General features: G+C 45.1%; 95 protein-coding genes and 2 tRNA genes (2 of these 97 only partly in view). 41 read left to right on the top strand and 56 right to left on the bottom strand.

Annotation, left to right across the window (positions count from 1 at the left end):
* From NDJ01_RS06815 to NDJ01_RS06835, 5 genes are all read right to left on the bottom strand, one after another.
* On the bottom strand, window positions 1-590 hold the 5' portion of the coding sequence (locus NDJ01_RS06815) for a TatD family hydrolase (RefSeq protein ID WP_170903279.1). 184 nt of this gene lie to the left of the window's left edge; only the first 590 of its 774 coding nucleotides appear in the window; it begins with the start codon at window positions 588-590; its stop codon lies beyond the left edge, outside the window.
* The gene (locus NDJ01_RS06820) at window positions 577-774 is read right to left on the bottom strand and encodes a DUF5363 family protein (RefSeq protein WP_170903282.1); all 198 of its coding nucleotides are present in this window, start codon (window positions 772-774) and stop codon (window positions 577-579) included. Before NDJ01_RS06820 ends, NDJ01_RS06815 begins: the two co-directional genes overlap by 14 nt.
* Window positions 775-869: 95 nt before the next feature.
* Window positions 870-2459, bottom strand: coding sequence for a peptide chain release factor 3 (prfC, locus tag NDJ01_RS06825; protein ID WP_012841453.1), 1590 nt, complete (start codon window positions 2457-2459; stop codon window positions 870-872).
* Between the two features lie 146 nt (window positions 2460-2605).
* Window positions 2606-3061, bottom strand: coding sequence for a ribosomal protein S18-alanine N-acetyltransferase (gene rimI, locus NDJ01_RS06830; RefSeq protein WP_005394641.1), 456 nt, complete (start codon window positions 3059-3061; stop codon window positions 2606-2608).
* A 55-nt stretch (window positions 3062-3116) separates the two neighbouring features.
* Complete coding sequence (locus tag NDJ01_RS06835; RefSeq protein ID WP_005394642.1) at window positions 3117-3527, bottom strand: DNA polymerase III subunit psi; 411 nt, start codon at window positions 3525-3527, stop codon at window positions 3117-3119.
* A 150-nt stretch (window positions 3528-3677) separates the two neighbouring features.
* Between NDJ01_RS06835 and NDJ01_RS06840 the strand changes: the two genes are divergently transcribed.
* Window positions 3678-4124, top strand: coding sequence for a hypothetical protein (locus NDJ01_RS06840; protein WP_258586478.1), 447 nt, complete (start codon window positions 3678-3680; stop codon window positions 4122-4124).
* A gap of 64 nt (window positions 4125-4188) precedes the next feature.
* Here the strand turns inward: NDJ01_RS06840 and NDJ01_RS06845 are convergent, their stop codons facing one another.
* Window positions 4189-4692, bottom strand: coding sequence for a GNAT family N-acetyltransferase (locus NDJ01_RS06845; protein WP_258586479.1), 504 nt, complete (start codon window positions 4690-4692; stop codon window positions 4189-4191).
* A complete protein-coding gene (locus tag NDJ01_RS06850) occupies window positions 4676-5203 on the bottom strand; it encodes an SCP2 domain-containing protein (protein WP_258586520.1) in 528 nt (175 codons plus the stop codon). The genes NDJ01_RS06845 and NDJ01_RS06850 overlap by 17 nt, the downstream gene beginning before the upstream one ends.
* Before the next feature lie 362 nt (window positions 5204-5565).
* Here NDJ01_RS06850 and NDJ01_RS06855 point away from each other — a divergent pair, with 362 nt between their 5' ends.
* The 3 genes from NDJ01_RS06855 to NDJ01_RS06865 all read left to right on the top strand — a co-directional run bounded on the left by NDJ01_RS06855 (window position 5566) and on the right by NDJ01_RS06865 (window position 9651).
* Entirely contained in the window at window positions 5566-7605 is a 2040-nt protein-coding gene (locus NDJ01_RS06855; RefSeq protein ID WP_005394646.1) for a bifunctional diguanylate cyclase/phosphodiesterase, read from the top strand.
* 133 nt (window positions 7606-7738) lie between these two features.
* The gene (locus tag NDJ01_RS06860) at window positions 7739-8752 is read left to right on the top strand and encodes a peptidase U32 family protein (protein ID WP_139060318.1); all 1014 of its coding nucleotides are present in this window, start codon (window positions 7739-7741) and stop codon (window positions 8750-8752) included.
* Between the two features lie 20 nt (window positions 8753-8772).
* On the top strand, window positions 8773-9651 hold the full coding sequence (locus NDJ01_RS06865) for a U32 family peptidase (RefSeq protein ID WP_047008995.1): 879 nt from the start codon (window positions 8773-8775) through the stop codon (window positions 9649-9651).
* A 53-nt stretch (window positions 9652-9704) separates the two neighbouring features.
* Here the strand turns inward: NDJ01_RS06865 and NDJ01_RS06870 are convergent, their stop codons facing one another.
* The 17 genes from NDJ01_RS06870 to rlmE all read right to left on the bottom strand — a co-directional run bounded on the left by NDJ01_RS06870 (window position 9705) and on the right by rlmE (window position 27782).
* Window positions 9705-11051 (bottom strand): MATE family efflux transporter, encoded by a 1347-nt coding sequence (locus NDJ01_RS06870; protein WP_065645463.1) that lies wholly within the window; start codon window positions 11049-11051, stop codon window positions 9705-9707.
* Between the two features lie 124 nt (window positions 11052-11175).
* Window positions 11176-11598: a MarR family winged helix-turn-helix transcriptional regulator gene (locus NDJ01_RS06875; RefSeq protein ID WP_005394653.1), complete on the bottom strand. Its 423-nt coding sequence runs from the start codon at window positions 11596-11598 to the stop codon at window positions 11176-11178.
* Between the two features lie 98 nt (window positions 11599-11696).
* Complete coding sequence (nlpI, locus tag NDJ01_RS06880) at window positions 11697-12617, bottom strand: lipoprotein NlpI (protein ID WP_065645462.1); 921 nt, start codon at window positions 12615-12617, stop codon at window positions 11697-11699.
* A gap of 179 nt (window positions 12618-12796) precedes the next feature.
* A complete protein-coding gene (gene pnp, locus NDJ01_RS06885) occupies window positions 12797-14932 on the bottom strand; it encodes a polyribonucleotide nucleotidyltransferase (protein ID WP_203343387.1) in 2136 nt (711 codons plus the stop codon).
* A 292-nt stretch (window positions 14933-15224) separates the two neighbouring features.
* A complete protein-coding gene (gene rpsO / locus NDJ01_RS06890) occupies window positions 15225-15494 on the bottom strand; it encodes a 30S ribosomal protein S15 (RefSeq protein ID WP_005380094.1) in 270 nt (89 codons plus the stop codon).
* Between the two features lie 141 nt (window positions 15495-15635).
* On the bottom strand, window positions 15636-16589 hold the full coding sequence (gene truB / locus NDJ01_RS06895; protein ID WP_104969757.1) for a tRNA pseudouridine(55) synthase TruB: 954 nt from the start codon (window positions 16587-16589) through the stop codon (window positions 15636-15638).
* A complete protein-coding gene (rbfA, locus tag NDJ01_RS06900; RefSeq protein WP_005380087.1) occupies window positions 16589-16984 on the bottom strand; it encodes a 30S ribosome-binding factor RbfA in 396 nt (131 codons plus the stop codon). The genes truB and rbfA overlap by 1 nt, the downstream gene beginning before the upstream one ends.
* A gap of 114 nt (window positions 16985-17098) precedes the next feature.
* A complete protein-coding gene (gene infB, locus NDJ01_RS06905; RefSeq protein ID WP_046875050.1) occupies window positions 17099-19807 on the bottom strand; it encodes a translation initiation factor IF-2 in 2709 nt (902 codons plus the stop codon).
* Window positions 19808-19829: 22 nt separating this feature from the next.
* Window positions 19830-21317, bottom strand: a complete 1488-nt coding sequence (nusA, locus tag NDJ01_RS06910) for a transcription termination factor NusA (protein ID WP_005380084.1) — start codon at window positions 21315-21317, stop codon at window positions 19830-19832.
* A gap of 36 nt (window positions 21318-21353) precedes the next feature.
* Window positions 21354-21809 (bottom strand): ribosome maturation factor RimP, encoded by a 456-nt coding sequence (gene rimP, locus NDJ01_RS06915; protein ID WP_005394659.1) that lies wholly within the window; start codon window positions 21807-21809, stop codon window positions 21354-21356.
* 225 nt (window positions 21810-22034) lie between these two features.
* Window positions 22035-22111 (bottom strand) — tRNA-Met (locus tag NDJ01_RS06920).
* 56 nt (window positions 22112-22167) lie between these two features.
* Window positions 22168-22251, bottom strand: a tRNA-Leu gene (locus NDJ01_RS06925).
* 16 nt (window positions 22252-22267) lie between these two features.
* Window positions 22268-22606 (bottom strand): preprotein translocase subunit SecG, encoded by a 339-nt coding sequence (gene secG / locus NDJ01_RS06930; RefSeq protein ID WP_258586480.1) that lies wholly within the window; start codon window positions 22604-22606, stop codon window positions 22268-22270.
* A gap of 221 nt (window positions 22607-22827) precedes the next feature.
* The gene (gene glmM / locus NDJ01_RS06935; RefSeq protein WP_005394663.1) at window positions 22828-24168 is read right to left on the bottom strand and encodes a phosphoglucosamine mutase; all 1341 of its coding nucleotides are present in this window, start codon (window positions 24166-24168) and stop codon (window positions 22828-22830) included.
* A gap of 19 nt (window positions 24169-24187) precedes the next feature.
* Window positions 24188-25018, bottom strand: a complete 831-nt coding sequence (gene folP / locus NDJ01_RS06940) for a dihydropteroate synthase (protein ID WP_031780413.1) — start codon at window positions 25016-25018, stop codon at window positions 24188-24190.
* A gap of 52 nt (window positions 25019-25070) precedes the next feature.
* Window positions 25071-27044, bottom strand: a complete 1974-nt coding sequence (gene ftsH / locus NDJ01_RS06945; RefSeq protein ID WP_041852890.1) for an ATP-dependent zinc metalloprotease FtsH — start codon at window positions 27042-27044, stop codon at window positions 25071-25073.
* 108 nt (window positions 27045-27152) lie between these two features.
* The gene (rlmE, locus tag NDJ01_RS06950) at window positions 27153-27782 is read right to left on the bottom strand and encodes a 23S rRNA (uridine(2552)-2'-O)-methyltransferase RlmE (protein ID WP_005388985.1); all 630 of its coding nucleotides are present in this window, start codon (window positions 27780-27782) and stop codon (window positions 27153-27155) included.
* A gap of 138 nt (window positions 27783-27920) precedes the next feature.
* Here rlmE and yhbY point away from each other — a divergent pair, with 138 nt between their 5' ends.
* Window positions 27921-28217, top strand: coding sequence for a ribosome assembly RNA-binding protein YhbY (yhbY, locus tag NDJ01_RS06955; RefSeq protein WP_005380066.1), 297 nt, complete (start codon window positions 27921-27923; stop codon window positions 28215-28217).
* Window positions 28218-28301: 84 nt separating this feature from the next.
* Here yhbY and greA read toward each other — a convergent pair whose 3' ends face one another.
* Complete coding sequence (gene greA / locus NDJ01_RS06960) at window positions 28302-28775, bottom strand: transcription elongation factor GreA (RefSeq protein WP_005380065.1); 474 nt, start codon at window positions 28773-28775, stop codon at window positions 28302-28304.
* A 544-nt stretch (window positions 28776-29319) separates the two neighbouring features.
* Between greA and NDJ01_RS06965 the strand changes: the two genes are divergently transcribed.
* Together NDJ01_RS06965 and dacB are read left to right on the top strand one after the other, a co-directional pair.
* Window positions 29320-30330 (top strand): porin, encoded by a 1011-nt coding sequence (locus tag NDJ01_RS06965; RefSeq protein ID WP_012841444.1) that lies wholly within the window; start codon window positions 29320-29322, stop codon window positions 30328-30330.
* Window positions 30331-30516: 186 nt separating this feature from the next.
* Window positions 30517-31938 (top strand): serine-type D-Ala-D-Ala carboxypeptidase, encoded by a 1422-nt coding sequence (gene dacB / locus NDJ01_RS06970; RefSeq protein WP_258586481.1) that lies wholly within the window; start codon window positions 30517-30519, stop codon window positions 31936-31938.
* On the opposite strand, the gene NDJ01_RS06975 is transcribed toward dacB, so the two are convergent.
* Entirely contained in the window at window positions 31917-32762 is an 846-nt protein-coding gene (locus tag NDJ01_RS06975) for a magnesium transporter (RefSeq protein WP_012841442.1), read from the bottom strand. The two genes, dacB and NDJ01_RS06975, sit on opposite strands and share 22 nt — an antisense overlap.
* Before the next feature lie 418 nt (window positions 32763-33180).
* The gene (gene tyrS, locus NDJ01_RS06980) at window positions 33181-34368 is read right to left on the bottom strand and encodes a tyrosine--tRNA ligase (protein WP_047008954.1); all 1188 of its coding nucleotides are present in this window, start codon (window positions 34366-34368) and stop codon (window positions 33181-33183) included.
* Between the two features lie 130 nt (window positions 34369-34498).
* Between tyrS and NDJ01_RS06985 the strand changes: the two genes are divergently transcribed.
* Window positions 34499-35791 carry a peptidoglycan DD-metalloendopeptidase family protein gene (locus tag NDJ01_RS06985; protein WP_046875053.1) on the top strand — a complete coding sequence of 431 codons (1293 nt, stop codon included), beginning with the start codon at window positions 34499-34501 and terminating at the stop codon, window positions 35789-35791.
* Window positions 35792-35855: 64 nt separating this feature from the next.
* Here the strand turns inward: NDJ01_RS06985 and vmeK are convergent, their stop codons facing one another.
* The 3 genes from vmeK to erpA form a co-directional block, all read right to left on the bottom strand.
* Entirely contained in the window at window positions 35856-38960 is a 3105-nt protein-coding gene (vmeK, locus tag NDJ01_RS06990) for a multidrug efflux RND transporter permease subunit VmeK (RefSeq protein ID WP_256964254.1), read from the bottom strand.
* A gap of 9 nt (window positions 38961-38969) precedes the next feature.
* On the bottom strand, window positions 38970-40088 hold the full coding sequence (locus tag NDJ01_RS06995; RefSeq protein WP_258487866.1) for an efflux RND transporter periplasmic adaptor subunit: 1119 nt from the start codon (window positions 40086-40088) through the stop codon (window positions 38970-38972).
* Between the two features lie 105 nt (window positions 40089-40193).
* On the bottom strand, window positions 40194-40535 hold the full coding sequence (gene erpA / locus NDJ01_RS07000; protein WP_109169490.1) for an iron-sulfur cluster insertion protein ErpA: 342 nt from the start codon (window positions 40533-40535) through the stop codon (window positions 40194-40196).
* A gap of 246 nt (window positions 40536-40781) precedes the next feature.
* On the opposite strand from erpA, the gene hemL reads away from it, so the two are divergent.
* The 14 genes from hemL (at window position 40782) to NDJ01_RS07070 (ending at window position 63535) form a co-directional block, all read left to right on the top strand.
* Entirely contained in the window at window positions 40782-42077 is a 1296-nt protein-coding gene (gene hemL / locus NDJ01_RS07005; protein WP_012841437.1) for a glutamate-1-semialdehyde 2,1-aminomutase, read from the top strand.
* Between the two features lie 346 nt (window positions 42078-42423).
* Window positions 42424-43509, top strand: coding sequence for an AI-2E family transporter (locus tag NDJ01_RS07010; RefSeq protein WP_048625951.1), 1086 nt, complete (start codon window positions 42424-42426; stop codon window positions 43507-43509).
* Window positions 43510-43585: 76 nt separating this feature from the next.
* On the top strand, window positions 43586-44611 hold the full coding sequence (gene rsmC / locus NDJ01_RS07015) for a 16S rRNA (guanine(1207)-N(2))-methyltransferase RsmC (protein WP_005394693.1): 1026 nt from the start codon (window positions 43586-43588) through the stop codon (window positions 44609-44611).
* 226 nt (window positions 44612-44837) lie between these two features.
* Window positions 44838-48224 (top strand): response regulator, encoded by a 3387-nt coding sequence (locus NDJ01_RS07020; RefSeq protein ID WP_258586482.1) that lies wholly within the window; start codon window positions 44838-44840, stop codon window positions 48222-48224.
* A 778-nt stretch (window positions 48225-49002) separates the two neighbouring features.
* The gene (locus tag NDJ01_RS07025; RefSeq protein WP_005394703.1) at window positions 49003-50685 is read left to right on the top strand and encodes an ABC transporter substrate-binding protein; all 1683 of its coding nucleotides are present in this window, start codon (window positions 49003-49005) and stop codon (window positions 50683-50685) included.
* 170 nt (window positions 50686-50855) lie between these two features.
* Window positions 50856-51842 (top strand): ABC transporter permease, encoded by a 987-nt coding sequence (locus NDJ01_RS07030; protein WP_005394705.1) that lies wholly within the window; start codon window positions 50856-50858, stop codon window positions 51840-51842.
* A 2-nt stretch (window positions 51843-51844) separates the two neighbouring features.
* Complete coding sequence (locus tag NDJ01_RS07035; protein WP_005394707.1) at window positions 51845-52870, top strand: ABC transporter permease; 1026 nt, start codon at window positions 51845-51847, stop codon at window positions 52868-52870.
* Window positions 52871-52872: 2 nt separating this feature from the next.
* Window positions 52873-53856 carry an ABC transporter ATP-binding protein gene (locus NDJ01_RS07040; RefSeq protein WP_005394709.1) on the top strand — a complete coding sequence of 328 codons (984 nt, stop codon included), beginning with the start codon at window positions 52873-52875 and terminating at the stop codon, window positions 53854-53856.
* Between the two features lie 48 nt (window positions 53857-53904).
* The gene (locus NDJ01_RS07045; protein WP_005394711.1) at window positions 53905-54900 is read left to right on the top strand and encodes an ABC transporter ATP-binding protein; all 996 of its coding nucleotides are present in this window, start codon (window positions 53905-53907) and stop codon (window positions 54898-54900) included.
* Between the two features lie 62 nt (window positions 54901-54962).
* Entirely contained in the window at window positions 54963-56702 is a 1740-nt protein-coding gene (locus tag NDJ01_RS07050) for a glycoside hydrolase family 9 protein (protein WP_258586483.1), read from the top strand.
* A 2-nt stretch (window positions 56703-56704) separates the two neighbouring features.
* On the top strand, window positions 56705-57595 hold the full coding sequence (locus NDJ01_RS07055) for an N-acetylglucosamine kinase (protein ID WP_114323607.1): 891 nt from the start codon (window positions 56705-56707) through the stop codon (window positions 57593-57595).
* 8 nt (window positions 57596-57603) lie between these two features.
* Complete coding sequence (locus tag NDJ01_RS07060; RefSeq protein WP_258586484.1) at window positions 57604-59523, top strand: beta-N-acetylhexosaminidase; 1920 nt, start codon at window positions 57604-57606, stop codon at window positions 59521-59523.
* An 84-nt stretch (window positions 59524-59607) separates the two neighbouring features.
* Entirely contained in the window at window positions 59608-62016 is a 2409-nt protein-coding gene (locus NDJ01_RS07065) for a GH36-type glycosyl hydrolase domain-containing protein (protein ID WP_258586485.1), read from the top strand.
* 106 nt (window positions 62017-62122) lie between these two features.
* The gene (locus tag NDJ01_RS07070; RefSeq protein ID WP_258586486.1) at window positions 62123-63535 is read left to right on the top strand and encodes a phosphoglucomutase/phosphomannomutase family protein; all 1413 of its coding nucleotides are present in this window, start codon (window positions 62123-62125) and stop codon (window positions 63533-63535) included.
* Window positions 63536-63669: 134 nt separating this feature from the next.
* On the opposite strand, the gene NDJ01_RS07075 is transcribed toward NDJ01_RS07070, so the two are convergent.
* The 10 genes from NDJ01_RS07075 to hrpB all read right to left on the bottom strand — a co-directional run bounded on the left by NDJ01_RS07075 (window position 63670) and on the right by hrpB (window position 79996).
* The gene (locus tag NDJ01_RS07075) at window positions 63670-64701 is read right to left on the bottom strand and encodes an ABC transporter ATP-binding protein (RefSeq protein WP_005396732.1); all 1032 of its coding nucleotides are present in this window, start codon (window positions 64699-64701) and stop codon (window positions 63670-63672) included.
* Window positions 64701-66326, bottom strand: a complete 1626-nt coding sequence (locus tag NDJ01_RS07080; protein ID WP_161443498.1) for an iron ABC transporter permease — start codon at window positions 66324-66326, stop codon at window positions 64701-64703. The genes NDJ01_RS07075 and NDJ01_RS07080 overlap by 1 nt, the downstream gene beginning before the upstream one ends.
* A gap of 99 nt (window positions 66327-66425) precedes the next feature.
* Window positions 66426-67439 (bottom strand): Fe(3+) ABC transporter substrate-binding protein, encoded by a 1014-nt coding sequence (locus tag NDJ01_RS07085; protein WP_005386566.1) that lies wholly within the window; start codon window positions 67437-67439, stop codon window positions 66426-66428.
* A gap of 152 nt (window positions 67440-67591) precedes the next feature.
* On the bottom strand, window positions 67592-68821 hold the full coding sequence (locus tag NDJ01_RS07090) for an ammonium transporter (RefSeq protein WP_046875065.1): 1230 nt from the start codon (window positions 68819-68821) through the stop codon (window positions 67592-67594).
* 27 nt (window positions 68822-68848) lie between these two features.
* Window positions 68849-69187 carry a P-II family nitrogen regulator gene (locus tag NDJ01_RS07095; RefSeq protein ID WP_005396729.1) on the bottom strand — a complete coding sequence of 113 codons (339 nt, stop codon included), beginning with the start codon at window positions 69185-69187 and terminating at the stop codon, window positions 68849-68851.
* 188 nt (window positions 69188-69375) lie between these two features.
* Window positions 69376-69744, bottom strand: coding sequence for a YacL family protein (locus NDJ01_RS07100; protein WP_012841428.1), 369 nt, complete (start codon window positions 69742-69744; stop codon window positions 69376-69378).
* A gap of 99 nt (window positions 69745-69843) precedes the next feature.
* Window positions 69844-72441, bottom strand: coding sequence for a bifunctional aconitate hydratase 2/2-methylisocitrate dehydratase (acnB, locus tag NDJ01_RS07105; RefSeq protein WP_258586487.1), 2598 nt, complete (start codon window positions 72439-72441; stop codon window positions 69844-69846).
* 268 nt (window positions 72442-72709) lie between these two features.
* Entirely contained in the window at window positions 72710-75040 is a 2331-nt protein-coding gene (locus tag NDJ01_RS07110) for a patatin-like phospholipase family protein (RefSeq protein ID WP_053809213.1), read from the bottom strand.
* Window positions 75041-75162: 122 nt separating this feature from the next.
* Complete coding sequence (mrcB, locus tag NDJ01_RS07115; protein ID WP_005396725.1) at window positions 75163-77535, bottom strand: penicillin-binding protein 1B; 2373 nt, start codon at window positions 77533-77535, stop codon at window positions 75163-75165.
* A complete protein-coding gene (gene hrpB / locus NDJ01_RS07120; protein ID WP_258586488.1) occupies window positions 77528-79996 on the bottom strand; it encodes an ATP-dependent helicase HrpB in 2469 nt (822 codons plus the stop codon). Before hrpB ends, mrcB begins: the two co-directional genes overlap by 8 nt.
* Before the next feature lie 66 nt (window positions 79997-80062).
* Here hrpB and sfsA point away from each other — a divergent pair, with 66 nt between their 5' ends.
* From sfsA to panC, 7 genes are all read left to right on the top strand, one after another.
* Entirely contained in the window at window positions 80063-80779 is a 717-nt protein-coding gene (sfsA, locus tag NDJ01_RS07125; protein WP_047008970.1) for a DNA/RNA nuclease SfsA, read from the top strand.
* A gap of 136 nt (window positions 80780-80915) precedes the next feature.
* A complete protein-coding gene (gene dksA / locus NDJ01_RS07130; RefSeq protein ID WP_005386584.1) occupies window positions 80916-81362 on the top strand; it encodes an RNA polymerase-binding protein DksA in 447 nt (148 codons plus the stop codon).
* A gap of 96 nt (window positions 81363-81458) precedes the next feature.
* Entirely contained in the window at window positions 81459-82322 is an 864-nt protein-coding gene (gene gluQRS, locus NDJ01_RS07135) for a tRNA glutamyl-Q(34) synthetase GluQRS (protein WP_047008971.1), read from the top strand.
* Window positions 82323-82423: 101 nt separating this feature from the next.
* Window positions 82424-83791, top strand: coding sequence for a polynucleotide adenylyltransferase PcnB (pcnB, locus tag NDJ01_RS07140; RefSeq protein WP_046875073.1), 1368 nt, complete (start codon window positions 82424-82426; stop codon window positions 83789-83791).
* Entirely contained in the window at window positions 83788-84273 is a 486-nt protein-coding gene (gene folK / locus NDJ01_RS07145; RefSeq protein ID WP_005396720.1) for a 2-amino-4-hydroxy-6-hydroxymethyldihydropteridine diphosphokinase, read from the top strand. Before pcnB ends, folK begins: the two co-directional genes overlap by 4 nt.
* Before the next feature lie 24 nt (window positions 84274-84297).
* On the top strand, window positions 84298-85092 hold the full coding sequence (gene panB, locus NDJ01_RS07150; protein ID WP_005396718.1) for a 3-methyl-2-oxobutanoate hydroxymethyltransferase: 795 nt from the start codon (window positions 84298-84300) through the stop codon (window positions 85090-85092).
* Between the two features lie 11 nt (window positions 85093-85103).
* Window positions 85104-86009, top strand: coding sequence for a pantoate--beta-alanine ligase (gene panC, locus NDJ01_RS07155; protein ID WP_258586489.1), 906 nt, complete (start codon window positions 85104-85106; stop codon window positions 86007-86009).
* Window positions 86010-86064: 55 nt separating this feature from the next.
* On the opposite strand, the gene NDJ01_RS07160 is transcribed toward panC, so the two are convergent.
* The 4 genes from NDJ01_RS07160 to NDJ01_RS07175 form a co-directional block, all read right to left on the bottom strand.
* On the bottom strand, window positions 86065-86994 hold the full coding sequence (locus tag NDJ01_RS07160; protein ID WP_258586490.1) for a Kdo(2)-lipid IV(A) acyltransferase: 930 nt from the start codon (window positions 86992-86994) through the stop codon (window positions 86065-86067).
* 127 nt (window positions 86995-87121) lie between these two features.
* Complete coding sequence (locus tag NDJ01_RS07165) at window positions 87122-87892, bottom strand: ABC transporter permease (protein ID WP_005396714.1); 771 nt, start codon at window positions 87890-87892, stop codon at window positions 87122-87124.
* Window positions 87893-88810, bottom strand: a complete 918-nt coding sequence (locus NDJ01_RS07170) for an ABC transporter ATP-binding protein (RefSeq protein ID WP_005396713.1) — start codon at window positions 88808-88810, stop codon at window positions 87893-87895.
* 252 nt (window positions 88811-89062) lie between these two features.
* On the bottom strand, window positions 89063-90733 hold the full coding sequence (locus NDJ01_RS07175; protein ID WP_046875129.1) for a SulP family inorganic anion transporter: 1671 nt from the start codon (window positions 90731-90733) through the stop codon (window positions 89063-89065).
* Window positions 90734-91010: 277 nt separating this feature from the next.
* Between NDJ01_RS07175 and can the strand changes: the two genes are divergently transcribed.
* Window positions 91011-91679, top strand: a complete 669-nt coding sequence (gene can, locus NDJ01_RS07180; protein WP_005379996.1) for a carbonate dehydratase — start codon at window positions 91011-91013, stop codon at window positions 91677-91679.
* A gap of 77 nt (window positions 91680-91756) precedes the next feature.
* Here can and hpt read toward each other — a convergent pair whose 3' ends face one another.
* Window positions 91757-92287 carry a hypoxanthine phosphoribosyltransferase gene (gene hpt, locus NDJ01_RS07185; protein WP_005379995.1) on the bottom strand — a complete coding sequence of 177 codons (531 nt, stop codon included), beginning with the start codon at window positions 92285-92287 and terminating at the stop codon, window positions 91757-91759.
* A gap of 318 nt (window positions 92288-92605) precedes the next feature.
* On the opposite strand from hpt, the gene opaR reads away from it, so the two are divergent.
* Entirely contained in the window at window positions 92606-93220 is a 615-nt protein-coding gene (gene opaR, locus NDJ01_RS07190) for a transcriptional regulator OpaR (RefSeq protein ID WP_031780576.1), read from the top strand.
* A 146-nt stretch (window positions 93221-93366) separates the two neighbouring features.
* On the opposite strand, the gene lpdA is transcribed toward opaR, so the two are convergent.
* From lpdA to ampD, 5 genes are all read right to left on the bottom strand, one after another.
* Window positions 93367-94794 carry a dihydrolipoyl dehydrogenase gene (lpdA, locus tag NDJ01_RS07195; protein WP_005379993.1) on the bottom strand — a complete coding sequence of 476 codons (1428 nt, stop codon included), beginning with the start codon at window positions 94792-94794 and terminating at the stop codon, window positions 93367-93369.
* A gap of 267 nt (window positions 94795-95061) precedes the next feature.
* Complete coding sequence (gene aceF / locus NDJ01_RS07200; RefSeq protein WP_258586491.1) at window positions 95062-96987, bottom strand: pyruvate dehydrogenase complex dihydrolipoyllysine-residue acetyltransferase; 1926 nt, start codon at window positions 96985-96987, stop codon at window positions 95062-95064.
* A 19-nt stretch (window positions 96988-97006) separates the two neighbouring features.
* The gene (aceE, locus tag NDJ01_RS07205) at window positions 97007-99670 is read right to left on the bottom strand and encodes a pyruvate dehydrogenase (acetyl-transferring), homodimeric type (protein ID WP_005396679.1); all 2664 of its coding nucleotides are present in this window, start codon (window positions 99668-99670) and stop codon (window positions 97007-97009) included.
* Window positions 99671-99718: 48 nt separating this feature from the next.
* Complete coding sequence (pdhR, locus tag NDJ01_RS07210; RefSeq protein WP_005396680.1) at window positions 99719-100486, bottom strand: pyruvate dehydrogenase complex transcriptional repressor PdhR; 768 nt, start codon at window positions 100484-100486, stop codon at window positions 99719-99721.
* 405 nt (window positions 100487-100891) lie between these two features.
* Window positions 100892-101443, bottom strand: a complete 552-nt coding sequence (ampD, locus tag NDJ01_RS07215) for a 1,6-anhydro-N-acetylmuramyl-L-alanine amidase AmpD (RefSeq protein ID WP_046875077.1) — start codon at window positions 101441-101443, stop codon at window positions 100892-100894.
* A 92-nt stretch (window positions 101444-101535) separates the two neighbouring features.
* Between ampD and nadC the strand changes: the two genes are divergently transcribed.
* The 8 genes from nadC to yacG all read left to right on the top strand — a co-directional run bounded on the left by nadC (window position 101536) and on the right by yacG (window position 108711).
* Entirely contained in the window at window positions 101536-102423 is an 888-nt protein-coding gene (nadC, locus tag NDJ01_RS07220) for a carboxylating nicotinate-nucleotide diphosphorylase (protein WP_258586492.1), read from the top strand.
* Between the two features lie 262 nt (window positions 102424-102685).
* Window positions 102686-103111 (top strand): type IV pilin protein, encoded by a 426-nt coding sequence (locus NDJ01_RS07225; protein ID WP_053809759.1) that lies wholly within the window; start codon window positions 102686-102688, stop codon window positions 103109-103111.
* Entirely contained in the window at window positions 103111-104796 is a 1686-nt protein-coding gene (gene pilB / locus NDJ01_RS07230) for a type IV-A pilus assembly ATPase PilB (RefSeq protein ID WP_258586493.1), read from the top strand. Before NDJ01_RS07225 ends, pilB begins: the two co-directional genes overlap by 1 nt.
* Window positions 104797-104819: 23 nt before the next feature.
* Window positions 104820-106043, top strand: a complete 1224-nt coding sequence (locus NDJ01_RS07235; RefSeq protein ID WP_017635918.1) for a type II secretion system F family protein — start codon at window positions 104820-104822, stop codon at window positions 106041-106043.
* Window positions 106044-106107: 64 nt separating this feature from the next.
* The gene (locus NDJ01_RS07240) at window positions 106108-106977 is read left to right on the top strand and encodes an A24 family peptidase (protein ID WP_256899598.1); all 870 of its coding nucleotides are present in this window, start codon (window positions 106108-106110) and stop codon (window positions 106975-106977) included.
* Window positions 106978-107592: a dephospho-CoA kinase gene (gene coaE, locus NDJ01_RS07245; protein ID WP_047008979.1), complete on the top strand. Its 615-nt coding sequence runs from the start codon at window positions 106978-106980 to the stop codon at window positions 107590-107592.
* 27 nt (window positions 107593-107619) lie between these two features.
* Window positions 107620-108360 carry a cell division protein ZapD gene (gene zapD, locus NDJ01_RS07250; RefSeq protein WP_012841416.1) on the top strand — a complete coding sequence of 247 codons (741 nt, stop codon included), beginning with the start codon at window positions 107620-107622 and terminating at the stop codon, window positions 108358-108360.
* A 156-nt stretch (window positions 108361-108516) separates the two neighbouring features.
* The gene (gene yacG / locus NDJ01_RS07255; RefSeq protein WP_005396692.1) at window positions 108517-108711 is read left to right on the top strand and encodes a DNA gyrase inhibitor YacG; all 195 of its coding nucleotides are present in this window, start codon (window positions 108517-108519) and stop codon (window positions 108709-108711) included.
* Between the two features lie 469 nt (window positions 108712-109180).
* Here yacG and rplS read toward each other — a convergent pair whose 3' ends face one another.
* From rplS to ffh, 5 genes are all read right to left on the bottom strand, one after another.
* Complete coding sequence (rplS, locus tag NDJ01_RS07260) at window positions 109181-109534, bottom strand: 50S ribosomal protein L19 (RefSeq protein WP_005379971.1); 354 nt, start codon at window positions 109532-109534, stop codon at window positions 109181-109183.
* Between the two features lie 41 nt (window positions 109535-109575).
* Window positions 109576-110319: a tRNA (guanosine(37)-N1)-methyltransferase TrmD gene (gene trmD, locus NDJ01_RS07265; RefSeq protein WP_258586494.1), complete on the bottom strand. Its 744-nt coding sequence runs from the start codon at window positions 110317-110319 to the stop codon at window positions 109576-109578.
* A 27-nt stretch (window positions 110320-110346) separates the two neighbouring features.
* Window positions 110347-110895 (bottom strand): ribosome maturation factor RimM, encoded by a 549-nt coding sequence (rimM, locus tag NDJ01_RS07270; protein ID WP_005379964.1) that lies wholly within the window; start codon window positions 110893-110895, stop codon window positions 110347-110349.
* A gap of 29 nt (window positions 110896-110924) precedes the next feature.
* Window positions 110925-111173, bottom strand: a complete 249-nt coding sequence (rpsP, locus tag NDJ01_RS07275; protein WP_005379962.1) for a 30S ribosomal protein S16 — start codon at window positions 111171-111173, stop codon at window positions 110925-110927.
* Between the two features lie 209 nt (window positions 111174-111382).
* Window positions 111383-112765 (bottom strand): signal recognition particle protein, encoded by a 1383-nt coding sequence (gene ffh / locus NDJ01_RS07280; RefSeq protein ID WP_005385423.1) that lies wholly within the window; start codon window positions 112763-112765, stop codon window positions 111383-111385.
* A 224-nt stretch (window positions 112766-112989) separates the two neighbouring features.
* Between ffh and NDJ01_RS07285 the strand changes: the two genes are divergently transcribed.
* Together NDJ01_RS07285 and NDJ01_RS07290 are read left to right on the top strand one after the other, a co-directional pair.
* Window positions 112990-113784, top strand: a complete 795-nt coding sequence (locus NDJ01_RS07285; protein WP_005396694.1) for an inner membrane protein YpjD — start codon at window positions 112990-112992, stop codon at window positions 113782-113784.
* Window positions 113785-113908: 124 nt separating this feature from the next.
* Window positions 113909-115177, top strand: a complete 1269-nt coding sequence (locus NDJ01_RS07290) for an HlyC/CorC family transporter (RefSeq protein WP_005396696.1) — start codon at window positions 113909-113911, stop codon at window positions 115175-115177.
* Between the two features lie 120 nt (window positions 115178-115297).
* Here NDJ01_RS07290 and luxS read toward each other — a convergent pair whose 3' ends face one another.
* Window positions 115298-115343, bottom strand: partial view of an S-ribosylhomocysteine lyase gene (gene luxS / locus NDJ01_RS07295; protein WP_048625973.1) — the final stretch only. The gene runs 473 nt beyond the window's last position; 46 of the gene's 519 nt are visible here — the last part of the coding sequence; its start codon lies off the right edge, out of view; it ends in the stop codon at window positions 115298-115300.

Raw genomic sequence — 115343 nt, forward strand, 5'->3', positions numbered from 1 at the left:
TTGAGTGGTAATTTTTGAATTGCGTCGCGCGTTTTCTTCGCTCTTGGGTAGGTGATGGTTCCTCCTACACCGATAAAAAAACCTAATTTGACCCACTCCATTGCTTGCTGATAACTCCCAGAGAAAGCATGTAGCACACCGCCCCGAGGGAGCTTCGCCGCTTTAACCACTTGAATAAGGCGATTGTGCGCTTTTCGGCTATGTAAAATAACTGGGAGTTTGAAGCGTCTAGCCAGTTCAAATTGAACTTCAAGTGTCTCTTCTTGCAACTGTGGGTCAACATCAATGGCAAAATCTAGCCCACACTCTCCTATTGCCACGCACTGGGGAGCATTTTGTTTTAGATAATGTTCCAATTCAGCAAAGTGCTGCTCGACGTTATCTTCAAGAAAATACGGATGAAACCCAAGGGCGTAATACAAATTGGCATGTTGATCTGCCAAGGTTTGAATACGAGCCCAGTTTTGAGGTCCTACTGAAGGAATCAGAATTCTTGTCACGCCTTGCGTTTGAGCTAACTGAAGTTGATGTGCAAAGTCACCTTGGAATACATCAAAGTCAAAGTGACAATGGGTATCAAAGAGCTTCATCTTGAGACTTTTTATCTGTACCGACAAACTGAGAATCAGAAAATAGCAGAGCTTCGCTGTTCTCTTCATTTTGATGGGCAGGATCTTTTCGATACGGAACGCAGCTGCGTTTTTGATCGGGGGTTAGCCCCATCTGCTTGCACCAGTCGTCGTAACGCTTCAATCCTCGTTTAAACCAGTTCATATCTCATCCTTATAAAAAACGCCCTTGGCTAAGTTTATAGCCAAGGGCGTTTTAAAATCTAGTTTGCGTTAAAGCTTACCCAAACCGCTTTTTGATTAGTGCTCACGCGTCGCACGGAAATCAATATCAGGGAAACGCTCTTTCGCCAAGTTTAAGTTAACCATTGTTGGCGCAATATACGTTAGGTTATCACCACCATCCAATGCTAAGTTTGCTTGGTTCTTACGTTGGAACTCATCCAGTTTCTTCGCATCATCACACTCAACCCAACGCGCAGTTGCAACGTTGATGCCTTCATAAATCGCTTCAACGTTATATTCAGACTTCAAACGAGCCACAACAACATCGAACTGAAGTACACCAACGGCACCAACGATCAGATCGTTGTTTTGTAGTGGACGGAATACCTGTACCGCACCTTCTTCTGATAGTTGCACCAAGCCTTTTAGTAGCTGTTTCTGCTTTAGTGGATCTTTCAGGCGAATACGACGAAACAGCTCCGGGGCGAAGTTCGGAATACCAGAGAATTTCAGTGACTCACCTTGAGTAAAGGTATCACCAATCTGGATAGTACCGTGGTTATGCAGACCAATGATATCACCCGCGTAAGCGTGTTCTGCACGTGAACGGTCACCAGCCATAAAGGTTACTGCATCAGAGATACTCACCTGCTTGCCAAGACGAACGTGGTTCATCTTCATACCCTGCGTGTAAGTACCCGATACAATACGCATGAATGCGATACGGTCACGGTGTTTCGGGTCCATGTTTGCTTGGATCTTGAATACGAAACCAGAGAACTTCTCTTCTGTCGCTTCAACTTCACGCTCAACCGCTTGACGCGTTTTCGGTGCTGGTGCCCACTCTGTTAGACCGTCTAGCATGTGGTCTACACCGAAGTTACCTAATGCGGTACCGAAGTAAACTGGCGTCAGGTCACCTGTTAAGAACATTTCCAAGTCAAACTCAGGGCAAGCCCCCATAACAAGCTCAAGCTCTTCTCGAACACTTTCCGCAAGGCCTGCACCGACTTTTTCATCAAGCTCTGGGTTATCTAGACCTTTGATGATTCGAACTTCTTGAATCTCATGACCGTGACCAGATTCGTATAAAATCGTTTCATCACGGTGAATGTGATACACACCTTTAAACTCTTTACCACAGCCGATTGGCCACGTGATAGGCGCACACATCATTCCCAATTCGTTTTCTACTTCGTCCAATACTTCCATTGGATCACGAACGTCACGGTCAAGTTTGTTCATGAAGGTCACGATTGGCGTATCGCGTAGACGGGTTACTTCCATCAGCTTACGAGTACGATCCTCGACACCTTTCGCTGCATCGATAACCATCAAACACGAGTCGACTGCCGTTAGAGTACGATATGTATCTTCCGAGAAGTCTTCGTGTCCAGGAGTATCAAGTAGGTTTACCAGGCAATCATTGTAAGGGAACTGCATCACAGACGTGGTTACCGAGATACCACGTTCCTTTTCCATTTCCATCCAGTCTGATTTTGCGTGCTGTGCATTACCACGACCTTTAACCGTACCTGCTTTTTGAATCGCGTTTCCGAATAAAAGGACTTTTTCAGTAATGGTGGTTTTACCCGCATCCGGGTGAGAAATAATAGCGAACGTTCTACGTTTAGACACTTCGCTTAGAAAAGGTGTATTTGACATGAAACTGGTCTTCTTTGATGTCTGAATGCTTGCTCGAAAAGCAAACACGCTTTTTAGATTCAATATTGCGCGGTATTCTCGCTTATTATTGCCTCAGGGGCAACTGATCGCTTTAGGGGCGACTTCCCTTATGGGATGCGTTAACGTTAGTGAAAGAAGAGATAACTCATGATGATCGCATCTTCTTTTCCCGTGCCAGTTTTCGCAGGGTAATAGTTATGACGTCGATCAACTTCATTGAATCCAGCTTGTTCATAAATATAAATAGCAGGCTTATTACTCTCTCGCACCTCAAGCCAAGCACTCTCCGCTTTTGATTGCTCACAATGTTCTAAGAACGCATCCAACAGTTTTTGACCATAGCCTTTACCCTGAAGATGCGGCGCGATAGCAATATTCAGCAACGTAACTTCACCGACAATATTCTGCGCATAGAAGTAGCCAATCACCATCTCGCCATCGAGCATCACATGATGACATGCTCCACGGCTGGATAAATCACGTACCAAAGACTCTGCCCACGGATGCGAGTGTGCTTGCTGCTCAATTTGCCAAACTTGATCTAAGTGCTCAGCGCACATTGGTAAGATTTTAGTTGTCATTATTTACCTAGGGGTTCATGTGTAATACCAATTGCAGTAAAACGGGGATTAATGCTTATTTGCTCGAATTGTTGTAAGAACAAATCTGTTGCCAAAGTGCACGTTTTTGTTGGGTATTCCCATCCACATCTTGCAACAATGGCGATGTCAGCGGTTTAGTGTCAGGCAATACTTCGGCTTCACACCCAGCAAACCAAACCCACTCAAGCTCGTGCTGGCCAAGTAATGGAAATCGCTCTGGCTCAATATGTAACGCTTGGTCAAGCGTTAACTTCATACTCTTTAGGATGTTTTCAAACAAAACTGCCGTCTCATTCTCTGGACATACCGGAGAGATCAACAGGAGTTTGCAAGAACTTTGCAAATCGATTTTTGGCGATTGGTAACCTGCCAATCTATCTGGATGTACCAGCTCCCATGTGCTGATGCCCATTTCGTGTAAATACTGTTTCTCGTTAATTGACATTTTCCGTCACCTATTTGAACGAGGGCAATCCTAACAAATAATCGTGATTATACCTAAAGGACTTCAAGGAACACCTCAATACATTGGAATGATTGAACTGTTCTGCCTCTGACAATGGCCACACCGTAGGTATAACATATGAGGTACATTATGAAATTCTTACCTACACTGCTGCTTTGCGCACAAGTAGCCACCACCAGCATGAGTGTTTTTGCTAATAGCAGCGATGAGTGGGAGCTGATTGCAACGAAAACCGTCAAATTCCAAACAGAAACGGATACCGTGACACCAAATAGCCTATTCCGAAATCGCAGCTTCAGTAAAATTAAACTGAAATGTGTGCAGGGCACGGTAGACATTAACGACTTAAAAGTCGTGATGACGGACGGTAGTGAGAAAAAGCTAACCTCTATGGGTGTGCTAACAAGTGGATTATCGACTCGTGCATGGAGCCTTCCCGGCTCAAGAGAAGCGAAGCTAAAACAGATTGAAATGACTTACAGCAGTTGGGGCAGCAGAAAACTCAATGTTTTAGGGCTAAGTAAGAAAGCAAAAATAGAGGTTTGGGGTAAGAAGAAAAGTGACCAGTCATCCTAATCTCCCTATCTCAGTTTTCAATGAACTAAGAAAGAAGCCCACTGAGTTAGTGGGCTTCTTTCATTTACAGTTCAGAGAACTCTGGCGCGTAATCTATGCGTCCGGAGCGTCCGGCACATTTACCTTCGACCAACTCTGCGATACGAAATGCACCTTTAGGAACACCCCAAGCGCATTCGAATCCCATCTCGTCGCATGATTGAAAGCCCTGGCGCGCGTAATAATCAGGATCGCCCAACACCACACACACTGGATAGCCAAAATCACGCAGTGAATCAAAACCTTCTTTGATCAACTCTGCAGCGATGCCTTGGCGACGGTAATCTTCATGAACAGCCAATGGCGCCAGCCCTTGCCACGACAAATCTTCACCATTTAAGGTCACTGGGCTAAATAAAGCATGGCCTATCACCTCTCCCTCATCTGTACACGCGACTAAGGAAAGTGTGAATTTGCTGTTTTCGCGCAAACGCATCACAAGCTTAGCTTCAGCTTCCGTCGGGAAGGCATGTTTCAATAAGCGGTCAATGGTAAGAATGTCCGCAGGGGCTTCAGTTCGAATAAGCATTCGCTACTCCGGTTGGTTGTGCAGGCGCTTGAACTCCTTTCTGAACAAAATCAGCCAATTGATTCAAAACGACTTGCATTGCTTTCGGTAACTGCTCTAAGTCGACACTGTCCATTAAGTTTTTCACTTCTAAGCCAAGCTCTGTATCACCTTCAATTGAAAGGCGACGTTGGAAGAACAGTGTGTCAGGGTCTTCTTTACGACCAGCAATCAGTACTAGGTCGTTTAGATTACCACTAAAACTCACATCTTCCTGAACTGGTTTTTCAGCTACCACTAATTTTTCGTCTTGATAGCTGATGTACCATGCTAAGTTCAAGTCTTTAATCGCAACTTTTAACCACTTGTCTTCAAGGAACTCAAAGTCACCATCTTCCAAGGCTTCTTTAAACACCATTTTTAGCCCCTCCAGCAATGCTTTTTGCTGAATTGGCTGTGGTAATAACTGGACTGGAGAACGCAAAATGTTAGCTGCGTTCTTTACTAGTTGACTGCGAATCTTGTTTAACACGTTCATTATCCGTTACTTTGTCATTAGGTTGCCTATATTAAGCAATCGTGGCAATGAGATTACTGTTATGTATCAATAAAGTGCTTATTTTAGATTGGTGGATTATTGTTCACTAACGCTTCTTTTTTTGAAGTTACGTGTATTATTGATGCGAACAGGTGGATAAACACTTTTACAACCGTATTTTCAAAGTTATAGTTATCTGAGCGTATCCATGTGATTGTCGACTGTAAAGTTAAAACCGCGAGCCCTTTAATGGCAAGCGATACTGGACTTGATAGTAGACCGCCGCAGGCTTATCAGGGTGTCGCTTTTTATACACGGACGAATAATCTGGCTCATTGGAGATCGGTAATACCCTAATGCCTTCCCAGCAATTAAAACATTGGTTTGCCACGCTAACCTCAAATAGCCCTTTCTTCTTTGCTATTCTTGATAAAAAACACAATTATCGAATGGTAAGTGACCGTTACTGCGATATCGCAGGTTTAAGTCATGAGGAAATCATCGGCTTAAACGATTGCCAGGTACTGGGTGAGCAGTTTTATAAAAAGCTGGCCCCTTACTATCAGCGTGCATTCAAAGGAACGCATGTCGAAGCCGAAATCACCCTCGATGAAACCGACCTTGAAACCAGCCTGCACTTTAGTCTGTCACCGGTTTTTGAAGGTAACGAAATTCGCTTTGTCGTTTTTCACGCCGTGGATACTTCAGAAAAGCAGATCCTCGTACGCTCCTTAGAGGAGTCCGAAAGTAAGTTTGCGAAATTGACACAACTACTGCCTGACGGTCTGCTGCTTATCGAAGATGACATTATCATTTCTGCCAACCCTGCATCAGCACGCCTCCTGGGACTGAACTCTCCCCATGAGTTGTTAGGCGAAGAGCTCAGCCGTTTATTCATCGATGAAAACAGCAAGAAAGTGTTTAGTCATCGTTTGAGTGCATTAATTTCTGACAAGCCGTTTGTTTGCTTAACCAGCGCGAGATGTGGCTTTGAACGAAAAGTTCAGTTACACGCAGATTCTACGGCGATATTAGGCAGCGAGTCTCAAATCATCTTGATCCAAGACGCTGACGATACACCTAAGAATTTGTCTTCTGCATCGAATGAAGACATACATATTGATTCGCTCACCAAACTGTACAACCGCTTTGGTTTTACCAAACGTTTGGAACAGCTGATCAAAAAGCAAACGCCGCTTCTGGTGTTCTATTTGGATATCGATAACTTCAAAAACATTAATGACTCACTTGGTCATCATATTGGCGATAAAGTGATTCAAGAGGTATCGGCCCGTCTTAAACGGTTACTGCCAAACCAAGCGATTATTGGTCATTTGGGTGGCGATGAGTTTGGCGTCATTCTACCGGAGCCAGAAAATACCCGCATGGCTGAAATTTTGTCCGATCGCATTATCTCGTTGATCAACCAACCTTTCGACTTGCACCACTTCAGTAAACGCCTTGCGTGTTCAATTGGTAGCGTTCGATACCCTGAAGACGGACAAGATGCGCGAATCCTACTACAAAATGCCGATACTGCGATGTATGAAGCCAAAGATCGTGGTAGAAATCGTCTGATCAAATTTAACGATCAAATGAACAAAGAAGCGCGTATGCGTTTGTGGCTTGAAATCGAACTGCAAAAAGCATTGCAGCAGAACGGTTTGGAAGTGTGGTATCAACCTAAGGTTAACGCGCGTGACTTCAGTATCAACGGTGCAGAAGCGCTCGTTCGTTGGAAACATCCAGTCGAAGGGTACATTAGTCCAGGTTCATTCATTCCTGTCGCCGAGCGTGCAGGGTTAATCGAACACCTTGGACGCGTCGTGATGCGTGATGTTTTCAATACGGTAAAACGTTGGAAACAACAAGGCATACTGCCAGGTCGTGTCGCTATCAACCTCTCTCCCGAGCAATTTGGTAACCCACAGCTGATCGACTTTATGGAAAAGTTACTTCGCACTACCGAGCTTGACCCAAGCTGCATTACCTTCGAGCTAACCGAAAGTGCCGTGATGAGTGATAGCGAACATACACTGCAAATGCTGAATGCGATTAAGAAACTGGGCTTCGCCCTCTCTATCGATGACTTTGGTACCGGTTACTCTTCCCTTTCCTACTTAGCGCGCTTCCCTATCGACGAGCTGAAAATCGACCGTGCGTTTATTAACGATATCGACACGCTACCCAAACAGGTCACTGTGATTGAAAACATCATTAATCTGGGTAAGTCACTCGACTTGACGGTCGTTGCCGAGGGGGTGGAAACCCACCAGCAAGCTACTTTGCTCTCTAACCTTCAATGTAATGCGATTCAAGGATTCCATTTTTATCGCCCACAGCCAAAACATGAAATTGAAGAGCTGTTTGTCCAGAATCGTCGTCACAAGAACTAACCCCGACTCGATACCCTTACTCTCAAGGGGTAAATATCGACTTTATTGAGCTAAACCTAACTTAGGTCAATTTCGCTATTCATAATTCTTCATAAAATGCGGACACCTTTTTATTCTCAATGATTGTGAGCATATGGAACTCTTGTGTCCCGCGGGTAACCTGCCTGCGTTAAAAACTGCGATTGATTGCGGTGCCGATGCCGTCTACATTGGCTTCAAAGATGATACCAACGCCCGTCACTTTGCTGGCCTCAACTTTAACGGCAAAAAGTTAGAAAAAGCGGTGCAATACGTTCACGACCGCGACAAAAAAATTCATGTCGCGTTGAATACCTTCGCTCATCCCAATGGCTTCGAGCGCTGGACGAACGCGGTAGACAATGCAGCGGCACTGGGTGTGGACGCGTTGATTGTTGCAGACATTGCCGTGCTGGAGTATGCATCTCGCAAATATCCCGATCTGGAGCTACACCTTTCAGTGCAAGCATCAGCGACCAACGTCGCAGCCATTGATTTTTATAAACAGAACTTCAACGTAAAACGTGTGGTACTACCTCGCGTCTTATCGATTCATCAGGTCAAACAGCTTTCGCGCAACATCACTAGCGATGTCGAATTAGAAGTCTTTGCTTTTGGTAGCCTTTGTATTATGTCCGAAGGCCGTTGTTATTTGTCATCATACATGACGGGTGAGTCACCAAACACTGTGGGTGCCTGTTCTCCTGCCAAATACGTTCGTTGGCAAGAAACTGATCAAGGCCTTGAGTCTCGTCTGAACAACATCCTAATTGACCGCTACTGCGCAGGAGAAAACGCGGGCTACCCTACACTCTGTAAAGGTCGTTTTGAAACAGAAATTGATGGTGAGAAAAAACGCTATCATGCTCTGGAAGAGCCAACCAGTTTGAACACCCTTTCGATGCTGCCAGAACTGTTTGCCGCTAATGTCGCGTCTGTAAAAATTGAAGGGCGCCAACGCAGCCCAGCTTACGTAGAGCAAGTCACTCGAACATGGCGAGCCGCGATTGATCGCTACCAAGCCAATCCAGAAGCTTACCAAGTTGAAGCCGCATGGGATGCGACGCTCGCAAATGTGTCGGAAGGAACGCAAACCACCCTAGGTGCTTACCACCGTAAATGGCAGTAGAGGTTAAGATGGATAACTCAATGAAATACGCACTTGGCCCACTACTCTATTTTTGGCCAAAACAAGATGTAGAAGCCTTCTACCAACAAGCAAAACAAAGCTCTGCAGACATTATTTACCTGGGTGAATCGGTTTGCTCTAAACGCAGAGAAATGAAATCAGCCCACTGGTTGGAAATCGCTAAAGACTTATCTGCCTCTGGCAAGCAAGTCGTTATCTCTACGATGGCGCTACTGGAAGCACCGAGTGAAGTAAACATCATGAAGAAGTACATCAATAACGGTGACTTCGCCATTGAGGCTAATGACGTATCGGCGGTTCAATTAGCATCAGAGCATAAAGTGCCTTTCGTCGTTGGTCCTGCAATCAATACTTATAACGCACACACGCTCAACTTATTTTTGAAGCAAGGTATGATGCGTTGGTGCATGCCTGTCGAGCTCTCTCGCGAATGGTTAAACGATACTTTAGTTCAGTGTGACGAGCTTGGTATTCGTAACAAGTTTGAAGTTGAGGTATTTAGCCACGGTTATTTGCCTTTAGCGTATTCCGCTCGCTGTTTCACAGCCCGAGCTGAAAACCGAGCTAAAGACGATTGCGAAACCTGCTGTATCAAATACCCTACGGGTATCCAGGTCAGCAGCCAAGAAGGGCAAGAAGTCTTTAACCTTAACGGTATTCAAACGCAATCAGGGTATTGTTATAACCTGAGAAATGACTTACCAAGCATGCAAGGGCTGGTTGATGTGGTCCGCTTAAGCCCTCTCGGTGTGAGTACACTTTCTGAGTTAGAGCATTTTCGCTCAAACGAGCACGGCGACAACCCTGAAAAGCTTGAAAGCCGCCAATGCAATGGCTATTGGCATCAGCTAGCTGGCTTAGAAGTAAAAAACATTTAGCTCCCCAAAAAAGAAAAGCGAGGCCCAACCTCGCTTTTCTCTATCAGCCATTGTTAACAGGCTTGCACTGTTGGCTCAGCCGAAGTTTCGTTTAGCAGCTTTTTCACGTCCCGCCACAACATACTGACCACAACTAAACTCAGCGCAATATTGGACAATGGGAAAGCCAGCCAAATGCCTGTCACGCCAAACAGTTTCGGCATAACGAACAAAAACGGCAGTTGAACCAACATGTTGCCTAGTGTCACAAACATGGCTTTGCTGCCTTTGTTTACCGATTGGTAGTACGCAGCCGCCACGACTAAAAAGCCATCTAGGAACAACGCAAACATGTGTAAACGAATCCCGATCACCGTGCTATCAATCAACTGTTGATCAGCATTGTTAAACACCGAGACCAACTCGTGCGGGAAAAGGTTCATCAAACCCACAAACGCTACACCACCAAGCACAGATGTCCCCATTGCGACTTGCAGTAATTTCCTGACGTTCGCCTGGTTGCGCGCCCCGTGATTGAAACTCACTAGAGGTTGCATACCGTTCGCGATTCCCTCTGCAATTAGATAGTAAACCGTCACGATATATCCCAAAATAGCATACGCCCCTATCAACATTGCACTTCCGTACTGAGCAAATAATGCGTTGTGCATTGCCACCATCACAGAACCGTACGCGTACATAAAGAAGCTAGATGTACCGATCATTATAATCTTTGGTGCAACATCGACTTGAACCTTAAAGTCACTGATTCGAAGGCGTAAGGTCGCTTTTGAAGTAAAGAAGTAACCAATACCAAGCACGGTTACCACCAATTGTGCCAGCGCTGTAGCAATGGCCGCTCCGGTTAACTCCCACCCCAACCAAGCAATAAATAAGTAGTCTAATACAATATTAATGACAGCACCGATGACCATCAGCATCGTTGCTAAGTTCGGGCTGTCGTCATTGCGTAAAAGAAATGGAACCGCGATAGAGCCTAGCGTAAATACGCACGCGACAATCAGAATATGCAGATATTGCAGCGCGAGTTCAAACACTCGCCCTTCCGCCCCCTGCCAGCGAATAAATTCATCGGCAAAATAGAACAATATGGTAGCAACGACCGGCATCAATATCGCTAACAACCCCAATCCGGTCGTTAAAATACGCTTCGCACCTTCATGATCGTTTTCTCCTTGCTTAATCGACGTTAGCGCACCAGTCCCCACCCCAATCATCATCCCTATACCGAGGATAGAACCGATGATCGGCCACGCAACATTGATCCCTGCTAATCCGTCAGCACCAACATAACGGCCAATAAAAATGCCATCAACTATTTGATATAAACCGTTCACGAGCATTGCTGCGACGGTTGGAATCGTATATTTCCAAAACTGTCTATAAATTGAGTTTTGCATGACTGCCACCAGTAGTTAGCAAAGCTAACCATTTAATTAGCAAGACTAACTAAATAGTTAAATTAAATAAAAGAAAAATGAAACACCAAAGGCTAATACGTACAGCGGAGGCCTTGGGTTTAATTTAAAATGACTTATTGCTCAATGCTTTATTCAGTAAAGCTTGTAACTGCTCAGCTTCTTGCTGATTTAATTGTTGCATCATTTGTTCAGAGATATCTTTGTAAACCACCTGCTCCAAAGACATTTTTTCTGCGACTTCTTCTGTCAGCAATACACGCTTAGCACGGGCATCCTCATTACATGCGATGCGTTTCACTAAACCCTTTTTTTCCAAACGAACAACCATTGTAGATGCGGAAGGCTTAGTCACTTGCAACTCTTCTGCAAGATCGGTTATTCGTACACCCTCAGGGTAAACCTGAATCACACGTAAATAGTCGAACTCATTAAAGCTTAGATGTGATAACGGATCTTCTTTGGCATAAACACGCCAAGCTTTGGCGCAAAAACGCTCTAAATCAATCAAGCTTTCTTCTAGTGCCACAAAATCCACCACTACTTAGTTAGCAAGACTAACTATTTTAAATGAGTCACTCATCAAGTTCAATCATAAAAAAGCCGCTCTCATCGAGCGGCTCTAAATCAATCAATTTCCTGCTTCTTAGCGGCCTTTAGCTTGGCCAATCTGTCTTGCTGTAATTGATCGTAGATTTGTGCCAGTTCCAAGAAGGAATACCGGTGCTCAACATAATCATAAACGTTGAACGAAATCGCGAGCTTATAAAGTGAGATGGCACTTGCGATGTCACCTTCAAGCTGATTACGCTTTCCAAGGTAGAAATACGTTTCCGTCAATCGTTCAGCTAGGCGATAGTTCTCTCTCGTTCCATCCATAATTGCTTTAAGAGCGTCTTCGTCCGAGACGTCTCGCAGCATGATGGCAACAAGAACCCATCCCCACTCTTCACTACGATCTCGTAAATAACGCTGTTGAAGATTGGCTTTTGCTTGCTCTGGATTTTGCTCAGCTTCGATGATGTACAGCCATAATGAACGAAAAGGATCCGTTGGCATTTCTTGATAGTGCTTGGTCATATCTTCTAAAGCGAGATCGATTCGGCCACCATAATACAGTGCAATCGCACGGTTGCGTTCAGCATAGGTATTATCCGGAGCCAACTCTATGGTCGAGTCAAACGCTTCATAAGCCGCGTCAAACTCCCCCACTTGGGTGAAATACACCCCCAAAAGATTGAAGATATCCGGTTGAGCAGGATTCAACTGCAAAGACTGGTTAAAGTCCAAACGGGCAAGATCACGCAAACCAACGCTATCGTAGTAGCTACCGCGCTCATAATGCATTTTAGCGCGTACTTCATCACTGAGATCAGGACGTTGTAGCAACTGCGATAAACGCGCGATTTGTACTTCTTGTTGAACGCTAGGCTGAAGTGGCACCGCCATCGGTGGATATAGCCACTTTTGTGCTGATTGCTGAGAAGTATTTGCACAACCGGTCAGCGCGATAGCAACACATAAACTTGCGGTTTGAAACCATTTCACTAATTGATACTCCTGTTTGGACCGCTCAAAATTTATTTCTCTTAATGCAATATAGGCGATAACCTCGTTTGAGGTTAATGCGTCGAAATAAACCAAAAAAAGGGGAGCGAAAATGCTCCCCTTTTATAACATGCTTTCAGGCCCTTAATCTAATAAAAGGCTGAAAGTCTCATTTTGTCTTACTCGTCTTTCGCAGCTGGTGCTTCAGCAGCAGCTTCTTCAGCTGGCTTTTCTACCGCTTCTTTCATGCTTAGACGTACACGGCCTTGGCGGTCGATTTCAAGAACTTTAACTTGAACTTCTTGGCCTTCAGCTAGGTAGTCAGACACTTTCTCAACACGTTTTTCTGCGATTTGAGAAATGTGTACAAGACCATCTTTGCCTGGAAGAACCGTTACGAATGCACCGAAGTCAGCTAGACGTGCAACTTTACCCGTGTAGATACGGCCAACTTCAACTTCAGCAGTGATCTCTTCGATACGGCGGATAGCTTCTTTCGCAGCAGTGCCTTCAGTTGCAGCAATCTTGATAGTACCGTCGTCTTCGATTTCGATAGTTGTACCAGTCTCTTCAGTTAGAGCACGGATAACTGCACCACCTTTACCGATAACGTCTTTGATCTTCTCTGCGCTGATCTTCATTGTGTGAATACGAGGAGCAAATTCAGAGATGTCTTCACGAGCACCAGAGATAGCTTCATCCATTACAGATAGGATGTGCTTACGTGCACCTTGAGCTTGGTTAAGCGCAATTTGCATGATCTCTTTAGTGATGCCTTCGATCTTGATGTCCATTTGAAGTGCTGTGATACCAGTGTTAGTACCCGCTACTTTAAAGTCCATGTCACCTAGGTGGTCTTCGTCACCAAGGATGTCAGAAAGAACAACGAAGTCGTCACCTTCTTTAACAAGACCCATTGCGATACCCGCAACAGAAGACTTGATTGGCACACCTGCATCCATAAGAGCAAGAGAAGTACCACATACAGAAGCCATTGAAGAAGAACCGTTAGATTCAGTGATTTCCGATACAACACGTACTGTGTATGGGAATTCATCAACAGAAGGCATTACTGCTGCGATACCGCGTTTAGCCAGTTTACCGTGACCGATTTCACGACGCTTAGGAGAACCTACAAAACCAGTTTCACCAACACAGTATGGAGGGAAGTTGTAGTGCAGTAGGAAGTGATCTTTACGCTCACCTGTTAGCTCGTCGATGATTTGAGCATCACGCTGAGTACCTAGAGTTGCCGTCACGATAGCCTGAGTTTCACCACGAGTGAATAGTGCGCTACCGTGTGTGCGAGGAAGAACACCAGTGCGTACATCTAGTGCACGAACCATGTCTTTTTCACGGCCATCAATACGAGGGTTACCCGCGATGATGCTACGACGTACAACTGTTTTCTCTAGATCATGGAAGATAGTGTGGATTTCTTTGGTATCTGCTTCAGGATCTTCAGCAAGAAGAACTTCATTTACTTCCGCAGCGATCTCATTGATACGGTCGTAACGAGCCATCTTCTCAGTGATTTTGTAAGCCTCAACAAGCTTCGCTTCTGCTAGCTCAGCAATCTTATCTTTAAGTGCTGTGTTTTCTTCAGGAGCAACCCAATCCCAAGCAGGAGTTGCCACTTCTGCTTTGAATTCGTTGATAGCTTTGATAACAACTTGTTGTTGATCATGACCGTAAACAACCGCTGCTAGCATTTCTTCTTCAGTTAGGTTGTCCGCTTCTGATTCAACCATCAGTACGGCTGATTCTGTACCAGCAACAACAAGATCAAGCTTAGAAGTTTCTAGTTCAGTTTGGCTAGGGTTAAGTACAAGCTGACCATCGATATGACCGACACGCGCCGCACCGATAGGGCCGTTGAATGGAATGCCAGAGATAGCAAGAGCAGCAGAAGTACCGATCATTGTAACGATATCTGGCTGAACATCTGGGTTTACAGACATTACTGTCGCGATAACCTGAACTTCGTTTTTAAACGCGTCTGGGAATAGCGGACGGATTGGACGGTCGATTAGACGAGCTGTTAGCGTCTCGCCTTCAGAAGGACGACCTTCACGCTTGAAGAAACCGCCTGGGATTTTACCTGCAGCGTAAGTACGCTCTTGGTAGTTAACCGTTAGTGGGAAGAAGTCTTGACCTGCAACGGCTTCTTTTTTACCTACAACAGATACGAATACAGACGTATCATCCATTGTGACCATAACTGCTGCTGTAGCTTGACGTGCAATAACGCCAGTTTCTAAAGTAACTGTGTGGTTACCGTACTGGAACGTTTTAACAACTGGTTTTTCGAACATTGTTATTCCTTGTTTCTAATCTTCCTTTAGTGCTTAAAGAAATCTTAGACGTGTTAATTGACACTCAAGGCATTACGAATCGCGACTAGTAAAAAGAAACTCGGAAATTCCTTTTGAATAGTCGCGACCTTTTGGTCGACGTGGTTGACTGTAATGCTATGAGCTTTTGAGAAAACCTCTTACGAGGTTTAGCCGCCAGTATTATAACGGCATAAGTCTAATTTGGCTAAATTTAGGCAACAAAAAAGGGGCATAAAGCCCCTTTTTAGACAAACTGCTATGCAGTCGCTGATTAGCGACGTAGGCCTAGACGTTTGATTAGGTCTTGGTAGCGAGCTAGGTTTTTACCTTTTAGGTAATCTAGAAGCTTACGACGACGAGAAACCATGCGTAGAAGACCACGACGGCTGTGGTGATCGCCTTTGTGCGCTTTGAAGTGACCTTGTAGGTGGTTGATAGAAGCTGTAAGTAGAGCTACTTGAACTTCTGGTGAACCAGTGTCGCCTTCGCCTTGTGCGTATTCTGCAACGATTGCTGCTTTAGTTTCTGCATTCAGAGACATAATTCTCTCCTAATAAGAGTAGGTTTAAAGTTGTAGCAGCCAATCTCTGATTCAGCCGCTACGCGAAGCGCGGATTATAGGGAAATTTCCTATCTCGTGCAATATAAAAATACCGACACTCAGGTCGGTATTTTCAATCATTTACTTGGATGCGACGTCATCTCGGAACACAACCAATCGCTTAGGAGCAATTTTGCCATCTTCATTCATTTCGCCTACGCCAATAAACAAACGCTCTTCACCCATGGTAAGGCGAAGTGAGCCTTCGGTGGGCGCACCAAATACTTGAACAGGTTGCCCATGCTGAACCATATCCGCCAGTTCAGGCACTAAGTTGACTTCTGGTAAGTCTTCTACCGCTGTATCCATTGGTAACAGCAATGGGTCCAGTAGTTCTCGAGGAGCGAGTTCTTCACGGTGTGCTTGCTCTAGTAACTCATTCAGTTGCTCAAGTGTCACCATCTTCTCGTAAGGGTATTTCGCAACACCAGTGCGTCGTAGCATAGTTACGTGCGCACCACAACCTAACATTTCGCCTAGGTCATCCACGATGGTACGAATGTAGGTGCCTTTTGAGCAATGCACTTCCATCTCGACTTCATCGCCTTCAAAACGGTGAAGAACAATCTCATATACCGTGATCTTACGAGATTCACGCGGAACTTCGATGCCTTTACGAGCGTATTCATACAAGGGTTTACCTTGATACTTCAACGCAGAGAACATGGAAGGCACTTGATCAGATTCACCACGGAACTTATCGATGCACGCTTCTAGCTTGTCTAACGTAACATCGACTGGACGCGTCTCTACAACTTCACCATCCGAGTCAGACGTGTTGGTACGTTCACCAAGCTTTGCGATCACACGGTAGCGTTTATCAGAATCTAGAAGAAACTGAGAAAACTTCGTCGCTTCACCCAAGCAAATTGGCAGCATGCCTGTCGCTAATGGGTCCAAGGCTCCAGTGTGGCCTGCTTTCTCAGCAAAGTAGATTCGCTTTACTTTTTGCAGTGCATCATTGGAAGAGATACCTGTTGGTTTGTCCAACAGTATAACGCCATTAATTGGACGACCTTTACGACGACGAGCCATTATTCTTCGTCCTCACGACCAGAATCTTTTTGCTTTTGTTTGTCTGAACTAACGACTTCAGACACTAGGTTAGACATACGCATACCTTCAACAAGCGTATTGTCATAGTGGAAGCGGATTTCTGGCGTTAAACGTAGACGAATACGCTTACCTAACATCATGCGAATGTGCACTTCGTGCTCACGTAGCGCTGCTAGACATGATTCTGGTGTTTGCTCACCCACACATAGGAAGGTCACAAATACTTTTGCGTAAGCTAGGTCACGAGAGACTTCTACGTCTGAGATCGTCACCATGCCAAGGCGAGAGTCACGAACTTCACGTTGAAGGATCATCGCTAGTTCTTTTTGCAGCTGCTGTGCAACACGCTGCGTGCGGCTAAATTCTTTTGACATATCTTTACTCTTATATAGAAAGAATGGGGGGTTGGTCAAAGCCAGCCCCCCATGGTGTATTCAGCAACCAATTACTACTTATCTTTCAAAGACAATATTAGTAATTTTAGTCAATTAGTCTAGAGTACGTTTAATTTCAACGATTTCGAAGACTTCGATTTGGTCACCAACGCGAACATCATTGTAGTTCTTAACGCCGATACCACATTCGTAGCCATTCTTAACTTCTTGAACGTCATCTTTGAAACGACGTAGTGACTCTAGTTCACCTTCGTAAATAACAACGTTATCACGCAGTACACGGATTGGGTTGTTACGCTTGATCACACCTTCTGTAACCATACAACCAGCGATAGCGCCCAGTTTCGGTGACTTAAACACGTCACGAACTTCAGCAAGACCAATGATCTCTTGCTTGAATTCTGGAGCAAGCATACCGCCCATTGCTTGTTTCACTTCGTCAATCAATTGGTAAATGATTGAGTAGTAACGTAAGTCAACAGCTGCGGCTTCAACAGCACGGCGAGCAGAAGCATCTGCACGAACGTTAAAGCCAAGGATGATTGCGTTTGAAGCTTCCGCTAGTACTACGTCAGTTTCCGTAATACCACCAACACCAGAACCAACGATGTTCACTTTAACTTCGTCAGTAGATAGCTTAACTAGTGAGTCTGCGATTGCTTCTACAGAACCTTGAACGTCTGCTTTAAGTACAACGTTAAGTTCAGCAACTTCACCAGCAGTCATGTTAGAGAACATGTTCTCTAGTTTAGATTTCTGCTGACGAGCAAGTTTCACTTCACGGAACTTACCAGCACGGTAGTTAGCTACTTCACGCGCTTTACGCTCGTCACGAACTACTGTTGCTTCATCACCTGAAGATGGTACACCTGAAAGACCTAGGATCTCTACAGGGATAGATGGGCCAGCCGAAGTAATTTCTTTGCCTAGCTCATCACGCATTGCACGAACACGGCCGTACTCTTGACCACAAAGAACAATATCGCCCTTGTTTAGCGTACCTGATTGAACAAGTACTGTTGCAACTGGACCACGACCTTTATCTAGACGAGATTCAACAACAACACCAGACGCCATGCCTTCTTTCACTGCTGTAAGTTCTAGAACTTCAGATTGAAGAAGGATTGCTTCTAGAAGAGCGTCAACGTTTGTACCCTGTTTCGCAGAGATGTGAACAAAGATGTTCTCACCGCCCCACTCCTCAGGAATAACGTCGTATTGAGCAAGCTCGTTCTTAACGTTATCTGGGTTCGCGCCTTCTTTATCGATCTTGTTCACAGCAACAATTAGAGGAACGCCTGCCGCTTTCGCGTGCTGAATCGCTTCTACTGTTTGTGGCATTACGCCATCGTCTGCTGCAACTACAAGAACAACGATATCTGTCGCTTGAGCACCACGAGCACGCATTGCAGTAAACGCTGCGTGTCCAGGAGTATCAAGGAACGTGATCATGCCGTTGTCTGTTTCAACGTGGTACGCACCAATGTGCTGAGTAATACCACCCGCTTCGCCAGAAGCAACGTGTGTGCGACGGATGTAGTCAAGTGTTGACGTTTTACCGTGGTCAACGTGACCCATGATAGTAACAACTGGAGCACGTGGAACTGCTTCCGCGTTAGTGTCACGGTCAGATAGTACCGCTTCTTCCAGTTCGTTCTCTTTACGAAGAACTACTTTATGGCCCATTTCTTCAGCAACAAGTTGTGCTGTTTCTTGGTCGATCACTTGGTTGATAGTCGCCATAGCGCCCATCTTCATCATTACTTTGATAACTTCTGTCGCTTTAACCGACATCTTGTTAGCAAGTTCTGATAGAACGATCGTTTCGCCAATTACAACGTCTTGCTTAGCAACCGTTGCTGACTTATCAAAGCCATGCTGCATTGAAGTCGGTTTAGCAAGTTTGCCTTTACGACCTCTACCGCCACGTTGGTTGTTACGGCCACCGCGAGCTTGGTCGTCTTTACCTGAAGCTTTTTTCTTCTTACGACGACCGCTCTCTACTTTGCGATCTGCTTCATCTTCGGCTTCACGTGCGTATTGTGAAGTCGTTACATGGTAATCTGTATCTTCCATATCACCCTTTTTCTCTTCTGCAGCAGACCAACGCTCTTTATTCTTTTCAGCCAATTCGCGAGCTTCTTCAAGCTTGCGCTGACTTTCCTCTTCAGCCTTACGCTTAGCTTCTTCTTCCTGACGACGTTTAAGCTCGTCGGCCTCTTTTCGCGCTGCTTCTTGCTTAATTTTCTCTTCAGCATCACGCTTTGCTTTTTCTTCAGCATTGCGTTGTGCATTCGTATCTACGTCTCGCTTCGCTTTTTCTTCAGCTTCACGTTTCGCTTTTTCTTCCGCTTCACGTTTTGCAGCTTCTTCAGCTTCACGTTTTGCAGCTTCTTCAGCTTCACGTTTTGCAGCTTCTTCTGCTGCACGTTTTGCTGCTTCTTCTGCTTCACGTTGTGCTGCTTCTTCAGCTTCACGTTTCGCTTCATCTTCAATTGTGCTGCGCTTCACGTATGTACGTTTTTTGCGCACCTCAACCTGAACATTCTTACTCTTACCACCACCCGCGTTCACACTAAGTGTACTACGAGTTTTACGCTGAAGCGTAAGGCGAGTCGGCTCTGAATCACCTGATTTATCACCGTGTTCTTTCTTTAGATGAGAGAGAAGCTTCTGCTTCTCTTCATCAGTAACATTGTCAGAGCTCGCCTTTTTAATGCCAGCGTCAGCAAGTTGTTCAATCAAGCGGTCGACTGGCGTACCAATCTCATCACTCAGTGCTTTAACTGTTAATTGTGTCATGCCGCTTCCTCCTTGCCGAAAATTATGCTTCTTCGCCGAACCAACAGATGTTACGTGCGGCCATAATTAGCTCACCTGCACGTTCTTCGGTCAGGCCTTCGATACCTTCTAAATCGTCAATACCTTGGTCAGCAAGATCTTCCAGTGTCGCTACACCTTTCGCTGCCAATTTAAATGCCATCTCACGCTCAAGACCTTCAAGTGCAAGCAGATCTTCAGCTGGTTCTAGACCTTCAAAAGACTCTTCTTGTGCTAGTGCGATCGTCGTTAGTGCATCTTTTGCACGTCCACGAAGCTCTTCGATTAGTTCTTCATTCAAACCATCGATTTCTAGTAGCTCGTTAACTGGCACGTATGCGATTTCTTCTAGCGTTGAGAAACCCTCTTCAACAAGAAGTTGAGCGAAGTCTTCTTCAATATCTAGGTACTTCATGAAGTTTTCAATAGATGCTTGTGATTCTTCAGCGTGTTTCTTCTGAAGATCAGCAACTGTCATAACATTCAGTTCCCAACCTGTTAGTTGAGATGCTAGACGCACGTTTTGACCGTTACGACCGATAGCTTGCGCTAGGTTGTCAGCTTCAACTGCGATGTCCATTGAGTGCGCATCCTCATCAACGATGATAGAAGCAACATCAGCTGGCGCCATTGCGTTGATAACGAATTGAGCAGGGTTATCATCCCAAAGCACAATATCGATACGCTCACCACCAAGTTCGCCAGAAACAGCTTGTACACGTGCACCACGCATACCAACACACGCACCTACAGGGTCGATACGTTTGTCATTTGTTTTGACAGCGATCTTAGCGCGAGAACCAGGATCACGTGCCGCGCCTTTCAACTCGATAATATCTTCAGCGATTTCAGGCACTTCAACACGGAATAGTTCTGCCAGCATTTCAGGCTTAGAACGAGTGATGAACAGTTGGAAACCACGTGCTTCTGGCGCGACTTTGTAAAGAAGACCACGAACGCGGTCGCCTGGACGGAAGTTTTCACGAGGAAGTTGGTCATCACGTAGGATTACCGCTTCAGCGTTGTTACCAAGGTCAAGTACGATTGTGTCGCGGTTTACTTTTTTCACTACGCCAGTGATTAGATCACCTTCATTGTCGATGAACTGCTCAACGATTTGTGCACGTTCAGCTTCACGAACTTTTTGTACGATAACTTGCTTAGCCGTTTGAGTCGTAATACGGTCAAACGTTACTGATTCGATTTCGTCTTCTACGTAGTCGCCAAGCTCGATTGAGTCATCTTCGTACTGTGCTGCTTCTAGTGAGATCTCTTTTGTAGGGTTCTCAACATCATCAACAACTAACCAACGACGGTAAGTCACAAACTCACCAGTTTTACGGTCAATGGCAACACGTACGTCGATTTCGATTTCGTATTTTTTCTTTGTAGAAGTTGCTAGAGCAATCTCAAGAGCCTCAAAGATACGCTCACGAGGTACCGCTTTTTCGTTCGATACCGCTTCTGCTACCGCTAAAATTTCTTTACTCATTGTATTTAGCCTCTAAGCTTAAACTTTTTTAGGGAACTAAAATTTAGGGATCAGGTTAGCTTTGGAAATGTTACTTAGAGCAAACTCTTCTTGCTGACCGTCTACAGTAATTGTCACTGTTTCGCCATCAACGCCGTGGATAATACCTTTCCACTTACGACGGTTTGCTACAGCCATTTTCAATACGATGCTGACCTCGTGACCAATAAATTGCTCGTAATGTGCTGCTTTAAAAAGTGGTCTTTCTAAACCTGGAGAAGACACTTCTAGGCTGTAAGCAACAGAAATTGGATCTTCAACGTCTAAAACCGCACTAACTTGGTGGCTAACTTCTGCACAGTCGTCCACGTTAATACCATTTTCATGGTCAATGTAGATGCGTAACGTTGAGTGCGCGCCTGCACGAATGAATTCTAATCCAACCAACTCATAGCCTGATGCCTCTACTGGTGCTTCAAGCATTTCAGTAAGTTGTCTTTCTAAACCAGTCATTTAACCACTCCAGAAACAAAAAAAGGGCTCAGAGCCCAATCAAAAAACCAAGCAGTCTCTGAGCTATTTCAAAAAGCTCAGATAACAAAAAACCCCGATAGTCGGGGTTTTATGCTGCTGGACCCTGATACGTTAAGAATAGCCAACAAATGCTTCTCTTAACTCGTAGTGTGGTTAGCACTACGCAAACTTGCCAATCTACGATTTCTTCTTAAAGAAAGAGATTGGTTGCGGGGGCCGGATTTGAACCGACGACCTTCGGGTTATGAGCCCGACGAGCTACCAAGCTGCTCCACCCCGCGTCCGACTTGCTGAGCATTATACTCGCAAACAAGTGATTTACAAGTTTGTAAATACATGGTGCCGAGAGAGGGACTCGAACCCTCACACCTAAGGCACTAGCACCTCATGCTAGCGTGTCTACCAATTTCACCATCTCGGCATCAAAACCTTACAGCTTATTGAGGAATTCCATCACCCGCAGGGGCTGGAGCTTCACTCGCTGCATCATTAACTTGTTCAACAACTGGTTGACCTAATGTTGGGTCTACCCATTGTGATTCAATCTTGTGCGTAGACATACGACCAAGCAACAAGCTAACGATAAAGAATACGGTTGCTAAAATAGCAGTTGTTCGGGTTAAGAAATTACCTGAGCCGCCAGCACCAAACACTGTGTTTGAAGCACCAGCACCGAACGAGGCTCCCATATCTGCGCCTTTACCTTGTTGAATCAACACAAGGCCAATCACACCAAGCGCTGCCAACAGGTAAATCACAAGTAGAACTGAAAACATTTTTTCCACCTATGTTCCAAATTGTTGAGCCAGCGCCGTTCAAGAGAATAAATCATAATTGAACAAGGCTAGCGACCTCCTAACGGGAGGCGGAGCAATACTAGCGAAAGCCGGTAACGCTGACAAGGGAAAATTAGTAAAAAATCAATGCCAATGCGCTAAGCGCTCAAAAAAAGGGCAAAAGATGCCCTTTTCATTCACCGCACACTTTAACGCAATGATTAACAACTTGCTTTTACAGCTTCGGCAATTTTCAATGCAGAGCTTTGAACTAGCTCGCCATCCTCACCTTCCACCATAACGCGAATCAAAGGCTCTGTGCCAGATTTACGCAGCAATACACGTCCTTTATCACCCAGCGTAGCTTCTACTTCGGCGACGGCGTTTAGTACTGCTTGAGCTTCAAGAGGATTACTTTCCCCTGCAAAGCGGACATTTTCTAGAACCTGAGGATACAACGTCATGCCTTGCGATAGCTCATGCAAAGACATATCACTGCCAACTACAGAAGCAAGTACTTGCAGTGCTGCAACAATCGCATCGCCCGTGGTGACTTTATCTAATAAGATCACATGGCCTGAGTTTTCAGCACCAATTTTCCAGCCTTTTTCTAGCAGTTGTTCCATGACATAACGGTCACCAACAGCGGCACGTACGAATGGAATGCCTAGCTGCTTTAAGCCATTTTCCATGCCCAAGTTAGTCATCAACGTACCAACTACACCACCCTTTAGCTCGCCACGACGAAGAGCATCACGAGCAATAATGTAAGCAATTTGGTCGCCATCGACTTTGTTGCCAAGGTGATCGACCATAATGATACGGTCACCATCACCATCAAATGCTAAACCAAGGTGCGCTTGCTCTTCAACGACACGCTTTTGAAGCGCACGAACATCTGTTGCGCCCACTTCTTCATTAATGTTGATGCCGTTAGGCTCTACGCCCATTGCAATAACTTCTGCGCCAAGCTCTTTGAAGACATTTGGAGCAATGTGGTACGTTGCACCGTGCGCACAATCTACCACGATTTTAAAGTTTGCAAGACTCAATTCAGATGGGAAAGTACTCTTACAGAATTCGATGTAACGGCCTGCAGCGTCATTTAGACGAGTGGCTTTACCAAGTTCTGCAGACTCAACACATTCAATGTCTTTATCCAGCTCAGCTTCAATCGCCAACTCGATATCGTCAGGTAGCTTAGTACCTTCAGAAGAAAAGAATTTAATGCCGTTGTCGTAATATGGGTTATGCGATGCAGAAATCACAATCCCCGCCTCTGCGCGGAAAGTTTGAGTTAAATATGCCACTGCTGGGGTTGGCATTGGACCAGTAAATGTTGCTTTAAGTCCCGCTGCAGCAAGGCCTGCTTCTAATGCAGATTCAAGCATATAACCGGAGATACGCGTATCTTTACCTATAATAACTTTCTTTGTGCCTTGTTTTGCTAGTACACGACCAGCAGCCCAGCCAAGCTTAAGTACGAAGTCCGGAGTGATTGGGTATTGTCCTACTTTACCGCGCACACCGTCAGTACCAAAGTAACGTCTTTTATTCGACATAAACTTTCCTTTATTATTTTTAAATATTGTTTTTCGTCATCTCAACAACTTTCATTGCTTCGATTGTCTCTTCAAAGTCATGCACACGAATGATCTGCGCGCCTTTCATTGCTGCAATCGTAGCGCAAACGACACTCGCATTTGTACATTCAGCCGCTGGCTTATCCAACAACTTAAAAATCATTGACTTACGAGACATGCCAGCCAAAATTGGCAGGCCGAATTCATGAAACTTTTCAAGATGAGCGAGCATATGATAATTGTGTTCTATCGTTTTGCCAAAGCCAAACCCAGGATCGAGAATCAGTTGAGATTTATCAATCCCTGCTGCTTCACATGCCGCGATACGTTCTTCTAGAAAGGCAGATACGTCGCTCATCACATCATCATAATGAGGTGCAACTTGCATGGTTCTAGGTTGACCTTTCATATGCATCAGACAAATTGGAAGCTTTGCTTCTGCTGCGACTTCGAGAGCACCAGGTTCTTGCAAAGATCGAATGTCATTGATCAAATCTGCACCAGCATCAATAGCTTGACGCATAACTTCCGCTTTACTGGTATCGACCGAAATCCACACATCGTACTTTTCACGAATGGCCTTGATTACTGGGACAACACGTCGAAGTTCTTCTTCTAAAGACACATCTGGCGCGCCAGGCCTTGTCGACTCCCCACCAACATCAACAATGCTTACACCAGCCTTTATCATTTTATCAACTTGAGCAAGGGCGAGTTCAATCGAGTTGTATTTACCACCATCCGAAAAGGAATCCGGAGTCACATTTAGAATGGCCATAACATGTGGACGGGAAAGATCTAAAGATTTGTTATTTGCTGTAATCATCATCATAAACACAAAAACCCCGAGATAACTCGGGGTTTATTATTATCAACACTCTTTATTCAGAGTCTTTCTTTTCAGGCGCTTCGCTAGAAGTCGCTTCTGGAGAGCTAGACTTTTCTGCATCTTTCGCAGCGTCCGTTGCTTCTTCTTTAACTTCTGGCTTTGCTTGAGGCTTCTCGCTGTCTTCAGGTTTGCTAGTTGAGTTATCACTCCAACCCGCAGGCTCACGAATTTCAGCTTTGCGCTCCATTAAATCATCAATTTGACGAGCATCAATGGTTTCATACTTCATCAGCGCATCTTTCATCGCATGCATGATATCCATGTTTTCTTGAAGAATCTTCTTCGCACGGTCATAGTTGCGGTCAATGATTTGACGAACTTCATCATCAATCAGCTTCGCCGTATCATCAGATACATGCTTAGTCTGAGTCACGCTACGACCAAGGAACACCTCACCTTCATCTTCTGCATACAGTAGAGGACCAAGCTTTTCAGAGAAACCCCATTGAGTAACCATCTTACGAGCAATATCAGTTGCACGTTCAATATCGTTTGACGCGCCTGTTGAGACTTTATCAGCACCGTAGATGAGTTCTTCCGCTAGACGACCACCGTACAAGCTAGAGATCATAGACTCTAGATGCTGGCGAGACATGCTGACACGGTCTTGCTCCGGTAGGTACATAGTCACACCCAACGCGCGACCGCGTGGAATGATCGATACTTTGTACACTGGATCGTGCTCAGGTACTAAACGACCAACAATTGCGTGACCTGCTTCGTGATAAGCCGTTGACTCTTTTGTCTCTTCAGACATCACCATTGAACGGCGCTCGGCACCCATCATGATTTTGTCTTTCGCTAATTCGAATTCAACCATAGAAACGTTACGCTTGTTACCACGCGCAGCAAATAGTGCCGCTTCGTTGACTAGGTTTGCTAAATCAGCACCAGAGAAGCCTGGTGTACCACGAGCGATTAGAGAAGGCTCTACGTCACCTGCTAGAGGGACTTTACGCATGTGTACTTTTAGAATCTGCTCACGACCACGTACATCTGGCAATCCAACCACTACTTGGCGGTCAAAACGACCAGGACGTAGCAACGCTGGGTCAAGAACGTCTGGACGGTTAGTTGCAGCGATTACGATGATACCTTCGTTACCTTCGAAACCATCCATCTCTACTAGCATTTGGTTTAGTGTTTGCTCACGTTCATCGTGACCACCACCAACACCAGCACCACGCTGACGACCTACCGCATCGATTTCATCGATGAAGATAATACAAGGCGCTGCTTTCTTAGCTTGTTCGAACATATCACGTACACGAGATGCACCGACACCCACAAACATTTCTACGAAATCTGAACCCGAGATGGTAAAAAACGGAACTTTTGCTTCACCAGCAATGGCTTTCGCTAGAAGCGTTTTACCAGTACCAGGAGGACCAACCATTAACACACCAGTAGGAATCTTACCGCCCAGTTTTTGGAAGCGGCTTGGATCACGCAAGTAGTCCACCAGCTCTTTCACGTCTTCTTTTGCTTCGTCACAACCAGCGACGTCAGCAAAAGTTGTCTTGATTTGTTCTTCGCTCATCATTCGAGCTTTGCTCTTACCAAAAGACATAGCGCCTTTACCGCCGCCGCCTTGCATTTGACGCATGAAGAAAATCCATACACCAATCAGTAAGATCATTGGGAACCAAGAAATGAAAATAGTACCAAGCAAGCTTTGCTCTTCTGGAGGCGTGCCCTGTACTTTCACGTTTTGGTTAATTAGGTCATCTAGAAGCTTTTGGTCATACACTGGCATATAAGTGACCATTTTGGCACCGCCGCCACGACGAACAAAGCTAATTTCACCGTCTTTAAAAGTTGCTTCTTGAATCTGGCCTTGGCCAACTTCCTGTACAAACGTGGTGTAATCCACGGTTCTGCCATTGCTTTCTCCAGGGCCAAAGCTCTGGAATACCGACATCAATACGACGGCGATAACAAGCCACAGAATTAAATTTTTTGCCATGTCACTCAAGGTGTAAGCCTCTCGATAACTAATTGTAATTAAAGGTAGGGTACTACAGTTCATTCACTGTAGCTATAGTGTTAACACGCTCTCAAGAGAGCAAAATGGTTAACCTTTGTAACCAGTGGCTACAACAAAGACTTCTCGAGAGCGAGCTCGCGATGAGTCTGGTTTTCTAATTTTTACGGCTTTAAACATGTCTCGGACTTCTTTCACATACTGATCGAAGCCTTCCCCCTGGAAAACCTTTACGACAAAGCTACCATTAGGCGCTAGAACTTGTCGACACATATCTAAAGCCAATTCAACTAAATACATAGCACGAGGTTGGTCAACAGAGTTATTTCCCGCAATATTAGGTGCCATGTCAGACATTACTACATCTACCATTGAAGGTTGGATTCTTTCTAGCAAAGCTTCCAATACTGCATCATCGCGAAAGTCGCCTTGTAAAAAGCTGACACCCGCAATCGGGTCCATAGGAAGCAAATCACACGCAATGATCTGACCACTGTCTCCTACTATCTTAGCAGCATATTGAGACCATCCGCCCGGTGCCGCACCCAAATCGACGACTGTCATCCCAGGCTTTAACAATTTATCTTTCGTTTGAATCTCATCGATCTTGAAATAAGCACGTGAGCGATAGCCTTTTTTACGAGCCTCATTCGCGTATTTATCATCAAAGTGTTCTTTCAACCAACGACCAGAACTAGCCGAATGTTTTTGTTTACTCATTTTAATCCCAACAAGGCGCAAATTGGAGCTATTGTTTTAATAGGCGCTACCTATTACTCAATAAATTATAGTCTTCAGCAATAGATGGCGTTAAAATAGCTTTTTTCAACCCTTATTTTAAAGAAAATTGGCCGCGTAATGAACCTAAGCACCAAACAAAAGCAGCACCTTAAAGGCCTAGCTCACAGTTTAAAACCTGTCGTGCTAATGGGCGCAAATGGACTTACAGAAGCCGTGCTAGCAGAAATTGAAATCGCTCTTAACCATCACGAACTGATCAAAGTAAAAGTTGCTTCAGAAGATCGTGAAACAAAACAGCTAATCATCGACGCTATCGTACGTGAGACGGGCGCAGAAAAAGTTCAGACTATTGGTAAAGTGCTTGTGCTATACCGCCAGTCTGAAGAGCGTAAAATCGAAATCCCTCGTAAGTAATTCTACTTACGTTGCTGAAGAAAAAAGGTCGCCATTGGCGACCTTTTTGCGTTTTATTGGAGTAACAAAATTACTCTCAACAACTTAGATGTATTCTACTCGGTCGATTTCGAAGTCTTTCGCGCCACCCGGTGTTTGAATAGCAACCTCATCGCCTTCCATCTTACCGATCAAGCCACGAGCAATTGGTGAGCTTACTGAAATACGGCCAGCTTTAATGTCTGCTTCGTCATCACCAACAATTTGGTATGTTTTTTCTTCTTCGGTGTCGATGTCAATCAAGGTTACGGTTGAACCAAAAATAACTTTACCCGTGTTCTCCATCTTCGTTACATCAATTACTTGAGCAACTGACAGTTTGTATTCAATGTCACGGATTTGTGCTTCACAGATACCCTGCTCTTCTCGAGCGGCGTGATATTCTGCGTTCTCTTTTAAATCACCTAACTCACGAGCTTCAGCTATTGCCTCTGAAATTTGAGGACGTAGTTTAAGTAGACGATCGAGTTCTGCACGTAGCTTTTGCTCGCCACGTAGTGTCATTGGAACTTTTTCCATTTTATAACCTCAAGCCCAAATGGGTCTTTGGACAAAAAAAGCCCACCCTGCCATAGGGCTGGGTAGTGCGCTTAAAGATGTATTTCATTTAGTGTAAACAAACTCCCGGACGAAATCATCTTAATTCGAAAGGCTGTAAGACTATGCACTTTCGGCATAATGATATAAGTCACTTTTAGAACGATTCTAGAGTGCATCACTGTCGCAATTTGTTGAAAAACAACACTGTTCATTACACCAAAAACATCAAAAAAGATAAAAACTAATCAATGTCAGACGAATGTTATACCCCAAAAATCCCATTTAAAACAAAAAGTTAAACCAGAAACCAGAGCAATCGAACAGTGTTCATCGATACGATTTATATCATTTTACTAACTCATACGGAAACTTTAGAAGTAAAACATGTCCAGCGAGTTGTTAGATCAAAGGCTTACAAGGGCGAATTATACCGCTCATTGGCCGATTATAGACCAACAACTTGTGAGAGATTACCTCTCCCCCATACAACAATGATTATGGACAGCTAACTAGGACAAATAAGATGAAAAAGACTCTAATTGCTCTTTCTGTATCTGCAGCAGCTATGGCAACTGGCGTAAACGCAGCTGAACTTTACAACCAAGACGGCACTTCTCTAGAAATGGGCGGCCGTGCTGAAGCACGTCTATCTATGAAAGATGGCGACGCTCAAGACAAATCTCGCATCCGTCTAAACTTCCTTGGTAAACAAGAGATAAATGACAACCTATACGGTGTTGGTTTCTGGGAAGGTGAATTTGAGACTGCTCAAAACGGTACTGTAGACGGCGACGACAAGAGCGATCTAGAAACTCGTCTTGCTTACGCTGGTCTTGGTGGTGCTTACGGTGAGTTCGCATACGGTAAAACTGAAGGTGCACTAGGCGTTATCACTGACTTCACTGATATCATGGCTTACCACGGTAACTCTGCAGCAGACAAACTAGCTGTAGCAGACCGTACAGACAACATGATGGCTTACAAAGGTCAATTTGAAAACCTAAGTGTTAAAGCAAGCTACCGCTTCGCTGACCGTGTAGAACAAAACGGTGAATACTCTGACAACAAACAAGACGGCTACTCTCTATCAGCTATCTACGCTGTAGCAGACACTGGTCTTGAGCTTGGTGCTGGTTACGCAGACCAATACGATGCAAACGAGTACATGCTAGCTGCATCTTACACAATGTCTGATCTTTACTTCGCTGGTATCTTCACAGATGGCGAAAAAATGACTGACACATTCAACAACACTGTTGATTACACTGGTTACGAACTAGCGGGTGCTTACACGCTAGGTCAAACAGTATTCACAACGACGTACAACAATGCAGAAACTGACAACGAGACTTCTGCAAACAACTTCGCTGTTGATGCTTCTTACTACTTCAAACCTAACTTCCGCGGTTACGTTTCTTACAACTTCAACCTAATTGACGCTGGCGATAAGTTCGGCTCAACTAGCGGTAAGACAGTTGCGAACAAGATCGATGCTGAAGACGAGCTAGCTCTAGGTCTACGTTACGACTTCTAATTCCGGTCTTTGACTAGAATATCGAATGCCCGCTTCAAGCGGGCATTTTTTATACTCCATTTTAAGCCGCGCGCCTTTCTCTCATGTCTCATTCCTGATGACATATAAAGCATTTCTTTAGTTACCTAGCATATTGAAAGGACTTGCGTATACTCAATCACATAACTCACCTTAGAAAGTATCATTATGCGTTTACGTTGGCCCTTGCTCATATTCTCTTCATTACTTTCTGCTTTTTCACAAGCGTACCCTCATCAAGAAGTGTTGCCGGAAGGCTCTCGCATCAGTTTAGTCGCGGAAAAACTCAGTGAGAATGCTGAACTTGACGGTGTTCATCCTACCGAACAATTATTCCCACCAGCCAGTACATTAAAAATCGTCACAGCATTAGCGGCAAAGTTAGAGCTGGGTGATAACTTCCGCTTTCGAACCAAACTAGAAGCGTCGAGCTCAGACGCAGTGATTTACTTTGTCGGCGATCCAACGCTCCAAACCAACGATTTAAAATCACTTCTTACCCTAGCCAAGAAAAATGGCTTAAAACGTATTGACGGTGACTTATGGCTCGATAACAGCGCATTCACTGGTTACAACCGTGCAGTGGGCTGGCCGTGGGATATCTTGGGAGTTTGCTACAGCGCTCCGGCATCGACCATCACACTCAATAACAACTGTGTGCAGGCTTCTATCTATACGCAAAAAGACGGTGGGACTCGAGTCTACGTACCTGAGCATCAACCTATTCGTGTAACAAGTACTGTCGAGACCGTTTCTAAAACGATTAAGAAAAGTCGTCATTGCGATTTAGGCTTAGTCGCAAACCCTGATAACAACTACAAGCTAACTGGATGCTTAGTTGAGAGGGAGAAACCATTGCCACTTAAATTTGCCGTTCAAGATCCCGAACTTTATACCAGCCATAGATTGGCAGCTTTGCTTAAGCAGCTCAATATTGAGTTATCAGGAAAGATTCGGATCGGTTCGGCTCCGGAAAAACAGCGCAAGCTAATCGCCATGCATCAATCAGAGGCATTACCAGACATTCTGGAAGAGATGCTTAAAAACTCTGATAACTTGATTGCAGATACATTAACCAAAACACTTGGCGCTAAGTTTTTTGTTCAGTCAGGTAGCTTTGCCAACGGTACAGAGGCGATCAAGCAGATCATTTTCGCCAACACTGGTATTGATATTCGTAATGCGCGCCTAGAAGACGGCTCAGGACTTTCGCGAAACAATCGTATCTCCGCCACCAAAATGGCGGAAATTCTTCGTTATATTTGGCAGCACGAAGACGAGCTTAAACTGATCGCCATCATGCCGAAGTCAGGTGAGTCAGGCACACTAAAGTACCGACAAAGTATGCGAAAGTTGCCAATTAAAGGACAATTGATCGCCAAAAGCGGCTCCCTCTACGGAACTTACAACATGGCCGGATATGGCTTGGATAAAAATGGTCGACCTAATACCGTTTTTGTTCAGTTTGTTTCAGACTACTTCCCAGAAAAAAGGGACGATAACAAACCTGTCATCGCCCCTATTACACATTTTGAGCAGCTTTTTTATAGTGATATTGTGAACTTTAGTCAGGCGATACCCAAGAAATAGTTCACCACATTAAAGTATATCCACATCCCTGAAATATCGACGATAGATGCAAGCACTGGACTCACCAATACCGCAGGGTCCATCTTGCAAGCTCGTGCAATAATTGGTAGCAGTCCACCTAATGTTGTAGAAATTGTTACTTGGATGAATAACGCAACCGCTATTGCCAATGCGATATCGGTAAGTTCAAAGCCCCCTGTTGATTGACCGGCACTAAATAACATAATGCGTCCAATCATCACGATAGCGATCGCTAACGCAATAAATAGAGCAACGCGGCTCTCTTTCCACAAAACTTCTAACCATTGGCGTTTTTTTAGCTCTCCAGTTGCAAGAGCACGAATCACCAAAGTTGCAGCTTGTGTTCCTGTATTGCCACCAGCCGCAGCGATCACAGGCATGTACACCGCAAGCAAAACGAGCTGGCTAAGGGTGTCCTCATACTGAGCAATGATCAAACCCGACACAATCCCTAAAAGGGCCAGTGCAATGATCCACCCAATACGCTGCTTCACGTGCCCCAAAACACTAGTCGATAAATAACCATCAGGTGTATCAACTTCAGACATATGCAAACCCAATTGGTGAGCATAATGACGTGCGCGTTTGTCATGGCCTGCTTGCTCAAGTTGAGCAATAAGACTATTCACATAACCGACAGAGCAATGCTGCAAAATACCTACCGCCTCATCGATCGGCATGATCGTAAGCAAATGGACTTGTTGCTCTTGCTCATACTGCAAAAATGCATTGCGAGCTGCACCAATTTCTACTTCAGAAAAGTTTGGTGTTGTTTCAATAAAAGTGTTGTTCATTACCGTCATGGCGAATCTCCCGATTGGCATTGGTAACGACCATCGACAAGGCACGCAAAGTCACTCTTGCATACTTAAAGTCACACAACAATTAAGATGCACAGAGAAAACCAATGCGGACGCACTGTCTATTCAGAATGTATGAAGGAAATAACGAGAAGAAAATTAGAAAAGATGCCTCACCACTTAGGTAAGGCGGAGATCGCCAATACCGAAGCGGGTTATTTCGCTCCCTTGCTCTTACTCACCCAACGACTGGGAGGATGGTCGGTATTGTTCATGTAAATCTCCGATAACGCTGCCATTATTGGCAGCGAGAGTATAGTAGCAAAGTTAAACATGTTTGGAAGTTTTACTTTGTCTTTTTCGCTAAATTTTTATACAAAAAAAGCGCCCATCAGGCGCTTTCATTTGCAGCGATTATTGATTACTGAATAGTAATACGTGCAAATTTACGTTTGCCTACTTGGAACACGTAAGTACCCGCTTGTGGAGCAAATTTGCTGTCCGCAATTTTTTCACCATCCATCTTCACAGCGCCCTGCTTAACCATACGCATCGCATCTGACGATGATGGGCATAAGCCAGCCTCTTTCAACAGATTGCTCACTGGGCGACCTGCATCAAAATCAAATTCTGGCATTTCATCAGGAATTTGGTTCTTCGCAAAACGGTTTACGAATTCTTGCTCTGCCGCATCCGCATCAGCTTCACTGTGGAAACGAGCAATAATTTCTTTTGCTAGCAATACTTTGATGTCACGAGGGTTTTTGCCTGCTTCTACATCAGCTTTGAATTGAGCAATCTCTTCCAGAGGACGGAAAGAGAGCAGCTCGTAGTAGCTCCACATTAGGTCATCAGAAATAGACATGATTTTACCAAACATTTCGCTTGGCGCTTCGCTGATACCGATGTAGTTGTTTGCTGACTTAGACATCTTCTTCTCGCCATCAAGGCCCACGAGAAGAGGCATCATCAGTACAACCTGTGGTTTTTGACCGTGAGACTTTTGCAGTTCACGACCCATTAGCAGGTTGAACTTCTGGTCAGTACCACCAAGCTCAACGTCAGTTTCCATTGCTACTGAGTCCCAACCTTGTAGAAGTGGGTACATGAACTCATGAATAGCAATTGGCTGACCACCCGCGTAACGCTTTTTAAAGTCATCACGCTCTAGCATACGAGCAACGGTTTGGTTTGCAGCAAGACGAATCATACCTTCTGCACCAAGCTCAGATAACCACTCAGAGTTGAACTGAATCTTAGTTTTTGCAGGGTCTAGAATTTTGAATACCTGCTCTTTGTAAGTTTCTGCATTACGCAATACATCTTCGCGGCTTAGCGGTGGACGTGTTGTGTTTTTACCTGTTGGGTCACCAACCATTGCAGTGAAGTCACCAATTAGGAACGTCACCTCATGACCTAGCTCTTGGAACAAGCGAAGCTTATTGAAAATAACCGTATGACCTAGGTGAATATCTGGAGCCGTAGGATCCGCACCCAATTTAATACGTAGAGGACGGTCTTCTTTTAGTTTTGCGATAAGCTCTTCTTCTGGAATCAGCTCTTCAACACCGCGCTTAATCTCGGCTAGTGCAGCTTCAATGCTCGCCATTCTTGTTCACTCCCACAGATTTGGCAAAAATATAATAGCTGAACATATTACTTGAATAGCGATGCATTTTGAAACACGTTAGACTAGGTAGTTGTCAATTTTTCCGTTTAATTTAGCAATCAAGTACCTCATGCATTCGATTTTTGTCCGACTTCCACTCTTGCACAAAGTATTGATCGGTTTTTTTAGTGCGCTGATTATCTTCGCGCTCTTCTTTTTACCTGATCCGCAAGACCTAGACCCGCAGCAGAGCCGATTAAAAGTTGGTCAACATTATCCTGTGCCAGTTTCCCTAGAACTCAGTGCACTAAACAGTTCGTCTCCAGCGTCCCCCGCTGTACTGCGTTGGGAAACGTACAAAGTGAAAAATGGTGAGAGTGCCGCCATCTTGTTTAGTCGCGTGGGGCTTTCTGCCCGCCTATTGCATGAGCTTGTCTCATCAGACAAAGAAGTGGAAAAGCAATTAACCCGGCTTCGACCTGGCGATCGATTGCAATTCGGTTTTGATGAAAACAACGACTTAGTACAGTTAAGAAGAACATTAAGCGCATTCGAAACTTTTCGTATCACGTTAAAAGACGGCAAATACGTCTCAGAAGTCGATAAAAAAGAAGTCGACTTCCAGTACAACTACGCTGAAGCCACCATCAAATCAAACTTTTGGAATGCGGGAATATCTTCTGGATTAAATGGCAACCAAATCATGGAACTGGCCGGCATATTTGGCTGGGATATCGACTTTGCTTTAGATATTCGTAAAAACGACAGCTTCCGAGTGCTTTACCAAGAGGAAGTGGTAGAAGGTGAAGTAATCGGCCGCGGAAAAATCATTGCTGCAATATTTAAAAACCAAGGCGATACTTTCACCGCAATACTGGATCAGAAAAGTGGCAAGTATTATGACGAAAATGGACGAGCAATGAAAAAGGCGTTCTTGCGCGCACCGTTGGATTTCCGTCGAGTTTCGTCTAACTTCAACCCACGCCGCTTACACCCTGTAACGGGACGCGTTCGTCCTCACAGAGGCACAGATTATGCGGCACCTGTGGGCACCCCGATTTGGGCGGCTGGTGATGGTGTCGTTCAAAAATCGTCTTACAACAAATTTAATGGTAACTACGTTTTCATTAAACATAGCAATACTTACATTACCAAGTACCTGCACTTAACCAAACGTACGGTACGAGCGGGTCAACGCGTTAAACAAGGCCAAACCATTGGTACGCTTGGCGGAACAGGTCGTGTAACAGGCCCTCACCTGCACTATGAGTTCCTTGTGAATGGTGTCCACAAAAACCCGCGCACGGTGAATTTGCCACAATCTAAATCCCTAACAGGAAAAGCGAGACAAACTTTCATGGCAAACGCGAAAATTAGCATGGACAAACTTGAGCGCTACAGCAAACTGCTAGCAATGAAGTAAGCCAGGTATTGAAAAGGGCAGCTCAGCTGCCCTTTTTGTTTCTTTAATATCATCACGATGAAGCTTACTTTTCGGAGTGATGCTCTCTCCCGAGCATAAGCAAACACGGTGTCAGAACTAACGTTAGCAAAGTCGCAAACGCCAAACCACCCGCGACAGCAGTCGCAAGCTGAGACCACCATTGAGTGCTTGGTGCGCCAAACTCCACTTTCTGGTTAACTAAGTCGATGTTCATTTCTAACACCATTGGCAATAAGCCTAATATGGTGGTCACCGTCGTGAGTAAAACGGGTCTTAAACGCTGCACACCTGTGCGCAAAATAGCCTCAGATTTCTCTAAGCCACGTTTACGCATCTGATTATAAGTATCGATTAATACGATGTTGTTATTCACAACAATACCTGCAAGCGCAATCACCCCTATTCCCGACATGATGATGCCAAATGGCTTTTGGAAAATAAGCAATCCAGCAAAGACCCCAACGGTAGAAAACAACACAGCACTGAGGATTAAGAAAGCTTGATAAAAGCTATTAAACTGCGTAATTAAAATCAGAGCCATCACACCAAGCGCGACAATAAAAGCATTTTGCAAGAATGCTGATGAGTTTTCCTGCTCTTCATTTTGACCCCGAATCTTATATTCAATGCCTTCCGGTAAGTCGAGCTGTTCCATTCCAGCGGCAATCTTCGGTAGCTCAAGAGCCAAATTGTAACCTTCCACCATATCCGCTTTAATATTGATAACTCGATGACCGTCGACCCGACGAATGGTGTCTTGCTTATGATCTGGTTTGATTTGAGCAAAATTCGTAATCGGTACCAGACCAGCTGCCGTTTTCACTCTCAGTTGGTCAAATCGACCAATATCGCGCTTATCTTGTGGATAGCGTACCAAAATATCGACTTCTTCATCCGCATCATCGGGTAAATAATCGCCTATTTTCAAACCGTTTGTAACAAACTGAACAGTATTCCCGACTAAGGTCGCATCCGCTGCAAAGCGAGAGGCGTCATCTCGCTGGATATCAATTTGCCAATCAATCCCTTCCTTATTAGTGGTATCACTCAAATTGGTCAGTGCAGGATTACCATCAGCCCAGTGTCGGACTTTTTTGGCCGCTTCATCTAACGCACTAACACTCAAGTTTCGCGATGAAACTTCAATCACGAGATCATGCTCAACAGGCGGTCCTGCGTCCGGGAATTTATACTCAAGTTCAACACCATAAAAGCGATCTGTGGTCTCTTTTAGCTCTTCAATAATGGTTTTCACTTTGCGTCGATACTGCCAATCCACAGGTGTTATCTGAATCTGTCCGATTTCATCCCCATTATCACTGGAGCCTGTACGCGTATAGACACTTTCAAACTCGTCATGACCGAGCATCACCTTCTCTATTTCGCGCATAACAACATCTTTTTCGTGAATAGACAGGTCACCATAAGAGCGAACTTTAACGGTAAAAAAGGCGGGGTCCACTTCAGGGAAAAACTCGGCGCCCAAGCCGGCTTTGTTGTAGGTAAAACCGACACCTGCCGCTAGCAGTATCGCGCTGAATAAGACTTTCCATGGATGACGAATCGCTACCGACAGAGTCTGGTAATAAAGCTTGGTAATGCCTGTCGCTTTTTCAAAATTGCCGTTATGCAGCTCAACCATTTCTCGCTGAGCTTTCTGATTGACTACTTGAGGCTTGCCAATGATCCCACCGATGACAGGAACGAACAGTAAAGCCATCATCAGCGAAGCGGCCAAGGTAGCAATTAAAGTAAGTGGTAAGTACTTCATGAACTCACCTGTGATGTCTGGCCAGAAAAGTAACGGAGCAAACGCAGCCAATGTGGTTGCTGTGGATGCGGTAATAGGCCAGGCCATTCGCTTTGCTGCATCTCGATAGGCTTCTTTACGAGGTGTACCCTCTTGCATGCGCCTATCCGCAAACTCTGTCACCACAATGGCACCATCCACCAACATGCCCACCGCCATAATTAAAGCAAACAGTACGACGATATTGACCGTCAGCCCAAATACCGATAACACCAACAACCCAGTCAAGAACGATCCTGGAATAGAAACCCCCACGAGAAGCGCGGTCCTAACCCCCAATATGGCGATAATGACGATCACTACGAGGATAATTGCGGATAAGATATTGTTTTGTAGATCACTGAGCATCAATTTGACATCGTCGGATTGATCCCAAGTGTACTTAACTTGCAAATTGTTAGGCCACTCGGCTCGCTGTTGTCCTTGAGCCAGTACTTCTTTTACCAGCTCGACCGTTTCAATGATGTTTTCACCTGCCCGTTTTTTCACATCCAAAACGATGGCAGATTCGCCATCTAAACGAGCAAAACTTTCAGGGTCGCGAAATGCACGTCGTACTGTCGCCACATCGCCAAAGGTGATCACCTCTTTGCCATTCACTTTGATTGGCAGTTCAAGCACATCTTTCAGTGAATCAAACACCGATGGGACTTTTACCGAAAAGCGTCCATACCCAGTATCGACAAATCCCGCTGCAACCACTCGGTTATTCAAGGCGATTAAATTATAAATATCCGCTTGATCGAGACCGTAGCTTTCCATCAATAGCGGATCGACAACTATTTCCACGATGTCTTCGCGATCCCCTGCGATTTCAACCTCAAGAACCTGACGGAAACTCTCCAAACGATCTCGTAGCGTTCTGGCAATCTGTACAATGGTCCGCTCTGGTACGGTGCCATATAGAACAACAGTCAAAACAGGCTCTTCAGATGCAAACGTGACTTCATTTACCGTTGGCTCATCACTGTCCTCTGGTAATTTTGGCTTCGCAAGGTCAACGGCGTCTCGGACATCTGCCATCGCTTTATCAAGATCCACTCCAACACTAAATTCCAGCGTCACCGAAGCATGACCTTCTGATGCCACAGAGGTCATCTCTTTTACGCCTTCAATAGAGCGCAACTCTTGCTCTATTGGCCGAACTAATAAACGCTCGGCATCGACGGGAGAAATGCCTTGATGCCCAACAGAAACGTAGATAATAGGAATGGTAATATCAGGGCTCGATTCCTTGGGGATTGTGACGTACGTAATGACACCGGCAATTAAAATCATCACTAATAATGTCAGCATGGTGCGAGCGCGGGATAACGCAGCATCAATCAGAGTGTACATAAGTGCTCCTTACTGCTCACTAGTCGCTTCAACAACTACGTCATCAACTTTATTGGCCAGCACCTGATCGCCATCGCGTACAAACCCTTGCCCCAGCACGATAATATCGGCTCGCTCTCCTAACCCAGAGAGCCAAACGCCATCATCCTCGGCCTTAACGAGCTGAATCGGAACAAATTCAACATGCTCATTACGCAGTGTTTTAACACCTAAATTACCTTCTTCATCGAGTGCTAGCATTGCAGCCGTAATCTTTACCGCCAATACTTCACTCAACGGCAGCTGTACTTCAGCGCTCATACCGGCCGGAATTCTTGCGTCTTGATTATCAATTTCGATTTCAATTGGGAAGGTGTTAGTAGAAGCAGAAGAAACACGCCCAATGTAGCGAACTCGACCTTGATAATGCTGTTGGTTAATGGTTCTTACATCAGCTTCTAGGCCTTCCTTAAGGTATTGTATATGCCGTTCACTGACATCGGCTTCAATCACTAAAGTATCCAAATCAATGACCGTCGCAATAGGATCGCCAATCCCGACAAAATCACCTAACTCAACAAAGTGGTGATCTACGATGCCATCAAATGGCGCTTTAACCTCAGTATTTCTTAAAGCCGTTTGCACGTTACTCAAATTCGCACGTGCATCCACCAATGCCGCTTGTGCTGTCGCAAACGCAACTTCGCCCTGTAGTCCGCGACTTTTTAGCGATTTAGCTGCATTAAACTCTTTCTCTTTAACCAACAGCATCGCCTGAGCCCGCTTGAGCTGAATACCAAGATCGCGCTTGTCGATGCTTGCGATTACTTGCCCCTGCTTGACTGTTTGACCTTTTTCTATACTGAGGCTGACTATTTTACCGGCGACTTCAGCGCCAAGGCGCGCTTGACGATTGGGTGCAGTCCGCCCATACAGTTCGATGGTTTTACTTGTGGGTTCAGCAATAAAGGTGTCGAACATCACCTTTGCAAGTGGCGTGGTGTTCGTTGAAGAAGATGAAGAATTGAGATTATCATCTTGTGCTTTCAGTTGACCGATTGCCAGCCATGCAACAAGAAGCAATATGAGGATAAGAGATACTAGCCACGGGCGCTCGACAATGCGACGTCCGAAAGACGATCCAGACATATAAAGTCCTTTTTATTATTTCTCTGCATATTCTGCGAGAGCGACTTTACGTGACATCCTTCTACGTAAAGTTCAGGCAGCCACTGGCTGCCTGATTGGTGTTAATTACACACTGAACGATGCACCACAACCACATGTTGTCGTTGCATTTGGGTTGTTTACAAAGAAGCGCGCGCCTTCTAACCCTTCTGTGTAGTCAACAATGCCGCCAACGAGATATTGCAGACTCATAGGGTCTACAACCAGTGTTACACCACTGTTTACGATTGTCGTATCGCCTTCGTTTATATTTTCATCAAAAGTAAAGCCGTATTGGAAGCCGCTACAGCCGCCACCAGTAATGTATACGCGCAGTTTCAATGCTGGGTTTTCTTCTTCAGCAATCAATGCTTTAACGCGAGATGCTGCTGCGTCAGAAAAAGATAATGGTACGTTTACTTCGCTCACGAAGACCTCTCTCACTCGTGTAATGCGTCAAGCCTGAAGCAAGACGTCAAATTTGTGCTAATTGAGACGATTATCCAATACCTGACAAACTCGTTCAAGTATTCACCGCCGATTCTTTATAACAGATGCGGATATATAAGATTACACTGCGAAACAACACATAAATTAAGCAAAACGTTTCTAACTTGATTATAGCTAGGTACAATGCGCTCCACTTGGTCCGAGCAATCAAAAGAGGATAACCCCATGACCAAATCATCAGAGCTGTATCAAAAAGCTCAGCAAACCATCCCTGGCGGTGTCAATTCACCAGTTCGTGCATTCAACGGCGTTGGCGGCTCTCCGCTATTTATCGAACGAGCAGACGGTCCACTGATTTTTGATGCCGATGGTAAAGCGTACATTGATTACGTTGGCTCTTGGGGTCCAATGATTCTTGGCCACAACCACGCGGTTATCCGCGAAGCCGTCATTGACGCAGCGCAACGCGGCCTTAGCTTCGGCGCACCAACTGAACTTGAAATCGCGATGGCAGAGTTAGTTTCTGAACTTGTTCCATCAATGGAGCAAATCCGCATGGTAAGTTCTGGTACAGAAGCGACTATGAGCGCGATTCGCCTTGCACGTGGCTTCACTGGTCGCGACAAGATCATGAAGTTTGAAGGTTGTTACCATGGTCACGCAGACAGCTTACTAGTAAAAGCGGGCTCTGGTGCACTGACCCTTGGTCAACCAAGCTCTCCTGGCGTTCCAGCAGATTTTGCTAAGCACACGCTAACAGCAACATTCAACGACCTAGATTCTGTACGCGAGCTATTCGCTGCTAACAAAGGCGAAATCGCTTGTATCATCGTTGAGCCAGTTGCAGGCAACATGAACTGTATCCCACCAGTGGAAGGCTTCCACGAAGGTCTACGTGAAATCTGTGATCAAGAAGGCGCCCTACTGATTTTTGATGAAGTAATGACAGGCTTCCGCGTGGCACTTGGTGGCGCACAAGCGCACTACAACATCAAGCCAGACCTAACGACACTAGGTAAAGTGATCGGTGGTGGTATGCCAGTGGGTGCTTTCGGAGGTCGTAAAGAAGTAATGCAATACGTTGCGCCAACGGGTCCGGTTTACCAAGCGGGTACGCTTTCTGGCAACCCTGTCGCAATGGCTGCAGGCTATGCATGTTTGAACCTTCTAAAAGAAGAAGGCAACGAAAAACGCCTAGCTTCAAAAACCAAACAACTAGCAGATGGCTTTAAGTCTCTAGCAGAGAAACACGGTATTCCTCTGGTTGTGAACCAAGTGGGCGGCATGTTCGGCTTCTTCTTCACTGACCAAGAAAAAGTGACTTGCTACGAAGACGTAACGAAGTGCGATGTGGAACGCTTCAAGCGCTTCTTCCACTTAATGCTCAAACACGGTGTCTACCTAGCGCCTTCAGCGTTCGAAGCGAGCTTTACTTCCCTTGCTCACGGTTCAAAAGAAATCGATGCCACGCTAGAAGCGGCTGACCGCTGTTTTGCAACTCTTGCAGAAGAAGCAAAATAATCGCTTAAAAGCTGCGATAACTAATTTAAAAAAGGACCATCACGGTCCTTTTTTATTGCCAATTCAATATAACCAATACTGCTAAAACACCAATAACAATGCCAAACCACGGTATTCGTTTGGCTTTTTTCTCGGTTTGACACTTTTTATCACCGTTGCAACAACCCATAGTTCATCTCTTGATTGATAACCGACTGATTTGTGGTCATTATAACAAGGTATATTGCTCTGCTCTAATTCGGCATTGTCATAAGCTTGAAAGAGTTAAGAGTGCAAAGTAATAAAGGTTCAACGCCATCTTTGAAGGCGCAAACCGTAAACGTCACCTGTAAGTTGGACTAATCTCATGCCAAATAATGTAAAAATAACGTCGAGTCACCGAGTACTAATGGTCGCTTTACTCGCCGCTGCTTTTGCTTGCTACTTATTGGTTGAGCCATACATCAATTCCATTGTGATGGCTTTTATCATTTCTTTGCTCATGTTTCCGGTACACGAATGGTTTGAGCGAAAAATTCCCAAGCACCCCAATATGGCCGCACTGCTGTCATGTGTCGTCTTGACGTTTATTATCGTTATCCCACTGCTATTTGTGTTTGCAGCCATTGTTCAACAAGGCTCTGTTTTTTCACAAAATACGTACAACTGGGTCACTAATGGCGGCATCCAAGATATATTTCAACACCCTTTTGTTATCAAAGGTTTAGCTATAGTTAATGAGTACTTACCTTTCGATAAAATCGAGCCCAAAGCCATTGCGGAAAAAATTGGTCAATTTGCTACATCGTTTGGCTCTAACTTAGTTGCTATCAGCGCAAAGATTTTAGGAGACGCCACCAACTTCCTAATGAACTTCTTCCTCATGCTGTTTGTGCTGTTTTTTCTACTTCGTGATCACGACAAAATTATCTCTGCGATTCGTCATATTCTGCCACTCTCACGTAGCCAGGAAGACCGTATATTGACAGAGATAGAGCAGGTTTCTAAATCAGCCGTGATGGGCTCATTCATGACAGCGATTGCACAGGGTCTGGCTGGCGGTATCGGTATGTGGCTCGCTGGTTTCCCGGGGTTATTCTGGGGAACGATGATGGGCTTTGCATCATTCATCCCTGTGGTCGGAACCGCACTAATCTGGATTCCTGCAGCGGCGTACTTGTTCTTAACAGGCGATATGACTTGGGCTATCTTCTTGACTGTGTGGAGTGTGGTCGTCGTTGGTTCTATTGATAACCTATTGCGTCCGCTGCTAATGCAAGGCAGCGCAGGCATGAATACCCTAATGATTTTCTTCTCGTTACTGGGTGGTCTGCATCTATTCGGATTGATCGGCCTGATTTACGGTCCACTGATTTTTGCCGTGACAATGGTACTGTTTAATATCTACGAAGAAGAATTCAAAGACTTCCTCAACCAGCAAGACAACAGCTAGTCACAGCTTAATCACTTCAAGCTTGGGGCAGATTGTGCGAAAATCTGCCCCAAATTATTTCTGATGAACCCAATTTATGTCTGCTTATATCGCTCCTAGCCAAATAGCTCAGCGTCAGCTCGAGTACTTCAACGGAAAACATGTTTTAGTTGCAGGTGAAGTCGAAGATCTCTTTCCACTTGAACTGACCAAACACTGTGAATCTGTAGAAGTCTTCACATCAAACTACAGCTTCTACCGTCAAATTCGCACTCATAACAAGGTTAAAAGCCATTTTGGTTCTGAGTTTAATACTGAGACACAAGCAGACATGGTGCTTTTGTACTGGCCTAAAGCCAAAGCCGAAGCCGAATACCTTCTGGCGATGTTGATGGCGAAACTAGGCGTGAACACTGAAATTGTAGTGGTTGGCGAAAACCGCTCAGGTGTTAAAAGCATCGAGAAGATGTTCAAAGAGTATGGCCCGGTCAATAAATACGATTCCGCTCGTCGCTGTTCATTTTACTGGGGCACTTGCCTCAATGAACCAAAGCCGTTCAATCAAGCAGACTGGTTTAAAACCTATACGGTCACACTTGGTGAGCAATCACTGACTGTTAAGAGTTTGCCTGGAGTATTCAGTCATGGCGAATTCGATTTAGGTAGCCGCCTATTACTCGAAACCTTACCTACTCTATCAGGTAAAGTCCTCGACTTTGGATGTGGTGCTGGGGTGTTAGGTGCTTTCATGGCAAAAGCCAATCCAGAAATTGCGATTGAGATGTGTGACATTAACGCGTATGCCATCACATCGAGTCAAGCCACACTAAAAGCCAATGGATTAACCGGCCATGTATTCGCCTCTGATATTTACTCAGACACTGCCGACGATTATCGTTTTATCATCAGTAACCCACCTTTCCACAGTGGTTTAGATACGAACTACAACGCAGCAGAAACACTCTTGGGTCAGGCTCCAAAGTATCTCGATAACCATGGTGAAATGATCATTGTCGCGAATAGCTTCTTAAAATATCCACCAATTATTGAGCGGGCGTTTAATAATTGCGAGACGCTAAATAAGACCAATAAGTTTTCTATCTACTACGCGAAAAAGTCATAATCTTCCCTCGCGCAGGTACAAACCTGCGCGATTTTTTCTCAAAAACTCAACACTCATAAGAAAAACTGCGTCACCCTGCACGCTTTACAACTAACTTTCTTGTCAAAGAAAAAAAACTCGTTAATTTTGTTAATTCTATCTAGTTGAACATCTTATCCGTTTTTAACGAGAACCTCGGCAGCGAAGTACATTTTAGAACTGCCCTTTATGAGTTGTAATCTTATCCATGTTTAAATTCTACAAAAAACAGAAATTTAAGCGCCTTCAGAGTACACTGATGACCGCATTTCTGGTGCTCAGTATCACACCTCTTACTATTACTGCGATCTTTTTCCTACAGTCCCACAGTAAAGATCTGCAAGAACAAAGCACCTCACACTTATTGTCTGTTCGAGATACAAAACAACAGCAAATTATCGACTACTTTGAGGCGCGGGAAACCGAAGTCATGGGCTTTGTGCGCTCTGAACTGGCTTACGCCAGTGGTGGTCGATTCTACGGTCTCGTCAATGCTTTTAGTCGTTTAGGTAATGACATTGAAGAATCTCGTAAAAATGCCCAACAGCGCTACATTGAAGGCAGCGGAGATCAAATCAAAACGTCAACGTTACCCGAGTCTTCCAACTATGTCGGAAGTGAACGTTACCGACTCTTACATAAACGTTACCACTGGGCCTACTTGGAGCTCCTCAAGCGCTCTGATTTTAATGATATTTTGCTGGTCGATATCAACGGTAATGTCACCTACTCGATCAACAAAGACGATAACTACGGAACAAACTTATTATCAGGCCCCTACAAAGACTCAGCACTTGGCAAAACCTTCAAGCGTCTAGCTGATGACGTCACTGAACGCCGTAAGGTGAATGAAGACTACACCCCTGTGATTGTGTCTGATTTCGAACTGGAAGGTGGTAAACAAGTCGCTTGGTTAGGTGCTCCAATTGTTCAGCAAGGCTACCTACACAGCTATGCTATGTTCCGCTTACCAAATAATGGCATCACGAAGTTAGCCGCAGACGCCAACCGAGAGTCATCCATTAACACCTTACTGGTTGGAAATGATCACCAACCTCGCACAATTAACACCAAGCAAGATGACATTAAGAACAGCTTAGAAGTGATCGATAAAGCACTCTCTGGTGCATTTGGCGTCGGCACTTACACGAACGGTTTAGGTGAAGAGATCATCGCTGCTTATGCACCGATTGAAACGCGTGGTGTTATTTGGGCACTCGTCGTGCAATTACCAGAAAACGAAGCTTTCGCTCGTATTCATCAACTAGAAAAACTGTTTGTTATCGCCATGCTGATCGCCATCATTCTAGTGGTAATCGCTTCCCATTATTTATCAAACTTTATTACTTCTCCGTTGCTGAAGTTAACTTGGGCTGCCGAAAAAGTGTCTGCCGGAGATCTTGATGACACCACCTTTAATACGGTTCGCAAAGATGAAATTGGCCGTCTTGCGCTGAGTTTTGAACGAATGCAGCGCTCTATTCGAGAGAAAATTCAAACCATTAAGAAGCAAAATGAAGAGCTCGAGAGCAACATACAGATCATTCAAAAACAAAATGATGAACTGCAATTGGCCGACAAACTTAAAGATGAGTTCTTAGCCACCACTTCTCATGAACTTCGCACACCATTGCATGGCATGGTCGGAATCGCTGAGACCTTAGCGTCCGGCGCTAACGGTGCTATCCCTGCTAGCCAAAAATATCAGCTTGATATCATCATTAAAAGTGGGCAACGTCTCGCAAACCTTGTTGATGACTTATTGGATTATCATAAAATGCGTTACGGAAGCATGGATATCCAGAAGTCAGCGGTGAGTTTAGCCAGTGCAACGCGACTGGTACTAGAGCTTTCCAGTCATTTACTCGGAAATAAAACCATCCGTATCATCAACCAAGTACCAGCGGACTTGAAAGCGGTGTCTGCCGATCCTCAACGCCTTGAACAAGTGTTATATAACCTGATCGGTAATGCGATTAAGTACACCTCAGAAGGTAAAATCGTTATCTCCGCCAATGTGGTTGATGATCATGTTCGTGTGCAAGTTGTGGATACTGGGCAAGGTATTCCCGCAGAACATCTTGAACATATTTTCGAACCACTTATCCAAGCAGGACAAGACGCAAGTCGCTATCGTCAAGGTGCAGGGCTCGGGCTTTCGATTAGCCGTCAATTGATTGAGTTGATGGGTGGCTCGTTATACGTCAGCAGCCAGCCTATGGTCGGCACCACCTTCAGTTTCACGTTACCACTTGCCAGTGAAGAAGAGATCCAAACAACTCAAACCCTTGCAGCGCACGGACACTTCCAGATTCCTGAAATCGATGTAGAGAACAATGAAGACTTATCACTGCCAGAGAATCCAGACGGCCCGTTATTGTATGTCGCTGACGATGAGCCAGTAAACCTGCGTGTGCTTGAGAGCTTCTTACGTTTAGAGGGCTATCGCGTACGTACCGTCTCTGATGGACCAGAAACATTAGCACTCGTTGAGCAGGAAAAACCGGAACTCCTATTATTGGATATCATGATGCCAGGCATGAGCGGCTATCAAGTCTGCAGTGAATTACGTGAAATTTATGACCATGCCGAGCTACCTATCATTATGCTAACCGCGCTTAGTCAAACAGAAGATCGTGTACGAGGCTTTGAAGCAGGAGCCAACGACTATTTATCTAAGCCATTCAATAAACAAGAGCTAGCTGCGCGCATCCAAGCGCACTTAACGGCAAGCCAAGCTGAAATGCGCCACATGGAGAATAAGATACTTGAATCTGAACTTCGCCAACGAGCGGCTGTAGAGGCAAGCTTATTAGAAACTCAAGGGCGATTGTTGGAACAACTGGAATCGGCTCCTGAAGCGATTATCTGTTTGCGTGAAGATAAACGTATCCGGTTTGCTAATGAAGCTGCTTGCAAGCTATTCAAGCGTAACTTAGAACAATTAAAACGTTCATCTGCCGATGAGTTGATTGCACCTAAGTATCTGACCGTCAAACAACCTCATTACTGTGGCAAGATTGATATCTATATTGAAGATATTCGTCAAAACATCGAAGCAGACATTCTTAAACTACCTGAAGGCTCAGGCTTAGATGTCATGTATATCTTTAATGTTGGCGGAGGAGCCAATGCCGCTCGCATACACAACCTAGAAACCGCAGTAGAGGTGCTTTCAAGTTATGCTTTTGATGGCGATAAAGACCAGCTGCAGAAGCTGAAAGAACTCGGTGGAGAGTTTACACGCCTTGCAGACAAAGCGCTTGGTAACAAAAAAGACAAACAAGAGCTAATGCGAGAAATTCTGGTCGACGCAATGACACATGCCTTAGAGTATTGGGAGTCAGTCACTGGTGAAAGTAAATTCGCATTTGCCGAACAAAGTGGCTTATGGCGCGTTTATCTTGACCGTAGCACTCTGCAAACACGCACTTTGGATAAATACATGCGTATAGAAACGCTGCCAAAAACGCCACGTTGGAGAACGGTATTGAGCTCGATAGAATTCATCCTTGAACACTGTAAAGAACAGAGTCCTGAGCGTGCGTACATAGAAGCTCAACGAGATAAACTACAGCGACTGTTGACCAGCTAATACCTATCAAAAAACTAGCCCAGCGCATACGCTGGGCTTTTTATTATCCAAGCCTTCTCTTTCTCTAAAGACGAACAAGACAGCGACTCTCTACCGTTACCACATTAAAATGCCGAATAAGCCTCTGGACAAAGTTGTTCATGGTAGGCATTCCAAACATACGCTTCTATCGATATAACTTACCCAAACTAGGTTGAGTCGAGCGAATAAAACACTTCATTTTCACAATAAAAAAAGAGCAACAAATGAGAAAAAAACTGTCGATAAAAGAGACTATTTTTCAGATAACAAACGGTTTTTAACCAACAATTGACAGAGATTGCGAACTCAATCACAACAGAACGGCAGATTAATTTTTAGCTAATTAATTAACACATTTTCTGCATGTGAGCGAGATCTCCGAACCAGGAAGAGAATTAGAAGGCTTTTATTTTAAATAGATTATAGGTTAGCAATTACTAACACTCACTATTGACAAGGATATAAACTGCGACGCATATCAACGTTTATTTTTTGGTCTATCTCTAGTCAAAATTAGCCAAAATAACGTTTATAACGGAGAGTGACGATATTTTAACGTTTTTAACGAGAATCGAGTTTGATTATTTTATGGATAAGGTGTTTTCTTACTCCTGCCTAAGGCCTACAGGCCACTCTTGGCGAAACTCAATGTTGTAATGAGTAATGCATAAACAAGAGGTAGGTCTTAGAGAGTGTTTATCAATTGATGACATTCAATTCCATTTAGTGAAATGAAAGCAAATAGTAAGGAACAGCTATGCTTGCCAATATTAAAAAAACAGCACTAGCAACAGCAATTATTGCAACGGCTACTACAGGTTTTGCATCGGTAGCTACTGCGGCTGAACGCAGTGAACTGACTATCCACCCTAAAGAGTTTACAACTTTCGTTCGTAACTTTAACCCTTTCTTGGGTGCAACTAACCTGCACACAACAACCGACTTTATTTACGAGCCGCTCGTTGTTTTTAACGAAATGCACGGTAACACGCCAGTATTTCGTCTAGCAGAAAACTTTACCATGGCTGATGACCTAATGAGCGTGACCTTCGATATTCGTAAGGGCGTAAAATGGTCTGACGGCAAAGCGTTTACCGCTGATGACGTAGTTTATTCTTTCAACTTAGTTAAAGAGAAACCAGAGCTAGACCAGTCTGGTATCAACTCTTGGGTAACTGGCGTAGAGAAAGTTAACGACTACAAAGTTAAATTCCGTCTAAGCGAAGCAAACTCAAACGTTCCTTACGAAATTGCGAAAGTACCAGTTGTACCTAAGCACGTATGGAGCAAAGTGAAAGATCCAGCAACATTCACAAACGAAAATCCTGTAGGTAGTGGTCCATTTACCGAAATCGACACTTTTACACCGCAACTATACATTCAGTGTGAGAACCCGAATTACTGGGATGCTGATAACCTAGATGTAGACTGTCTACGAGTGCCACAAATCGCGAACAACGACCAATTCTTGGGCAAAATCGTTAACGGCGAAATGGACTGGACATCTTCATTCGTACCAGACATCGACCGCACTTACGCTGCAGCAAGTCCGAATCACCACTACTGGTACCCACCAGCGGGTACTCAAGCGTTTGTAGTGAACTTCAAAAACCCAGACGCGGCGAAAAACGAAGCACTTACTAACGTTGACTTCCGTCGTGCGTTCTCTATGGCGCTAGACCGTCAAACGATTATCGACATTGCATTCTACGGTGGCGGTACAGTAAATGACTTCGCTTCAGGTCTAGGCTACGCATTCGAAGCTTGGTCTGACGAAGAGACGCACAACAAGTACAAAGGTTACAACACATACAACGCCGAAGGTGCGAAAAAGCTTCTTGCTAAAGCAGGCTTCAAAGATGTAAACAAAGATGGCTTTGTAGATACACCATCTGGCAAGTCTTTCGAGCTTCTCATTCAATCGCCAAACGGTTGGACTGACTTTAACAACACTGTACAACTAGCTGTTGAGCAACTAGCAGAAGTCGGCATTAAAGCACGTGCTCGTACTCCAGATTTCTCGGTATACAACCAAGCAATGCTAGAAGGTACATACGACGTTGCTTACACCAACTACTTCCACGGTGCGGATCCACACTTGTACTGGGACAGCGGCTACAACTCGAAGCTACAGTCTGGTGACGGTATGCCTCGCTTTGCAATGCACTTCTACAAGAACGATAAGTTAGACGGTCTTCTTAACAGCTTCTACAAAACCGCTGATAAGCAAGAACAGCTAGAAATCGCTCATGGTATCCAGAAGATTATTGCTCAGGACCAAGTAACCATTCCTGTGCTATCTGGCGCGTACATGTATCAATACAACACAACTCGCTTCACTGGTTGGTGGAACGAAGAAAATCCTAAGGGCCGTCCAAACATTTGGGCTGGTATCCCAGAGCGTCTACTTCACGTGCTGGACCTAAAACCAGTTAAATAAGTAGAAGTTCATTTCAAGCGGCATACATCCCGTGTGCCGCCTATAAAAATCCCTTGTTAACGAAACCAATATGTGGCGCTCGTCGTCAGGGGATTTTTCGCTCTAAATTTCGCTAGGAGCGACCTGAAACCAGAAACAGGGAAAAAATCTGGGTGAGTAAGGTGTGAGTTATGGGTTATTTTTTAAGACGTTTGTCGTTCTATCTTGTCGCGCTCTTAGTTGCAGCGACGTTAAACTTTATTATTCCGCGAGCAATGCCTGGTGACCCAGTTACCATGATGTTTGCTAACGCTTCTGTACAGGTGACGCCAGAACGAATCGCAGCAATGAAAGAACTGCTCGGTTTCGTTGATGGGCCGATTTACATTCAGTACTTTTCGTACATTAAAAACATTCTAAGTTGGGAGCTAGGTACATCAATCCAGTTCTACCCTCTTTCAGTTAACTCTTTACTAGGTAGTGCATTTGGCTGGTCTCTCTTCCTAGCTGGTACTGCGGTTGTACTTTCTTTCTCAATCGCTTCTGTACTCGGCATTTTTGCCGCATGGAAGCGTGGTAGTAAGTACGATGCATTCGTAACGCCTGGTACATTGATCATTCAAGCTATCCCACAGATGGTTATCGCAATGTTAGCGCTGTTTACCTTTGCGATTGGCCTAAAATGGTTCCCATCTGGCTATGCTTACACGCCAGGTACTATCCCTGATTGGTCAAGCTGGGAGTTCATCAAAAACGTGGGTTACCACGCAGTACTGCCTCTATTCTGTGCAACCATCGTTCAGATCGGCGGCTTCCTCGTCAATATGCGTAACAACATGATCAACCTTCTCGCCGAAGACTACATCACGATGGCGAAAGGCAAAGGGCTGAGCGAGAACCGTGTCGTCTTCAATTACGCCGCACGTAACGCGCTACTTCCAAGTGTAACCGCGCTATCTATGTCTTTGGGTATGGCCATTGGTGGTCAATTGATCATCGAGATGATTTTCAACTACCCAGGTTTAGGCACCGTGCTACTTAACGCAATTCACGCTCGTGACTACCAAGTACTTCAAGGTCAGTTAATTATCATGACGATGTTCATGCTGTGCTTCAACTTAATGGCTGACATGCTGTACATGATTCTAGACCCTCGCCTACGTACGGGAGGCAAATAATCATGAAAGAACTATTCAAACTTATTTTAGGTAACTCATTCGCTCGAATCGGTCTTGGTATTGTTACCGTATTCGTATTCGTTGCGATCGCAGCTCCTTTACTTACGAAACATGCGCCAGACAAGCGAACCGGTAATCCACACGAATACCCTAGCTTTGTCGTAAAACAAGCGCAAAATAATCCTGATGGCTGGGTAGCTAAAAATCTAGCAGATGATCGTCGTACGCTGATTATGTCGAAAAAGGCTGATCACGTTCTGGGGACTTCACGTATGGGTCGTGATATTTGGTCACAAGTGGCTTACGGTGCTCGCGTATCGCTAGGTGTCGGCTTTGGTGCTGGCATCATCGTATGTTTCCTAGCGACGGTCATTGGTATCTCGGCAGGTTACTTCGGCGGCAAAGTGGATGACATATTGAGTGCAGCGATGAACATCATGCTGGTAATCCCTCAATACCCATTGCTCTTTGTACTGGCAGCCTTTATTGGCGAAGCAGGTCCACTCACCATTGCCTTGATTATCGCTGGTACCTCTTGGGCGTGGGGCGCACGTGTTGTCCGTTCTCAAACCATGGCTCTGCGCGAGAAAGAGTTTGTGAAAGCCGCTGAAGTATTGGGCGAGTCTTCATTCCGCATCATCTTCGTTGAAATTTTACCAAACCTAATCCCGATTGTCGGTGCAAGCTTCATCGGCTCAGTAATGCTCGCTATCAATACTGAGGCTGTAATCTCGTTCTTGGGCCTGGGCGATGCCAACACCATCAGTTGGGGCATCATGCTCTACAACGTGCAAACCTCATCAGCAATGTTGATTGGCGCATGGTGGGAAGTCTTAGCACCTTGTATCGCCTTAACTCTTTTGGTGACCGGTCTTGCTCTACTTAACTTTGCCGTTGATGAAATTGCTAACCCACAGCTTCGTTCTCACAAAGGCATGAAACGCTGGAAGAAACTGGCAGAGAAAGACAAGAAAGAGCGCGCGCCTGAAATGGCACCACAAAATGCACTATGGAGCGGAGATAAATAATCATGACTGCACCACTAATTTCTATCCGTAACCTATGCGTAGATTACATCACAGATGCGGGCGATGTCCGCGCCTGTAACAACGTTAGCTTTGACATTGCGCCAGGTGAAGTCTTTGGCCTGGCAGGTGAATCTGGCTGTGGTAAATCCACAGTTGCTTTCTCGCTCATGCGTCTTCATAAGCCGCCAGCATTCATCACTGGTGGTGAGGTCATCTTCAACGGTGAAGACATCATTAAGTACAGCGATGAACGTATGCAATCATTCCGCTGGAGCGAGATGTCGATGGTGTTCCAAAGTGCTATGAACGCATTAAATCCGGTGCTTACGATGGAAGAGCAGTTTTGCGATGTCATCATGCGCCACACCAACATGACACGTGAACAAGCGAAAAAGCGCGCCGAAGGATTGTTGGAAATCGTTGATATTCATCCAAGCCGCTTGAATGACTACCCACACCAATTTTCTGGTGGTATGCGCCAGCGCTTAGTCATTGCGATTGCTCTGGCTCTCAATCCAAAGATGATCATCATGGATGAGCCAACGACGGCACTCGATGTTGTGGTTCAGCGTGAAATCTTACAAAAAATCTATGCTCTGAAAGAAGAGTTCGGCTTCTCGATCCTTTTCATCACTCACGACTTGTCACTCATGGTCGAGTTCTCGGATCGAATCGGCATTATGTACTCCGGTGAGTTAATTGAAGTCGCCCCTTCTAAGCAAATTCTGGAAAGTCCTTACCACCCTTACACCAAAGGTTTGGGTAGCTCTTTCCCTCCACTAACTGGTCCTAAAACCAAATTAACTGGTATTCCAGGCAACCCTTTGAATCTATTAGAGATTCCTCAAGGCTGCCGATTCCAAGCTCGCTGCGACCGCGTCCACGAAGCTTGTACACGAGTACCAACTCAGCTGCGTCAAATTGAACCTGGTCGTTTTTCAAATTGCCACTTATACGGCGACACGATTGCTCAAGCTAAGGTTTAACAACAAAAAATAACGCTAGCTAAGAACAAAATTACACTGGAGAGAATTATGAGCAAACAACTCGGCGAACTGCTGATTGAGGGTAAACATGTCGTTAAGGACTTCCCTTTAAATAGTAACTCAATCAAGCAGTCAAAAATGCGCGCGATCAACGACGTGTCATTCAAGATGTACAAGAGCCGCGGTTTGTCAGTAGTAGGTGAATCAGGCTCTGGTAAATCTACTACCGCTAAAATGATAGCTAAAATGTACGCCCCTACAGAGGGTGTGATCGAATACAGAGGTCGTGATATCCAAGATATTACCTCTCGACATGACTTGATGACATACCGTGAAGGCGTACAAATGGTATGGCAGGACCCATTTGGCTCACTAAACCCTACACACAATATCTTTCACCACATTGCTCGCCCGTTGCTGATCCATAAAAAGATTGCACCAGGCAACAAAAAGGAGCTGGAAGAGCGTGTGTATGACCTACTAGAACAAGTTGGTCTGATTCCGCCAAAAGAAACCGCGCAAAAGTTCCCACATCAGCTGTCTGGCGGTCAGCGTCAACGTGTAAACCTAGCTCGTAATATCGCTGTAGGTGCAGAAGTGGTATTGGCAGATGAGCCAACATCAATGCTGGACGTGTCAATTCGTGCTGGTGTTTTGAACTTGATGGAAGAGATGAAGTTCGAGAAACAAATGTCTCTGCTTTACATCACTCACGACATCGCAACGGCGCGTTACATTGCTGAAGATCTCGCGGTTATGTACGTAGGTCACATGGTTGAATGGGGGGATACTGAGGAAATCATTCACGATCCTCAACACCCATATACGCAACTGTTGGTATCTGCTGTGCCTGATCCATCGAAGTCTATTCACGAGAAGCTGAAAGGCAACAAAGGGGAAATCCCACTTTGGACACCGGATTCAGTCGGCTGTCCATTTGCAGGACGCTGCGTACACGCAACCGATAAATGTCGCGAACGACTACCGGGCGTCACTCAGCTTTCTGAGAACCACTTTGTTCGCTGTTACTTATTTGAAGATTAATTATAACGAGGGTCAGGTTCAGCCTGACCCATTCCTGTTTTATCGTTTCCCGGAGACATTGAATGCTGCTACTGACTAACCACATTGGTTATGAACATCTGGGCCCAAAGAAAGCCATTGTCCAGACCGAACAACCACACTTGTCTTCTTACACTGCCCAATTGATTTGTGCCACTAGCGAGCAAACCGTGGCAACTTTTGCGGTTGAAGAACAGGGTAAAGTGGCGAACTGGCATCAGGGCTATTTCTACCTCATCGACTTTTCACCTTTCACAGATTCAGGCGACTATTTCCTGCAAGTGGAAGATACGCGCTCTTCCTCTTTCACCATTGGCGAACATATTCTGTTGGATCAAACTTTGTCGGATGTGATCCACTACTTCAAATCACAACGTTGTGGTGGAATTTTCGATCAACAAGATCGACAAGTTCCAGTGCTCAACGCCAACCAAACGGTTGATGTACACGGAGGCTGGTACGACGCATCTGGAGACGTTAGCAAATATTTAAGTCATCTTTCATACGCTAATTATTTGAACCCTCAACAAACCCCAATGGTGGTTTGGAACATCCTAAAAGGGCTTTCATTACTTGAAGGAAGCGAAGACATTGCAGCCTTCACACGTACACGCCTTATTGAAGAAGCCCTGTTCGGTGCAGACTTCCTTGTTCGTATGCAAAACGAAAAAGGCTTCTTCTACATGACGGTCTTTGATAAGTGGAGCAAAGATACTGCGCAACGAGAAATCTGTGCCTACGAAACGCAACTTGGTCACAAATTTGATGACTACCAAGCAGGCTTTCGACAAGGTGGCGGTGTCGCCATCGCAGCGCTGGCCGCGGCGTCGCGTTTAGGTGTTCACGGCGAATACGATCAACAGAAATACCGCAACGCTGCTGAAAATGGTTACTGGCACTTAAAAGAGCACAATACGCAGTACCTCAATGATGGTGAAGAAAACATTATCGACGAATACTGTGCGCTACTAGCTAGTGTAGAACTGTTTAAAGCCACCAAAGAAACTCGCTACTTGGAAGAGAGCCGTTGGTGGACACAACGCTTAGTTGCCCGCCAAATGAGCGACGAGCAGATTCAACACTTTTGGTCAGCAAACCAAGACGGCAGTCGTCCATACTTTCACGCTGCCGAAGCAGGTCTACCCGTTATTGCCCTATGCGAATACCTAGCAATTGAAGACGACTCCGTACAGACAGAATCGGTAAAACGCATCGTTAACCGAGCGTGTGAATTTGAGATCAAAATATCGAATAAAGTGACCAACCCATTCGGTTACCCTCGCCAGTATGTTAAAGGCGTAAATGAGTCAAAACGCGATGCATTTTTTGTCGCACACAACAATGAATCCGGCTATTGGTGGCAAGGCGAGAATGCTCGATTGGGCTCACTCGCGACCATGGCGTATCTTGCTCAACCGCATATAGCGTCGCAAGAAATACAGCAACAACTTTCCGTGTTTGCTCAAGATGCATTGAACTGGATTGTAGGCTTAAACCCATACGACATGTGCATGCTTGATGGCCACGGTCGTAACAACCCTGATTACCTTCCTCAATATGGTTTCTTCAACGCTAAAGGCGGTGTGTGTAACGGAATCACTGGCGGCTTTGAAGACGAGGAAGACATCGCATTTAACCCACCAGCACAAAAAGACGACATGTTACAAAACTGGCGCTGGGGCGAACAATGGATCCCGCATGGCGCTTGGTACTTACTCGCGATAATGAGTCAAGCTCAGCATATTTCTCAGTTGGCAACCTCTAAAAATATTAAGGAACAATAATCATGGGGATGTATTTTGTTGGTATCGATGGTGGCGGCACGTCATGTCGAGCCAGGATTAAAGATTCACAAGGTAATTTTCTTGGCGAGGCCAAAAGCGGCAGCGCCAACATAATGCTAGGCGCTGAAATTGCAATGGCTTCGATTCTTGAATCCATCACTTCAGCTGCCGAGCAAGGCGGCCTGACACAACAAGATTTCGCATCGATGCACGTCGGCTTAGCCCTTGCAGGTGCTGAGCACAAAGCATCTTGGCAAGCCTTCATGTCTCTTCCTCATCCGTTTGCCAGTATGACTCTTAATACTGATGCTTACGGCGCGTGCGTTGGTGCACACAATGGCGAAGATGGCGCAATCATGATCGCAGGAACAGGCTCTTGTGGCATCTATCTTAAAGGATTGGAGCAGCACGTTGTCGGTGGTCGCGAATTCCCGATTTCGGATCAAGGTGGCGGCGCAGTGATGGGGCTTCGCCTAGTTCAACAAGTTTTGTTAGCAGAAGATGGCATCAGAGAGAAAACGCCTCTAGCACAACACGTCATGGCGCATTTCGAAAATGACGTTGATAACGTGGTGGCTTGGTCTAAACAAGCGCTTCCTCGTGATTATGGCCAGTTTTCTCCTGCAATTTTCCAACATGCAGAACAAGGTGATGCACTGGCAATTGAGATGCTGAAGCAAACTGCAGCTGATATAGAAATGTTTCTCGTGGCATTAAACAAGCGCGGCGCAACGCGTATTTGTTTAATGGGCAGCATTGCTGAACGTATTTTACGTTGGCTTTCGCCACCCGTTCAGCAATGGGTTGTTGAACCACAGTTTGACGCGATTGAAGGCGCAATTATGTTTGCAGGGAAGCCTGAACATAACCTTTACTCGCTCAATGCGGCGTAGGAGTAGATATGGAATATCGTGTTGATCTCGTCGTCCTATCAGAGCAAAAGCAAAACTGCCGTTTTGGACTGACTTTCCATAACTTGAGCGATCAAGATCTCCACAATTGGAGCCTGATTTTTGCTTTTGATCGCTACATTCTGCCGGATAGTATTTCGAATGGTCAGCTCAAGCAAATTGGCAGCTACTGCACCCTCAAACCAGAAGGGTTGGTGCTGGCAGCTAACCATCATTTTTACTGCGAGTTCAGTATTGGTTCGAACCCATTCCGTTACTATTCTGATGGATTCAATGAAGCCTTGGTCAACTTTGAAGTCAACGGCAACCTTCAGCGAGCTCAAGTCGATGTCACGCCGATCGTATTGGCTTCACCGTACCGTGAACGTAGTGAGATCCCTTCCAGCTTGACGCATGCACAGCCTTTATTGCCAAAACCAAACCATATAGAAGTCAGCGATCACTGCTTTAGCTTTAATCATCACGCTGGCGTTGCGGTTTATTCAAACCTAGCCAATGCAGCTAAAGAGTGGTTACTTGAAGAGCTTAAGCGCATTCATCAATTTGAGTTCGCGTCAGACAATGGCAGTCAGATCATCTTCAAAGGCAACCCAACCTTGGATGAAGGCGCTTACAAGCTGAAGGTAGCAGAAGAGTCGATCAAAATTGAAGCTGGCTCTACGTCTGGTTTTACCCATGCTTGTGCAACGTTATTGCAACTGATCAAAGTTGGCGATCAACCAGCCTCAATGGAAGTGGTTTGCTGTTCAATCAAAGACCGACCACGTTTTCGCTACCGCGGAATGATGCTAGATTGTGCTCGTCATTTTCACTCCGTTGAGCAAGTCAAACGTTTGATCAACCAGTTGGCTCACTACAAGTTCAATACATTCCATTGGCATCTTACCGATGATGAAGGTTGGCGAATTGAGATCAAATCATTGCCTCAACTAACCGATATTGGCGCATGGCGTGGGTTGGATGAAACCAATGAGCCACAGTACACGCACCTTGCTGAGCGTTACGGCGGTTTTTACACTCAAGAAGACATCAAAGACGTGGTTGCCTTTGCTTCGAAACGAGGCATCACTGTAATCCCTGAAATCGATGTACCAGGCCACTGCCGAGCTGCCATCAAGTCGTTACCACACCTATTGGTAGAAGCAGAAGACACCACCGAATACCGCAGCATTCAGCATTACAACGACAACGTCATTAACCCAGCTCTGCCGGGGAGCTATGAGTTTATCGATAAAGTGTTGGAAGACGTCTCCGCGTTGTTCCCTGCCCCTTATGTTCATATCGGTGCGGATGAAGTACCTAACGGCGTATGGTCAAAAAGCCCTGCGTGCCAAGCACTAATGGAACAACTGGGTTACAGCGACTACAAAGAGTTACAAGGGCACTTCTTGCGTCATGCAGAAGACAAACTGCGCAAACTTGGCAAGCGCATGCTGGGTTGGGAAGAAGCACAGCATGGCGACAAAGTCAGCAAAGACACAGTGATCTATTCGTGGTTAAGCGAAGAAGCGGCGTTGAACTGCGCGCGCCAAGGTTTCGATGTGGTGCTACAACCGGCACAAACCACCTACCTAGATATGACCCAAGATTACGCACCAGAGGAACCGGGCGTTGATTGGGCTAACCCGTTGCCGCTAGAAAAAGCTTACAACTATGAACCACTCGCTGAAGTGCCAGCTGACGATCCAATACGTAAACGCATTTGGGGCATTCAAACAGCATTGTGGTGCGAAATCATCAACAACCAGTCTCGTATGGACTACATGGTCTTCCCACGCTTAACCGCAATGGCAGAAGCATGTTGGACAGACAAACAACACCGAGACTGGACCGACTATTTATCACGCTTGAAAGGCCATCTACCTCTGCTTGATTTGCAGGGAGTGAATTACCGTAAACCGTGGAAGTAATACAAAACTGATGTCGAAACATCACGCTTGAAGAGTTTTTAAATTTTGGCTGCAGATGCAGCTTAGTAAAAAGGAAAGACACAAATGAAATACGGCTATTTCGATAACGAGAATCGTGAATACGTCATTACTCGCCCTGATGTACCTGCTCCTTGGACCAACTACCTAGGTACAGAAAAATTCTGTACCGTTATCTCGCACAACGCGGGTGGCTACTCGTTCTACAACTCTCCAGAATACAACCGTGTTACTAAATTCCGTCCAAACGCGACATTCGATCGCCCAGGACACTACGTTTACCTACGTGATGATGAGACGGGTGATTACTGGTCAATCTCTTGGCAACCAGTCGCCAAAAGCCTAGACGAAGCGAACTACGAAGTTCGTCATGGTTTGTCGTACTCTAAATTCAAGTGTAAATACAGCGGCATTAGCGCAACCAAAACGCTCTTTGTACCAAAAGGCGAAGACGCTGAAATCTGGGATGTAGTGATTAAAAACACCTCAGATAAGCCACGTACGATCAGTGCATTCTCATTTGTTGAGTTCTCATTCAGCCACATTCAATCTGATAACCAAAACCACCAGATGTCTCTCTACTCTGCTGGTACGTCATACAACGAAGGTGTGATTGAATACGACCTGTACTACAACACTAACGATTTCGAAGGCTTCTACTACCTAGCATCAACGTTTGATCCAGATTCATACGACGGTCAACGTGATAGCTTCCTAGGTCTATACCGCGACGAAGCAAGCCCACTAGCAGTAGAACAAGGTAAGTGTTTTAACACCGCACAAACGTGTTACAACCACTGTGGCTCTCTGCACAAGCAATTTACTATCCAACCAGGAGAAGAAGTTCGCTTTGCTTACATTTTAGGTATCGGTAAAGGCAACGGTGAGCGTCTACGTGCTAAGTACCAAGACCTTGCAGAAGTCGATAATGCATTTGCGGGTATCAAAGCACACTGGGATGAGCGTTGTGGCAAGTTCCAAGTGAAATCACCAAACGAAGGTCTAGACACCATGATCAACGCTTGGACGTTATACCAAGCGGAAACTTGTGTGGTGTGGTCTCGTTTTGCTTCATTCATTGAGGTCGGCGGGCGTACTGGTCTTGGTTACCGCGATACGGCGCAAGATGCAATCTCAGTTCCTCACGCGAACCCGAAAATGACTCGTAAGCGCATCGTTGATCTACTTCGTGGTCAAGTAAAAGCGGGTTACGGCCTACACCTATTCGATCCTGATTGGTTCGATCCTGAAAAAGCAGATGTTAAACCATCTAAGTCTCCAACAGTTGTTCCTACTCCGTCCGATGAAGATAAGATCCACGGTATTGAAGACACTTGCTCTGATGATCACCTATGGCTAGTACCAACCATCTGTAAATACGTGATGGAAACCGGTGAGCACAGTTTCTTCGACGAAGTGATTCCTTACGCGGATGGTGGTGATGCAACCGTGTATGACCACATGAAAGCTGCGCTAGACTTCTCTGCTGAATACGTGGGTCAAACGGGCATCTGTAAAGGTCTACGTGCCGACTGGAACGACTGTCTAAACCTAGGTGGCGGCGAGTCTTCAATGGTGTCTTTCCTGCACTTCTGGGCGCTACAAGAGTTCATCGACCTTGCAAAATACCTAGGCAAAGACGCTGACGTTGAGAAGTACACCGAGATGGCGGCAAACGTGCGTGAAGCGTGTGAAACACACCTTTGGGACGAAGAAGGCGGCTGGTATATCCGTGGTCTAACGAAAAATGGCGACAAGATCGGTACTGCGCAGCAAAAAGAAGGTCGTGTACACCTTGAGTCAAACACGCTAGCGGTTCTGTCTGGCGCGGTTTCTCAAGAGCGCGGTGAAAAGGCAATGGACGCGGTCGACGAGAACCTCTTCTCAGAGTACGGCCTTCACCTAAACTCACCATCTTTTGCAACACCGAATGATGATATCGGCTTCGTAACTCGCGTTTACCAAGGCGTAAAAGAGAACGGTGCAATCTTCTCGCATCCAAACCCATGGGCTTGGGTAGCTGAAGCGAAACTGGGTCGTGGTGACCGTGCAATGAAATTCTACGATGCACTAAACCCATACAACCAGAACGACATCATCGAAAAACGTATTGCAGAACCATACTCATACGTTCAGTTCATTATGGGTCGTGACCACCAAGACCACGGTCGTGCAAACCACCCATGGTTAACAGGTACATCTGGCTGGGCTTACTTCGCTGTTACCAACTTTATCCTTGGTGTGCGTACCGGCTTCGATGGTCTGACTATCGATCCATGTATCCCAACGGACTGGCCGGGCTTCGAAGTGACTCGCCAATGGCTAGGTGCAACTTACAACATCAAAGTCGTTAACCCAGACTCAGTAAGCAAAGGCGTGAAGTCGATTACTGTGAACGGTAAAGCAGTAAATGGTGCCTCTGTACCAGTTCAAGCGGAAGGTTCAGTAAACGAAGTGATCGTAACACTAGGTTAATCGCTTAAAAATGCCCCAATGCACTTTTGCTCTTTAGCTTGTGCATTGGGCTCGCTAGCAAAATTTTAAGGCGCGGTGTATTGCCGCCCTTATTGAGGTTCGAATCATGATCAAATTTGGTACAGGCGGTTGGCGCGCATTCATCGGTGAAGAATTCACTAAAGATAATGTTCGTTTGGTTGCTCAAGCAGTTGCAAACATTACGAATAACGAATCTGTTGCTGATCGCGGCTTTGTCATTGGCTATGACCGACGTTTTCTGTCTGACAAAGCTGGCCGTTGGTTTGCCGAAGTTTTAGCAGCAAACGGCATCGTCGTTAGCTTTATCGATAAGTTTGTTCCAACGCCTATCGTAATGTTTAAAGCGAAGGAAATGGGCTGCGCTTACTCTGCATGTATTACGGCATCGCACAACCCGGCCGATTACAACGGCATTAAAGTCTTCATTGAAGGCGGTCGTGATGCAGATGAAATCATCACCCAGAAAATCGAATCACAAATCAATACGCTCACTGCACAAGATGTAAAAAGTGTCGATTTTGAACAAGCGGTTGAAGATAAGCTGATTCAAATTATCAACCCGATGAACGAATTCGTAGATTCGATAATTAACTTTATTGATATCGAGTCGATCAAAAAAGCCAACCTACGCGTTTTGATTGACCCGATGTTCGGTGTCGCAAAAAATGCACTGCAAACCGTATTAATCAACGGCCGCTGTGACGTTGATGTGATTAACGATGGAAAAAACCCAGACTTCGGTGGGTTAATGCCTTCGCCAAGTGCTGCAACACTCTACCGTTTGATGCACCTAGTAAAAGAGCAAGGTTACGATATTGGCATCGGTACCGATGGCGATGCGGACCGTCTTGGTATTATTGACGAAAAAGGTAACTTCATTCATCCGAATGAAGTCCTGATTCTACTTTATTATTACTTATTGGAGTACAAAGGTTGGACAGGTTCCGTGGTACGTAACATCGCGACGACTCATCTTCTCGATAAAATTGCTGAAGACCACGGTGAAAAATGCTTTGAGGTACCAGTAGGCTTTAAGCACATCAGTTCTCAAATGGAAGCGGATGACTCACTGATTGGTGGGGAAAGCTCTGGCGGCCTAACCATTCGTGGCCACATCAAAGGTAAAGATGGCGTCTTCGCGTCTAGCTTGTTAGTTGAAATGATTTCAGTAACCGGCAAGAAGCTGTCTGAGTTGCTAGATGAAATCTACGGTAAGTACGGCTATGCCTACATGGCAGAAGGCGATTGCAAGTTTAAACCGGCGCAAAAAGACGCACTGTTCAACAAAATTTATGTTGAAAAGCAGTTGCCTGAGTTTGAGTTTGAAATCGAAAAAGTCAGCTATGAAGATGGTGCGAAAGTGTACTTCAAGAATGGTGGTTGGATCATCGCGCGCTTCTCTGGTACTGAGCCGTTACTACGTATTTTTGCAGAAATGCAAGATAAGGACACTGCGGAACGTGTTCTTCAACAGTTTAAAGACTTCTTATCTTTATAACTGACCTTGTGCCCGCTTCGGAGCACTTCGGCTACGCTTGTCATGTAATTCAAGCTGTCGCTAAGGGGAAGAATACTTGCCCGGCATCACTGCCGGGCTTTTTTATTGTGTAGGAAGGCATAAGAGAATAGTAATTATGCGAATGCCAGCACGCCCTGCGTTTCAATTTTCACTGCAACAGACTCACCAATATTTAATGCCTGCGATGCTGTAGCCAACAAACGGTCGCCATTCGCATCAATCACGTAACGGCAATGGTCACCCATAAAGTGCTGCTCCAGCACCGTTACTGAGCTCTCTTCATCGGATTGAATTTGCACATGTTGCGGCCTTAGCAACAAAGAGCATTCAGACTGCACTGGGATCTCTTGTTGGGCTGTGGCTTCAACCACACCCAAGTGGGTTTCATATTCTGAATCCGAAACTCGTTTAGCGGCAAGATAGCTACCACCACCTAAGAAATCCGCAACAAACTTACTTGAAGGCTGGTAGTAAAGCTCAGATGCCGTACCATACTGCTCGATAACACCATTGTTCATCACTGCCATTTTATCCGCGAAGGCAAAAGCCTCTTCACGGCTATGTGTAACAAAAATAGCAGTCACGCCTTGCGCCTTAAAAATCTTACGTATCTCACTTATCAACTCATGGCGAACTTGCGTATCAATATTAGAGAACGGCTCATCTAGCAACAATAAGTCTGGGCTATAAGCTAATGAGCGAGCAATCGCAACACGCTGCTGCTGTCCACCAGACAACTGATGTGGATAACGATCGCCATAGCCTTGCAAATGCACGAGCTCGAGCATCTCTTGAACTTTGCCATTTTTCTCTTTTGTCGAGTAATGCTTTAAGCCAAAGGCAATATTTTGCTCCACCGTCAGGTGAGGAAAAAGCGCATAATCTTGGAAAATCATCCCTATATTACGCTGTTCTGGTGGCAACCAGTTCTCCCCATCATCAATCGTGACGCAATTTAAGCTCATTTCACCTGACGTTAATGGCAATAGCCCTGCAACGGCTTTTAATAGTGTTGTTTTTCCGCAACCACTTGCACCTAGTAAACAAACAATTTGCCCTTGTTCCACCTCAAGAGATAATGATTCGAGTACGGTTTGATCATCATATTGGCAAGTTAGGTTTTTAATTGATAATGCGCAGCTCATCAGTGATTTTGCTCCAGTGAACGGTTAACAACAACAAGCGGGATCAACCCAACAAGAACCAACAGAACCGCAGGCAAAGCGGCCAATTCTAAATGCTCATCCGAGGCGAAGTTATAAACGTATGTGGCTAGTGTTTCAAAGTTAAATGGACGAAGTAATAGAGCCGCATTGAGCTCTTTCATCGACTCGATAAACACTAACAGAGCCGCAATCAGTGCACCACGTTTAACCAGCGGAAAGTGCACACGCCACAGCATGGCATTAGGCTTACAACCCATGGTGCGAGACGCCATATCTAACGAAGGCGAAATTTTATTTAAATTACTTTCGATACTACCAATCGCCACCGCTGAAAAGCGCACAACCATGGCAAAAACCAGGGCGAACATGGAGCCAGAAAAAATAAGTCCCGGTCTTCCCCATTCCATGGCTTTAGCAAGGTCGTTGACGCGGTGATCCATAAACAGTACTGCGACCATCACACCAATCGCTAATACGGTGCCTGGCACTGCATACCCCATCGAAGAAAGACGCATAAATGCCAAGCTTTCGCGCTTGCCATTGACGCGATGGGTAAAGTTAACGATCAGTGCGACAGCAACACCAATAATGGCGGCAATAACCGACACGACCAAACTATTCCATGCGTATTCGCGAAACTCGGGGGTCCAACTCTGCGCAAAATAAGTGATCGCATAATCAATCAGCTGTAGTAGCGGCAAAATAAAAGCGACTGAAACCAAGCCCCAACACCAAACCAGTGCGGTCCACTTTTTCCAGCCCGTCAACTCGTAACGAAAATCTTCGTGACTGTTAAATTGGCTTTGAAAAAGCTTTTGTTTACGGCGGCTGTATCGTTCGGCACTAAGAAGCAGTACTACAATGACGAGCATCATGGCAGAAATCTTGGCTGCCGCATTAAGATTAGAGTACCCCAACCAAGTATCGTAGACCGCTGTGGTTAACGTATTCACCGCGAAGTAACTTACCGTACCAAAGTCACCGATGGTCTCCATTGCGACCAATGATAAACCTACTGCGATAGAGGGTCTTACTAACGGCATCGAGATGCGCCAAAAGCTTTCCCATGGAGAGCACTTGAGCAAACGCGCGCTTTGCAATAAAGATACATTTTGCTCCATAAACGCAGCCCGGCACAATAAATACACGTAAGGATACAACACCAAAGCCAACACAAAGGTCGCACCAGGCAACGTACGAATGTCAGGGAACCAATACTCGCCAGGTCCCCATCCGGTTACATCACGCAAAAAGATCTGAATCGGGCCTGCAAAATCAAACCAATCAGTAAAAATATAACCAATGATATAACCTGGCATTGCAAGAGGTAGCACCAATGCCCACTGCAACCATTTTTCGGTCGGCAGTTTACACATGGCCATTATCCAAGCGCTTGGAATACCAAGAATTAAGGACAGCACCATTACGCCAACAGTTAGCGCAACCGTGTTAAAAATATAAGTCGGCATGACCGTTGCCATTAAATGAGCAAACAAATCATCCGTTTCACCAATTGCGGTGTAGAAGATCGCTAAGATCGGCAAAACCAGTAGCAGAGTTATTACCCCACTACTGGTTTTCCATAAAGAGTGTTTATCTTTCATCGCCTAATTACTGCAAGGCTGTATGAAATACAAATGCTGTTGCAAATACATCTCATATCCTTTAATCAAATGGGGGTACTGTTATACCCCCACAAGGAATTAAAGGTCAAATTTCACTTCATCTAATAGCTTAATTGCCGCTTCGTGGTTGGCTGCAATATCGTCTAGAGAAAGCTTGTCTGCTTTAAAGTCACCCCAAGATTCCACAAGCTCAGAACGCTTCACGCCTTCTTTAACTGGGTACTCGTAGTTAACTTCTGCGTACATTTGCTGCGCTTTGTCACCCGTTAGGAATTCCATTAGCTTCACAGCATTGTCTTTGTTTGGAGAGTACTTAGCCATCGCCATACCAGAGATATTCACGTGAGTGCCTGTAGTCTCTTGGTTAGGGAAGTTGATGTAAACTGCATCAGCCCAAGCTTTTTGCTCTTTGTCGTTAACCATTTTACCTAGGTAGTAGCTGTTACCTAGAGAAACATCACATAGGCCTTCTTTGATCGCTTTAACTTGTGCACGATCGTTGCCTTGTGGTTTGCGAGCAAGGTTTGCTTTCACGCCTTCTAACCACTCTTTGGTTTCTGCTTCGCCATTGTGAGCAATCATTGCTGAAACTAGAGAAACGTTGTACGGGTGCTTACCGCTACGAGTACAAATTTTACCTTTGAACTCTGGCTTAGCTAAGTCTGCGTAGTTGAAATCTGCGCCTAGTTTACCTACGCGATCACGTGATGAATAAACGCTACGAGAACGTAGAGTTAGAGCAAACCACTCATTCTCTTTATCTTGGTATTGAGCAGGTACGTTTTCTTCAATGATTTTGCTATCGACTTTCTGAACTAAACCTTTGTTTGTCAGTTCAGCTAGACGGCTGATGTCTGTCGTAAGAATAACGTCAGCAGGGCTGTACTCGCCTTCTTGAGCTAGCTTTTCTGCTAAGCCTTTTTTAGCAAATTTTACGTTTACTTTGATGCCAGTTTCTTTAGTGAACTCGTTGAACATAGGCTCAACTAGGAAAGGTTGACGGTAAGAGTAGACGTTCACTTCTTCAGCAGCCATTGCTGTTGGAGCTAAGGTTGCGCAAGTTAATGCTGAAAGAGTTAGCAGTTTTTTCATTGTTTAATCCTTTACCATGCTAATGATAACGTTTATCAGTTGCGTTATTATATGTATGTTCAATAAGAAGACAATGACAAATATTAAAAAACCTGCTCATCGGAGCAGGTTTTTATATGTTGAGAGTGTAACTATTTATTACAGGCTATTGGTTACTTCACAGTGACAAATTCTGGGTACGCACCGACGCCACAATCATGCATGTCCATACCTTCCATTTCTTCATCTTCCGTGACGCGAATTCCAACGGTTGCTTTCAAGATAGCCCACACAACTAGGCTGGCACCAAATACCCAAGCAAAGATAACGACAGCACCTAAAAGCTGTGCACCGAATGTAGCATCGCCGTTACTTAGTGGCACAACCATCAAACCAAAGAAGCCACAAACACCGTGCACTGAAATCGCACCGACTGGGTCATCAATTTTCAGTTTATCTAGGCCAATGATGCTGAATACGACTAGCGCGCCAGATACTGCACCGATAGCAACCGCATATAATGGCGATGGTGATAGAGGATCTGCAGTGATGGCAACCAAGCCAGCTAGCGCACCATTGAGAATCATCGTTAAATCCGCTTTGCCCCAAGTTGTTTTACATACAAATAGCGCCGCAATAGCACCTGCAGCAGCTGCTGCGTTGGTGTTTAGGAAGATCTGACCTACCGCTGTTGCGTTCTCAAAGTCTGAAACCATCAACTGAGAACCACCGTTAAACCCAAACCAACCAAACCAAAGGATGAAAGTACCTAGTGTTGCCAAAGGCATGTTTGAACCTGGAATCGGGTAGATTTCACCGTTTTTGCCATATTTACCTTTACGAGCACCAAGAAGCAATACACCAGCGAGAGCTGCAGAAGCACCAGCCATATGTACGATACCTGAACCTGCAAAGTCGCTAAATCCAGCTTCTGCTAGGAAACCACCGCCCCATGTCCAATAACCTTCCATTGGGTAGATAAATGCGGTCAAAATCGCAGAGAAAACCAAGAAAGACCAAAGCTTCATACGTTCAGCCACCGCACCAGAAACGACAGACATTGCGGTTGCAACGAAGACGACTTGGAAGAAGAAATCAGACTCTAGAGAGTGATCAGCCCCTTCACCTTGAGTACCAATCAGCGCACCAAATGAAGGTAACCAGCCTCCTTCCCCGTTGTCGACATACATGATGTTGTAACCAACGATCAGAAACATCGTACATGCAATTGCGTACAAACAGATGTTCTTCGTAAGAATTTCTGTTGTGTTCTTAGAGCGCACAAGACCAGCCTCTAGCATCGCAAAACCAGCTGCCATCCACATTACCAACGCACCGGAAATGAGGAAGAAAAAGGTGTCAAGTGCGTAACGTAACTCGGTTACTGTTGTTGTTAATTCCATAATAAGTTTCTCCAATCCCTTGAATTCTTAAAGTGCTTCTGCGTCCATTTCGCCCGTTCGGATACGCACCGCTTGGTTCAGGTCGTAGACAAAAATTTTACCGTCACCAATCTTTCCTGTTTGCGCAGCTTTTGTAATCGCTTCAACCACTCGCTCAACATTATCCGCGTGAGTAGCGATTTCAATTTTCACTTTTGGTAGGAAATCGACCTGATACTCAGCGCCGCGATACAGTTCCGTGTGGCCTTTTTGACGACCAAACCCTTTAACTTCTGATACCGTCATCCCTTCGATACCGACGTTAGCCAATGCTTCTCGCACATCGTCTAATTTAAACGGCTTAATAATGGCATTGATTATTTTCATTCAATTCTCTCCGAAGCTTTCATCCTGAAACACTTCTAATAATCCAATCTACGTGCCAAGTTTTTAAGTCATTGAATAATAAAAACTAACGTCAATTTACATATCTATAAACAAAAAGGGCGCACCATATCGGTGCGCCCTTTTCACAAATTTAAAGCAACAGAAGGAAAGTTACCCAAAACTGTGCACTAAATGTTCAAAAAGTCTTTCCATCGCTCGATAAGAATCATGAAGTCCTCTATTCCACAGCTTGCTGTACTTTCTGCATTGTAGAAATCGAATTCACTTTCCATCTCAACATCATGGTCATGGGCCAATGCGTTTTCTTGCACTAGGACTTCATCGCCCTGAATCATCAAGCTAATTTCTGTACCTGTTAGGTTATGCTCTTGAGAAGGCGCTGAAAATGACTGCTCAATTAACTTTTCAACCTGAGCAATCTTCATAGGATCTTTGCCAATTTCTTCTTGCAGCCAGCGCCCAACAATCTCATGCCCCATGCTGCATTTTACGTAGTACTCGCCCATTAACGTGTTACGGATGAATTCAAATTCCATCGAGATTGCCTTTTCGTATCAATTTGGTGCGGAGTATAGCGAATTGCACCCATAAAAAAAGCACCTCGTTTGAGGTGCTTTTTAATTGTGCAGTTAAGCTTATGCAGGCTCTTGGAAGATCACTTCATCCGCTTTCTTGGTGTACTGATCCATTTTATGGAAGTTCAAGTAGCGGTAAGTATCTGTAGCGGTTGCATCAATTTGCTTCGCATACTCCAAGTACTCTTCTTTGGTTGGAATCTTACCAAGGATTGCACCTACGGCAGCTAGTTCCGCAGACGACAGGTAAACATTCGCACCAGTACCTAGACGGTTCGGGAAGTTACGCGTTGAGGTCGACATCACTGTTGATTTGTCTGCAACACGCGCTTGGTTACCCATACACAGTGAACATCCTGGTGTTTCGATTCGAACCCCAGCACGGCCAAAGATACCGTAATAACCCTCTTCCGTTAGCTGATCCTTGTCCATCTTCGTTGGCGGAGCGATCCATAGACGAGTTGCAAGCTGTCCGTTGAACTTATCTAGCAGCTTACCAGCAGCACGGAAGTGACCGATGTTCGTCATACAAGAACCGATGAACACTTCATCAATCGCTGTGCCTTGTACTTCAGACAACAAGCGAGCGTCATCCGGATCATTTGGTGCACATAGTACTGGCTCATTGATTTCAGCCATATCGATTTCAATAACATGTGCGTATTCAGCGTCTTTATCCGCTTGCATCAGCTCAGGATTTGCTAGCCACTCTTCCATCGCTGTAATACGACGTTCGATAGTACGGCGGTCACCGTAACCTTCAGAGATCATCCACTTCAGCATCACGATGTTAGAGTTTAGGTACTCTTCGATCGACTCTTGCGACAGTTTCACAGTACAACCTGCCGCCGAACGCTCAGCAGAAGCATCAGACAGCTCAAATGCTTGCTCAACAGTTAGCGTTTCTAGGCCTTCAATCTCAAGGATACGGCCAGAGAATTCGTTGATCTTGCCCGCTTTCTCTACCGTTAGTAGACCTTGCTGAATCGCGTAGTAAGGGATGGCATGAACAAGGTCACGCAGTGTGATACCCGGTTGCATTTCACCTTTAAAGCGAACCAAGATTGACTCAGGCATATCTAGTGGCATAACGCCTGTCGCAGCAGCAAAGGCAACCAAACCCGAACCTGCTGGGAATGAAATACCTAGAGGGAAACGAGTATGCGAGTCACCACCAGTACCGACAGTATCCGGCAGTAGCATACGGTTTAGCCATGAGTGGATAATACCGTCACCCGGGCGAAGAGATACGCCACCGCGGTTCATGATAAAGTCCGGAAGTGTGTGGTGCGTGTTTACGTCTACTGGTTTTGGATACGCAGAGGTGTGACAGAAAGACTGCATGACAAGGTCAGCAGAGAAGCCGAGACACGCCAAGTCTTTAAGTTCATCACGAGTCATAGGGCCAGTAGTATCTTGCGAACCTACTGTCGTCATCTTCGGCTCACAGTAGGTACCAGGGCGAATGCCTTCTACGCCACACGCTTTACCAACCATTTTCTGTGCAAGCGTGTAACCCTTGCCAGAATCTGCGATTTCACCAGGTTTACGGAATACATCCGAAGGCTCAAGACCTAGCGATTGACGCGCTTTGTCTGTCAAACCACGACCGATGATCAATGGGATACGACCGCCAGCACGAACTTCATCAATCAGTACTTCCGTTTTCAGCGAGAACTCAGCTAAAACTTCACCTGTTTCGTGATTACAAACTTTACCTTCATATGGGTAAACATCGATAACATCGCCCATGTTGAGCTTAGTCACGTCGACTTCGATTGGTAGTGCGCCCGCATCTTCCATTGTGTTGAAGAAGATAGGTGCAATTTTACCACCAAGCACATAACCACCAGCACGTTTGTTTGGAACGTAAGGGATATCATCTCCCATGAACCAAAGTACTGAGTTGGTTGCAGATTTACGTGAAGAACCAGTACCAACAACATCACCAACGTAAACCAATTGGTGACCTTTGTCTTTCAATTCTTCAATTTGCTTGATCGGACCAATATTGCCCGGTTGATCAGGATTGATGCCTTCACGCTCGTTCTTCAGCATCGCAAGTGCGTGCACTGGGATATCAGGACGAGACCAAGCATCAGGTGCAGGTGAAAGGTCATCCGTGTTCGTTTCACCTGTTACTTTAAATACAGTTAGAGTGACTTTTTCTTCAAGCTTAGGCTTAGAAAGGAACCACTCAGCATCAGCCCATGACTGAAGTACTTTCTGTGCATGCGCATTGCCTGCTTTTGCTTTCTCTTCTACATCATAGAAAGCATCAAACATCAGAAGTGTATGAGACAGTGCTTCTACAGCAATCTCTGCCAGTGCTTCGTCATCAAGTAGCTCAACTAGCGGCTCGATGTTGTAACCACCTTGCATAGTGCCTAGCAGTTCAGCCGCTTTTTCACGACTCACTAATGGTGATTTAACTTCACCTTTTGCTACTGCTGTTAGGAAACCCGCTTTTACATAAGCAGCTTCATCAACACCTGGAGGGATACGGTTTTCAAGTAGGTCAAGAATGAACTCTTCTTCACCTTGCGGGGGATTTTTCAGAAGTTCTACAAGTCCAGCAACTTGTTCTGCGTCTAGCGGTTTAGGAACAACTCCTTCAGCAGCACGCTCTTCGACGTGTTTACGGTAGGCTTCAAGCACGACTTTTTCCTCTCATTGCGGTTCCTCCTCTATTATTACTATTGTTAAAGTAAAGGAGTGAACATCCTTGGAAACTTGGCTCTCCATTGCCCTTGTTTTCATTCAATTATGATTGAGAAACAGCGCCGTAGAGGCCAAACTGTGGGCAAAATAATAGCAAATTTAACCTTAAATTAAAATCTTATCATTTTGACCAACATAGCAACTTACGACTAAAGTTCTGCTAATTTTGACCAAATATGCCAAGTTTTTGCTTTCTCATACCCGATTAATTAAACGATGTTCCTACGATCAAATACACAGCATCCAAACCTTGCTCGGTACGACCGTATGCCAACATTATTGGTCCTATTGGTGAGTCAACACCGAAGAAGATGGAGCCTGCATTGTAAAGCGGCGCTTCGTTTAGTTTCAGATCATTATCAGACCAAACACCGCCATATTCGACCGATGCGCCCAGGTAGACTGGAGCTTCAAACAATCCGAAATCATTATCAAACCACTTATATCGGTACACCAAGCTACTAAAAAACAGGTTCTGTCCAATCAAGCTATTTCTTGGGATACCAGATAGGTTTAAAAAGCCGCCTAACTCTCTCGGATCAAGCGGAACCGATGAGTTTTTACTTTCTACAAAGCTATATTCTGCATGTCCGACTAAAGTATGACGCTGATGACTCACTGCACCTTTAAATCGTGCAGAGATTTCATACACGGTATCTTCAATAATTTTGTCAGTCTCTAAAAGGCTAACGCCTTGAGGACTTTGATCATGAGACACTAAATATTCGAGATCGACTAAAAGTCCACGAGTCGGAAATGCGAAATCATCAAGTGTATCTAGGCGATAGTTGGCAAACAGGCCACGACGTTCAAAATCCAATTTACCAGCAGAAGCCAAAGTAGAAAGCTCAATATCTCCGGTTGAGTAGCGAGCGCCAAATCGAAGTTCTTGCCACAATGTGGGTTGGATACCTATCGCTAACTCTGTTGTAAAATCATCGTAAGTGACCGGAAAAAAGTCATTTACTGACTCTAAATCTGGTGCTTGAGGCTCTGTTAAAGGTAAGTTTCGGCTCTCACTGCCATAGGAAATTCGCCCCGATACAAAAAGTTCTTGGCTAGATAAAACAGGAGAATACAACTCAGCTTCAATCAGCTTATCCGTGCCCATTTCTACGTTGAACGCCAACTCCGCGCCATGAGAGTTTAAATTGGTAAAGTTGGTCGATATTCCTATGCCGTACTGGCTATCTGTATCGAAGTCATCTTCAAGAAAAAATCGGAAGTTGAGATAATTAGGCCCCCACGACTTCTCGTTAACATCAAAAACCAACAATGTCTTACCATCAACATCTTCAAAGTGATAAGTGATTAACTCAAAACGATCCAACGCATAGAGATTTTCAACAGCTTTTTCTATTTCAGCCGTTGGAATACGACGACCTGTTTTCAATTGAATACGGTTAGTAAGTAATACATCACTGTAGTGGGTGTTATTCACTATCACAATGTCATCAACAATGCGTTTATCACCGTAAACCAGCGTCTTACGTACCTCTTGCTTGTGATCGATGTACTTTTGGTATTCTGCGTTCGATAAACTTAGACCAAGCAGCTTATCTTCAAGCTGCTTGGTAATATCGTAGCCCGCTTGAAAAGCCCAAGGCATTTTGTCGAACTCGACGGTTTCCATGGTGCCCACATTGGGACGAATATAAATATCTTGAGGTTCAAGCTCGTCCACTTGCTGTTGTGTACTACGACGAACGAGATAGTTAGAGAGTTGGTCCGCGACAGTAAACAGCCCGGTAAATTCATCTTCGGTTTTGTAGTCGGTGCTAATATCGACAGCAATAACAACATCTGCCCCCATGGCGCGAGCCACATCGACAGGCATGTTATTAACGACGCCACCATCGACAAGCATATGGCCATTGAGCTTATAGGGAGGGAGCGCTCCTGGTACAGACATACTGGCCATCATGGCGTCCACAAGGTAGCCATTGCCAAGAACCACTTCCTCTAGCGCAAGAATATCTGTCGCCACAGAGCGATAAGGAATGGCAAGATCATCAAAAGAATCGAATCGCCCTAAGTTCCCTGTAGTCTCACGCAATACTCGCAACATGTTCTGGCCTTGCACCACACCCGTTGGTGCTCGTACCTCACCGAACCTTAAGCCGAGGTCGGTATTAATTTGGTAGCGGTCTTCATACTCTTTGTCACGAACTCGACGTTGGCTACGGTCAACACGATCTCGATAACCGCTGCCCCAATCGACGGTGTAGATAAAACTCTCGATTTCATCAGCACTCATACCCGTGGCATAGAGCCCACCCACATAGGCGCCCATACTGGTACCGGTCACAATATCGACAGGGATCTGCATTTCTTCCAATGCTTTTAAAACCCCAATGTGTGCCGCCCCTTTCGCTCCGCCACCAGCGAGCACAACCGCCACCTTTGGTCGAGGTTCCAAGTCATCCGTTTTTGTTGGAGAGTTTGCGAGGGAAACAGAAGGAGTGATCATCAAAAAGGTACTAACCCAAAGCGCAAAGTTGCGAACCGATGGGCTTGATAACAGCTTTTTGAACATTCACTTCTTCCTTTATTGAATATCTGATCAAGTAGGGCGTGCTAGCAGTACTGTACTAACACGCCCTAATATGTACTAAGAATTAATCAGATAAACAAGCTAATGTTGTTGATTTGGCGATGCTACCAATCAAATAAGCTGTTAAGCCAGTTTGATTTCTTCTCACACTGCTGCTTTATTTGACCCGTTTTATCCCAAACTGGCAGTTTATAATCACTACGACAGTTCATTTCTAAACCACCATCTGATGTCGGCTTAAATCCTAACGTGGTGATCTCTCTTGGCCATGGAAGCTCTAAACGCTCAGGAATGCGTTGCTTCAAATACTCTGCGTACACTCGTAATGCACCGCTCGACCCCGTTAGATGAACCGGTTTGTTATCGTCGCGGCCTAGCCAAATTGTCGTCACTTCACGGCCATCAACACCGACAAACCAGCTATCGCGGTTATCGTTACTGGTACCCGTTTTTCCTGCCAGTGCAGCCCAACCAAACTGGCTTTGTAAGAAGCGGCCTGTACCTTGAGCAACCCCCTGTTTCATCGCGTAGGTCGTTAGCCATGCTGCTTGCTCATCCACGGCTCTTGATGAACGAGGCAAGGATTGATACAGCACATTACCTTCCATATCCATCACTGAACGCAGAGCGGTCAGTTTCGCACGTTTGCCTGAGTTCGTCAGTGTCTGATACATCTGCGCGACTTCAAACGGCGTCAAAGAAAACGAGCCCAAAAACATCGAAGGCACTGGGCGGATTTCGTCTTTGTTGACGCCCAAACGCTCTAAAGTATCGGATACTTCTGGGATACCAAGCGCCATGCCTAAGCGCACAGTTGGCACGTTGAGTGACTTCGCTAAAGCAATGTAGAGTGGCACATCACCACGGTATTTTCGGTCGTAGTTGCGCGGTGTCCATACATTACCTTTACTGCTTTTCAGGCTTAGCGGCGTGTCGTGCAGCGTCGTGCCTAGGTTATATTTTTCCGGCTGTTCTAGAGCCGTCAAGTAAATCGCTGGTTTAACTAGAGAACCAATTGGACGACTGGCATTGAGCGCGCGGTTAAAACCTTCATAACCAACACGTTTACCGCCAACCATGGCACGGATTTCACCACTATGACGATCAACCGCAACAGCGGCAGCTTCCAATTCTTTACCGCCTCGTTTAGCTAGCTCCGGGATCTTTTTCGCGATGGCTTGCTCCATTTTGCTTTGCGATACCGGATCCAGAGACGTAAACACGCGCAGCCCGGTTTCCGCTTTAAATCGCTCCCCCACTTTTTCTTTCAATTCAATGCTCAATTGTTGGAAATAAGCGGGCTGACGGCTCGCAATACGTGGTTTGCTCTGCGTATCAAGCGAACGACTGACGGCTTGCTCATACTGCTCAGATGTCAGCATGTTTTGCTGCATCAACAAACGTAATACAAGATCGCGACGCTCTTTCGTGCGCTCAGGGTAACGAATTGGATTGTAGTAAGATGGTCCTTTTACCATCCCAACTAACATCGCCAACTGATCGATTCGCAGCTCTTGGATCGGTTGTCCAAAGTAATAACGCGATGCCAAGCCAAACCCGTGGATCGCTTCACCACCGCTTTGCCCCAGGTACACTTCGTTAAGGTAGGCTTCCAAAATACGATCCTTGCTGTAACGGTAATCCAAAATTAACGCGATATACGCTTCTCGAACTTTACGCCACAGCGTTTTATCACGGGTCAAAAATAGGTTTTTCGCTAACTGCTGAGTTAGCGTACTACCACCTTGAACAGTACGACCCGCTTTAATGTTTGCAACCATTGCTCGTGCAATCGCGAGTGGAGACACCCCATCGTGTTGATAAAAATCCCGGTCTTCGGTCGCAAGCAGTGCATCAACTAAAATTTCTGGGAACTGATCACGACGCAAGAACAGACGCTGCTCATCTTGATCTTTCTCCAGCATCCCCAACATCTTCGGTTCTAAGCGTAAGTAACCAAGATCACCTCGGGACTCTAAAGACTGAATACGCTGTAAGCCAGAATCTGAAAAATGGAGCATCACGTGACGATCCGGTTCAGGACCATCGGCAAATTCAAATGGACGACGGATCAGCTCAATACGAGTGGAAGAAGAAGAGTACTCACCAGGATAGCGAGGCTGACTTACCTTACGGTAATTCAGTACATCCAGCTCGTTGCGCAGTTCTTGAATGGTGATATTTTCACCCGGATTTAAGTTCAAGATGCGAGCATAAACCACCGTTGGCAGTTCAAACAGCTGACCTTCAAAGCGCTCTTTCACGACACTATCTAAGTAAATCCCAACAAACAGCAAAACAGCGGCAAGCGCAACACCGGCTTTCCAGCTAAATGACCACAAAACTTTCAGCCACGAACGTTTCTCGTTAGCCGGCTTTTTACTCGGTGTGCGTCGAGTCGGTTTTGTCGTTCCTTTATTGGTTGTACTTTTCTTCGCTGGCGCTTTTTTCGCGCTAGGCTTCTTGCTGTTAGTCATTATTCAATTGTCTTTTTGTTTTCGTAGTTGCTACATGATTGGCAGGGTCATCTGGCCAAACGTGTTTTGGGTAGCGCCCTTTCATCTCTTTTTGAACGTCTTTATAGCTTCCGTTCCAGAAAGCCGCCAAGTCAGACGTCACTTGCAGCGGACGTTGTGCCGGCGAAAGCAGTTCAAGCACTAAACGCTTACGACCAAGCGCTACCGTAGGGGAGCCACTCTCACCAAATACCTCTTGCATACGCACCGATAATTTCGGCTCATGGCCATACTGGTAACGGATACGCTTCTTTGAACCTGTAGGCAGTTGGTAATGCTCTGGTAACCATTCATCCAGTTGTTGATTGAGTGGCCAACCTAATCGAGCGTTCAGCGCTTCGACCAAGTTTATCTTGCTCAAATCGTTAACCGAACTGACGGACGTCATGTACGGCTCTAACCACTCTTCTAATGAATCCAACAAACTGGCTTCATCAAACATTGGCCATGATTGCTCGGGTAACCATTCCACCGCACAACGAACCCGAGCCAACAAGCTCTCCGCTGCCGGTGTCCAGTTTAGACTCTGTAAGCCCTGGCGGCGGACATACGTGAGTAAAGCTTGTGTCATTTTTTCTTTGCCAGGGCTTGGCAAAGGCTCGCGTTCAACCACCAGCTGACCGAGTTTTGTTTGTCGCTCAGCCATTAGACGCCCTCTTTTTTCATCCCAGTCTACAACTTCTTCAGACGAAAATAGCGCTTCAAAGGTCGCTCGCAATATATTGACATCCAATTCACATGCCGAATGAATTTGACTGGAGTTAGAATGAGAACGCATTAAGTCAACGGCAACCAAATACTCACAGCCACCTAGCATGTCTTCCTGACGACATTCTGCACCATGACCATTAGCCAAAGTAAATCGCCCAAATTGATTTGTGCGCTGCTGCGCAATGCGATCTGGAAATGCCAAACTTAACACCAGCGGTAATGCCTCTTCATCCACGCCTTTCAGGTCAAATACCGTATCTAATTTGTACGCCAGAGATTGAGCACGCTTGAACAACATCGACTTTTTTGGATGAGTACCAACAAGCCAACGATGCAAACTATGAGCGATATTGGTGACGTTTCTTTCTGGCTCTTCAATCAGTGCGACCGCCGCCAAAGCAGCATTTAACATCTTATCACTGTAAGATTGCGCTTTAATTAGCATCGCAGCCGCACGAGGCTCGACGCCTAGTTCATGCGCCTGTTTTCCTTCGGACGTTAATTGCCATTTTTCCGTCAGTAGTCCCAATGACACCAATAGCTGCTTCGCTTGTTCCAATGACGCATTAGCGGGAACATCAAGCCACTTGAGATCGTGGATATCACTCGCTCCCCAAAAGGCCAGCTCCATGACTAAGCTCGATAGATCGGAATGCAAAATTTCAGGTTGGGGAACCAGCGGTTGCTGCTTGAACTGACTTTCAGAATAAAGACGAACACAAATGCCCTCTTCGATCCGCCCTGCTCGTCCTGCACGCTGAATCGCTGAAGACTGTGCAATGCGTGTTTGCTCTAAGCGTGTTAAACCGTTTTTCAAATCAAACCGGGCAATACGCTCTAACCCAGAATCAACCACAAGGCGAATGCCTTCAATCGTCAGTGAAGTTTCTGCGATGTTGGTCGCGAGTACGACTTTACGCTTGCCGTGTTCTGCCAGCGTGATGGCTTTTTGTTGCTCAGTAAAGCTCAGTTGCCCGTAAAGCGGACACACTTCAATATCATCCGCCAAATGAGATAAACGTTCTTCGACTTGTTTAATGGCCCCAACGCCCGGTAGGAAAGCCAACAAAGAGCCGGACTCTTTGTTCATAAGACTTTCTATTGTTTTTGCCATACTCGTAGGTAAATGATCATTCACACCTAACGGTTGGTAACGCATGTCTACGTCGAAACTGCGTCCTTCTGATTCAATGTAACTGGCTTCCGGCAACAACGACTGTAAGGCTTGTTGATCAAGCGTTGCCGACATTACCACCAGCTTGAGATCGTCTCGCAATGCCTCTTGAACTTCTAAACTGAATGCCAAAGCGGTATCGGCATGAATGCTGCGTTCATGAAACTCATCAAAGATCAGCAGATCAACACCATCCAGTTCAGGGTCCGTTTGGATCATCCTGGTCATGATCCCTTCGGTCACGATCTCTAGCTGCGTTGCAGAACTTACCTTTGCCTCGCCACGAACTCGATAACCCACGCGTTGCCCTACTTGCTCTCCCAATTGCTCAGCAAGATAACGGGCTATGTTACGCGCCGCGAGTCGTCTTGGCTCAAGCATGATGATTTTTCCAGCAACCGAATGATTTAAGAGTAACTGCAAAGGGAAGTAAGTCGACTTACCGGCACCAGGCGCCGCTTTTAAGATCACTTGATGTTGATTTTTGACCGCCGTCAGCAACTCAGGCATCACGGCTTCAATCGGCAATTGTGACAAAGGAAATACCTTATGGTGTAATGGTGGCAATATTGTACATAAAAAAATTTTTGTCTAAATAAGCAAATGCATTTCACACCCGCTTTAGAGTCCGCCACTCTACTCAAACGCTATAAACGCTTTCTTGCCGATATCGAGTTCGATACTGGTGAAATCCGTACTATCCACTGCGCAAACACTGGCGCTATGACAGGCTGTGCGACACCCGGAAACAAAGTTTGGTTTTCCACTTCCGACAACCCGAAACGAAAATATCCCAATAGTTGGGAGTTGAGTGAAACCGAACAAGGCCACCGCATTTGTATCAATACCGCGCGCGCCAACCAATTAGCCGTTGAGGCTATTGAAAATAATGTCATTTCAGAGCTTTGTGGTTATGACACACTTCAAACTGAGGTGAAATACGGTAATGAAAATAGCCGAATTGATATCTTGCTCAGCGCAGACAACAAGCCAAAGTGCTATATAGAAGTGAAAAGCGTCACTCTTCTTGATGAGACCGACTCTATTGGACAAGGATACTTCCCAGATGCGGTCACGACTCGGGGACAAAAGCACCTGAGAGAGCTCACAGAAATGGCACAAAATGGAAGTAGAGCCATACTTTTATTCACTGTTTTACATTCAGGTATTGAAAAAGTATCCGCGGCGCACCATATAGACGCGAAATATTCACTATTACTCAAACAAGCACAAGACGCTGGAGTGGAAGTTCTCTGCTACAAAGCTGAACTGAGCGATACTGGAATGAAGCTGATTTCCGCTATTGATTTTATCAATTAAGAGAAAAAATGATGTCGTCTTCACATTGACGATAACTTTGCGATTCAGTATTTGCTTGCACCGCCTCTTTTTGCTATAGATACCCGCCTTAAATTGACTGCGTAGCAGTTGACTAGGTGTAAGTAGGAGATGCTGTATGCCAGAATCAAAGAAGAAAACGATAGGCATCCTAGCCATTGCCGGCGTGGAGCCATATCAGGAAAAACCTGGTGAAGAGTACATGTCACCAGAGCAGGTTGAACACTTTACGAAAATCTTAACAGCTTGGCGCGACCAGCTGAGAGCTGAAGTGGATCGTACCGTTCACCACATGCAGGACGAAGCAGCAAACTTCCCAGATCCAGTTGACCGCGCCTCTCAAGAGGAAGAGTTCAGCCTAGAACTGCGTAACCGCGACCGCGAACGCCGTTTGATCAAGAAGATTGAAAAGACTTTGGATAAAATCAAAGAAGACGATTTTGGCTTCTGTGAGTCTTGTGGCGTAGAGATTGGCGTTCGCCGTCTTGAAGCACGTCCAACCGCTGACCTATGTATTGACTGTAAAACACTTGCAGAAATCAAAGAGAAGCAAATGCAAGGTTAATCAACCAAGCATTATGATTATTGAAGGGAGCTCAGGCTCCCTTTTTGTTTTGACTACCTTTGCATCCCATTTGTTTACTAAATTCGAGATACACGCATGACACGCTATGTAGGTCGATTCGCCCCATCTCCTTCTGGTCCTTTACATTTTGGTTCACTGATTGCCGCTCTTGGCAGCTATTTTCAAGCGAAAGCACACAACGGAACCTGGTTAGTACGTATTGAGGACTTGGACCCACCAAGAGAAATGCCAGGTGCGGCGCAACTTATCCTAGATGCGCTCAAAGCCTATCAGCTGCATTGGGATGGAGAGGTGGTATACCAGAGTGAACGTCATGACCTTTACCAAGCTCAAATAAACACATGGCTCGAAAATGGTGAAGCCTATTATTGCCAATGTACTCGAAAGCAAATTAAAGAGCATGGCGGGTTTTATCCTGGCACTTGCCGCGATAAAAACTTGAAAGACGGCGCGATTCGCCTAAAAATGACCAAGCCTGTCGCTCATTTCTTCGATCAGAAGCGTGGAACAATTAAGATTCCAGAGCAACTCGTTAATGAAGATTTCATTATTAAACGTCGAGATGGATTATTTGCTTATAATCTTGCGGTAGTATTGGACGACATCGACCAAGGCGTCACCGAAATCGTGCGTGGTGCAGACTTAATCGAGCCAACAGGGCGTCAAATCAGTCTGTACCAGATACTTGGGCAGCCTGAAGTCAGCTACTTGCATTTACCATTGGCGATGGACAACAACGGCAATAAACTGTCGAAACAAAATCACGCGACGGCTATTGATATAGAGACACCAAAGCCTACTCTATTACGCGCCATGACATTTTTGGGCTTCGAGATACCTGAAGCCATAAAAGCGGCCAACATAGAAGAGATTCTTCGTTGGGGCTGCGAAAACTGGCGTTTGGAACAGCTTCCAACAGAGATCGAGATCACACCGTGATTCTCAAATGGCATTGTGTAGGCTATCATTAGCCGCAAATTAGGCCCTAGAGGCGCAAAAACTAACCAAAGCAAGATTGGACTAAACCCAGTTATTGCCAGATGCACATGAATACAAACGACTATACACCAAGCGAACCTGCCACTATTCCAGAGCTCGCTCTCAATGTAATAACTCGTGAAGAGCACAACATTTCGCGTAAGCAGATCAGTGATAATGCACTGAAGGTACTGTACCGCCTAAATGGTGCTGGTTTCGATGCTTTTCTTGTGGGTGGCGGGGTTCGAGACTTACTGCTTGGACAGAAACCAAAAGATTTTGACATTGCGACCAACGCAACGCCGGAACAGATCAAACAGCTATTTCGTAACTGCCGTTTGATTGGTCGCCGCTTCCGCTTGGCTCACATTATGTTTGGCCGAGATATCATTGAAGTAGCGACATTCCGCGGTCACCACCAAGAGCAAAAGAATAAGAGCATCTCTCAGCAATCGAAAGAAGGAATGCTGCTGCGGGACAATGTCTACGGCACCATCGATGAAGATGCTGAGCGCCGTGATTTCACGATTAACTCGATGTACTACAACATCGCGGATTACTCGATTCACGACTACGCACGTGGTATTGAGGATTTAGAAGATCGCCTCATTCGACTGATTGGCGATCCAGAAACACGCTACCGTGAAGATCCAGTACGTATGTTGCGTGCGGTTCGCTTCGCGGTAAAGCTGGACTTTGATATTGAAGAAGACACCGCGGCACCAATCGAACACATGGCACCGTTGCTCGGTGACATTCCGTCAGCGCGTCTTTTTGAAGAGTCACTCAAGTTATTGCAATCCGGTCATGGCTTAGAAACCTACCACCTACTGCGTGAGTACAACCTATTCCAACAGCTCTTCCCGACGATTGCAGCGCACTTTACAGAAGATTACTCCTCTCACACTGAGCAAATGTTGGATCTTGTCCTAGATTCTACCGACATGCGCATCGAAGATGGGAAACGCATCAATCCAGCATTTATGTTTGCTGCAATGCTGTGGTACCCACTGTGTGCGAAAGCTGATGAACTGATGGAAGAGCGCAACCTAGGCCATTACGACGCTATTATGGAAGCGAGTAACATCATTCTTGATGAACAAGTTCGTACAATTGCCATTCCAAGACGCCACACCGCAACCATTCGCGAGATTTGGCAGTTACAGCTTCGTCTTCCACGACGCAACGGTAAACGTGCATTCCGTCTTATGGAGCTCAATAAATTTAGAGCTGGCTTTGATTTTCTTGAAATGCGCGGTGAAATTGAAGGTGGTGACACTCAGAAGCTTGCCAAGTGGTGGGAAACTTTCCAAAATGCAGGCCGAGAAATGCGTCAAGCAATGGCTGCCGACCTAGACGGTCAATCACCGAAGAGTGGTCAGCGCCGCCGTAAAACCTATCGCAAGAAAAAGAGTAAGCCTAAGTCATGATCACAGCGTACATTGCGGTAGGCAGTAACTTGGCTGATCCTGTCAGCCAAGCGAAGCAAGCGATTGAAGCGTTAAAAACGCTGCCTAAATCAGAATTTGTTCAGGCTTCTTCGCTATACAGCAGCACGCCAATGGGACCACAAAACCAACCGGATTACATCAATGCGGTTGTGTCGATTAACACCAGTTTGACGCCTCTTGAGTTGCTCGATTGCACACAAGCCATTGAGCAAGAACAAGGGCGTGTCCGTAAAGACGAACGTTGGGGACCAAGAACCTTGGACCTCGACATTGTTCTTTATGGCAATGAGGTGATTAATTCCGAGAGGCTGATCGTTCCTCATTATGGAATGAAAGAGCGTGAATTCGTACTCTACCCTCTTGCGGAAATTGCACCAAGTTTACAACTCCCCGATGGGACCGAGGTCTCTAAACTACTGGAACAAGTAGATAGAAACGGCCTCAGTATCTGGCAGTCATAGCCAACTCCTAGTAAGGATAAAACCATGAAAAAAATGACCATCAACGACCTAATCAAGTGGAAGCAAGAAGGTCGTAAATTTGCTACTTCAACCGCTTATGATGCGAGCTTTGCCCAACTGTTTGAAAGCCAAGAAATGCCAGTACTTCTTGTTGGTGATTCTCTAGGTATGGTTTTGCAAGGTCACAACGATACTCTGCCAGTAACGGTCGATGATATCGCTTACCATACTCGTTGCGTACGCGCAGGTAGCCCAAATTGTTTGTTGATGGCTGACATGCCATTCATGAGCTACACCACGCCAGAGCAAGCTTGCGAAAATGCGGCTACACTGATGCGTGCTGGTGCCAATATGGTGAAAATTGAAGGTGGTGACTGGCTAGTCGACACTGTAAAAATGCTCACTGAACGCTCGGTTCCAGTTTGTGCTCACCTTGGTTTAACTCCTCAAGCCGTGAATATTTTTGGTGGTTACAAAGTTCAAGGTCGCGATCAAGAAAAAGCGGACCGCATGGTGAAAGATGCGTTAGCACTACAAGAAGCAGGCGCTCAAATCGTCTTACTAGAGTGCGTGCCTGCTGAGCTTGCTGAGCGTATTACGCAAGTGCTCGACGTGCCTGTTATCGGTATTGGAGCTGGTAACGTGACAGATGGTCAAATTCTCGTGATGCATGATATGTTCGGTATCTCTGCCAACTACATGCCGAAATTCTCCAAAAACTTTCTTGCTGAAACAGGTGATATGCGCAAAGCCGTTGCTAAATACATTGAAGATGTAGCCAACGGTGTATTCCCAGACGACGCTCATACCATTGCCTAGAGGATAAATGCATGCAAACTTTTGCGGAAATCTCAGCAGTTCGTGAACACCTTAAAACCTTTAAACGTGAAGGTCGTAAAATTGCGTTTGTCCCAACCATGGGCAACCTTCACGAAGGTCACTTAACTTTAGTGCGTAAAGCACGCGAACACGCTGATATCGTTGTCGTAAGCATCTTTGTTAACCCGATGCAGTTTGATCGTGCAGACGATTTAAATAATTACCCACGTACGCTAGAGGAAGACTTAAGCAAGTTGACCTCTGAAGGGGTCGATGTGGTATTTACGCCAACACCAGAAGTTATCTATCCTGAAGGGCTTGATAAACAAACGTTTGTTGATGTTCCGGGTCTATCGACAATTCTTGAAGGGGCTTCACGCCCAGGTCATTTCCGTGGCGTCACAACCATCGTAAACAAGCTATTTAACATCGTTCAGCCAGATGTGGCCTGTTTTGGTGAGAAAGATTTTCAACAACTTGCGGTTATCCGCAAGATGGTTGTCGATCTTGCGATGGACATTGAAATCATTGGTGTACCAACCGTACGTGAAATGGACGGGTTAGCTATGAGCTCACGCAATGGTCTGCTTACACTTGACGAACGTCAACGTGCGCCAGTGCTTGCTCGTACAATGCGTTGGATCAGCAGTGCCATTCGCGGTGGCCGAGATGACTACGCATCGATCATCGAAGATGCGAGCGACCAACTTCGAGCTGCAGGTTTGCACCCTGATGAGATCTTCATTCGTGATGCTCGTACTTTACAAGTGATCACGCCAGAAACGACACAAGCCGTCATTCTGATGTCTGCGTTCTTAGGCAAAGCTCGTCTTATCGATAACCAAACGGTAGATATGGTTGTCGAAGCGAAGGAAGAAGCAGAGTCTAGTAATACAAACTCAGAGAGCGCAGAGTAAGCTCTGAGCCATCAAGGCGTAAAAAGGTCGACTCTTAGTCGACCTTTTTTATGTTCTACGTATAGACGCAATCTAACCCTTCAGGGCGTGTTTTAAACCGCTTGTGCAGCCACATCCACGCTGGAATATCACGTTTTATCATTTTCTCGAGTTCTTGATTCAAGATACTTGCCGCTTTAATCGCATTACGCCTCTCGAAACGCTCACTGATATCTTTTCCAATATACAACGTGTAATGGTGATTCTTGCTCACTGTGACGCCAGATATGACCGCACACTTTGTTGCGTCTATAAGCACACTAGAGCCCACGGTACTCGCGGCTTGTTCAACAGCAAAGAACGGCGCAAAAACAGAATGGCTGACGCCATAATCATGGTCGGGCAAATACCACAGTCGATGACCATTTTTCAGAATTTTGAGCATTGATTTAACGTCTTTTCGATCAATCATTTGATGCCCAAAACGAGTTCGACCTCGATGTTGAATAAACTCATAAGCAGGGTTCGTGTTTGGGCGATACACACCGTAACCTTTGGCAAACTGGCTAAAAATACGAGCGGTTATCTCCAAGTTTAAATGGTGACTGCACACCACCAACACACCACGGCCATTCTTTTCCTCAGCGAGTAAACGATCTTTTCCAACAGTAGAGGTTATCCGACGAATCCGCCAATCTGGCCAAAACCACGCTATGCCCGTTTCGATGATCGCCATTCCCGTATATTGAAAGTTTTTTCGTACTACGTCCTTACATTGCCAATCCGTAAAATCAGGGAAACACAGCTGGAGATTACGCAGAGCGATCTTGTGTCGGCGCTTCATTACATGCATCGCAACACAACCGATGCCTCTACCTAAGATTTGCAACACCACGTAAGGGAGTAGATTTACAATAACCGCTAGAGAGCCAAATGCTAGCCATACAGACCAATATTTGGGCTTAAGTAACTGATAGGAGAAAGGCGGCGGCGGGACAATATTCATAGGATCACTCATTTATTACAAATGATTAAAACCTATCATGATAAAAACTGAAAGATTGTATGGGTATGTATTGTTATGCATGCCAAAGAGCAGCATGATTCGCTGCTCTTTGTTGTGTGGGAGAGTCTTAGCTTCTTAGCCCAATACCTTTCGTTACTAAGTAATGAGCAACGGCATACAGCGCTATCACAAACACCGCAAGCACACTGAATGAAGTGACAATACCTACATCCGATACGCCTAAAAAACCATAACGGAACGCATTCACCATGTAGACGATTGGGTTAATCTTAGAGACACCTTGCCAAAATTCAGGCAGTAAGCTGATGGAATAAAAAACACCACCCAAGTAGGTTAACGGGGTCAACACAAATGTAGGAATGATCGAAATATCATCAAACGTTTTTGCATAGACCGCATTGATCAGCCCGCCTAGAGCAAATACAACTGATGTCATGAAGACGGTCGCAACAATAATACCCCAGTGTTCAACTTGCAGATCCACAAACAATAGAGACACACAGGTAACAATAGCGCCTACTAACAAACCTCGAGTCACACCGCCCATTACGTATCCAGCAATAATCACGTAATTTGGCACCGGTGCCACCAGCAGCTCTTCAATGTTCTTCTGTAGCTTTGCACTAAAGAACGAAGACGCCACATTCGAGTATGAATTGGTGATAACCGACATCATGATCAAACCTGGAACTATGTACTCCATGTAGCTAAAGCCGCTCATCTCACCGATTCGAGAGCCAATAAGATTACCGAAAATGATGAAATACAGTGTCATTGTGATTGCAGGCGGAACTAAAGTTTGCACCCAAATACGCGTAAAACGGGTGATCTCTTTGCTCAGCAAGCTACGAAATGCCGTCCAATATAAACCGTACATTTACTTACTCCCTTCTCTTACAATGCTAACAAACAACTCTTCCAGTCGGTTGGCTTTGTTACGCATTGAAAGAACTTTAATACCATGCTCTGTTAACTGACTGAACACTGAATTCAATCCTTGGCTTTTATCTAGCTCTATCTCTAAAGAGCCATCAACAATACTTTGTCGATTGACGCCTTCAAGCTCAGGCACCTCGCCTTCAGATTCAATGTCTAGGATAAATGTCTCGACGCTTAACTTACCTAGCAACGCCTTCATGGTGGTGTTTTCGATCAACTCACCTCGGTTAATAATGCCGATATTTCGACACAGCATCTCCGCTTCTTCTAGGTAGTGCGTCGTCAAAATAATCGTAATCCCTTGCTCTTGGTTGATCTCTTTCAGAAATTCCCACATTGAGCGGCGTAGTTCAATGTCCACCCCAGCCGTTGGTTCATCCAAAATGAGTAACTGCGGTTCGTGCATCAAAGCTCGGGCGATCATCAAACGGCGCTTCATCCCGCCAGATAAATTACGGGCACGCTCTTTACGTTTTTCCCATAAATCGAGTTTTTTCAGGTACTTTTCAGCTCGTTCTTTGGCTAATACTTTAGACACACCGTAATAGCCCGCTTGCTGCATCACAATTTGCTCAACGGTTTCAAACTGATTGAAGTTGAACTCTTGTGGCACCAAGCCTAAATTCTGTTTGGCCAACTCAAGGTCGGTATCAATGTCATAACCGAAAACTTTCGTCGTTCCAGAAGTTTTGTTCACTAAGGAGGAGATGATGCCGATCGTGGTCGATTTTCCTGCACCATTGGGACCCAGAAGCGCGTAGAAGTCACCTTTTTTCACTTGGAGACTAATACCTTTTAACGCCTCAAAGCCACCTGCATACGTCTTGCGCAGCTGTTCAATTTCTAATGCGTACATAAGGTCTTGATTGCCGTTTGTTTGTGATTACTAATACCGACTCGATGTTTATCAGCGGTTTACTACGAAATCGCCTTGGGTATTGTACTGGAGGTCCATCAGTTTATCGTTGAATAACGATGATTACAATTAAACCTTTCGATAATATTGGAAATATAGTCCCTATCAACGTAAAGGTTATCTGCAAGTAAGGAAAAGTTAGGGAATAAAAAACGCAACAGAGCGCTGTTGCGTTTTTAACGATCAGAGTGATTACGCCGTTATACGCTGATACTGGTCCGCCTCGACATGAGCTACCGCCGCATTTAATGCTTCATAACGGAATTGGTACATATTGTCATTCGGGACAAGATCAATAACGTGGAACTTTTCTAGCTGTTCTCGCGTGCGCTCATTTGGACACAACAAATACACGGCACAATTAGCATCGAGCGCATCTTTAATCGCGTTTTCTAACGCTAAACCGACAGTAACATCAATCATAGGTACATCGGTAAGATCGAGAATCATCACATCATAATCCGAAATACTGGAGTGCTGACGTGAAATGGCTTTAGAAACACTGAAGATCATCGGACCGGAAAGATAAAAGAACAGCACTTTTCCATTAGCACGATCCAGCAAGCCACGCTCGCTGTCAGTTAGCGGCACATCGTCTTCATCCGCGTCGCTGATCGCTTTCACTTGTCTCGCCTGCTCTCGGCTCAGACGCTCAATGATAATAATGTTGGAAATAAAGACGCCCAAGCCCACGGCAACGATAAGATCAACGAACACTGTGAGCAACATAACGCCATACATTACCGCCATTCCGGAAAAGCTAACCTTGTGTGCTCGTTGAATAAAACTCCAATCCAAAATGTTAAAGCCGACATATACTGCAATGCCAGCCAACACAGCCATTGGGATCGGCTCCGTTAATCCACCAGCAACCAATACGACCAATGCAAGCATAAGTGCACGAATCACACCGGACAATGGCGAACGAGCCCCAACTTGAATGTTAGTCACCGTGCCCATCGTTGCGCCCGCGCCAGGTAGTGCACCGAACAAGCCTGAGATCATGTTGGCAAGACCTTGGCCTCGCAGTTCTTTGTCTGAGTCGTGCTCTTTACGAGTCAAGGAGTCACCGATAACCGCCGTTAACAAAGTGTCGATACAACCTAAGGTGCCGAGCACCAACGCATCAATAACCATCTCAACAAACATATCTGGATCAATATGAGGCGCAACGAGAGAAGGCAACCCAGCTGGGATTTCACCGATACGACGAATGTCTTCCGTATCGAAGAGCATCACAGACAACAAAGTCACCGCAACCAACGCTACGAGTTGCGCTGGTACATATTTTCGATATTGCTTAGGGAAGAAAAAGAGAATACCCAAAGTCAGTAGACCTAAAAACAGTTCACTGAACTTAAGGTTAGAAATGGTCTCCGGCAAAGCAGATAATGTTCCGAGCACTCCTCCAGAAGGCGCGGCATGCCCCATCAAAGGTGATAGCTGCAAAATGATAAGAATCACGCCAATCCCTGACATAAAGCCCGAAATCACGCTATAAGGCATCAAGGTAACGTATTTACCCAGTTTTAACGTCCCTAATAGGATTTGGAACGCACCAGCCATCATAACAACCGTAAAGGTCATGGCCATGCCCGTTTCTGGATACTTCGCCATCATACTGGTTAACACAGCGGTCATGATTACCGTCATTGGCCCTGTTGGTTCTGATATTAACGTATTAGAACCACCAAACAACGAAGCAAACAAACCGACCATTATTGCGCCCCAGAGGCCTGCTTCTGCCCCTGCACCGGATGCAACACCGAACGCTAACGCCAAAGGAAGAGAGATAATCGCTGTGGTTACCCCGCCAAATACATCCCCTTTGAAATTAATATCTTCAAAACGACTACCGAACACTGCTGATTTCCCTGCATTCAATTTTAAAAAGTAAAATGTCATTACTTTAACGAGCCAGGCGAAAATTTAAACCATAAATAGATTAAGGCTAAATTCACACCACAAATAATTAGGCCTAATTTTACGTTTTTATTGATGAAAACTAGTCAGATGAGTCCTGTCTGACGAATATTTAACGAGATCGAAATTGTAACATTGTGTATAGTTACAACACTGATCGCTTGCATGTTCATATAAGCGGCAGCGCTTTTGTCTTTTAAGGGAAGTAGTTTGCAAGATGCCGGAAATTAAACAGTTATTTGAAAACAATTCAAAATGGTCTCAAGAGATCAAATCTGATCGACCTGAATACTTCGCAAAACTCGCAGAGGGTCAAAAGCCCGATTTTCTTTGGATTGGCTGTTCTGATAGCCGTGTCCCTGCCGAGCGACTAACCGGACTATACTCGGGTGAACTATTCGTTCATCGGAATGTTGCAAACCAAGTCATCCATACTGATCTCAACTGTCTGTCCGTCGTTCAATACGCCGTAGACGTTCTTAAGGTTAAGCACATCATTGTCTGTGGACACTATGGCTGTGGTGGCGTAAACGCTGCCATTGATAACCCTAAGCTAGGTCTTATTAATAATTGGCTGTTACATATCAGAGATATCTATTTCAAACACCGCACTTACCTAGATCAAATGCCGCAGCAAGATCGAGCGGATAAACTAGGCGAGCTTAATGTCGCAGAGCAAGTGTACAACTTGGGTAACTCAACCATCCTGCAAAACGCTTGGGAGCGTGGGCAAGATGTTGAAATTCATGGCGTGGTATACGGCATTGAAGATGGTCGTTTAGAGTACTTAGGCATTCGTTCTAACTCTAAGGAAACCGTAGAAGCGTCTTATCAGAAAGCCCTTTCGACGATTCTAAATACAGACAACAAGCTGCTTTGTCGCTAAGCTACATCTAAAAGTTGAACAAAAAACGCCCATCTGAGATGGGCGTTTTTTTATATTTTAAATGCTGCTCTCAATGATTATTCTTGAGGTACAACTTTACCGATGTATGGTAAGTGGCGGTATTTCTGCGCGTAATCAATACCCACACCAACGACAAACTCATCTGGGATTTCGAAACCAATCCAATCCACAGGAACATTAACTTCGCGACGAGATGGCTTATCTAGGAGCGTACAAATCGCGATAGACTTCGGCTCACGCAGCGATAAGATCTCACGGATTTTATTTAGTGTGTTACCTGTATCAATGATGTCTTCAACAAGCAAAATGTCTTTGCCTTTGATGTCATCATCCAAATCTTTCAAGATACGAACGTCACGTGAACTTTCCATTGTGTTGCCGTAGCTTGACGCTGTCATAAAATCCACTTGGTGAGTCAGTTCGATAGCACGTGCCAAGTCTGCCATAAATACAAATGAGCCACGCAATAAGCCTACCAACACAAGATCTTCACTACCTTGATAACGCTCTGTAATTTGTTTGCCTAATTCACGAACTCGTTCCTGAACTTCTTGCTCAGAAATCATGACTTCTATTGTATGTTTCATACTGTGCTCAATCTAATTTGTGGGTTGAGGTAAGTCGCACGCAAACGATCACCTAATCTTACGGCGTGTAGTGTATCACCACGTTCATTGGGTTGAAAGTCACATCCTGTTGCCAAAAAATCTTGGAAGAAGGTCTTAGTTTTATAAAGTTCATAGCTAATTTTATCAATAATAATGACATTGCTGTATATAAATTGTTCTACAGATGTTGACCTTGTTGATATGCACCATTACACTCATCACTGCTTTAAGCAACTATTAAAATAATCAATTAGGGGGTTACCCCCAATATCAACTCAAATGGCAAGGAAAATGGATATGGACTCAATTGCAAAGAGACCTAGAACTAGGCTTTCCCCAATTAAGCGTAAGCAACAGTTAATGGAAATCGCATTGGAAGTGTTTGCGCGCCGCGGCATCGGTCGTGGTGGTCACGCAGATATCGCAGAAATTGCTCAAGTTTCTGTGGCGACCGTTTTTAACTACTTCCCGACTCGTGAAGACTTGGTGGATGAAGTACTCAACCACGTCGTACGTCAGTTCTCGAACTTCCTATCGGATAACATTGACTTAGACTTACACGCGCGTGAAAACATCGCCAATATCACTAATGCGATGATTGAGCTTGTCAGTCAAGACTGTCACTGGCTAAAAGTTTGGTTCGAGTGGAGTGCTTCAACACGTGATGAAGTATGGCCATTGTTTGTTTCAACTAACCGTACTAACCAGTTACTGGTACAAAACATGTTCATTAAAGCAATTGAACGTGGCGAAGTGTGTGACCAGCACGATTCAGAACACTTGGCAAACTTGTTCCACGGTATTTGTTACTCACTGTTTGTCCAAGCGAACCGTGCAAAAAGTGAAGCGGAACTTAAGCACCTCGTTAGTTCATACTTAGACATGCTTTGCATTTACAACCGTGAACACTAAAGCTTAACTCACGATATATATCAGCCCACCGTTTGGTGGGCTTTTTATTGTCTGCTGTCAGTTGAACACACGTTTTATATTCCTAACTAACAAGCATAAAAAAACCGCTGCAATGCAGCGGTTTCTATCATTCAGTCAGAAAAAACTTACTTCTTCTTAACTGCTTTTTTGTTTGGCAGGTCAGTGATAGAACCTTCAAATACTTCAGCAGCTAGACCTACAGACTCGTGTAGAGTTGGGTGAGCGTGGATAGTCAGAGCGATATCTTCTGCATCACAGCCCATCTCGATCGCAAGACCGATTTCGCCTAGTAGTTCACCACCATTAGTACCAACGATAGCACCACCGATTACGCGATGAGTTTCTTTGTCGAAGATTAGCTTAGTCATGCCGTCTGCACAGTCAGATGCGATTGCACGACCTGATGCTGCCCATGGGAATGTTGCCACTTCGTACTTGATGCCTTCTTCTTTCGCTTCTTTTTCAGTCTTACCAACCCAAGCTACTTCTGGCTCAGTGTACGCAATTGAAGGGATAACTTTAGGGTCGAAGTAGTGCTTCTTACCAGAGATAACTTCAGCAGCTACGTGACCTTCATGCACACCTTTGTGAGCAAGCATTGGTTGACCAACGATATCACCGATCGCGAAGATGTGAGGAACGTTAGTACGCATTTGCTTATCAACGTTGATGAAGCCACGCTCGTCAATTTCTAGACCCGCTTTTTCACCGTCGATTAGCTTACCATTTGGTACACGACCGATAGCAACTAGAACCGCATCGTAACGCTCAGCTTCAGCTGGCGCTTTCTTGCCTTCCATTGAAACGTAGATACCGTCTTCTTTTGCTTCAACTGCTGTTACTTTCGTTTCTAGCATTAGCTTGAACTTGTCTTTGATACGCTTAGTAAATACTTTCACGATATCTTTGTCTGCTGCAGGAATTACCTGGTCAAACATTTCAACAACTTCAACTTTAGAACCTAGAGAGTGGTAAACCGTACCCATTTCTAGACCGATGATACCACCACCCATGATAAGCAGTTTTTCTGGCACTTCTTTTAGTTCAAGAGCGTCAGTAGAGTCCCAAATACGTGGGTCTTCATGCGGGATAAATGGCAGTTTGATTGGACGAGAACCAGCCGCAACGATTGCGTTGTCAAAGTTAACAACTGTTGGCTCACCTTCGCCTTCTACAAGGATAGAGTTAGGGCCAGTGAACTTACCGTAACCGTTAACTACTGTAACGTTACGCATCTTAGCCATGCCGCTTAGGCCGCCAGTTAGTTGGTTAACAACTTTTTCTTTCCAGATGCGGATTTTGCTGATGTCTGTTTGAGGCTCACCGAATACAACGCCGTGGTCAGCCATCGCTTTCGCTTCTTCAATTACTTTAGAAACGTGAAGCAGTGCTTTAGATGGGATACAACCCACGTTCAGACATACACCGCCAAGCGTGCTGTAACGTTCAACTAGTACAGTTTCAAGACCTAAGTCCGCACAACGGAATGCAGCGGAGTAACCAGCAGGACCAGAACCAAGTACAACAACTTGGGCTTTAATTTCTTTGCTCATTTTGACCTCTTGTAGTCATTATCCCTAACAGGCTGAGTGGGTATCGATTTTTTATGTTTAAGAGAGATTTGTTTTAAACAGTTATTTTCAGACCGCTAACAGTTTACAGAGATGTTAATGGTGTGAAAAGTAAATCAATTTAGCCTGTGAGCTAGACAACAATTCGATTGTGAAAACCCTGAACGAAGCAAGGCTGATAACCAAATTGTCGGTAATTATGATTAGCAGAGGCGGCTAAGTTGCCGCCTCTCATTCATCTAATTTCTATTACAGAACTAGACGACGAATGTCAGATAGACATGAGTTTAGGTAAGTGATGAAGCGCGCACCTTCAGCACCATCGATCACACGGTGGTCGTATGATAGAGACAGTGGAAGTTGTAGACGCGGTTCAAACTCTTTACCGTTCCATACCGGTTTCATTTCTGACTTAGACACACCTAGGATACCAACTTCTGGCGCGTTTACGATTGGAGTAAACGCCGTACCGCCGATACCGCCTAGGCTAGAGATAGTGAAACAGCCACCTTGCATGTCAGCAGCAGTTAGCTTACCAGCACGTGCTTTCTTAGAAACAGCCATTAGCTCTTCAGATAGCTCGTAGATGCCTTTCTTGTTCACATCTTTAAATACAGGAACAACTAGACCGTTTGGTGTATCTACCGCAATACCAACATTCACGTATTTCTTCAGAATTAGGCTCTCACCGTCTTCTGATAGAGAAGAGTTGAACGCTGGGAACGCTTCAAGCGCTTTAGCTACCGCTTTCATGATGAACACAAGTGGTGTGATCTTCATGCCAGTATCTTTCTTCGCTTCAATCGCGTTTTGCTCTTTACGGAATGCTTCAAGAGCCGTGATGTCTGCGTTATCCCACTGTGTAACGTGCGGGATCATTACCCAGTTACGGTGTAGGTTTGCACCAGAGATCTTCTTAATGCGAGATAGCGGTTGAACTTCGGTCTCACCAAACTTGCTGAAGTCCACTTTTGGCCATGGTAGTAGACCAAGAGCCGCGCCGTCGCCTTTGCCAGATGCTGCTGCACCTGCGCCAGACTCAAGACGCTTAAGTGCATCTTTCACGTAAGCTTGAACGTCTTCTTTTAGGATACGGCTCTTACGACCAGAACCCTTAACCTTAGATAGGTTAACGCCAAATTCACGCGCTAGACGACGAACAACTGGAGACGCGTGAGCGTACTCGTCGTTCTCTTTGAAATCGCCAGTCGCTGCTGGAGCTGCTGCCGCTGGAGCTTCTGCTTTAGGAGCTGGAGCTGCAGGTGCTGCCGCTTGAGCTGGAGCCGCTGCAGGAGCAGGTGCTGCGCCCGCCACTTCGAATACCATGATTAGTGAGCCAGTAGACACTTTGTCGCCAGCTGCAATCTTGATTTCTTTAACCGTACCAGCAAATGGTGCAGGAACTTCCATAGAAGCTTTGTCACCTTCAACAGTGATTAGAGATTGCTCTTCTTCCACTGTGTCGCCAACGGCAACCATGATCTCAGTAACTTCAACTTCGTCGCCGCCGATATCTGGAACGTTCACTTCTTTTGCCGCAGACGCTGCTGGTGCTGCTGCCGCAGGAGCTTCAGCTGCCGCTGGTGCTGCTGCCGCAGGAGCTTCAGCTGCCGCTGGTGCTGCTGGAGCACCTGAACCTGCTGTTTCGAATACCATGATAAGTGAGCCAGTCGATACTTTATCGCCTGCTGCAACTTTGATCTCTTTTAGAGTACCTGCGAATGGCGCTGGAACTTCCATAGAAGCTTTGTCGCCTTCAACAGTTAGAAGAGATTGCTCTTCTTCGATGCTGTCGCCAACGGCAACCATGATTTCAGTAACTTCTACTTCATCACCACCGATGTCTGGTACGTGAACTTCTTTTAGTTCTGCCGCTGCTGCTGGAGCTGGAGCTGCTGCTGGAGCTGCTCCTGCCGCAGGAGCAGGTGCAGCGTCAGCTGCACCCTCGGCTTCGAAAATCATGATTAGAGAACCAGTAGAAACCTTGTCGCCTTCTGCAACTTTGATTTCTTTAACGATACCCGCTTGAGAAGCAGGAACTTCCATAGAAGCTTTATCGCCTTCAACTGTGATCAGAGACTGCTCTTCTTCAACCTTGTCGCCAACGCTTACAAGAATCTCAGTAACTTCAACCTCATCCGCACCGATGTCTGGTACATTAATTTCGATTGCCATTTCTTATCTACCTTCTTAATTAAGCGTATAGCGGGTTTGTTTTCTCTGTGTCGATGTCGAATTTCTTAATTGCTTCTGCAACTACAGATTTCTCAACTTCGCCACGTTTCGCTAGTTCAGTTAGCGCTGCTACTACTACGTAACCTGCGTTCACTTCGAAGTGACGACGTAGGTTTTCACGGCTGTCTGAACGACCGAAGCCATCAGTACCAAGAACTTTGAAAGACTCAGCAGGAATGTATGCACGAACCTGCTCTGCGTAGTTCTTCATGTAGTCAGTTGCTGCGATAGCAGGTTCAGTACCCATTACTGTTTGGATGTAAGGTACTTTCGCTTCCGCTTCTGGGTGAAGCATGTTGAAACGCTCTGCATCTTGGCCATCGCGAGTTAGTTCGTTGAATGACGTTACAGAGTAAACATCAGAAGCAACACCGTAATCTTCGCTTAGGATTTGAGCTGCTTTACGTACTTCATTCATGATAGTACCAGAGCTCATCAGCTGAACTTTCGCTTTGTCGCCCGTGTAAGTTTCTAGCTTGTAGATACCTTTACGGATGCCTTCTTCAGCGCCTTCTGGCATTGCTGGCATTGCGTAGTTTTCGTTCATTAGCGTTAGGTAGTAGAACACGTTTTCTTGTTCTGGACCGTACATGCGACGGATACCGTCTTGCATGATTACTGCTACTTCGTACGCGAATGTTGGGTCGTAAGAAATACAGTTAGGAACCGTACCCGCCAAAATGTGCGAGTGGCCGTCTTCGTGCTGTAGACCTTCACCGTTCAACGTTGTACGACCCGCAGTTGCACCTAGTAGGAAACCACGTGCTTGTTGGTCACCAGCCATCCACGCCATGTCGCCAACACGTTGGAAGCCGAACATTGAGTAGTAGATGTAGAACGGGATCATTGGTAGGTCGTTTGTCGAGTATGAAGTCGCAGCAGCAACCCATGAAGACATAGCACCTAGCTCGTTGATACCTTCTTGTAGAACCTGACCTGAAGTCGCTTCTTTGTAGTAAGAAACAACGCCACGGTCTTCTGGTGTGTAAGTTTGGCCGTGCGGGTTGTAGATACCGATTTGACGGAACAGACCTTCCATACCGAATGTACGCGCTTCGTCAGCAATGATAGGAACGATGTTCTTACCAATGTTCTTGTTCTTAAGTAGAACGTTTAGTGCACGTACGAATGCCATAGTAGAAGAGATATCACGCTTCTGTTCTTCTAGTAGTGGCTTGAATTCTTCTAGCTCAGGAACGATGAATTCTTGAGTGAATTTTGGTAGACGCTGTGGTGTGTAGCCGTGTAGCGCTTTACGACGAGCGTGTAGGTATTCGTACTCTTTTGAACCTTCTTCAAGTTTCAGGTACGGAAGTTCTTTCACAGCTTCGTCAGTTAGGATGTCTTGAAGACCTAGACGATCACGTAGGTGTAGTACGTGAGTCATGTCCATCTTCTTAACTTGGTGCGCGATGTTCTTACCTTCAGCCGCTTCACCCATGCCGTAACCTTTAACAGTCTTAGCTAGGATTACTGTTGGACGACCTTTAGTTTCTGCCGCGTTTTTGTATGCCGCGTATAGCTTAGAAGACTCGTGACCACCACGCTTAAGTGCGAAGATTTCGTCATCAGTCATGTCAGCAACAAGTGCAGCTGTCTCTGGGTACTTACCAAAGAAGTGCTCACGTACGTACGCGCCGTCTTTTGATTTGAATGTTTGGTAGTCGCCATCGATCGTTTCGTTCATAAGCTGTAGAAGCTTACCAGAAGTATCTTTAGCTAGTAGTGAATCCCAGTTGTTACCCCAGATTACCTTCACTACGTTCCAACCAGCACCTTTGAACAGACCTTCAAGTTCTTGAATGATCTTACCGTTACCCATTACAGGGCCATCTAGACGCTGTAGGTTACAGTTGATTAGGAAACATAGGTTGTCTAGTTTCTCACGCGCAGCGAAAGAGATAGCACCACGTGATTCTGGCTCATCCATCTCACCGTCACCTAGGAACGCGTAAACGCGCTGCTCTGAAGTATCTTTAAGACCACGGCCTTCTAGGTACTTAAGGAAACGAGCTTGGTAGATAGAAGCGATTGGACCTAGGCCCATCGATACTGTCGGGAACTGCCAGAATTCAGGCATCAGTTTAGGGTGCGGGTATGAAGGAATACCTTTGCCGTCTACTTCTTGACGGAAGTTGTCTAGCTGCTCTTCAGTTAGACGACCTTCAACGAATGCACGTGAGTAGATACCTGGTGAAATGTGACCTTGGTAGTAAACTAGGTCGCCACCGTCCTTCTCGTTTGGCGCACGGAAGAAGTGGTTGAAACATGTCTCGTAGAACGCAGCAGAAGACTGGAAAGACGCCATGTGGCCGCCTAGCTCTAGGTCTTTCTTAGATGCACGTAGAACGATCATGATAGCGTTCCAACGAATAATTGAGCGAATACGACGCTCAAGTGTTGTGTCACCTGGGTATGCTGGTTCTTGGTCTGCAGGAATCGTGTTGATGTAGTTAGTTGTGATACCTGTTGGCATATCAACACCGTCTAGACGTGCTTTATCTAGAACTTGCTCTAATAGGAATTGAGCACGCTCTAGACCTTCTTCACGTACAACTGACTCAAGCGCTTGTAGCCATTCTTGAGTTTCCAGTGCATCTACGTCATGCTTCATATCAGACATGGCGATCTATCCTTCTGTTGGTTGGATCTACTTATTTAAGTAACGCTCTTACGAGTCATTACCCTGCTGAATTCGACGTAGAGAACGCTCTCGTCGAGACTCTTCTCGAGTCAAATCCAACAATGTTTCTTCGATGTAAGCCAAGTGCGAGTGGGACATTTCTCGCGCCTTTTCAGGCTGACCAGAAACAATCGCATCCACGATATTGGCTCGGTGTTTACTGACTTTCTCGACCGCTTCTGGGCGGCGACGTAGTAATTTAAAATTTTGTAGAATATTTTGCTCAAGCAAAGGCGCTAAGCTTCGAACAATGTGCAACAAAACCACGTTGTGCGCGGCTTCTGTCAAAGCGATCAAAAATTGCATCACTTCCGCAGATTCAGCTTCGATATCGTTGTTTGCTTGCTCTTGGCTAATGCGTTCAAGGCAACCTTGAATACGCGCAAAATCTTCTTCGGTACCACGTAAAGCTGCAAAGTAAGCTGAAATTCCTTCCATTGCATGACGAGACTCAAGCACATCAAGCTGGGTTTCAGAATGACTAGACAACAAATTCAACAAGGGATCTGAAAAGCTCTTCCAGATATTCTCACTTACGAATGTTCCGCCACCTTGGCGACGAGTTAACAAACGCTTCGCTTCTAAGCGTTGAATGGCTTCTCGGACTGAAGGACGAGACACATCGAACTGTCTTGCCAGTTCACGCTCTGGAGGCAGTTGTTGCCCCGGAGACAATGTTCCTTCCACTATCAACCTTTCTAACTCTTGTTCTATAACATCAGAGAGTTTTGGCTGACGAATCCTTTGATAAGCCATAATTTATTGTTCTTCTACTCTTGCAGGTAATTGGTAATACCAATTTTAAGTTGGTGCAGAAATTAACATAATTAAAACGCCACTGTCCAGCCGAAAATTGACCTAAATCATAGAACGAGCTTACTTCCAACACTCTGATAACAATCGACTGTTAAAACAGCAATAGAATTGGTATGACCAATTACATAAAGCATAAAAATGGGAAGTCGACGTGCTAGCAATTTTGGAAAAGAAATACAGAAAATGACAAAATTATCAGTCTATTTCTTCACCAAAACAGCGTATACGAGCGTAAAAATGTAGTTAACTTTTAACAATCATTAATATTTCTGGTATCAAAAAAAGGCATACCTGATCGTATGCCTTATTTATTTCGCTTTTTTGAATTTACACTTTCGCTACAAATCAACGCTGTATAAGCTGTCTATATTTCACCCAATCAAAGCTTAGACCAGGATCGCTTTTTCTCAAGGGCGCAATATATTGATGACCGGTAATTCGTGGCAGGGTGATGTGGGGATAAGACTGCATAATCACCTCAGTGATCTCTGCAAGTGATTGATATTGCGCTTCTGTGTAGGCAGTAAATTCTGTCCCTTCAAGCTCGATACCAATGGAATAGTCATTACAACGCTCCCTGCCCGCGAAACTGGATTGACCGGCATGCCATGCTCTATCGAGAAAAGAAACAAATTGAACGACCTCGCCGTTTCTCTTAATCAAGCAATGTGCAGAAACGCCCATTTTGTGAATAACTTCAAAAAATGGATGTGCGTTTGGGTCTAGCTTGCCAGTGAAGAAGTCTTCTATATATGGTCCACCAAACTGCCCAGGAGGCAAACTGATGTTGTGTACCACCAGCAGAGAGATGTCGTTTATATCAGAGCGGGCATCAAAAAATGGTGACGGAACATGCTTTGCCTGTGTCAGCCAGCCATTCTCGATAATTGGGCGCATATCAACCTCTCTACTTTGCAAATTAACTGCTGAAATTATTGACACCGGAGAGTATCATTCGTTGCCATCTCCCTTTCAAGACAAGATTTGCGATGAAGAACACACACAACATTCAAGAACGCCTAGAATACCTTAAACAACAACTCCCTTTAGAGATCACTCGCTCTGTCGCTGATACCTTAAAAGAAGATCTAGGTGGCAATGTCGACGCAGATAACGACATTACTGCATCTTTGATCCCTGCCGAGGCGGTTAATACCGCAACGATTATTACTCGTGAGCATGGTGTGTTCTGTGGTCAAGCATGGGCAGATGAAGTTTTTAAGCAGCTCGGTGGCAAGGTCAGCATTGAATGGCACGTAAAGGACGGCGATAAAGTCGAACCTAACCAAAACCTTTGTACGCTGACAGGCCCTGCTCGTGATTTGTTGACAGGTGAGCGTAACGCAATGAACTTCATCCAAACGCTGTCTGGCTGCGCAACAGTTACCGCAGAGTACGCTGAAAAAATCGCGCATACTGAGTGTCGTCTACTAGACACACGCAAAACCATTCCTGGTCTGCGTAGCGCACTAAAATACGCCGTGACGTGTGGTGGTGGCTTTAACCATCGCATCGGTGTGTTCGATGCTTACCTTATTAAAGAAAACCACATCATTGCTTGTGGCGGTATTACTCAAGCGATCCAAAAAGCGAAAGAGCTTAACCCAGGCAAACCGGTAGAAGTAGAAACGGAAAGCTTAGAAGAGTTGAAACAAGCGATAAACGCTGGTGCCGACATCATCATGCTAGATAACTTCACAAAAGAAATGATGCGTGAAGCCGTAGCGATTAACGCAGGTCGTGCCGCTTTAGAAAACTCAGGCAACATTACGCTAGAGACCATAGCAGAATACGCAGAAACCGGTGTCGATTACATTTCGGTAGGCGCGTTGACTAAGCATTTAAAAGCGATGGATCTTTCGATGCGCTTCAAATAATAAAAGCAACACAATCTCAATTACTTTAACTAACTCATTGAGTTGTGAGTAATTCATCATTAAAAAGGGCCAATTGGCCCTTTCTTTTTATCCACTCAAAAAATAGTACTACTCGCAAAACTCTGCATGCGATATGCAACTTTTCACCAAAGAGTTTTATCTCACTCGAGAGCCCATCCCTTCCCCATTTTCAACCCACCTTAACTCTCCATAATCTTTCGCTAATGCAAGAGCATTATTAATTTTTAAGAAAGGGTTAAAAATGAAAAACAGTAAACATAAAAAACAACAGGGTTTTACTCTGATCGAATTAATGATTGTGGTGGCAGTAATTGGTGTGCTAGCAACAATTGCTCTCCCTCAGTATCAGAATTATGTGAAAAAATCCGAGGCTTCATCTGGGCTAGCTACATTGCGCGCCTTAGTTACTAATATTGATAATTATCACGCTGAAAATGGCTCTTTTCCTACCAACGTAAATGATGTTGGCGGCGCTTCAGATATGAATAAACTTGGAACGGTCTCGTTGACAGCAGCGTCAGGAGCTACAGACTCTCAAGCTAAATTCACTTTCGGTTCAAATAGTACATTAGCTAGTACCGAAATAATCACCTTAACAAAAGACGGTACTAGTGGGCTTTGGACTTGTTCAGAAACAACAAGTGTTACAATTAAAAACTGCCCATAATGCTAACCAAACTCTCAACGGTTCTTCGCCAAGCGGGAATACTCACCTTTTCCCAAGAAGAATCTTTAATAGAGCAAGTCAAAGCTTCTGGCATTTCGATGCCAGAGGCTTTACTCAGTTCTGGATTCTTCACGTCAAGTGAACTGGTAGAGCACTTAAGTTCTCTCTTTGGTTTAAATCAGCCCGAGTTATCTCAGTACGAGTACGCCTCGCTTTGTCAGCAACTTGGCCTTAGGGAATTAATCACACGGCATAACGCACTCCCACTCCACCGTACGACTTCAACGTTATTACTCGCCGTTGCCGACCCCACGAACCAACAAGCAGAAGACGATTTCCGCTTTGCCACTGGTTTACAGATTGAATTGGTGTTGGCGGATTTTCGTCAACTCAGCGCGGCAATTCGACGCTTATATGGTCGTTCATTGAGTCATGAGAAGTCCGGGTTAAAAGAGATCAACCAAGAAGAGTTAGCCAATCTGGTTGACGTGGGCGTAGATGAAATCGACAACATTGAAGACTTGAGCCAGGATGAGTCTCCTGTTAGCCGTTACATAAACCAAATTCTGTTGGACGCTGTGCGCAAAGGCGCATCCGATATCCACTTTGAACCTTATGAAAAGATGTACCGCGTTCGCCTACGTTGCGATGGCATCTTAATAGAAACACAGCAGCCGCCAAGCCACTTAAGTCGTCGCTTATCTGCTCGTATCAAAATCCTCTCTAAACTTGATATTGCAGAGCGACGTTTACCACAAGATGGGCGTATTAAGCTCAAGTTGAATCAAGACACCGCAATTGATATGCGTGTATCCACGCTACCGACTCTATTCGGAGAGAAAATTGTACTACGACTGCTCGACAGCAGCTCTGCGTCACTGGATATCGACAAGCTTGGTTATAGCAAACAACAAAAACAATTGTACTTGGATGCGCTGCGTCGCCCACAAGGCATGATTCTGATGACAGGGCCAACCGGGAGCGGAAAAACCGTTTCTCTGTACACTGGATTGAGTATTCTCAATAAGCCAGAGATAAACATCTCCACAGCAGAAGACCCGGTAGAAATTAACTTATCGGGCATTAACCAAGTACAAGTACAACCCAAGATTGGTTTTGGTTTTGCCGAAGCATTGCGCTCTTTTCTTCGTCAAGACCCCGATGTGGTCATGGTCGGTGAGATTCGTGACTTAGACACTGCGGAAATCGCCATAAAAGCATCGCAAACCGGTCACTTAGTACTTTCAACCTTGCATACCAATTCTGCGGCTGAAACGGTTATTCGTTTATCAAACATGGGCGTAGAAAGCTTTAACTTGGCCTCATCTCTTAGTTTGATTATTGCCCAGCGCTTAGCCCGTAAACTGTGCTCGCACTGCAAACAATCACAAGAGCTTACCGTTCAGCTACAACATCTCGGAATTCAAGCAAGCGACAACATTTTTAAAGCCAATCCCGATGGATGCAATGAGTGTACCCATGGTTATTCCGGCCGAACGGGGATTTATGAAGTGATGCGCTTTGATGAATTTCTTTCCGAAGCGCTTATTAAAGGTGCCTCGGTACATGAACTAGAAAAACTCGCCATCGCAAATGGTATGAGCACGTTACAAATGTCGGGCATAGAAAAACTCAAACAAGGGATCACAAGTTTTAGTGAACTACAGCGCGTACTTTATTTTTAATCCTTTAATCAGCAGTCACCTCTATGAAAAGCACTACACCACAACTTAAAAACTTCCGCTGGAAAGGCATCAACAGTTCAGGCAAAAAGACGTCTGGACAAACCCTCGCGATGACAGAAATTGAAGTACGCGAGCGTCTAGACGCACAGCACATCAAGATCAAGAAGTTAAAGAAAAGCAGTATCTCGTTTCTCACTAAACTCAGCCATCGCGTGAAAGGCAGAGACATCACGGTGTTCACCCGTCAGATTTCGACGATGTTGATAACTGGTGTGCCCTTAGTTCAGGCTTTAAAATTGGTCTCAGAAAACCATAAAAAAGCAGAGATGAAATCCATTTTGATGAGCGTGACACGCGCCGTTGAAGCCGGTACGCCCATGTCAAAAGCCATGCGCACTGCAAGTGAACACTTTGACCCACTCTATACCGACCTTATCGCAACAGGTGAGCAATCCGGTAACTTAGCGGAAGTGTTCGAGCGCTTAGCCACCTACCGAGAAAAAAATGAGCAGCTTCGTGCGAAAGTGATCAAAGCACTGATTTACCCAGCCATGGTAGTGCTAGTAGCGTTAGGCGTGTCGTTTATCATGCTCACCAAAGTCATTCCCGAGTTCGAAAAAATGTTTGTTGGTTTTGGTGCTGACTTACCTTGGTTTACCAGGCAAGTGTTGGATCTTTCCGCCTGGACACAAAACTGGAGCCCCTTTATAGCACTAGGCTCTATCAGTCTATTCATCTCGGCGAGAATCCTCTCTAAGCGTTCAGATTCTTTTCGCTTAATGCTCAACCGCTCTGTGCTTAAATTTCCTGTTCTGGGCCCTGTATTATCAAAAGCCGCTATCGCCAAATTTAGTCGAACACTCGCCACAAGCTTTACAGCGGGTATTCCAATTCTAACCAGTTTAAAAACCACATCAAAAACCTCAGGAAACTTACACTATCAACTCGCCATAGAAGAAGTTTACCGTGATACCGCCGCAGGTATGCCAATGTATGTTGCCATGCGTAACTGTAATGTGTTCCCTGAATTAGTGTTACAAATGGTCATGATCGGTGAAGAGTCTGGTCGACTTGACGATATGCTCAATAAAGTTGCAACGATCTACGAGTTTGAAGTAGATAACACCGTCGACAACCTTAGTAAAATTCTAGAGCCGCTAATTATCGTTTTTTTAGGCATCGTTGTTGGCGGATTAGTGACAGCAATGTACTTGCCAATCTTTAACTTAATGAGTGTATTGGGCTAGAATGAGCTGTTAACTCCTTTAAAACAGCATCTTGCTGATTTCACTCATCGCTCAAGAGACAAATATGGAAGTATTCCAGTACTACCCTTGGCTATTCGTTGTGTTTGCCACCATCTTCGGTCTGATCGTGGGTAGCTTCCTCAATGTGGTTATTTATCGACTACCTAAAATCATGGAACTAGAATGGCGACGCGAATGTGCCGAGTCATTTCCCGAATACAAAATAGAACCTCCTAAAGAAGTGCTGACCTTGAGCGTCCCACGCTCGTCCTGTCAGAAGTGCGCAACGCCGATACGTATTCGAGACAACATCCCTGTGATTAGCTGGCTGCTTTTAAAAGGCAAATGCCACAACTGTCAGACAGCCATTAGCGCACGCTATCCACTGATTGAACTGCTCACTGCATTCAGCTCAGGCTTTGTCGCTTACCACTTTGGTTTTAGTTACTTTACCGTTGCCCTACTCTTTTTCACTTTTATCTTAATCGCCGCAACATTTATCGATCTCGATACTATGTTGTTACCTGACCAATTAACATTACCATTAACTTGGGCTGGCATTGCCTTAGCATTAGTCGAAATAAGTCCTGTTACTCTACAAGATTCTGTCATTGGTGCCATTGCTGGTTACCTATGTCTCTGGTCCGTTTACTGGGGCTTTAAGCTACTTACTGGTAAAGAAGGAATGGGATATGGTGATTTTAAACTACTAGCAGCACTAGGGGCTTGGCTGGGCTGGCAGTCACTGCCGATGATCATTCTACTTTCTTCTGTGGTTGGCATCGTATTTGGCATCATTCAACTACGCTTGCAAAAACAGGGAATTGAAAAAGCTTTTCCTTTCGGTCCTTACTTAGCAATTGCTGGTTGGATAAGCTTAATTTGGGGCGACCAGATTTTAAACTGGTACTTTACTTCAGTTCTAGGAGTGTAAATGGCTTTGGTTATTGGTTTAACAGGTGGTATCGCTAGCGGTAAAACAACCGTCGCGAATCTGTTCAAACAACAATTTAAAATCGATATCGTCGATGCCGACATTGTAGCAAGAGAAGTTGTCGAGCCAGGCACTCCCGGCCTAAACGCGATTATTGAACATTTTGGTCACGATATCGTTCGTGAAGACCAAACTTTAGATCGCGCAAAGCTGAGAGAGAAAATCTTTTCAAACTCAGATGAAAAAGCTTGGCTCAACGCACTGTTGCACCCGATAATTCGTGAAAAGATGATCGAAGATTTGCAGCAAGTCACCTCAGAGTATGCGTTACTTGTAGTGCCGTTGCTCGTAGAAAACAAGCTAGACAGTTTGTGTGATCGAGTTCTTGTCGTCGATGTAGAACCGAATACACAGATATCTCGCACGATGAAACGAGACAATGTGAGTGAAGAACAAGCTCGCGCCATCCTTGCCTCTCAAGCATCAAGAGAGCAAAGACTCGCGCTTGCAGACGATGTGGTTAAGAATAATCCAAGTGACCCAGATCTTTTGCTTCAAATCACAGATTTGCACGAAAAGTACCTAGCCATGTGTAAGAAAAATCTGCGAAAATAGGAACGAAACTCACAAAGGCTTATGTCGATGACCACGCACAAATTTGAACATCCGTTAAATGAGAAAACTCGTATTTATCTAAGAGTGGAGTCTCTGCTGCGTCAGGCTCACTTGGCCTCTGGGTTTAGCGAAAATCACCAGTACCAACTGTTTTTCCGTGCGTTATTCGATATGGTTGAAATCTTCGAACAGATCCAGCTGAAAAGTGAACTAGCCAAAGATTTAGAGAAACAACGACTGTCGTACCGCCATTGGCTAAATGTTGATGGCGTCGATCAAGACGCATTAAATACCCTACTACAAGAGATAGATGTCGTTCATAGCCAACTGATGGGTGCAGAGCGTTTTGGTCAAGCACTAAAAGAAGATCGCTTCTTAAGCTCTATCCGCCAACGCTTTAATCTACCAGGTGGTTCATGTTGTTTTGATTTGCCAGCGTTACATTACTGGCTACACCTACCCATTGAACGTAAAAAGCATGATGCACAGCAGTGGCAAGTAAGCTTAAAACCCTTATCTGATGCGCTTTCGCTATGGTTGAAACTCACCAGAGAGACCGGACATTTCAAAGCTCAAATCGGTCGTGCGGGTTTCTTCCAAAGTGACGCTGATGAAGCCAATATTCTAAGACTTCACATCCCAATGGAATATGGCGTTTATCCTATGATTTCTGGCCATAAAAACCGCTTTGCGATCAAGTTTATGTCGTTTGAAAACGGTCAAGCGTGCACACAAGATATTGAGTTTGAACTTGCTGTGTGCAGCTAAGACGACACTAAGCCTCCCCCACAATCTAAAATTCAACGCTTTATTACGCTTACATTGGATAAAAATTCGTAGCAGCAATAGCGCGTTGAATAAGCCATCTTGAATTCATTTAGGTATACTACCCTTTAACACCAATTAGTAATGGGACGCTCAACTATGTCTAAAATTACCATCGTTCAATGCCCACAATGTGGCGCCGACGTAGAATGGGGAGAACAAAGTCCTCATCGCCCTTTCTGCAGTAAACAATGCCAAATGATTGATTTTGGTGAGTGGGCAGATGAAGAAAACACCATCCCAGGCGCCCCCGATATGTCCGACAGTGATGGCTGGTCTGAAGACCAGTATTAATTAAGGCACTAGGGTAAAGGAATATCCTAGGCTCCTTCTTGGGGAGTCTAAATCACGCTCTTTCGTCGCTGTCCAGAGTGACGAATTTTAACCGCAGAGCCCTGTAATCTTTGGTCATCATTTGCCGTCATTCCGAGGAGCCATAGCGACATCAGGAATCTACTCACAGCAAGGATGAAGCTAACAACTTAAACACTTGCATTTTCGACTAGTAGATTCTGAATCACGCTCCTTCGTCGCTGTTCAGAATGACGAATTTTAATCGCGGCGCCCTACAATATTTGACCGTCATTTCTCGTCATTCCGAGGAGCCATAGCGATATCAGGAATCTACTCACATCAAGGCAAAGTCAGTGCATGAGAACCGACAGTACAGGTCGGGTGAAAAGAAACGAGCAAGCTAATTACACAAATAAAAAAACGGAGCCCTAAAAGGACTCCGTTTAAGATGAGAACGCTAGTTATAGCATTACTTCTTAGCAAGTTTCTCTTTGATACGAGCAGACTTACCAGAACGCTCACGTAGGTAGTACAACTTGGCACGACGTACTGCACCACGGCGTTTAACTTCGATGCTATCAACGATTGGAGAGTGTGTTTGGAACGTACGCTCAACACCTTCACCGTTAGAGATTTTACGTACAGTGAAAGCAGAGTGTAGACCACGGTTACGGATTGCGATTACAACGCCTTCGAAAGCCTGTAAACGCTCACGGTCACCTTCTTTTACCTTAACTTGAACTACAACAGTGTCACCTGGTGCAAATTTAGGTAGGTCTGATTTCATTTGCTCTTCTTCAAGAGCTTTGATGATGTTACTCATTTTTTAAATTCCTAGAATAAACTGATACTAAATAAATTAGGTTACTTTGCGTTATGTTCACTAATGAACTCAGCAAGTAATTGTTCCTGTTCGTCAGTCAGAGCTAGGTTTTCCAGGAGCTCTGGTCTTCTAAGCCAAGTTCGGCCCAGCGACTGTTTTAGTCGCCATTGACGAATGTCCTTGTGATTGCCTGACATCAGTACCGCTGGTACCTCTTTGTCATCCAATACTTCTGGACGCGTATAGTGAGGGCAATCTAACAAGCCATTTGCAAAAGAGTCTTCTTCTGCTGACGCGAAATCCCCTAGTACACCCGGAACAAACCGAGAGACAGAGTCGATTAACGTCATGGCTGGTATCTCACCACCCGTCATCACAAAATCACCAATCGACCATTCTTCGTCGACTTCAGATTGAATGATGCGCTCATCTACCCCTTCATAACGACCACAAATCAGAAGCAAGTTCTCATTCATTGCCAGTTCTTCCACTCCTTTCTGGTCGAGCTTGCGACCTTGAGGAGAAAGGTAGATGACTTTCGTCTTGCCCGGTGAGGCTGCTTTCGCGGTATGAATGGCATCGCGCAAAGGCTGAACCATCATTAACATACCAGGGCCACCACCGTAAGGTCGGTCATCGACAGTGCGATGTTTGTCGTGAGTAAAATCTCTAGGATTCCAAGTCTCAATCGACAAAAGACCTTTTTTAACCGCTTGACCTGTTACTCCAAAATCAGTAACAGAACGGAACATTTCTGGAAAAAGGCTAATAACGCCAACCCACATGTTTATCTCGCTCTGTAATTTTGGAGATTAGAATCCAGGATCCCAGTCAACTTCGATCCGTTGAGCTTCGCGATCAACATTAATGATCACTTGCTCTTCAAGGAACGGGATTAATCGTTCCTTCTGCCCGAAAGCATCTTTAAGATTTGCTTTAACAACCAGAACATCGTTTGAGCCAGTTTCTAGCATGTCAGTAACGACACCTAGATCGTAACCTTTAGTGGTTACAACTTGCATCCCAAACAATTCGCGCCAGTAGAACTCATCTTCTGACAATTCAGGAAGTACCGCAGGGTCAATAGCAATTTCAAAGTTCGTCATTAGATGCGCGTCTTCACGAACATCCATGCCTTCCAGCTTAGCCACCATACCTTTGTTATGGCGCTTCCAGCTTTCTACTTTGTACTCAACCCACTTGCCCTTTTGGTTAATATACCAAGGGCTGTAATCGAAAATGCTTTCAGCATTGTCTGTGTAGGAAAAAACCTTAAGCCAACCTCGAATGCCGTAAGTAGCACCAAACTTGCCTACAACAATCTTTTCGTTGCTCATTGTTTCTTTACCTTTCATCGACATAAACTAGTTTCTACTTTTCAAGTAAAAAATTAAGCCGCTTTTTGAGCGTCTTTAACTAGCTTAGCAACGCGGTCAGATACAGACGCGCCTTGACCAACCCAGTGGTTAACGCGGTCTAGGTCTAGACGTAGACCTTCTTCTTGACCTTTAGCAGTTGGGTTAAAGAAACCAACTTTCTCGATGAAACGGCCAGTTGCAGCGTTGCGGCTGTCCGCTACTACGATTTGATAAAATGGACGCTTTTTAGCGCCGTGACGTGCCAAACGAATGGTTACCATGTCGTCCTCTTTGCTTTCTCAAAAATAAAATTAACCCCAAAAACCATTCAAGAAATTAAATAGTTTGGGGTCTCGTGCCAAAATAAAGCTCCGGAATTTTACTCTTCTCCCGGAGCAATGCAAGGAGTTTAGTTACTTTTTCACCAACATAAATTGAATTTAAAGTTTGTGACGTACCTAACACCCTGAATCTATGCGTGATCGATTAATTAACGACCAAATGGGTTGAAGCCACCGCCTCCACCCATGCCGCCCATCATGCCTTGCATGTTGCGCATCATGCCTTTCATGCCACCTTTTTGCATCTTTTTCATCATCTTCTGCATTTGGGTGAACTGTTTTAGTAAGCGGTTTACGTCTTGAACCTGCACACCAGAACCAGCCGCAATACGCTTCTTGCGCGAGCCTTTGATAATCTCTGGGCGTTGACGTTCTTTCATTGTCATGGAGCTGATGATCGCTTCCATCTGTTTGAACATCTTGTCATCGACTTTGTCTTTCACATTGTCTGGTAGCTGAGACATGCCTGGAAGCTTATCCATCATGCCCATCATGCCGCCCATGTTTTGCATCTGGCCTAGCTGTTCACGGAAATCTTCAAGGTCGAAACCTTTCTTCTCTTTGAACTTCTTCGCCAGCTTTTCTGCTTTTTCTTGGTCAACGTTGCGTTGTAGGTCTTCAATTAAAGACAGAACGTCACCCATACCAAGAATACGTGAAGCAACACGATCTGGATGGAACGGTTCTAGCGCGTCAGTTTTTTCACCGACACCCAAGAATTTGATTGGTTTGCCCGTTACATGGCGTACTGACAGTGCCGCACCACCACGAGCATCACCATCAACCTTAGTTAGAACCACACCAGTAAGAGGTAGCGCATCGCCAAAGGCTTTTGCTGTATTTGCTGCGTCTTGACCCGTCATAGCGTCAACAACAAATAGCGTTTCTACTGGGTTGATAGCTGCGTGAAGATCTTTGATCTCCCCCATCATCTCTTCATCAATCGCCAAGCGACCTGCGGTATCGACAATCAATACGTCGTAGAATTTTTTCTTCGCATGGTCAATCGCTGCATTGGCGATATCAATAGGCTTCTGGTCTGGAGATGATGGGAAAAAGTCAACACCGATGTCTGATGCCAGCGTTTCAAGCTGCTTGATTGCCGCAGGGCGGTAAACGTCGGCAGACACAACCAAGACTTTCTTCTTGTCACGTTCTTTTAAAAGCTTAGATAGCTTACCTACCGATGTGGTTTTACCCGCACCTTGTAGACCCGCCATAAGAAGCACAGCAGGTGGTTGAGCGGCAAGGTTTAGCGCCTCATTCGACTCACCCATTACGGCTTCAAGTTCTGTTTGAACGATCTTGATAAATTCCTGACCTGGAGTCAGAGATTTAGAAACTTCTACACCTACCGCTTTTTCTTTAACGCGGTTAACAAATTCACGAACAACCGGAAGCGCAACGTCAGCTTCAAGTAAGGCCATTCGTACTTCACGTAGGGTCTCTTTAATGTTGTCTTCGGTCAGACGACCTTTGCCACTGATATTTTTCAGCGTTTTGGATAATCGATCCGTTAAATTCTCAAACATCTTTGTCTCTTCGCTAAAATGGCGATTAATTAGTGTGAGTATACATTAGCCAAGGTCTGAGTCATACCCGTACCGCTGCTCTATTCTTGTCTCTATTTCTATATGGTGCGGTAACTTATTAATTTCAATATCTCATCTCTCACGATTGATGTCGGATATAACGTAGCCCCAAAGTGTAATGCAAGGTATAATTTCCTCATTGTGCACAATAATATTTAGGATTCATGGATAGCTTAATAGCCATCGCGGCCGCCATACTTTATGTTTTGGCGATTGCGACCATCATACCCGGACTCTCACAGCAGTCAGGAATCAAAGCAAAAACAGTGTTTGCTAGTGCTGCCTGTGCGCTTGTTTTTCATGCGTGGATTTTGAGTGATCTGATTTTTGATGGTTCAGGTCAAAACCTTAGTATTCTAAACGTAGCCTCTTTGATCAGTTTTATTATTTCTCTGGTCATGAGCCTTGCTATGTTGAAAAATCGATTGTGGTTTTTATTGCCTGTCGTTTATAGCTTTGCTGCCATCAATTTATCTGCTGCCACATTTTTGCCAAGCACGTTTATCAAGCACCTAGAGAATGACCCTAAGCTACTCATTCACATTTCTTTTGCGCTGTTCTCATACGCAACTTTAACTATCGGTGCACTCTACGCACTTCAGCTGGCTTGGTTGGATCACAAACTGAAAACAAAAAAATCTTTGGCGATTAACCCAAACCTGCCGCCTTTATTAATGGTAGAGCGTCAGCTATTCAAAATCATTTTGATCGGTAACTTATTGTTAACTGGCACGCTCATTACTGGCTTTGTCTTTGTGCAGGATATGTTTGCTCAAGGTAAAGCGCATAAAGGCATTCTTTCTTTCATCGCTTGGATTGTGTACTCAATACTGCTTTGGGGTCATTATCAAAAAGGTTGGCGTGGTAGAAAAGTTACTTGGTTCGCTGTCGCAGGGGCAACGCTGTTAACTCTGGCGTATTTTGGCAGTCGCTTTGTGAAAGAAATCATCTTGAATTAAGGAGCTCTAGGGCTCCTATCCTTTATATTTTAGGCTAGATAAAATACAGTACGCCTTAACCCTTTGACTTAACGGACTTACTCAACCGTTATATAACCCAATACTTACAAGGAACAGCAACGTTTTGGACGACATCTCTACGGGTATCTTGTTTGCGCTACTCGCGTGTCTTATCGTCATATCAGGTTACTTTTCCGGCTCAGAAACAGGGATGATGTCTCTGAACCGTTATCGCTTAAAGCACTTAGCCAAAAATGGGCATAAAGGCGCTAAGCGAGTCGAAAGGCTATTAGACCGTCCAGATCGTTTGATTGGTCTTATTCTTATCGGCAACAACCTCGTTAATATTCTCGCGTCCGCCATCGCGACCATTATTGGTATGCGTTTGTATGGTGATTTAGGTGTCGCTATCGCAACCGGTGCACTGACTATGGTTGTATTGGTTTTTGCTGAAGTTACCCCAAAAACAATTGCAGCGCTGTACCCTGAACGCGTGTCTTACGCGAGCAGTATCCTACTGACCATATTGATGAAGTTACTATCGCCTTTGGTGATGCTCGTTAACTTTATTACGAATGGCTTTATTCGTTTACTTGGCGTAAAAGCGGATCACTCAGTAGAAGACCATCTTAGTTCCGATGAGCTGCGTACCGTAGTAAACGAAGCTGGCGGCTTGATCCCTCGCCGACACCAAGACATGTTGGTGTCTATTTTGGATCTTGAGCACGTCACTGTGAACGACATCATGGTGCCACGTAATGAGATTACCGGTATCGATATTAATGATGACTGGAAATCCATCGTTCGTCAGCTTACCCACTCACCACATGGACGCATTGTTTTTTATCGTGACCAAATTGATGAAGTGGTTGGCATGCTGCGCCTGCGTGAAGCTTACCGCCTGATGCTGGAAAAAAACGAGTTCAATAAAGAGACGCTATTACGTGCCGCGGATGAAGTCTATTACATCCCGGAAGGTACGCCACTAAACGTGCAAATGTTAAAGTTCCAACGCAACAAACAGCGTATTGGTCTGATTGTTGATGAGTATGGCGACATTATTGGCTTGGTGACATTGGAAGATATTCTGGAAGAGATCATTGGCGAATTCACGACCTCGATTTCTCCAAGCCTTTCTGATGAAATCAGTCCTCAAGGTGACGGAAGCTTCCTCATTGAAGGCAGCACCAATATCCGAGATATCAACAAAGGCCTGAAATGGGATTTACCAACGGATGGCCCAAGAACGTTAAACGGTCTTATTTTGGAGCACCTGGAAGATATTCCAGAGAGCCATTTAAGCGTGAGAGTGGCGGGTCATCCAATGGAGCTTGTTGAGATTGAAGAAAACCGCATCAAGCTCGTTCGTGTTTATCCTAAAAAGAAAAAATAGCCCCTATCTACAAATCACGATGAGAAAAACTCACGATAAGAAATAAAAAGAAAAGAGCCTGATCATGTCAGGCTCTTTTTAGTTTTGGATAAATATGCTTCTTGATAAGTTTTTTAGCAACTAGTCGATGCGCAGCTCTTTTAGCATCGATTCAGGCAAAGCAAGT

Source organism: Vibrio sp. HS-50-1 (assembly GCF_024747315.1).
Taxonomy (GTDB): Bacteria; Pseudomonadota; Gammaproteobacteria; order Enterobacterales; family Vibrionaceae; genus Vibrio; species Vibrio diabolicus.

What these genes read in the sequence shown, in the direction of transcription:
- aceE (WP_005396679.1), bottom strand. Translation starts at nt 99,670, where the DNA reads ATGTCTGATATGAAGCATGACGTAGATGCACTGGAAACTCAAGAATGG.
- dacB (WP_258586481.1), top strand. Translation starts at nt 30,517, where the DNA reads ATGCGTTTACGTTGGCCCTTGCTCATATTCTCTTCATTACTTTCTGCT.
- rpsO (WP_005380094.1), bottom strand. Translation starts at nt 15,494, where the DNA reads ATGTCTCTGAATGCAGAAACTAAAGCAGCAATCGTTGCAGAATACGCA.
- NDJ01_RS07085 (WP_005386566.1), bottom strand. Translation starts at nt 67,439, where the DNA reads ATGAAAAAACTGCTAACTCTTTCAGCATTAACTTGCGCAACCTTAGCT.
- nadC (WP_258586492.1), top strand. Translation starts at nt 101,536, where the DNA reads ATGAAGAACACACACAACATTCAAGAACGCCTAGAATACCTTAAACAA.
- secG (WP_258586480.1), bottom strand. Translation starts at nt 22,606, where the DNA reads ATGTTTTCAGTTCTACTTGTGATTTACCTGTTGGCAGCGCTTGGTGTG.
- NDJ01_RS07225 (WP_053809759.1), top strand. Translation starts at nt 102,686, where the DNA reads ATGAAAAACAGTAAACATAAAAAACAACAGGGTTTTACTCTGATCGAA.
- NDJ01_RS06835 (WP_005394642.1), bottom strand. Translation starts at nt 3,527, where the DNA reads ATGTCAATTAACGAGAAACAGTATTTACACGAAATGGGCATCAGCACA.
- yhbY (WP_005380066.1), top strand. Translation starts at nt 27,921, where the DNA reads ATGAACCTAAGCACCAAACAAAAGCAGCACCTTAAAGGCCTAGCTCAC.
- ftsH (WP_041852890.1), bottom strand. Translation starts at nt 27,044, where the DNA reads ATGGCAAAAAATTTAATTCTGTGGCTTGTTATCGCCGTCGTATTGATG.
- panC (WP_258586489.1), top strand. Translation starts at nt 85,104, where the DNA reads ATGCAAACTTTTGCGGAAATCTCAGCAGTTCGTGAACACCTTAAAACC.
- NDJ01_RS07235 (WP_017635918.1), top strand. Translation starts at nt 104,820, where the DNA reads ATGAAAAGCACTACACCACAACTTAAAAACTTCCGCTGGAAAGGCATC.
- rsmC (WP_005394693.1), top strand. Translation starts at nt 43,586, where the DNA reads ATGTCTGCTTATATCGCTCCTAGCCAAATAGCTCAGCGTCAGCTCGAG.
- hpt (WP_005379995.1), bottom strand. Translation starts at nt 92,287, where the DNA reads ATGAAACATACAATAGAAGTCATGATTTCTGAGCAAGAAGTTCAGGAA.
- NDJ01_RS06870 (WP_065645463.1), bottom strand. Translation starts at nt 11,051, where the DNA reads ATGCAAAACTCAATTTATAGACAGTTTTGGAAATATACGATTCCAACC.
- NDJ01_RS06865 (WP_047008995.1), top strand. Translation starts at nt 8,773, where the DNA reads ATGAAATACGCACTTGGCCCACTACTCTATTTTTGGCCAAAACAAGAT.
- vmeK (WP_256964254.1), bottom strand. Translation starts at nt 38,960, where the DNA reads ATGTACACTCTGATTGATGCTGCGTTATCCCGCGCTCGCACCATGCTG.
- NDJ01_RS06820 (WP_170903282.1), bottom strand. Translation starts at nt 774, where the DNA reads ATGAACTGGTTTAAACGAGGATTGAAGCGTTACGACGACTGGTGCAAG.
- truB (WP_104969757.1), bottom strand. Translation starts at nt 16,589, where the DNA reads ATGGCTCGTCGTCGTAAAGGTCGTCCAATTAATGGCGTTATACTGTTG.
- opaR (WP_031780576.1), top strand. Translation starts at nt 92,606, where the DNA reads ATGGACTCAATTGCAAAGAGACCTAGAACTAGGCTTTCCCCAATTAAG.
- NDJ01_RS07055 (WP_114323607.1), top strand. Translation starts at nt 56,705, where the DNA reads ATGGGGATGTATTTTGTTGGTATCGATGGTGGCGGCACGTCATGTCGA.
- NDJ01_RS07240 (WP_256899598.1), top strand. Translation starts at nt 106,108, where the DNA reads ATGGAAGTATTCCAGTACTACCCTTGGCTATTCGTTGTGTTTGCCACC.
- pdhR (WP_005396680.1), bottom strand. Translation starts at nt 100,486, where the DNA reads ATGGCTTATCAAAGGATTCGTCAGCCAAAACTCTCTGATGTTATAGAA.
- rimM (WP_005379964.1), bottom strand. Translation starts at nt 110,895, where the DNA reads ATGTCGATGAAAGGTAAAGAAACAATGAGCAACGAAAAGATTGTTGTA.
- NDJ01_RS07110 (WP_053809213.1), bottom strand. Translation starts at nt 75,040, where the DNA reads ATGTTCAAAAAGCTGTTATCAAGCCCATCGGTTCGCAACTTTGCGCTT.
- greA (WP_005380065.1), bottom strand. Translation starts at nt 28,775, where the DNA reads ATGGAAAAAGTTCCAATGACACTACGTGGCGAGCAAAAGCTACGTGCA.
- mrcB (WP_005396725.1), bottom strand. Translation starts at nt 77,535, where the DNA reads ATGACTAACAGCAAGAAGCCTAGCGCGAAAAAAGCGCCAGCGAAGAAA.
- NDJ01_RS07035 (WP_005394707.1), top strand. Translation starts at nt 51,845, where the DNA reads ATGAAAGAACTATTCAAACTTATTTTAGGTAACTCATTCGCTCGAATC.
- nusA (WP_005380084.1), bottom strand. Translation starts at nt 21,317, where the DNA reads ATGAGTAAAGAAATTTTAGCGGTAGCAGAAGCGGTATCGAACGAAAAA.
- ffh (WP_005385423.1), bottom strand. Translation starts at nt 112,765, where the DNA reads ATGTTTGAGAATTTAACGGATCGATTATCCAAAACGCTGAAAAATATC.
- NDJ01_RS07030 (WP_005394705.1), top strand. Translation starts at nt 50,856, where the DNA reads ATGGGTTATTTTTTAAGACGTTTGTCGTTCTATCTTGTCGCGCTCTTA.
- NDJ01_RS06860 (WP_139060318.1), top strand. Translation starts at nt 7,739, where the DNA reads ATGGAACTCTTGTGTCCCGCGGGTAACCTGCCTGCGTTAAAAACTGCG.
- NDJ01_RS07050 (WP_258586483.1), top strand. Translation starts at nt 54,963, where the DNA reads ATGCTGCTACTGACTAACCACATTGGTTATGAACATCTGGGCCCAAAG.
- NDJ01_RS07100 (WP_012841428.1), bottom strand. Translation starts at nt 69,744, where the DNA reads ATGGAATTTGAATTCATCCGTAACACGTTAATGGGCGAGTACTACGTA.
- NDJ01_RS06995 (WP_258487866.1), bottom strand. Translation starts at nt 40,088, where the DNA reads ATGTCTGGATCGTCTTTCGGACGTCGCATTGTCGAGCGCCCGTGGCTA.
- NDJ01_RS07040 (WP_005394709.1), top strand. Translation starts at nt 52,873, where the DNA reads ATGACTGCACCACTAATTTCTATCCGTAACCTATGCGTAGATTACATC.
- gluQRS (WP_047008971.1), top strand. Translation starts at nt 81,459, where the DNA reads ATGACACGCTATGTAGGTCGATTCGCCCCATCTCCTTCTGGTCCTTTA.
- hemL (WP_012841437.1), top strand. Translation starts at nt 40,782, where the DNA reads ATGACCAAATCATCAGAGCTGTATCAAAAAGCTCAGCAAACCATCCCT.
- trmD (WP_258586494.1), bottom strand. Translation starts at nt 110,319, where the DNA reads ATGTGGGTTGGCGTTATTAGCCTTTTTCCAGAAATGTTCCGTTCTGTT.
- rimI (WP_005394641.1), bottom strand. Translation starts at nt 3,061, where the DNA reads ATGACAACTAAAATCTTACCAATGTGCGCTGAGCACTTAGATCAAGTT.
- infB (WP_046875050.1), bottom strand. Translation starts at nt 19,807, where the DNA reads ATGACACAATTAACAGTTAAAGCACTGAGTGATGAGATTGGTACGCCA.
- NDJ01_RS07025 (WP_005394703.1), top strand. Translation starts at nt 49,003, where the DNA reads ATGCTTGCCAATATTAAAAAAACAGCACTAGCAACAGCAATTATTGCA.
- NDJ01_RS06855 (WP_005394646.1), top strand. Translation starts at nt 5,566, where the DNA reads ATGCCTTCCCAGCAATTAAAACATTGGTTTGCCACGCTAACCTCAAAT.
- rbfA (WP_005380087.1), bottom strand. Translation starts at nt 16,984, where the DNA reads ATGTCAAAAGAATTTAGCCGCACGCAGCGTGTTGCACAGCAGCTGCAA.
- zapD (WP_012841416.1), top strand. Translation starts at nt 107,620, where the DNA reads ATGACCACGCACAAATTTGAACATCCGTTAAATGAGAAAACTCGTATT.
- NDJ01_RS06840 (WP_258586478.1), top strand. Translation starts at nt 3,678, where the DNA reads ATGAAATTCTTACCTACACTGCTGCTTTGCGCACAAGTAGCCACCACC.
- rplS (WP_005379971.1), bottom strand. Translation starts at nt 109,534, where the DNA reads ATGAGTAACATCATCAAAGCTCTTGAAGAAGAGCAAATGAAATCAGAC.
- NDJ01_RS06845 (WP_258586479.1), bottom strand. Translation starts at nt 4,692, where the DNA reads ATGCTTATTCGAACTGAAGCCCCTGCGGACATTCTTACCATTGACCGC.
- NDJ01_RS07090 (WP_046875065.1), bottom strand. Translation starts at nt 68,821, where the DNA reads ATGGAATTAACAACAACAGTAACCGAGTTACGTTACGCACTTGACACC.
- rlmE (WP_005388985.1), bottom strand. Translation starts at nt 27,782, where the DNA reads ATGAGTAAACAAAAACATTCGGCTAGTTCTGGTCGTTGGTTGAAAGAA.
- NDJ01_RS07165 (WP_005396714.1), bottom strand. Translation starts at nt 87,892, where the DNA reads ATGTACGGTTTATATTGGACGGCATTTCGTAGCTTGCTGAGCAAAGAG.
- NDJ01_RS07160 (WP_258586490.1), bottom strand. Translation starts at nt 86,994, where the DNA reads ATGAATATTGTCCCGCCGCCGCCTTTCTCCTATCAGTTACTTAAGCCC.
- ampD (WP_046875077.1), bottom strand. Translation starts at nt 101,443, where the DNA reads ATGCGCCCAATTATCGAGAATGGCTGGCTGACACAGGCAAAGCATGTT.
- panB (WP_005396718.1), top strand. Translation starts at nt 84,298, where the DNA reads ATGAAAAAAATGACCATCAACGACCTAATCAAGTGGAAGCAAGAAGGT.
- NDJ01_RS07070 (WP_258586486.1), top strand. Translation starts at nt 62,123, where the DNA reads ATGATCAAATTTGGTACAGGCGGTTGGCGCGCATTCATCGGTGAAGAA.
- NDJ01_RS07095 (WP_005396729.1), bottom strand. Translation starts at nt 69,187, where the DNA reads ATGAAAATAATCAATGCCATTATTAAGCCGTTTAAATTAGACGATGTG.
- pcnB (WP_046875073.1), top strand. Translation starts at nt 82,424, where the DNA reads ATGCACATGAATACAAACGACTATACACCAAGCGAACCTGCCACTATT.
- aceF (WP_258586491.1), bottom strand. Translation starts at nt 96,987, where the DNA reads ATGGCAATCGAAATTAATGTACCAGACATCGGTGCGGATGAGGTTGAA.
- NDJ01_RS07170 (WP_005396713.1), bottom strand. Translation starts at nt 88,810, where the DNA reads ATGTACGCATTAGAAATTGAACAGCTGCGCAAGACGTATGCAGGTGGC.
- glmM (WP_005394663.1), bottom strand. Translation starts at nt 24,168, where the DNA reads ATGTCGAATAAAAGACGTTACTTTGGTACTGACGGTGTGCGCGGTAAA.
- NDJ01_RS07010 (WP_048625951.1), top strand. Translation starts at nt 42,424, where the DNA reads ATGCCAAATAATGTAAAAATAACGTCGAGTCACCGAGTACTAATGGTC.
- yacG (WP_005396692.1), top strand. Translation starts at nt 108,517, where the DNA reads ATGTCTAAAATTACCATCGTTCAATGCCCACAATGTGGCGCCGACGTA.
- NDJ01_RS06985 (WP_046875053.1), top strand. Translation starts at nt 34,499, where the DNA reads ATGCATTCGATTTTTGTCCGACTTCCACTCTTGCACAAAGTATTGATC.
- sfsA (WP_047008970.1), top strand. Translation starts at nt 80,063, where the DNA reads ATGCATTTCACACCCGCTTTAGAGTCCGCCACTCTACTCAAACGCTAT.
- tyrS (WP_047008954.1), bottom strand. Translation starts at nt 34,368, where the DNA reads ATGGCGAGCATTGAAGCTGCACTAGCCGAGATTAAGCGCGGTGTTGAA.
- prfC (WP_012841453.1), bottom strand. Translation starts at nt 2,459, where the DNA reads ATGTCAAATACACCTTTTCTAAGCGAAGTGTCTAAACGTAGAACGTTC.
- NDJ01_RS07065 (WP_258586485.1), top strand. Translation starts at nt 59,608, where the DNA reads ATGAAATACGGCTATTTCGATAACGAGAATCGTGAATACGTCATTACT.
- folK (WP_005396720.1), top strand. Translation starts at nt 83,788, where the DNA reads ATGATCACAGCGTACATTGCGGTAGGCAGTAACTTGGCTGATCCTGTC.
- rpsP (WP_005379962.1), bottom strand. Translation starts at nt 111,173, where the DNA reads ATGGTAACCATTCGTTTGGCACGTCACGGCGCTAAAAAGCGTCCATTT.
- NDJ01_RS07075 (WP_005396732.1), bottom strand. Translation starts at nt 64,701, where the DNA reads ATGAGCTGCGCATTATCAATTAAAAACCTAACTTGCCAATATGATGAT.
- NDJ01_RS07060 (WP_258586484.1), top strand. Translation starts at nt 57,604, where the DNA reads ATGGAATATCGTGTTGATCTCGTCGTCCTATCAGAGCAAAAGCAAAAC.
- NDJ01_RS07020 (WP_258586482.1), top strand. Translation starts at nt 44,838, where the DNA reads ATGTTTAAATTCTACAAAAAACAGAAATTTAAGCGCCTTCAGAGTACA.
- NDJ01_RS06975 (WP_012841442.1), bottom strand. Translation starts at nt 32,762, where the DNA reads ATGACGGTAATGAACAACACTTTTATTGAAACAACACCAAACTTTTCT.
- NDJ01_RS06965 (WP_012841444.1), top strand. Translation starts at nt 29,320, where the DNA reads ATGAAAAAGACTCTAATTGCTCTTTCTGTATCTGCAGCAGCTATGGCA.
- NDJ01_RS07080 (WP_161443498.1), bottom strand. Translation starts at nt 66,326, where the DNA reads ATGAAAGATAAACACTCTTTATGGAAAACCAGTAGTGGGGTAATAACT.
- pnp (WP_203343387.1), bottom strand. Translation starts at nt 14,932, where the DNA reads ATGTTCGAAAAACCAGTTGTTAAAACGTTCCAGTACGGTAACCACACA.
- NDJ01_RS07285 (WP_005396694.1), top strand. Translation starts at nt 112,990, where the DNA reads ATGGATAGCTTAATAGCCATCGCGGCCGCCATACTTTATGTTTTGGCG.
- pilB (WP_258586493.1), top strand. Translation starts at nt 103,111, where the DNA reads ATGCTAACCAAACTCTCAACGGTTCTTCGCCAAGCGGGAATACTCACC.
- can (WP_005379996.1), top strand. Translation starts at nt 91,011, where the DNA reads ATGCCGGAAATTAAACAGTTATTTGAAAACAATTCAAAATGGTCTCAA.
- rimP (WP_005394659.1), bottom strand. Translation starts at nt 21,809, where the DNA reads ATGACTGGTTTAGAAAGACAACTTACTGAAATGCTTGAAGCACCAGTA.
- lpdA (WP_005379993.1), bottom strand. Translation starts at nt 94,794, where the DNA reads ATGAGCAAAGAAATTAAAGCCCAAGTTGTTGTACTTGGTTCTGGTCCT.
- folP (WP_031780413.1), bottom strand. Translation starts at nt 25,018, where the DNA reads ATGATGATTACAGCAAATAACAAATCTTTAGATCTTTCCCGTCCACAT.
- NDJ01_RS07045 (WP_005394711.1), top strand. Translation starts at nt 53,905, where the DNA reads ATGAGCAAACAACTCGGCGAACTGCTGATTGAGGGTAAACATGTCGTT.
- coaE (WP_047008979.1), top strand. Translation starts at nt 106,978, where the DNA reads ATGGCTTTGGTTATTGGTTTAACAGGTGGTATCGCTAGCGGTAAAACA.
- dksA (WP_005386584.1), top strand. Translation starts at nt 80,916, where the DNA reads ATGCCAGAATCAAAGAAGAAAACGATAGGCATCCTAGCCATTGCCGGC.